The sequence below is a fragment of the Martinezella sp. CNPSo 3964 genome (assembly GCF_057784375.1).
On the sequence record NZ_JBXSOW010000018.1, the window covers coordinates 1 to 111,573 of the forward strand.

The 111,573-nt window shown below is 57.1% G+C and carries 114 protein-coding genes and 4 pseudogenes; 53 read left to right on the forward strand and 65 right to left on the reverse strand.

Annotation, left to right across the window (positions count from 1 at the left end; genetic code table 11):
- Both AC13Q5_RS32885 and AC13Q5_RS32890 read right to left on the reverse strand, forming a co-directional pair.
- A partial coding sequence (locus AC13Q5_RS32885) for a DUF4214 domain-containing protein (RefSeq protein WP_488504714.1) occupies positions 1-6,601 on the reverse strand: 6,601 nt, incomplete at its 3' end.
- Positions 6,583-6,837 (reverse strand): hypothetical protein, encoded by a 255-nt coding sequence (locus tag AC13Q5_RS32890; RefSeq protein WP_488504720.1) that lies wholly within the window; start codon positions 6,835-6,837, stop codon positions 6,583-6,585. The genes AC13Q5_RS32885 and AC13Q5_RS32890, both read right to left, overlap by 19 nt.
- Positions 6,838-7,860: 1,023 nt before the next feature.
- Between AC13Q5_RS32890 and AC13Q5_RS32895 the strand changes: the two genes are divergently transcribed.
- Positions 7,861-8,238: a hypothetical protein gene (locus AC13Q5_RS32895; protein WP_488504567.1), complete on the forward strand. Its 378-nt coding sequence runs from the start codon at positions 7,861-7,863 to the stop codon at positions 8,236-8,238.
- An 867-nt stretch (positions 8,239-9,105) separates the two neighbouring features.
- On the opposite strand, the gene AC13Q5_RS32900 is transcribed toward AC13Q5_RS32895, so the two are convergent.
- The 15 genes from AC13Q5_RS32900 to AC13Q5_RS32970 all read right to left on the reverse strand — a co-directional run bounded on the left by AC13Q5_RS32900 (position 9,106) and on the right by AC13Q5_RS32970 (position 23,975).
- A complete protein-coding gene (locus tag AC13Q5_RS32900; protein ID WP_488504569.1) occupies positions 9,106-10,731 on the reverse strand; it encodes an ISL3 family transposase in 1,626 nt (541 codons plus the stop codon).
- A 154-nt stretch (positions 10,732-10,885) separates the two neighbouring features.
- Positions 10,886-13,249 (reverse strand): type IV secretory system conjugative DNA transfer family protein, encoded by a 2,364-nt coding sequence (locus AC13Q5_RS32905; protein ID WP_488504571.1) that lies wholly within the window; start codon positions 13,247-13,249, stop codon positions 10,886-10,888.
- 106 nt (positions 13,250-13,355) lie between these two features.
- On the reverse strand, positions 13,356-14,414 hold the full coding sequence (virB11, locus tag AC13Q5_RS32910) for a P-type DNA transfer ATPase VirB11 (protein ID WP_488504573.1): 1,059 nt from the start codon (positions 14,412-14,414) through the stop codon (positions 13,356-13,358).
- Positions 14,415-14,418: 4 nt separating this feature from the next.
- Positions 14,419-15,675: a type IV secretion system protein VirB10 gene (virB10, locus tag AC13Q5_RS32915; RefSeq protein WP_488504575.1), complete on the reverse strand. Its 1,257-nt coding sequence runs from the start codon at positions 15,673-15,675 to the stop codon at positions 14,419-14,421.
- A complete protein-coding gene (locus tag AC13Q5_RS32920; protein WP_488504577.1) occupies positions 15,665-16,465 on the reverse strand; it encodes a TrbG/VirB9 family P-type conjugative transfer protein in 801 nt (266 codons plus the stop codon). The genes virB10 and AC13Q5_RS32920 overlap by 11 nt, the downstream gene beginning before the upstream one ends.
- Positions 16,466-16,467: 2 nt before the next feature.
- Positions 16,468-17,229 carry a VirB8 family type IV secretion system protein gene (locus AC13Q5_RS32925; RefSeq protein WP_488504579.1) on the reverse strand — a complete coding sequence of 254 codons (762 nt, stop codon included), beginning with the start codon at positions 17,227-17,229 and terminating at the stop codon, positions 16,468-16,470.
- A 97-nt stretch (positions 17,230-17,326) separates the two neighbouring features.
- The gene (locus AC13Q5_RS32930; RefSeq protein ID WP_488504582.1) at positions 17,327-18,373 is read right to left on the reverse strand and encodes a TrbL/VirB6 family protein; all 1,047 of its coding nucleotides are present in this window, start codon (positions 18,371-18,373) and stop codon (positions 17,327-17,329) included.
- A 15-nt stretch (positions 18,374-18,388) separates the two neighbouring features.
- On the reverse strand, positions 18,389-18,616 hold the full coding sequence (locus AC13Q5_RS32935) for a hypothetical protein (RefSeq protein ID WP_488504584.1): 228 nt from the start codon (positions 18,614-18,616) through the stop codon (positions 18,389-18,391).
- Between the two features lie 27 nt (positions 18,617-18,643).
- Complete coding sequence (locus AC13Q5_RS32940) at positions 18,644-19,381, reverse strand: type IV secretion system protein (RefSeq protein WP_488504587.1); 738 nt, start codon at positions 19,379-19,381, stop codon at positions 18,644-18,646.
- The gene (locus AC13Q5_RS32945; RefSeq protein WP_488504589.1) at positions 19,378-19,632 is read right to left on the reverse strand and encodes a hypothetical protein; all 255 of its coding nucleotides are present in this window, start codon (positions 19,630-19,632) and stop codon (positions 19,378-19,380) included. Before AC13Q5_RS32945 ends, AC13Q5_RS32940 begins: the two co-directional genes overlap by 4 nt.
- 2 nt (positions 19,633-19,634) lie before the next feature.
- Positions 19,635-20,306: a hypothetical protein gene (locus AC13Q5_RS32950; RefSeq protein ID WP_488504590.1), complete on the reverse strand. Its 672-nt coding sequence runs from the start codon at positions 20,304-20,306 to the stop codon at positions 19,635-19,637.
- Positions 20,303-22,738 (reverse strand): VirB4 family type IV secretion/conjugal transfer ATPase, encoded by a 2,436-nt coding sequence (locus AC13Q5_RS32955; protein WP_488504593.1) that lies wholly within the window; start codon positions 22,736-22,738, stop codon positions 20,303-20,305. The genes AC13Q5_RS32950 and AC13Q5_RS32955 overlap by 4 nt, the downstream gene beginning before the upstream one ends.
- An 11-nt stretch (positions 22,739-22,749) precedes the next feature.
- Positions 22,750-23,046, reverse strand: a complete 297-nt coding sequence (locus tag AC13Q5_RS32960) for a VirB3 family type IV secretion system protein (protein ID WP_488504596.1) — start codon at positions 23,044-23,046, stop codon at positions 22,750-22,752.
- On the reverse strand, positions 23,046-23,399 hold the full coding sequence (locus AC13Q5_RS32965) for a TrbC/VirB2 family protein (RefSeq protein WP_488504599.1): 354 nt from the start codon (positions 23,397-23,399) through the stop codon (positions 23,046-23,048). Before AC13Q5_RS32965 ends, AC13Q5_RS32960 begins: the two co-directional genes overlap by 1 nt.
- Before the next feature lie 18 nt (positions 23,400-23,417).
- Positions 23,418-23,975, reverse strand: a complete 558-nt coding sequence (locus AC13Q5_RS32970) for a lytic transglycosylase domain-containing protein (protein WP_488504601.1) — start codon at positions 23,973-23,975, stop codon at positions 23,418-23,420.
- On the opposite strand from AC13Q5_RS32970, the gene AC13Q5_RS32975 reads away from it, so the two are divergent.
- The 9 genes from AC13Q5_RS32975 to AC13Q5_RS33015 all read left to right on the forward strand — a co-directional run bounded on the left by AC13Q5_RS32975 (position 23,976) and on the right by AC13Q5_RS33015 (position 28,665).
- The gene (locus AC13Q5_RS32975) at positions 23,976-24,206 is read left to right on the forward strand and encodes a hypothetical protein (RefSeq protein WP_488504603.1); all 231 of its coding nucleotides are present in this window, start codon (positions 23,976-23,978) and stop codon (positions 24,204-24,206) included.
- 41 nt (positions 24,207-24,247) lie between these two features.
- Entirely contained in the window at positions 24,248-24,757 is a 510-nt protein-coding gene (locus AC13Q5_RS32980; RefSeq protein WP_488504605.1) for a hypothetical protein, read from the forward strand.
- A 40-nt stretch (positions 24,758-24,797) separates the two neighbouring features.
- Entirely contained in the window at positions 24,798-25,229 is a 432-nt protein-coding gene (locus AC13Q5_RS32985) for a hypothetical protein (protein WP_488504607.1), read from the forward strand.
- A gap of 8 nt (positions 25,230-25,237) precedes the next feature.
- Complete coding sequence (locus AC13Q5_RS32990) at positions 25,238-25,687, forward strand: hypothetical protein (protein WP_488504609.1); 450 nt, start codon at positions 25,238-25,240, stop codon at positions 25,685-25,687.
- Positions 25,684-26,370 carry an acyltransferase gene (locus tag AC13Q5_RS32995; protein WP_488504611.1) on the forward strand — a complete coding sequence of 229 codons (687 nt, stop codon included), beginning with the start codon at positions 25,684-25,686 and terminating at the stop codon, positions 26,368-26,370. The genes AC13Q5_RS32990 and AC13Q5_RS32995 overlap by 4 nt, the downstream gene beginning before the upstream one ends.
- On the forward strand, positions 26,367-26,990 hold the full coding sequence (locus AC13Q5_RS33000) for a thermonuclease family protein (RefSeq protein WP_488504614.1): 624 nt from the start codon (positions 26,367-26,369) through the stop codon (positions 26,988-26,990). Before AC13Q5_RS32995 ends, AC13Q5_RS33000 begins: the two co-directional genes overlap by 4 nt.
- Positions 26,991-27,024: 34 nt before the next feature.
- Positions 27,025-27,360: a DUF736 family protein gene (locus tag AC13Q5_RS33005; RefSeq protein WP_488504616.1), complete on the forward strand. Its 336-nt coding sequence runs from the start codon at positions 27,025-27,027 to the stop codon at positions 27,358-27,360.
- A gap of 5 nt (positions 27,361-27,365) precedes the next feature.
- On the forward strand, positions 27,366-27,842 hold the full coding sequence (locus AC13Q5_RS33010; RefSeq protein ID WP_488504618.1) for a thermonuclease family protein: 477 nt from the start codon (positions 27,366-27,368) through the stop codon (positions 27,840-27,842).
- Positions 27,843-28,065: 223 nt separating this feature from the next.
- Positions 28,066-28,665 carry a hypothetical protein gene (locus tag AC13Q5_RS33015; protein WP_488504620.1) on the forward strand — a complete coding sequence of 200 codons (600 nt, stop codon included), beginning with the start codon at positions 28,066-28,068 and terminating at the stop codon, positions 28,663-28,665.
- On the opposite strand, the gene AC13Q5_RS33020 is transcribed toward AC13Q5_RS33015, so the two are convergent.
- A complete protein-coding gene (locus AC13Q5_RS33020; RefSeq protein WP_488504621.1) occupies positions 28,601-29,191 on the reverse strand; it encodes a hypothetical protein in 591 nt (196 codons plus the stop codon). The two genes, AC13Q5_RS33015 and AC13Q5_RS33020, sit on opposite strands and share 65 nt — an antisense overlap.
- Positions 29,192-29,327: 136 nt before the next feature.
- Here AC13Q5_RS33020 and AC13Q5_RS33025 point away from each other — a divergent pair, with 136 nt between their 5' ends.
- The 5 genes from AC13Q5_RS33025 to repC all read left to right on the forward strand — a co-directional run bounded on the left by AC13Q5_RS33025 (position 29,328) and on the right by repC (position 35,826).
- Entirely contained in the window at positions 29,328-30,941 is a 1,614-nt protein-coding gene (locus AC13Q5_RS33025) for an RcgA family putative transporter (protein WP_488504623.1), read from the forward strand.
- Positions 30,931-31,953 (forward strand): RcgR family putative quorum lactone hydrolase, encoded by a 1,023-nt coding sequence (locus AC13Q5_RS33030; RefSeq protein ID WP_488504625.1) that lies wholly within the window; start codon positions 30,931-30,933, stop codon positions 31,951-31,953. Before AC13Q5_RS33025 ends, AC13Q5_RS33030 begins: the two co-directional genes overlap by 11 nt.
- Positions 31,954-32,225: 272 nt before the next feature.
- Positions 32,226-33,404, forward strand: a complete 1,179-nt coding sequence (gene repA / locus AC13Q5_RS33035; protein WP_488504715.1) for a plasmid partitioning protein RepA — start codon at positions 32,226-32,228, stop codon at positions 33,402-33,404.
- A 65-nt stretch (positions 33,405-33,469) separates the two neighbouring features.
- Positions 33,470-34,456 carry a plasmid partitioning protein RepB gene (repB, locus tag AC13Q5_RS33040; RefSeq protein WP_488504628.1) on the forward strand — a complete coding sequence of 329 codons (987 nt, stop codon included), beginning with the start codon at positions 33,470-33,472 and terminating at the stop codon, positions 34,454-34,456.
- Between the two features lie 155 nt (positions 34,457-34,611).
- On the forward strand, positions 34,612-35,826 hold the full coding sequence (gene repC, locus AC13Q5_RS33045) for a plasmid replication protein RepC (RefSeq protein WP_488504629.1): 1,215 nt from the start codon (positions 34,612-34,614) through the stop codon (positions 35,824-35,826).
- A 189-nt stretch (positions 35,827-36,015) separates the two neighbouring features.
- On the opposite strand, the gene AC13Q5_RS33050 is transcribed toward repC, so the two are convergent.
- The 3 genes from AC13Q5_RS33050 to AC13Q5_RS33060 form a co-directional block, all read right to left on the reverse strand.
- Positions 36,016-36,303, reverse strand: a complete 288-nt coding sequence (locus AC13Q5_RS33050; RefSeq protein ID WP_488504631.1) for a hypothetical protein — start codon at positions 36,301-36,303, stop codon at positions 36,016-36,018.
- Positions 36,304-36,325: 22 nt separating this feature from the next.
- Positions 36,326-37,498 (reverse strand): site-specific integrase, encoded by a 1,173-nt coding sequence (locus tag AC13Q5_RS33055; protein ID WP_488504633.1) that lies wholly within the window; start codon positions 37,496-37,498, stop codon positions 36,326-36,328.
- 146 nt (positions 37,499-37,644) lie between these two features.
- Positions 37,645-38,097, reverse strand: coding sequence for an NUDIX hydrolase (locus AC13Q5_RS33060; protein ID WP_488504635.1), 453 nt, complete (start codon positions 38,095-38,097; stop codon positions 37,645-37,647).
- Between the two features lie 681 nt (positions 38,098-38,778).
- Between AC13Q5_RS33060 and AC13Q5_RS33065 the strand changes: the two genes are divergently transcribed.
- From AC13Q5_RS33065 to AC13Q5_RS33095, 7 genes are all read left to right on the forward strand, one after another.
- Positions 38,779-39,306: a P-loop NTPase family protein gene (locus AC13Q5_RS33065; RefSeq protein WP_488504637.1), complete on the forward strand. Its 528-nt coding sequence runs from the start codon at positions 38,779-38,781 to the stop codon at positions 39,304-39,306.
- Positions 39,307-39,441: 135 nt separating this feature from the next.
- Positions 39,442-39,975: a DUF4946 domain-containing protein gene (locus AC13Q5_RS33070; protein ID WP_488504716.1), complete on the forward strand. Its 534-nt coding sequence runs from the start codon at positions 39,442-39,444 to the stop codon at positions 39,973-39,975.
- Between the two features lie 411 nt (positions 39,976-40,386).
- On the forward strand, positions 40,387-40,764 hold the full coding sequence (locus AC13Q5_RS33075; RefSeq protein ID WP_488504638.1) for a nuclear transport factor 2 family protein: 378 nt from the start codon (positions 40,387-40,389) through the stop codon (positions 40,762-40,764).
- A gap of 23 nt (positions 40,765-40,787) precedes the next feature.
- Positions 40,788-41,663: an NmrA family NAD(P)-binding protein gene (locus tag AC13Q5_RS33080; protein ID WP_488504639.1), complete on the forward strand. Its 876-nt coding sequence runs from the start codon at positions 40,788-40,790 to the stop codon at positions 41,661-41,663.
- Positions 41,660-42,592 carry an NAD(P)-dependent alcohol dehydrogenase gene (locus tag AC13Q5_RS33085; RefSeq protein ID WP_488504640.1) on the forward strand — a complete coding sequence of 311 codons (933 nt, stop codon included), beginning with the start codon at positions 41,660-41,662 and terminating at the stop codon, positions 42,590-42,592. Before AC13Q5_RS33080 ends, AC13Q5_RS33085 begins: the two co-directional genes overlap by 4 nt.
- A gap of 61 nt (positions 42,593-42,653) precedes the next feature.
- Positions 42,654-43,355 carry a helix-turn-helix transcriptional regulator gene (locus AC13Q5_RS33090; RefSeq protein WP_488504641.1) on the forward strand — a complete coding sequence of 234 codons (702 nt, stop codon included), beginning with the start codon at positions 42,654-42,656 and terminating at the stop codon, positions 43,353-43,355.
- 135 nt (positions 43,356-43,490) lie between these two features.
- Positions 43,491-43,793: a DUF1330 domain-containing protein gene (locus AC13Q5_RS33095; protein WP_488504642.1), complete on the forward strand. Its 303-nt coding sequence runs from the start codon at positions 43,491-43,493 to the stop codon at positions 43,791-43,793.
- A gap of 118 nt (positions 43,794-43,911) precedes the next feature.
- Here AC13Q5_RS33095 and AC13Q5_RS33100 read toward each other — a convergent pair whose 3' ends face one another.
- Positions 43,912-44,325 carry a DoxX family protein gene (locus AC13Q5_RS33100; protein ID WP_488504643.1) on the reverse strand — a complete coding sequence of 138 codons (414 nt, stop codon included), beginning with the start codon at positions 44,323-44,325 and terminating at the stop codon, positions 43,912-43,914.
- A 97-nt stretch (positions 44,326-44,422) separates the two neighbouring features.
- Here AC13Q5_RS33100 and AC13Q5_RS33105 point away from each other — a divergent pair, with 97 nt between their 5' ends.
- The 3 genes from AC13Q5_RS33105 (at position 44,423) to AC13Q5_RS33115 (ending at position 47,645) form a co-directional block, all read left to right on the forward strand.
- Positions 44,423-45,358, forward strand: a complete 936-nt coding sequence (locus AC13Q5_RS33105; protein WP_488504644.1) for a LysR family transcriptional regulator — start codon at positions 44,423-44,425, stop codon at positions 45,356-45,358.
- A gap of 32 nt (positions 45,359-45,390) precedes the next feature.
- The gene (locus tag AC13Q5_RS33110; RefSeq protein ID WP_488504645.1) at positions 45,391-46,317 is read left to right on the forward strand and encodes a helix-turn-helix domain-containing protein; all 927 of its coding nucleotides are present in this window, start codon (positions 45,391-45,393) and stop codon (positions 46,315-46,317) included.
- A 92-nt stretch (positions 46,318-46,409) separates the two neighbouring features.
- Complete coding sequence (locus AC13Q5_RS33115) at positions 46,410-47,645, forward strand: acyl-CoA dehydrogenase family protein (RefSeq protein ID WP_488504646.1); 1,236 nt, start codon at positions 46,410-46,412, stop codon at positions 47,643-47,645.
- Between the two features lie 52 nt (positions 47,646-47,697).
- On the opposite strand, the gene AC13Q5_RS33120 is transcribed toward AC13Q5_RS33115, so the two are convergent.
- Together AC13Q5_RS33120 and AC13Q5_RS33125 are read right to left on the reverse strand one after the other, a co-directional pair.
- A complete protein-coding gene (locus AC13Q5_RS33120) occupies positions 47,698-48,456 on the reverse strand; it encodes a DNA/RNA nuclease SfsA (protein ID WP_488504647.1) in 759 nt (252 codons plus the stop codon).
- 400 nt (positions 48,457-48,856) lie between these two features.
- Positions 48,857-49,396: a hypothetical protein gene (locus AC13Q5_RS33125; RefSeq protein WP_488504648.1), complete on the reverse strand. Its 540-nt coding sequence runs from the start codon at positions 49,394-49,396 to the stop codon at positions 48,857-48,859.
- Between AC13Q5_RS33125 and AC13Q5_RS33130 the strand changes: the two are divergent.
- Both AC13Q5_RS33130 and AC13Q5_RS33135 read left to right on the forward strand, forming a co-directional pair.
- A pseudogene (locus AC13Q5_RS33130) lies at positions 49,313-49,947 on the forward strand (RHE_PE00001 family protein); the annotation flags it as partial. The gene AC13Q5_RS33125 and the pseudogene AC13Q5_RS33130 sit on opposite strands and share 84 nt — an antisense overlap.
- Before the next feature lie 449 nt (positions 49,948-50,396).
- Positions 50,397-51,563 carry an ImmA/IrrE family metallo-endopeptidase gene (locus AC13Q5_RS33135; protein WP_488504649.1) on the forward strand — a complete coding sequence of 389 codons (1,167 nt, stop codon included), beginning with the start codon at positions 50,397-50,399 and terminating at the stop codon, positions 51,561-51,563.
- Here AC13Q5_RS33135 and AC13Q5_RS33140 read toward each other — a convergent pair.
- From AC13Q5_RS33140 to AC13Q5_RS33160, 5 genes are all read right to left on the reverse strand, one after another.
- Complete coding sequence (locus tag AC13Q5_RS33140; RefSeq protein WP_488504650.1) at positions 51,553-52,362, reverse strand: alpha-glutamyl/putrescinyl thymine pyrophosphorylase clade 3 protein; 810 nt, start codon at positions 52,360-52,362, stop codon at positions 51,553-51,555. The genes AC13Q5_RS33135 and AC13Q5_RS33140 overlap by 11 nt on opposite strands.
- Before the next feature lie 127 nt (positions 52,363-52,489).
- Positions 52,490-53,530, reverse strand: a complete 1,041-nt coding sequence (locus tag AC13Q5_RS33145) for a thymidylate synthase (RefSeq protein ID WP_488504652.1) — start codon at positions 53,528-53,530, stop codon at positions 52,490-52,492.
- 70 nt (positions 53,531-53,600) lie between these two features.
- The gene (locus tag AC13Q5_RS33150; RefSeq protein ID WP_488504653.1) at positions 53,601-54,386 is read right to left on the reverse strand and encodes a hypothetical protein; all 786 of its coding nucleotides are present in this window, start codon (positions 54,384-54,386) and stop codon (positions 53,601-53,603) included.
- 185 nt (positions 54,387-54,571) lie between these two features.
- Positions 54,572-55,447 (reverse strand): ImmA/IrrE family metallo-endopeptidase, encoded by an 876-nt coding sequence (locus AC13Q5_RS33155; RefSeq protein WP_488504654.1) that lies wholly within the window; start codon positions 55,445-55,447, stop codon positions 54,572-54,574.
- The gene (locus AC13Q5_RS33160) at positions 55,444-55,764 is read right to left on the reverse strand and encodes a helix-turn-helix domain-containing protein (protein WP_488504655.1); all 321 of its coding nucleotides are present in this window, start codon (positions 55,762-55,764) and stop codon (positions 55,444-55,446) included. Before AC13Q5_RS33160 ends, AC13Q5_RS33155 begins: the two co-directional genes overlap by 4 nt.
- A gap of 149 nt (positions 55,765-55,913) precedes the next feature.
- On the opposite strand from AC13Q5_RS33160, the gene AC13Q5_RS33165 reads away from it, so the two are divergent.
- The 3 genes from AC13Q5_RS33165 to AC13Q5_RS33175 all read left to right on the forward strand — a co-directional run bounded on the left by AC13Q5_RS33165 (position 55,914) and on the right by AC13Q5_RS33175 (position 57,638).
- The gene (locus tag AC13Q5_RS33165) at positions 55,914-56,138 is read left to right on the forward strand and encodes a DUF2188 domain-containing protein (RefSeq protein ID WP_003571562.1); all 225 of its coding nucleotides are present in this window, start codon (positions 55,914-55,916) and stop codon (positions 56,136-56,138) included.
- A gap of 323 nt (positions 56,139-56,461) precedes the next feature.
- Positions 56,462-56,953, forward strand: a complete 492-nt coding sequence (locus AC13Q5_RS33170) for a toll/interleukin-1 receptor domain-containing protein (RefSeq protein WP_488504656.1) — start codon at positions 56,462-56,464, stop codon at positions 56,951-56,953.
- Between the two features lie 16 nt (positions 56,954-56,969).
- Positions 56,970-57,638 (forward strand): hypothetical protein, encoded by a 669-nt coding sequence (locus AC13Q5_RS33175; RefSeq protein ID WP_488504657.1) that lies wholly within the window; start codon positions 56,970-56,972, stop codon positions 57,636-57,638.
- A 700-nt stretch (positions 57,639-58,338) separates the two neighbouring features.
- Here the strand turns inward: AC13Q5_RS33175 and AC13Q5_RS33180 are convergent.
- A complete protein-coding gene (locus tag AC13Q5_RS33180) occupies positions 58,339-59,157 on the reverse strand; it encodes an alpha/beta fold hydrolase (protein WP_488504658.1) in 819 nt (272 codons plus the stop codon).
- 163 nt (positions 59,158-59,320) lie between these two features.
- Between AC13Q5_RS33180 and AC13Q5_RS33185 the strand changes: the two genes are divergently transcribed.
- Positions 59,321-60,247, forward strand: coding sequence for a LysR family transcriptional regulator (locus tag AC13Q5_RS33185; RefSeq protein ID WP_488504659.1), 927 nt, complete (start codon positions 59,321-59,323; stop codon positions 60,245-60,247).
- A 36-nt stretch (positions 60,248-60,283) separates the two neighbouring features.
- On the opposite strand, the pseudogene AC13Q5_RS33190 reads toward AC13Q5_RS33185, so the two are convergent.
- A pseudogene (locus tag AC13Q5_RS33190) lies at positions 60,284-60,671 on the reverse strand (IS6 family transposase); the annotation flags it as partial.
- A 131-nt stretch (positions 60,672-60,802) separates the two neighbouring features.
- Here AC13Q5_RS33190 and AC13Q5_RS33195 point away from each other — a divergent pair.
- Both AC13Q5_RS33195 and AC13Q5_RS33200 read left to right on the forward strand, forming a co-directional pair.
- Positions 60,803-61,069, forward strand: coding sequence for a type II toxin-antitoxin system ParD family antitoxin (locus AC13Q5_RS33195; protein WP_488504660.1), 267 nt, complete (start codon positions 60,803-60,805; stop codon positions 61,067-61,069).
- A 3-nt stretch (positions 61,070-61,072) separates the two neighbouring features.
- Positions 61,073-61,390: a type II toxin-antitoxin system RelE/ParE family toxin gene (locus AC13Q5_RS33200; protein WP_488504661.1), complete on the forward strand. Its 318-nt coding sequence runs from the start codon at positions 61,073-61,075 to the stop codon at positions 61,388-61,390.
- 481 nt (positions 61,391-61,871) lie between these two features.
- On the opposite strand, the gene AC13Q5_RS33205 is transcribed toward AC13Q5_RS33200, so the two are convergent.
- The 7 genes from AC13Q5_RS33205 to AC13Q5_RS33235 all read right to left on the reverse strand — a co-directional run bounded on the left by AC13Q5_RS33205 (position 61,872) and on the right by AC13Q5_RS33235 (position 68,512).
- Positions 61,872-62,804 (reverse strand): MurR/RpiR family transcriptional regulator, encoded by a 933-nt coding sequence (locus AC13Q5_RS33205; RefSeq protein ID WP_488504662.1) that lies wholly within the window; start codon positions 62,802-62,804, stop codon positions 61,872-61,874.
- 10 nt (positions 62,805-62,814) lie between these two features.
- Positions 62,815-63,861, reverse strand: a complete 1,047-nt coding sequence (locus AC13Q5_RS33210; RefSeq protein WP_488504663.1) for a C45 family autoproteolytic acyltransferase/hydrolase — start codon at positions 63,859-63,861, stop codon at positions 62,815-62,817.
- Positions 63,851-64,579: a glutamine ABC transporter ATP-binding protein GlnQ gene (gene glnQ, locus AC13Q5_RS33215; protein WP_488504664.1), complete on the reverse strand. Its 729-nt coding sequence runs from the start codon at positions 64,577-64,579 to the stop codon at positions 63,851-63,853. The genes AC13Q5_RS33210 and glnQ overlap by 11 nt, the downstream gene beginning before the upstream one ends.
- Positions 64,576-65,232: a glutamine ABC transporter permease GlnP gene (gene glnP / locus AC13Q5_RS33220; protein WP_174172747.1), complete on the reverse strand. Its 657-nt coding sequence runs from the start codon at positions 65,230-65,232 to the stop codon at positions 64,576-64,578. Before glnP ends, glnQ begins: the two co-directional genes overlap by 4 nt.
- Before the next feature lie 59 nt (positions 65,233-65,291).
- Complete coding sequence (gene glnH / locus AC13Q5_RS33225) at positions 65,292-66,035, reverse strand: glutamine ABC transporter substrate-binding protein GlnH (protein WP_488504666.1); 744 nt, start codon at positions 66,033-66,035, stop codon at positions 65,292-65,294.
- Between the two features lie 261 nt (positions 66,036-66,296).
- Entirely contained in the window at positions 66,297-67,625 is a 1,329-nt protein-coding gene (locus tag AC13Q5_RS33230; RefSeq protein ID WP_488504667.1) for an aspartate aminotransferase family protein, read from the reverse strand.
- On the reverse strand, positions 67,622-68,512 hold the full coding sequence (locus AC13Q5_RS33235; RefSeq protein ID WP_488504668.1) for a MurR/RpiR family transcriptional regulator: 891 nt from the start codon (positions 68,510-68,512) through the stop codon (positions 67,622-67,624). Before AC13Q5_RS33235 ends, AC13Q5_RS33230 begins: the two co-directional genes overlap by 4 nt.
- Positions 68,513-68,597: 85 nt before the next feature.
- On the opposite strand from AC13Q5_RS33235, the gene AC13Q5_RS33240 reads away from it, so the two are divergent.
- Entirely contained in the window at positions 68,598-69,377 is a 780-nt protein-coding gene (locus AC13Q5_RS33240) for a beta-keto acid cleavage family enzyme (protein WP_488504669.1), read from the forward strand.
- A gap of 213 nt (positions 69,378-69,590) precedes the next feature.
- Positions 69,591-70,124, forward strand: coding sequence for an NUDIX hydrolase (locus AC13Q5_RS33245; protein WP_488504670.1), 534 nt, complete (start codon positions 69,591-69,593; stop codon positions 70,122-70,124).
- Positions 70,125-70,159: 35 nt separating this feature from the next.
- On the opposite strand, the gene AC13Q5_RS33250 is transcribed toward AC13Q5_RS33245, so the two are convergent.
- The 4 genes from AC13Q5_RS33250 to AC13Q5_RS33265 form a co-directional block, all read right to left on the reverse strand.
- Positions 70,160-70,699 (reverse strand): NUDIX hydrolase, encoded by a 540-nt coding sequence (locus tag AC13Q5_RS33250; protein ID WP_488504671.1) that lies wholly within the window; start codon positions 70,697-70,699, stop codon positions 70,160-70,162.
- Positions 70,700-70,771: 72 nt separating this feature from the next.
- Positions 70,772-71,074 carry a cold shock domain-containing protein gene (locus AC13Q5_RS33255; RefSeq protein WP_488504672.1) on the reverse strand — a complete coding sequence of 101 codons (303 nt, stop codon included), beginning with the start codon at positions 71,072-71,074 and terminating at the stop codon, positions 70,772-70,774.
- 48 nt (positions 71,075-71,122) lie between these two features.
- Positions 71,123-71,440 (reverse strand): integration host factor subunit beta, encoded by a 318-nt coding sequence (locus AC13Q5_RS33260; RefSeq protein WP_488504673.1) that lies wholly within the window; start codon positions 71,438-71,440, stop codon positions 71,123-71,125.
- 245 nt (positions 71,441-71,685) lie between these two features.
- Entirely contained in the window at positions 71,686-73,716 is a 2,031-nt protein-coding gene (locus tag AC13Q5_RS33265; RefSeq protein WP_488504674.1) for a methyl-accepting chemotaxis protein, read from the reverse strand.
- A gap of 394 nt (positions 73,717-74,110) precedes the next feature.
- On the opposite strand from AC13Q5_RS33265, the gene AC13Q5_RS33270 reads away from it, so the two are divergent.
- Together AC13Q5_RS33270 and AC13Q5_RS33275 are read left to right on the forward strand one after the other, a co-directional pair.
- Entirely contained in the window at positions 74,111-74,434 is a 324-nt protein-coding gene (locus tag AC13Q5_RS33270) for a hypothetical protein (protein WP_488504675.1), read from the forward strand.
- Positions 74,435-74,494: 60 nt separating this feature from the next.
- Positions 74,495-74,989, forward strand: a complete 495-nt coding sequence (locus AC13Q5_RS33275) for an NUDIX hydrolase (RefSeq protein WP_488504677.1) — start codon at positions 74,495-74,497, stop codon at positions 74,987-74,989.
- 36 nt (positions 74,990-75,025) lie between these two features.
- Here the strand turns inward: AC13Q5_RS33275 and AC13Q5_RS33280 are convergent, their stop codons facing one another.
- Both AC13Q5_RS33280 and AC13Q5_RS33285 read right to left on the reverse strand, forming a co-directional pair.
- Positions 75,026-76,258 carry a GGDEF domain-containing protein gene (locus tag AC13Q5_RS33280; protein ID WP_488504717.1) on the reverse strand — a complete coding sequence of 411 codons (1,233 nt, stop codon included), beginning with the start codon at positions 76,256-76,258 and terminating at the stop codon, positions 75,026-75,028.
- Between the two features lie 88 nt (positions 76,259-76,346).
- Positions 76,347-76,715 carry a YybH family protein gene (locus AC13Q5_RS33285; protein ID WP_488504678.1) on the reverse strand — a complete coding sequence of 123 codons (369 nt, stop codon included), beginning with the start codon at positions 76,713-76,715 and terminating at the stop codon, positions 76,347-76,349.
- A gap of 462 nt (positions 76,716-77,177) precedes the next feature.
- Between AC13Q5_RS33285 and AC13Q5_RS33290 the strand changes: the two genes are divergently transcribed.
- The gene (locus AC13Q5_RS33290) at positions 77,178-77,441 is read left to right on the forward strand and encodes a hypothetical protein (RefSeq protein WP_488504679.1); all 264 of its coding nucleotides are present in this window, start codon (positions 77,178-77,180) and stop codon (positions 77,439-77,441) included.
- Positions 77,442-77,592: 151 nt separating this feature from the next.
- Here the strand turns inward: AC13Q5_RS33290 and AC13Q5_RS33295 are convergent, their stop codons facing one another.
- From AC13Q5_RS33295 to AC13Q5_RS33305, 3 genes are all read right to left on the reverse strand, one after another.
- Positions 77,593-78,006 carry a hypothetical protein gene (locus AC13Q5_RS33295; protein WP_488504680.1) on the reverse strand — a complete coding sequence of 138 codons (414 nt, stop codon included), beginning with the start codon at positions 78,004-78,006 and terminating at the stop codon, positions 77,593-77,595.
- 322 nt (positions 78,007-78,328) lie between these two features.
- Positions 78,329-78,565, reverse strand: a complete 237-nt coding sequence (locus tag AC13Q5_RS33300) for a hypothetical protein (protein ID WP_488504681.1) — start codon at positions 78,563-78,565, stop codon at positions 78,329-78,331.
- Positions 78,566-78,900: 335 nt separating this feature from the next.
- Positions 78,901-80,073 (reverse strand): DUF2252 family protein, encoded by a 1,173-nt coding sequence (locus AC13Q5_RS33305; RefSeq protein ID WP_488504682.1) that lies wholly within the window; start codon positions 80,071-80,073, stop codon positions 78,901-78,903.
- Positions 80,074-80,381: 308 nt separating this feature from the next.
- Here AC13Q5_RS33305 and AC13Q5_RS33310 point away from each other — a divergent pair.
- Positions 80,382-80,555, forward strand: a pseudogene (locus tag AC13Q5_RS33310) (DUF2934 domain-containing protein); the annotation flags it as partial.
- A gap of 359 nt (positions 80,556-80,914) precedes the next feature.
- On the opposite strand, the gene AC13Q5_RS33315 reads toward AC13Q5_RS33310, so the two are convergent.
- Entirely contained in the window at positions 80,915-81,685 is a 771-nt protein-coding gene (locus AC13Q5_RS33315) for a response regulator transcription factor (protein ID WP_488504683.1), read from the reverse strand.
- A 365-nt stretch (positions 81,686-82,050) separates the two neighbouring features.
- Between AC13Q5_RS33315 and AC13Q5_RS33320 the strand changes: the two genes are divergently transcribed.
- The gene (locus tag AC13Q5_RS33320) at positions 82,051-82,227 is read left to right on the forward strand and encodes a DUF3606 domain-containing protein (protein ID WP_488504684.1); all 177 of its coding nucleotides are present in this window, start codon (positions 82,051-82,053) and stop codon (positions 82,225-82,227) included.
- Between the two features lie 3 nt (positions 82,228-82,230).
- A complete protein-coding gene (gene xth / locus AC13Q5_RS33325) occupies positions 82,231-83,034 on the forward strand; it encodes an exodeoxyribonuclease III (RefSeq protein ID WP_488504685.1) in 804 nt (267 codons plus the stop codon).
- A 275-nt stretch (positions 83,035-83,309) separates the two neighbouring features.
- On the opposite strand, the gene AC13Q5_RS33330 is transcribed toward xth, so the two are convergent.
- Together AC13Q5_RS33330 and AC13Q5_RS33335 are read right to left on the reverse strand one after the other, a co-directional pair.
- Positions 83,310-83,963: an alpha/beta hydrolase family protein gene (locus tag AC13Q5_RS33330; protein WP_488504686.1), complete on the reverse strand. Its 654-nt coding sequence runs from the start codon at positions 83,961-83,963 to the stop codon at positions 83,310-83,312.
- Between the two features lie 189 nt (positions 83,964-84,152).
- Complete coding sequence (locus AC13Q5_RS33335) at positions 84,153-84,416, reverse strand: hypothetical protein (RefSeq protein ID WP_488504687.1); 264 nt, start codon at positions 84,414-84,416, stop codon at positions 84,153-84,155.
- Positions 84,417-84,728: 312 nt separating this feature from the next.
- Between AC13Q5_RS33335 and AC13Q5_RS33340 the strand changes: the two genes are divergently transcribed.
- Both AC13Q5_RS33340 and AC13Q5_RS33345 read left to right on the forward strand, forming a co-directional pair.
- Positions 84,729-86,555: a putative bifunctional diguanylate cyclase/phosphodiesterase gene (locus AC13Q5_RS33340; protein WP_488504688.1), complete on the forward strand. Its 1,827-nt coding sequence runs from the start codon at positions 84,729-84,731 to the stop codon at positions 86,553-86,555.
- Positions 86,556-86,626: 71 nt separating this feature from the next.
- A complete protein-coding gene (locus tag AC13Q5_RS33345; RefSeq protein WP_488504689.1) occupies positions 86,627-87,583 on the forward strand; it encodes an HD-GYP domain-containing protein in 957 nt (318 codons plus the stop codon).
- A gap of 158 nt (positions 87,584-87,741) precedes the next feature.
- Here AC13Q5_RS33345 and AC13Q5_RS33350 read toward each other — a convergent pair whose 3' ends face one another.
- From AC13Q5_RS33350 to AC13Q5_RS33380, 7 genes are all read right to left on the reverse strand, one after another.
- The gene (locus tag AC13Q5_RS33350) at positions 87,742-87,975 is read right to left on the reverse strand and encodes a hypothetical protein (protein ID WP_488504690.1); all 234 of its coding nucleotides are present in this window, start codon (positions 87,973-87,975) and stop codon (positions 87,742-87,744) included.
- A 361-nt stretch (positions 87,976-88,336) separates the two neighbouring features.
- Positions 88,337-89,407, reverse strand: coding sequence for a PAS domain S-box protein (locus AC13Q5_RS33355; RefSeq protein ID WP_488504691.1), 1,071 nt, complete (start codon positions 89,405-89,407; stop codon positions 88,337-88,339).
- Positions 89,408-89,972: 565 nt separating this feature from the next.
- Positions 89,973-90,176, reverse strand: coding sequence for a cold-shock protein (locus tag AC13Q5_RS33360; protein ID WP_488504692.1), 204 nt, complete (start codon positions 90,174-90,176; stop codon positions 89,973-89,975).
- Positions 90,177-90,675: 499 nt separating this feature from the next.
- Entirely contained in the window at positions 90,676-90,864 is a 189-nt protein-coding gene (locus AC13Q5_RS33365; protein ID WP_488504693.1) for a hypothetical protein, read from the reverse strand.
- Positions 90,865-91,596: 732 nt separating this feature from the next.
- Positions 91,597-91,977 (reverse strand): response regulator, encoded by a 381-nt coding sequence (locus tag AC13Q5_RS33370; protein ID WP_488504694.1) that lies wholly within the window; start codon positions 91,975-91,977, stop codon positions 91,597-91,599.
- Positions 91,937-92,314 carry a response regulator gene (locus AC13Q5_RS33375; RefSeq protein ID WP_488504695.1) on the reverse strand — a complete coding sequence of 126 codons (378 nt, stop codon included), beginning with the start codon at positions 92,312-92,314 and terminating at the stop codon, positions 91,937-91,939. Before AC13Q5_RS33375 ends, AC13Q5_RS33370 begins: the two co-directional genes overlap by 41 nt.
- Before the next feature lie 37 nt (positions 92,315-92,351).
- Entirely contained in the window at positions 92,352-92,561 is a 210-nt protein-coding gene (locus tag AC13Q5_RS33380) for a hypothetical protein (protein ID WP_488504696.1), read from the reverse strand.
- Between the two features lie 158 nt (positions 92,562-92,719).
- On the opposite strand from AC13Q5_RS33380, the gene AC13Q5_RS33385 reads away from it, so the two are divergent.
- Both AC13Q5_RS33385 and AC13Q5_RS33390 read left to right on the forward strand, forming a co-directional pair.
- Positions 92,720-93,274 carry a hypothetical protein gene (locus AC13Q5_RS33385; RefSeq protein ID WP_488504721.1) on the forward strand — a complete coding sequence of 185 codons (555 nt, stop codon included), beginning with the start codon at positions 92,720-92,722 and terminating at the stop codon, positions 93,272-93,274.
- Entirely contained in the window at positions 93,183-93,758 is a 576-nt protein-coding gene (locus AC13Q5_RS33390; protein WP_488504718.1) for a DUF4334 domain-containing protein, read from the forward strand. Before AC13Q5_RS33385 ends, AC13Q5_RS33390 begins: the two co-directional genes overlap by 92 nt.
- 192 nt (positions 93,759-93,950) lie before the next feature.
- Here AC13Q5_RS33390 and AC13Q5_RS33395 read toward each other — a convergent pair whose 3' ends face one another.
- Positions 93,951-95,210, reverse strand: a complete 1,260-nt coding sequence (locus AC13Q5_RS33395; RefSeq protein ID WP_488504697.1) for a GGDEF domain-containing protein — start codon at positions 95,208-95,210, stop codon at positions 93,951-93,953.
- 203 nt (positions 95,211-95,413) lie between these two features.
- Between AC13Q5_RS33395 and AC13Q5_RS33400 the strand changes: the two genes are divergently transcribed.
- The 3 genes from AC13Q5_RS33400 (at position 95,414) to AC13Q5_RS33410 (ending at position 97,944) form a co-directional block, all read left to right on the forward strand.
- Positions 95,414-96,640, forward strand: coding sequence for a sensor histidine kinase (locus AC13Q5_RS33400; protein ID WP_488504698.1), 1,227 nt, complete (start codon positions 95,414-95,416; stop codon positions 96,638-96,640).
- 19 nt (positions 96,641-96,659) lie between these two features.
- Positions 96,660-97,061 carry a response regulator gene (locus tag AC13Q5_RS33405; protein WP_488504700.1) on the forward strand — a complete coding sequence of 134 codons (402 nt, stop codon included), beginning with the start codon at positions 96,660-96,662 and terminating at the stop codon, positions 97,059-97,061.
- A gap of 577 nt (positions 97,062-97,638) precedes the next feature.
- Positions 97,639-97,944, forward strand: a complete 306-nt coding sequence (locus AC13Q5_RS33410) for a hypothetical protein (RefSeq protein WP_488504701.1) — start codon at positions 97,639-97,641, stop codon at positions 97,942-97,944.
- A gap of 183 nt (positions 97,945-98,127) precedes the next feature.
- Here the strand turns inward: AC13Q5_RS33410 and AC13Q5_RS33415 are convergent, their stop codons facing one another.
- Together AC13Q5_RS33415 and AC13Q5_RS33420 are read right to left on the reverse strand one after the other, a co-directional pair.
- Positions 98,128-100,884 carry an EAL domain-containing protein gene (locus AC13Q5_RS33415; RefSeq protein WP_488504702.1) on the reverse strand — a complete coding sequence of 919 codons (2,757 nt, stop codon included), beginning with the start codon at positions 100,882-100,884 and terminating at the stop codon, positions 98,128-98,130.
- Entirely contained in the window at positions 100,881-101,981 is a 1,101-nt protein-coding gene (locus tag AC13Q5_RS33420) for a FecR domain-containing protein (RefSeq protein WP_488504703.1), read from the reverse strand. Before AC13Q5_RS33420 ends, AC13Q5_RS33415 begins: the two co-directional genes overlap by 4 nt.
- Before the next feature lie 670 nt (positions 101,982-102,651).
- On the opposite strand from AC13Q5_RS33420, the gene AC13Q5_RS33425 reads away from it, so the two are divergent.
- Entirely contained in the window at positions 102,652-103,944 is a 1,293-nt protein-coding gene (locus AC13Q5_RS33425) for a sensor domain-containing diguanylate cyclase (RefSeq protein WP_488504704.1), read from the forward strand.
- 173 nt (positions 103,945-104,117) lie between these two features.
- On the opposite strand, the gene AC13Q5_RS33430 is transcribed toward AC13Q5_RS33425, so the two are convergent.
- Positions 104,118-104,321: a cold-shock protein gene (locus tag AC13Q5_RS33430; RefSeq protein ID WP_488504705.1), complete on the reverse strand. Its 204-nt coding sequence runs from the start codon at positions 104,319-104,321 to the stop codon at positions 104,118-104,120.
- 254 nt (positions 104,322-104,575) lie between these two features.
- Positions 104,576-104,794: a hypothetical protein gene (locus AC13Q5_RS33435; RefSeq protein ID WP_488504706.1), complete on the reverse strand. Its 219-nt coding sequence runs from the start codon at positions 104,792-104,794 to the stop codon at positions 104,576-104,578.
- A gap of 618 nt (positions 104,795-105,412) precedes the next feature.
- Here AC13Q5_RS33435 and AC13Q5_RS33440 point away from each other — a divergent pair.
- Positions 105,413-105,907 (forward strand): histidine kinase, encoded by a 495-nt coding sequence (locus AC13Q5_RS33440; protein WP_488504707.1) that lies wholly within the window; start codon positions 105,413-105,415, stop codon positions 105,905-105,907.
- A gap of 801 nt (positions 105,908-106,708) precedes the next feature.
- Here the strand turns inward: AC13Q5_RS33440 and AC13Q5_RS33445 are convergent.
- Positions 106,709-107,137 (reverse strand): annotated as a pseudogene (locus AC13Q5_RS33445) (Curdlan synthase); the annotation flags it as partial.
- 284 nt (positions 107,138-107,421) lie between these two features.
- Positions 107,422-107,640, reverse strand: a complete 219-nt coding sequence (locus AC13Q5_RS33450; RefSeq protein ID WP_488504708.1) for a helix-turn-helix domain-containing protein — start codon at positions 107,638-107,640, stop codon at positions 107,422-107,424.
- A gap of 175 nt (positions 107,641-107,815) precedes the next feature.
- On the opposite strand from AC13Q5_RS33450, the gene AC13Q5_RS33455 reads away from it, so the two are divergent.
- The gene (locus AC13Q5_RS33455; protein WP_488504709.1) at positions 107,816-108,175 is read left to right on the forward strand and encodes a hypothetical protein; all 360 of its coding nucleotides are present in this window, start codon (positions 107,816-107,818) and stop codon (positions 108,173-108,175) included.
- 18 nt (positions 108,176-108,193) lie between these two features.
- Here AC13Q5_RS33455 and AC13Q5_RS33460 read toward each other — a convergent pair whose 3' ends face one another.
- A complete protein-coding gene (locus tag AC13Q5_RS33460) occupies positions 108,194-108,967 on the reverse strand; it encodes an SOS response-associated peptidase (RefSeq protein WP_488504711.1) in 774 nt (257 codons plus the stop codon).
- A 293-nt stretch (positions 108,968-109,260) separates the two neighbouring features.
- Between AC13Q5_RS33460 and AC13Q5_RS33465 the strand changes: the two genes are divergently transcribed.
- Both AC13Q5_RS33465 and AC13Q5_RS33470 read left to right on the forward strand, forming a co-directional pair.
- Positions 109,261-110,019 (forward strand): ImuA family protein, encoded by a 759-nt coding sequence (locus tag AC13Q5_RS33465; RefSeq protein WP_488504719.1) that lies wholly within the window; start codon positions 109,261-109,263, stop codon positions 110,017-110,019.
- The gene (locus AC13Q5_RS33470; RefSeq protein WP_488504712.1) at positions 109,934-111,448 is read left to right on the forward strand and encodes a Y-family DNA polymerase; all 1,515 of its coding nucleotides are present in this window, start codon (positions 109,934-109,936) and stop codon (positions 111,446-111,448) included. The genes AC13Q5_RS33465 and AC13Q5_RS33470 overlap by 86 nt, the downstream gene beginning before the upstream one ends.
- The last annotated feature ends 125 nt before the right edge of the window (positions 111,449-111,573 follow it).

The window sequence follows — 111,573 nt, forward strand, 5'->3', positions numbered from 1 at the left end:
TGTCGAAGGCAAGACGGAGACCTTCAAGGTCGGAGACCGAGCCGCCATTGGCCGCCACCTGATCCGGCGTTGCCCATTCGGAGAAGGCAAGCTCCTTCGACTGATCGATCTTGCCATCCGGGCCGGCCTGGCCGTCCTCGCCGAGATCGATCGCCAGGAAACCATCCTGAGGCCCAACCCAGGCGGTCCCGTCGCGTGTACCATCACCGTTCCAGTCGAAGGTGACGGATGAACCGGTGGCGAGCGCATCGGTATCTAAGGGCCGCAGATCGATATGGCCATCACCGTTCAAGTCGAGGAGAACCGGGCCGTGCCCGGAATGAGCTTGGGGCCAATAGTCGACCATCACGAGGTTGGTCTGGCCTCCTCCGCCTTGATAGGCATAACGCTGCCAAGCCGTATTCTTGCCCGAGCTGTCGTACTGGTAGTTCGTATAGCTGCCGTCATCATTATAGGAGGTCGCGGTATTGATGACGTTGTTGACGAAATTCTGGACAAATCGCGTCCAGGGGACGGTATTGTTGACGTCGTAATCCGTTCTGACGAACTTGCCAGCCGTGTCGCTATAGACGTTATCCTCAATCAGCTTTCCTTGTGGCGTGTAAGAGTCAACGATCTGCGACCAGCTCTGAGCGTTGCTCGGATCATATGCGTAAAGCACCTTGCTGCCGTCATCATAAAACACGTTCTGGTTGGTCATCTGGCCGGCGGCGTTGAACGACTGGTCGATCTCGGACCAGGATTGAGCATTGGCCGGGTCCCACATCCAGATGCCCTTCGTGCCATCGTCATAGTAGGCGATTTGCGAGACCCTTTGACCAGCGGCATTGTAATACTGCTCAAGCCGGCTCCAATTGTTGGCATTGGTGACGTCGTAATCGGTATGGTTCTGCGAGCCGTCGTGGTTCTGGACGGTCTGCCAGATCATTCGACCGGCAGTATCGTAGTTCTGGGTGATCTGAGACCAGGTTTGGGCATTGGTCGGATCCCAGAACCAGTTGGCCTTATGACCATCATGGAACTGCGCTGCCTGCGAGACGAGCTGACCGGCGGTGTTAAAGCTCTTGTCAAGTTGGCTCCAATCGGTGGCATTGGTGACATCGAAATCGCGCGTGGCGGTTTTCTGGCCAGCGGCATTGAAGAAATCGATATGCTGCTGCGCACCTGTCGGCGTGTAGAACGTGATCTCCGTTCGCGTTCCGTCGTCGTTGAACTGCTTCTCCAGAGTCTTCTTGCCGGACGCATCAAAAGTCTGCTCGACACGGCTCCAGGGATTGGCGTTCAGCGGATCATAATAGACCGCAAATGTTGGTATGCCCGCTTTGGTGGCGTTGATGACACTGAGGATCTGCCCACCCGCGGCGTTGTAAGTGGTTGTCGCGGAGCTTCCGTCGCTTGCAATTGCAACCTGCGAGGTTTTCTGCCCCTGGCCGTTACTGGTCACGCGCAGCGTCAGGCTGCCCATGGCCGAAACGGTGTCGACAACGGTTTGCGTGACGGCACTGCTGGCGTTGAGATCGACCTTGGTCAGCGTGATCGAGCCGTCATTGTGGATGACGGAAGTTTCGGTGTGATCGATGACGCCGTCATTGGTGGAATCCTTACTCAGCACCGTGATCAGGCCATCCGTGCTGGTCGTGATCGTACCCTTGGCGACGACCGTGCCATCGGCGTTGGTCTCGGTCACGGTAGCCACCGTCGAACCATCCACCTGCAGCTGCGACTGCATGACGACCTCGAAGGTGCCGTTGTTGTCGTAGTCGTATTTCACAATCTTCGTGCGACCGTCGGCAGAGCTGTCGGTCTCGACCTTGGCGGCAATCGCCTGCTTCCAGTAGACCTTCCCGGCCAGAAGGTAGTTCGCCGTTTGCGCGGTGGCATTGTTCGTGACGATCGAGACCGTTGCACCGGTCGTGTCGGCGGTGAGCGTTTCCACCTGATCGACGGTACCGTCACCATCGACATCCTTGGAGGTGGTACGCACCATGCCGTCGGAGGATTGCTGGATGGTCGTCTTCGACGCCAGCTTGCCGGTCGTCAAATCCGTGTCGGAGATGACGCTCGTCTTACTGCCGTCGGCATTGTTGGTGTTGACCGTGACACGGCGGCGATCGACGGTACCGTTGCCGTCAAGATCCCAATTGGTTGTCGTCTGCAGGCCATCGGCCGTGGTCGTGGAGGTCGAGCCATCGGCCGTGACGCCAGCGGATTTATAGTCAGTAACATTTTGGGTCACGACGCCCGTGTCGGCAGTGACCGTCTGCTGGCGCTGGTCGATGACGCCATCGCCATTATCATCTCGGCTGATCGTCACCGTCTGCTTGTCGGAGCTGGTGAGCGTGATTGACTTGTCGATGAGCTTGCCGGAGGCATCCGTCGTTGCGACAGTCTCGACAATCGAACCGTCCGCAAGGACTTGCCTCGTATCGCTGACGGTTTGGGTCGCAAGTCCCGCGCGCTGTTCATTGGTCGAGACGACCAGGCCGTCAGCATTCGTCGTTGTGACGAATTTCGAGATCAGCGAGCCATCCGCCTTCGTGCTGGAGACCGTCCGGGTCCGCGTGCCATCGGCATTGATGACGGTGACATCCGTCGAGGTCTGGGCATAGGTGCCAGCCCCCGTCGGATCCGACTGCGAGGTGATCGAGAGGCCGTTGGCGCTGGTCGTGGTCAGATACCGGCTGGTCAGCGTCGTGCCCGTGAAGTAGCTGACGGTCTCGCTGCGCGAGCCGTCGGCATTGAGAACCGTCACATCGGTCCGGCTCTTGGTGAAGGTACCGGAGCCGGTCTGATCCCACTTCGTCGTCACCCTTAGCCCATCGGCGGAAGTATCGGTCTGTGTGACCGCGCTCAGCACGAGCGTGCCACTGCCATTGACGGTATAGGTCTTTTCGACCGTCGTCTTGCTGCCATTGGCATTCAGCGTCGTCAGGTCCGAGACGGTCTTGTTGGCGGCCCCGTTTCCATCGGTGTCGTAGCTGACCAGTGTGTTAAAGCCGCCGGCGCCCGTCGTCACCGTCTTTGAATGCGATACGGCGCCTGCCGATGTGAGATCGGACGAAGTCTGCGTCACGCTTCCGTCAGCATTCGTCGTCGTGACGGACTTTTGATCGACGACGCCGTTACCGTCGATGTCATAAGTCACCGTGACTGTCTTGCCGTCGCCGCTGGTCGTGGTCGTCGTCTTGTTCGCGATCACGCCGGTGTTGGTGACAACCTCTGTCGTCGAGCCGTCTGCGCCGAGCGTGGTAACATCGGTCGTCGTCCTGACAGGAGACAGAACAATGGAGGGATTGTTGAGCGCCCAGGCCTGAGCCCCACTGGCGTTATGCGATTGTCCCTCTGCTGAATCTGCAATCTGCTGGGCAACGGACGCCCGTGAGGTTCCCGAACCGAGAGTGGCCACCCAGCCATTGAGCCCTGCTGTCTCAGGCGCCCGTCCGAGCGCGTTTTGGTAAAGAAGATTCACAAACTGGGTATCGCTCAGGGTGCCGTATTTTTGCGTGAACTCGGTGGAACTGATCATGACGGCTGCAAGCTGAGTCGCAGTCGTACCGGAATTGAACTTCACGGCAAAATCAGAAATACCAATCGCATCAGGATCACGACCCAGAATGGCGTGATAGAGCCGATACATCTCGTTGCGCGCCGTCATTCCGACGGCGTCATCCGACACGACTGTCGTCTTGCTCAGCCCGTTGGCGGATGTCGTGACCTTGGTCAATTCGACGGGAGCCGTATTGGTCGAGCGGGCAAAAGCCTCTGTGCGTGAGCCATCGGCGTTCAACGTCGTGACATCGCTGAGCGCCTGCTCGTAAGTACCATCGCCATCTAAATCGGATTTTGTCGTGATCGAGAGGCCGTTGGCGGATGTCAACGTGACTGAGCGACTGGCAACCGTCGTCGTGCCGGTCTTGTAGATCTCGACGGTCTTGGTCGTCTGGCCGGTCGCATCGATGACAGTCGTCGTCTTCAGGTCGATCTTGCCGTCACCATCGAGATCGACCTGGTTCGTGAGCGTCTTGCCATCCGAGGTCGCAGTATTGGACGTCTTCGACAGGAGCGTTCCGCTGGCCGAGGTGACGGAATCGACCAGCGAGGTCGAACCGTCGGCATTGAGCGTCTTCGTGGCGGTTTCGGATCGGTCGACGGTACCATTGCCGTCATTGTCGTAGGAGGTCGTCGTCGCCAGCCCGTTCGCGCTGACGGTCAATTTCGTCTGATCGGTAAGCGCCGTGCCGGCATAATCCGATGTCGTGGTCGTCTTGGAGCCATCATTGTTAAGGACTGTCGCCTTCACCGTCTTCGCATCGACGACGCCATCGCCATTTAGATCCTTCTGAACGGTCACGGTCAGGCCATTGCCCGAAGTGGTGGTCGTCACTTTGTCGAGTAGAACGCCGGTGTTGCTCTTGTCCGTCACCGTCTCGGTGCGGCTGCCATCGGCATTGATGACGGTCTGATCGACGGTGGTCACATCGACCGTGCCGTCGCCATTCAGATCGTCTGATGTTGTCGTGGTGAGCTTGTCGGCGCTCACTGTCACCACGGTTTTGCGATGGAGCGAGCCGTCGCCGCTAGCCTGTACCGTGGTCGTCGTCTCGCTGCCATCGGCGGCGATAATTTGCGTCGAGGCGGTATCGATGTGACCATCGCCATCGGCATCCTTGGTTACGGACGTTGTCTTGCGATCGACGCTGATCGTTGTCACCGTCTGGCTCAGCAATGTGCCGTTGCCGCTCTTTGCCGTGACTGTTTCCGTGCGGACGCCGGCGTTCAGGACGATCACGTCGGTGACCGTCTGGTCGAAGGTACCATCGCCGTTCAGATCGGACTGCACCGTCTGCGTCAGGCTGTCGGCCGACGTCGTCGTTACCGTCTGGCCGATCAAGGTGCCATTGCCACTCTTCTTCGTCACGGTCTCGACCCGTGCGCCGCCGGTGCCTGCCGTGATGACGTCGGTCGTTACCGCATCATAGGCGCCATCGCCATTGGCGTCGGTGCTGACGGTTTTGGAAAGGCCATCGGCACTGGTCGTCGTCAGCACTTTGCTGACAAGCGATCCATTCGAATTGAGCGTGCTATCGGTCTCGGTGATCGTTCCGTCACTCGCAACAGTAATGATGGTCTGGCTATCGGCAGAGCCGTCGCCATTGGCGTCGGCCGAGATATTCTTGCTCTTGCCATCGGTGCTGGTGACCGTGACGCTCTTCGACAGCAGCACGCCGCTGGCGCTGGTGTCCTGAACCGTCTCCGTCCGCGAGCCATCGGATGCAACCGTCGTCACGTCGGAATGAATGAGATCGGCGAGGCCGTCGCCCGTGACATCGGTCGACGTCGTCGTCGACAGGCCATTTGCGGCGGTGACCGTCGTTACCTTGCTTCTGGCCGAATTGTCGCCGTTGGTGGTGGTCGTCACGGTCGTCACATCGCCGTTGCCGGCAATCGTCGTCTGGGTCAGATCGCGCTCGTCGATGGTGCCGTTGCCGTCGAGATCGCTGGTCACGGTCTTGGTATGCCGGTCGGCGCTGGTGGCGGTCGTGACGCTCGACAAAAGCGTTCCATTCGAGCTGCTGTCCGTCACCGTTCGCGTGCGCGATCCATCGCCGGCGACCGTCGCGGCGTCGGAGACGACCTCATCATAGACCCCGTCGCCGTTGATATCGGTCTTCGTCGTCTTGGTCAGGCCATCGGCGCTGGACAGGACCTGCACCTGGTTCAGCACCACACCGGACACGCTCAACGCCTTGGTCGTCGTGGTCGTCGAACCATCGGCATTGGTGACAAAAATCTGACTCTGGTCGGCCTTGCCGTCGCCATCCTGGTCAATGGTCGTGGTGATCGTGCTGTGGTCGGCGCTGGTGACCGTCGTCGTGCTGTTGAGGACGGAGCCGGCGGCGTTGAAGTTCGTGACAACTCGCGTCCGTACGCCCGATGCAACCGTGGTGACATCGGTCTGCGAGCGGTCATAGGTGCCGTTGCCATCGTCATCGAATTTTGTCGATACGCTGTTGCCGTCGGCGCTTGATGTCACCAGATCCTGGAAGGCCAGGCTGCCGTCGGCATTGTAGGCCTGGATCGTGTTCGTCTTCGACTGGTCGGCATTGGTGACGACGGTCGACTTGACGATATAGCCGTTGGAATCGCTGGCGAGAACGGCGTCGCCCACCGCGCCGGTCGAACCGTCGGACTTCGTATAGGTCGTCGTCCCGGTAATCGCCGAGCCATCGCTAAAACTCTGGCCACTGCCCTTCGGGGTCAGGTCGATCGAGGTGATCCCGAGCGAATCCAGCGATACGAGCTGGCCGTTGACCATGACCTTGAACTTCGACCACTGTGCATCGCCGGCGTCGAGCTTGCCATTGCCGTTGGTGTCGAAGACGTCCTTGAGCGCTTCAAGATCGCCCGTCGCCGTCGGATCCCACTGGGTAAACTCGAATTCCTTCGAATTGCTGATCTTGCCGTCACCGTCGGCGTCGAACACCAGAACGCCAGTGCCGTTGCCCGCCCAAGCCATCCGATGTTGGTAGCCGTCGCCGTTCACATTCACAAACTGCGATGAGTTGGACAGCGTGTTGAGGTTCAGGCCATTACCCGACAGGTCGAGAAGAACGGGACTATCTTGGCTATTGCCGCCAGGCCCAGGTCCATGTTCGGAAGGAGAGTCATCGCCGCCGTAACCGGAATATCCACCAGTGGCTCTACCACCAGGCCCCGGACCGTGTTCGGAAGGGGAGTCATCGCCGCCGTAACCGGAATATCCACCGGTGGCTCTGCCGCCGGGCCCCGGTCCGTGTTCAGAGGGCGAGTCCTGGCCACCATAGCCAGAATACCCATGGCCACCTCCGATATTATCATCCGCTGACTTGCCCGCATGATCTTCAGTCGCACTATGGGAAGGACTGCCAAAGTAGCCGCCCCCGGGTGAACCATTGTACCCAAGGTCGCCAAGAAGGCCCCCATAATACGGTTCAAACTTCATTGTTGGCGGCGTTGGCGCTACCGGAACATCTGGAACGTTGGGCATGAAGCCGAAATTCCATGAGGAACCGTCGACAGAAGTCACCGGCGTCGGTGCGACTGGATCAACCGGCGTATACGTTGGAGCACTGTATGGAAGTGAAGCGACTTGGTCTGGTGTCAGCGGATGAAGTGCGAGATCGAGATTGAAATTGCGAGCGAATTGGCCTGAATCTATTGAAATGGCGGGGGGACTCGGACTCGTTACATTCGCCGCAAAATCTTCTCTGGGACTATTCAGCCCCGTTTTTGCCGCGGAGTAATCATCGGTGAATTTGAAGCCCGGCAACTCCATTGGTGTCGGTTGTACGTAGGTATGAAGTTGGGGATCATAGGTCCAGCCATAATCCAAAGTGTCATCGTTCAGGGGGGTGTTTAACGATGGGGGAAGACCATAAGAAACGCCAGCGCTGACGCCAATCGGACTAAAAAGCTTACCGCTAACGCCTCCGGTAACGTAGTCTCCCGGATCCTTACCCAGCTTTTGGCCGAAGCCTACAAAGCCGGAAACGCCGCTCGATGCACCAATGACAAAGCCTAACCCCAAATCGATTTGCGGACCCGTTTCGGTTGTCGTCACTCTTAAAGTGAGACCACCTAGCGTGGCTTGTACCCGTCCACTTACGGCAGTTCCGTTGGTTTCTCGCAGCGAATAGCTGACGCCAATCGGACCGACTCCGAAATTGTCCTGCATAGAGAAAGCAACCGAACCAGATAAATTCCCCTTCTTCATTTACTTCCCCGAATGTTAGATTTGGACATTCTCAAGCCGTTAGTTAGCTGGCTTATCGCACCGGACGAGATCGGTATAAGGTTACATTGCAGTTTACAGGCTCTCCCATGACCTATGAATATATTAACTATGCCGTCATATTGCTTTCGCTCGTAATATTTGTTTCGGTAAAAGTGAAAAATGAGATGAAAAAGCAGAAATACATCGAGACGACAGCATCAATTACAGGATCTCGCAATGAGACAATCGCTGAAGTTCAAAGTATATTTATAGACATTGAGTATATATTTGATGGGAAGAGATATTTACTATCTGATATGAATACCCACTCCGATCGGGCAGATATATTTGGCGACGGACGACATCTCAAAATCATGGTTAACCCAAACGATCCATGGCAATGCGAACTGCCGATGCAAAACGGTTTTGCCATCGTTTTCCTTGCGAGAAAAATCTCTGATCTGCTTTCCAGAAGGCGCGCATAAGTGGAGTACTAAGGCCCAAGGCGCAACCGCTCTAGTGCCTGGAGGGTTACCATTTTGTCATAATTCTCAACTATGGCTTGATTGTTATATAAGATGCGCACTCGCGCCAAGGCCGTGCGACATTTTGCCGCACTTATTGATTCTCGCGAAGCGTCAATTGACTAATTTGCTGGTATTACTGGATTATTCGATGATCGAAACGTAGCTGATAGCTTACATGAGGGGCCTGCAGCGTTATCAAATTTCGAAAAGCTTGCGAGGGAGGCGAATTTTGTTGCGAATTTTTGCAATCATACCGGCCGTCACAATGTTCTCTATCTCGATGGAGGCCGGGGCGGTTAGAGCGTCGTCGGGCGCATTTCCGCAATTCGATAGCTCAGCATATTGTCACGACCTGACATCCAAGATGTTGAGCCAAACGCAACGTGACAGCGAGACAGCAAAGTGTATCTCTCAAGAAAATACTTCAAAGGATCGACTTCTACGAAATTGGCCTCTTGTCTCGACGGCGGGTCTTGCGGAATGCATGAAGGGACGCGATACCTTGAAGAGACAAACGTATGTTAATCTAGAGCTTTGTGTCGCTATTGACATAGGTATGCAATGTTTGAGAGGCGATGTTAAGTGTGATCTGAACAAGTAGATTGTCACTGCACCAAATCCTCATTCAAAGTCGGATCGTCCTAGTGTTACTGAGTTGGCGAAGCATGTCATGAGATTTGGGGCGAAAGCCGGACACATCGTCCCTTTGAGGGGCAGCGAGAGCCGCCTGTGTTTGACGATCAATCTCCCGCGGATCGAGGCGATATACGTCGGCACTCCATGGTGCCGGCACAGATGTCGTTTGACCTTTAATCGGGTTCATCCTCACTTTCTGTGATTCAGCGGCAGCATTCTCGCCCTCATCAGTTCTGGGCCGGCGCGACCGTACATCGCCCGCTTCAGCATCTTGAGCCGATTGATCTGACCTTCGGCTTGACCGTTACTCCACCGGAGTTCGATTGCATTTTTGACGGCGTCAATGTCCCGGCGCAAAACGCTTGCGAAACGCATGATCGCCGTGAGCTCGGTGTCGATGGCATCGTCGATCCACTCATCCAGGGCTTTTGAGTTCCTGCTGCGCAAGATGCCGTTGAAGCGCATGGCCAAGCCACGCATTGTGGCGAATACCGTCGAGCCCTGCTTCAAAGCATCGACCTTTCTGGCCTGGCGATCTGTCAGCAGTCCGCGCGGCTTTATGCACAAAGCTGCAGCCACCACAGACGAGATCATATGGCCAGTCTCAGGATCGCGGACGGGTTCTGAGACATCCATATCCGGAGGCGGCTCGTCGAGTTGAATGTTTTCGGCCTCGCGCCACACCTTCAACAGCCGCTCCAGATTGGAGCGGCTGCCGGTATAACCGCGGTTCTTGATGTCGTAAAACAGATGGCGCCCAACCCGATTTCCATTTTTCCAGCATTCAGCCAGGAAAGCTTCAAAATACAATGGCGATGTCGGATTCAGCGATGCCCGGTTTCTGTCTCGTGGTGCATTGGAAGTAAGCCAATTCGCGATGCTGCGGCGCTCGTATCCGGTCCGTCTTGCAATCTCGCTGTCGGTGAGGCCCTGCTGGCGCAAAGCTTGAAGCGTGTCGAAAATTTCCTGACGAGATTGCCTGTGCGCCAAGCGGGCACGGCGCTGTTGTGACCTGGCGCTGGCGATCGCATCTTCGGAGAGCATCGGCCTAATATGGGCGTGACCATAAACGCTGATGTGCTCCTTGATTGCCTCCCTGAGATTTTGGACCAGATGAAAGCGGTCAGCCACCTGGCGAGCCTGCGGTGCGCCCTCCCGGGCTGCCTGGGCATATAAACCACAGCGATCTCGGCTCACGATCTCGATCGTCGGACGCTCTTGCAACCACGCTTTTGTGCTCTCGACGCTGCGATCCTCCAAAACATCCACGACCGAATGACGCTCAAGATCGACCATGATCGTCCCATAGCGCGAGGAATGCCGCCAGCTCCAATCATCGATGCCCACAACCCGAATAATGTCTTTTTGTATGGACGCCGGAGTACCGCGCTTCAATTGCCGCAAGATCGTGTCGTCGCTGACCGGCATGCCGAGCCGATGCATCAAGTTCTCTCCCGGACGACCACCCATCCTGTGGCCAACCAAGCCGACAATCTCAGCCATCCGTTCAGTCCGCCGCATATAGGGTGCAGCAATCTCGGGCAGCCTGTCGGTGAAGGTTCGTCGCCCGCATTTCCTGTGTCGACACTGCCATCGGTTCAGAGCGAGTTTGATTCTCACCACTTGACCTTGAACAGGCAAATCCTGGAGGCGGCGGTTGTGCCAGCCGTGCCGATGCCGGCTTCGCGTTCTGCAATCTGGGCAGATGCCGACCGGTTTCGCAGCAGCCGAAACAACCCAGTTTTCTTCATCTTGAACGGTGATACCCAGTATTTTGACCCCTGGGCCGGGTGACCATTTCAATTGCGTTCGCATCCCTGCAGATAGCGATCGAGGCGCTAACACCCTGTTAACCACAGAAATTGAGGATGAACCAGATTAGATGCAAAACGACATGGTGAGTCTGGGTGATTTATGAAACGGCAGTCAGCATCTGCACGATCACTGCCTCGCGAAATCATCTCTCTGTTTACCCGACCGACTTCAGACTGAGCTCATTGTCTTCCTGCAGCGCACGATCGGCGACGGCATGAAGGCTCGCGACAGCGCGGGCCAGTTCGCTCTGCGTGTCTGGTTGCCCCAGGTCTTCGAGCGACGTGACGGCAATTGCTACATCTTCGACAACAGAATGCATTGCGTGTGATTCCAAGCTTAGCTGGTTTTCCTCCTCGACGTGATCATCGACGGGTGCTCGGGCACCAATATTGCCGCCTGCGCTGAAACTGCCAGCTTCTCCCATGCCGCTATCGCGGATCGCGTAGCGGGCGTCACGGATCAACTCGCGCAGCGGCCAGATTGCTGCGAGCGCAGCTGCTTTTGCTTGTCCGCCGATTCGCCTGGAACCGCGGGTCTTGCCCCTCATCGGTGCAATGGTGGCCGGCGCGGTACGCAGGCGATGGAGAAGGTCAGCCGTCAGCTGATCGTCGGCTGCTTCCATCGCATCGCGATAGAGATGTAGACAGACGGAAGGATTGGCAAATACCGCGCGCGCTGCCTCGAACACAATCATTTCCCATTTGGTTTGAACATCTGGATCAAAGCGAAGAGGGAGTTTTTCACGAGTGGCATCCTCGTCGCCCATTTCAATGGTTTCCGGTCTTGCGACAAACAAAGGCCATTCGGGTCTCGGTTTGACGTTGGGAACCACTAGCTGGCGTTCGAATGCCGCAACCTGTTCCCGACGGCCGGTAAAGCGCTTTTCGGTATAAAAGTTGAGCTTGTTGAGGATCGCGCCGTAGCCACCGCGGACCTGCAGGATGGTCTTGCTGTCATTGAGCCTTTGCACCGAGCCAGGGTCCATCAGCGGGATCAACTCAAAGCGTCCAGATGAGGCTTGCCTGCCGGATAGCAATCCCGTCTGCTTGCCCCAGCCTTCGCGTTCCTCATATTTGCGCCCGAGATTGTCCGAGACGATACGGGCCGTGGCGTCGTCGCCCACGGCGATGCTGAGCTTGATATCCATATTGCCGAGGAGCGCGTTGCGGGTCTGCTGGCCATAGCGTTCGTCGATCTGCGGAATGTTTTGCGCCACGAGTGCGATCGTCAAACCGTAGCCGGCGACCAGGGGCGCTCGCTTGATGATCTCCGGTAGCCGCTCGAACTGATAGAACTCGTCGAGCATCATCAGTATCCGGTGCGGCTCGTCCTTGCCTGGAAGGGCTCGCAGCATCACATCATGGATCTGCTGTATCAGCAGGCGAATAATCGGTTCGACCGTACCGAAGTCGGAAACGGGTGCGGCGATGAACAACGAAATCGGATTACGGCGAAGGTCCCGAATGTCAAAATCGCTCGCTGAGCAGGCTTCCGATATCAGGAGATTGTTGAAGGCGGAAAGCGCCGTGGTGACGTGGCCTTCGAAGGACGGTCGTTGCTCCTCGTCGCGACCCAGATGCTGGCGGAAACTTCCGAGGACGAATTGATCAAGGTCTGGCTCGGCGGCAATGATGTCGTTCAGGACGGTAGAGAAAGATCGGCCGGTCGAGAACATGCGTAGCACCGAGCGCAAATTACGCCGCTCTTCCATGGTCTTTGACTCGAGGACATAGCCGAGGATGCCTGCCAGCAGGCCACGGGCGGTCTGTTTCCAATAGCCGTCTTCCTTCTCGGCGATCGGCAACAAGGTTGCGGCCAGATTGATCAGATCTGTCGATCGCTCGGGCCACGGCCGCACGAAATCGAGTGGGTTCCATCGATGCGACTGCGCTGATCCGGGAGCGAAGACGAAGCAGCGCTGTCCCATCGCGATCCGAGCTGGCCCTGTGAGCTTGTAGTTCTCCAGCTTGACGTCGAGGACGATGACCGATCCCTGGTATTCGAGAAGATTCGGCATGACGAAGCTACGACCCTTGCCCGAGCGCGATGGACCGTTGACAAAGAAGTGGCTATCGCCGCTGTAGCGCACGTCGACAGTGTTGCGTCCCTTGCCGAAGGTGCCGAGAAGAACAGACTTGCCAGGCTGACCGCCCAGAAGGCCGGCGGCTTCGAGATCTTTGAGCTTGGCAAAGCGCGATCCATCCGCTGGAGGCCTCACCTGCCACGGTCGCTTGATCAACAGCATGCTGCCGCCGGCGATGATGGCGGTCTCAACCAACGTCACGATGCTTGCGCGCAAAGACAGCTTCGCGACGGCCGCATTGTCGTGATAGTACCAGGCCTGCTTGAGCGGCATCATGACGTCGTCACCGCTAAAACTCATCCACATAGCCGTGCTCTTCAGCATGAGGAAAGACAGAGCGGAATAGTTTGCCGACCATGCATAAAAGGCTGCACCAACGGCTACGACTGGGCCGGCCGTCAGCAGTGCAAGTTTTTCCCATTTCGATAATGCCATGGCGTCACCCCCGTGTAGCGAACGTTTCAGGATTCGACATCGGGCTTTGTCGCAATGTCGCGTGGCGATCATCCGGCCGGAGATCCGAAGCGCGCGCTGTCATGGTTCAGAGCGCGTTGCATTTGTTGAAGTGGATTTCCGTGACGCCGCGGCGGCCTGTCGCCGGATCGCGGGCGACCTGGATGACCACGGGCACGACGAAGCGGACAAACTCCATCAACTCCGCCTTGCTGAGACCCAAGCCAGCCTGCATGGTGGCCATGGCCAATCGCTCATAAGCGCCGAGGGGATTGTCGGCATGCAGTGTCGAGATCGAGCCGGGATGCCCGGTATTGACGGCCTGGAGAAAGCTGAAGGCCTCGGCGCCGCGGATCTCGCCCATGAAAATCCGGTCCGGCCGCAAGCGCAACGCCGCTTCCAGACACTCCTGGATGGTGGTGCGCGCCCTACCCTGCCCGCCCTTCGATGCGACGAGCGCCAGATAATTCGGCTGCGGCGGCTTCAGCTCTCTGGTGTCCTCGATCGATACAAGCCGTTCCCAGGTGGGAACGTCCTTCAAAAGACCGTTGAAAAAGGTCGTCTTTCCGCTCGATGTCCCCCCGGAAATCAACATGGTGACCCGGCTTTCGACCGCGAAGCGCAACCACTCCCGCCGCGCCCTGGGCGTCGGGTCCTGCAGCCGGGCAATGAGCTCGACATCAAGCTCACTGAGATCCTCGACCTCCCCACGCTTCGGACCGCTGACTTTGACATTGTCGAGCCCACCAAGACCAAGATAGTCATCCAGGCTCATATCGCGAATGACCTGCTTGCGGATGGCAAAGGCGCCGCCCGAGGCTGCGACCGGCGACAATACCGCCTGGAACCGCTCGCCGTTGGGCATGGCCGCCGACAGAAGTGGCGTCTCCTCATTGACGCTCTGCTGTGTGGTACCGGCAATCATCTGCGCGAGCGCAATGATCGCCTTGTTGTTGAGACCAGGCACGACGTGACGGACCATATGATTGACAGCCATGCTTTCAATCCAGATTTCGCCTGGCCGATTGCACATGATCTCGATGACATCGGGATCTTCCAGCCACCGCCGGATCGGCTGGGCGGTCTGCCTGACATAGATAGGCAGACTGTCCCATAGAGATTCTTCAGCCTTCGCTGAGGCAGTCATTGCCTCAACGTCTGGTCTTGGCGCGGCGAAGTTCATTGACGGCTTCCTTGACCGGATCGGGATAGAGGGAGGAGAAATCGAGATCCTTGCGGACGAAGACCATGATTTCTGTCCCCTGATCGACGTGGATTGTTGGCGGAATATTGATCGAATCTTTGAGCGCGATGTTCGCCATATCGGCCATGGTCTGGGACAGGGTCTGCTGCGCCTGCGTCTGTGCATTCGAGCTCGTTGAAGACGAGGAGGAATTGCTCGATCCATCGCTGTTGAGGCCGGCGACGAAGGACGAGACCCCACCAACGAGGCTGAGAACAGCCGCGGCGCCAAAGCGTTCGAGATAATGCTTGTCGACGAAACCCGTCAGGCCGGAGCGACCGAGGTCGTCGGTTCCATAGGAACCGAGTGCCACTGAGGTGCCATCGCTGCGCAGCGCCCGTGTCCAGACGATCAGGATTCGTGTCTGCCCGCGGGCCATGCCGCTCTTATATTCGCCCGTTAGCATCGTTCCTTTGGGCAGAAGGATTCGCCTGCCGTCGAAGGAATAGACATCGGTCGATGTGACCGCGCGCACCATGCCGGGCAGATCGGACTGGATTGCCGTCTCCAGTACGCCGCGGATCAGGGTCCCTTGGGGAATGAGGGCATCGATGCGGTCGTTACGGGACGCTGTCACCGTTTCGACGTCCTGCGATCCCACCGATTGCACGAACTTGCGGTTCGGATCGTCGTCGGCCGGACTGCCCGTAGCCGACACTGAGCCGGATGCTGTTCCCTGTCCCGCGAGGCTGCCGTTTTGGCCTGAGGTGCCCTCGTTGACCACAAGCATGTTCGACTGAAGCCGCGCGAGACGGAGCGCCTCTGCTTTCCTTGCCCGTTCCGCCTCTTCCGCCGCACGACGAGCGGCCTCATCGTCGACGGCTGGCTGGATCACGACAGGCGCCTGTACCTGCACCGGAGGCGGCTCTACGACCACCGGCGTCGGTTGCGGTGGCGTCAGCACCAGCTTGTTGTCGGCTGGCGTCACCGGCGGATTCTGCGGGTCGAAGTTCAGGTTGCCGGCGTGGCTTGCCGTGCGGAACTCTTCTTTCTCCCCGGTCTTCCTCTGCCCATCAGGCCGGATGAAACTGACATAGCCGGCATAGGCGAGAACCGCGAGTGCCACTGACGCCAGCAGGATCGGCATTAATCTACCGCGTCTGCGATCGGCTGGCCTGGCCACCGTTTCGACGATGCGTGCCTCTTCCTCAAAATCAATGGCCACGGCTGATCTCCTGAGGTTTGCTGTCGACCGGGCGGCTGGATGCGGTCGGGCGCGCCAAGTTAAAGACACAGGTCGCAACCTTGCCCGAGCGCAGCGTCCACTGGCGGGCGACCTTGTCGATGACGATGTAGTCACCCTCGCGCCGGTAATTGACGAGAGATTCACTGCCATCGGATTTGACGGCAAAGAAGGCCGGCACTTCGCCGCTGAACTGGAAGAAGGTCTTCGTGCCGTCGTCGAATGCCGAGGTAGGCCTGTTGTCGACGGCGCCCTTATAGCCATAGTCGTAGTTCAGCCGGCCGGGATTGGCCAACGCTGCCTTGACGTTCGGCATGGCGGCATTCTGCCGGGCCGTGGCCAGGAGGTTCGCATCGGTCGAATCCTCCGGGTAAGAGAAGCGGAGTTTGACGACGGCGGTCCTGGTATTGCCGGGCTTCGCCCCATTGAGGAAGAAGGTGTAGACCCTCTTTGAGGTGATGACATTCATATTGGTCTGAGCGTCCGGCTGTAGCGGCTTGATGAAGAGGAAGCGCTTCGACTGATCGGGCACGGCTTGCCAGGCCAGACTGTCGCCCATGGCAACGGTGGCGATCTGTTCGTCGTCGTTAAAGACGATCATCGTCGAAACGCCCATCATTCCGGCGAGGTAGACGATATTGTCCTTCTGGAAGGGCACGGTGCGGATCCGCTCATCCGCCTTGACCGATTGTGGTTGCACCTCGGCTGAGGCGATCGGCGCCTGTATCAGGAAAGCTGTTCCGATCGCGCCGGCTCGCAGGAGTGATCTCATGTTCACTGAGTCTCCTCCCCGGGCGTCACCGTTTCCTGATCGCGGCGATATTCCGTCACCTGGAACCCAAGCGGATTGTCGAAGCGCCAGTCGTTGCGCATTGGCTCCGACGTGTATTTGAAGCGGACATTGGCGACCCAATGCTCGGTCACCGTCGGGCCGGATGAACCGGTGCGCGTCGTCGAGAAGCGGACAGCCGCGGTGCTATCGTTGAGGAAGATGACGCTTTTGACAAAGACGCTGACGCCCGTGTTCGGGCCGTAGAGCTTGACGGGATTGTTCGGATTGGCGCCGGAATAGGTGTTGGCAAGGTCGGTTGCCGCCTTGCCTGTGGAATAGAGCGAGGCGAGATCGTAGTTATCGCGCAGGCCCTTTGGATCATAGGTCTCGCGGGCGCGGATGAAGCGAACGATATTGGCACGGGTGACGGCCTCGTTCTGCGTGAGATCGCCACGATCCTGGAGGGGGCGGCTTGCCTCGACATAGCCCATGGTCTTGTCGACCTCGAGCACCACGACATCGAAGGATTTTAAGGGGAGTAGTGCCCAGAGAAGCCCGATGGCGCCGGCAAGCGCCATGCCAAGGGCAACCGAGACCGACCGCCATGCGCCGCGCGAAACAGCCACCGATCGATAGACGGACTTTTCCCAGCGCTCCCCTTCGCTGTAGTAGCGTGGATCGATTTGTTTGGCGACTGCATCGAGTAACTCATTGTCCCTGGCCGATGCCCCTATTTTCTCAGGCCTATCGTCATGCGTGCCCATTGCTACTCCTGGAATCATGGTTGAGCATCAAACGTGGATGCTGATTGCCTGCGGCATTCGGGATGTGCTGCGGCGGGATGATCTGCCTTGGTGGGACCTATTTGCGCGCATTCTGAGCGGCCGCGCGCACCTGGGCTGCGGCCGGATCGCCGTCACTGATCATGCCAGGTTGTCCCCGCATTCTGGTCGCCATCACGCCGCCAGCGTCGACCGCTCCTCTTGCCGCCCCGGCAATGCCAGTCGTGCCAAGCACTGCCGCCATCCACATGCTGCGTGTCGCGAACCTGCTGGCGAGCCCCGCTTGCCCGTCGATCCGGGGGCCACCGCCGGCAACTGCCAATGCGACCGGGATCGCATGCAGGAGCAGGTAGATGGTGACGATCGACATCATCAGGAACGGCGCGACCGTCGTCATATTGGCGCCGCTTGCGTCTGAGCTCAGCGCATCGACCCTGCCTTTAAGCAGTGTCAGCATCAGGCCGAGAATGACATAGACGACAATCGGTAGCAGAGCGTAACCGGCGAGACTACCGATCCAGCCGTCGACCACGCGTGAGGTCAGATTGAACAGCGCGCAGCAAAGCACGATCGGGCCGATCGCAAGCAGAATGAACGTGGTCATCTTGCCGATCATCAGCAAAGTGACGGCCACCGCACACAGGATACAGACGACGGCAAGCACGACGATGGCGAGAATGTACATGCCGACGGCCGTGATGCCGGCTGCATCCACCATGGCTTTGACGACGGCCATTCCTCCATTCCAGATGTCGGTCATACCCTGGCTTATGGATGAGCCCGAGGAGCCATCGCCGCCGCAATCGCTCCCGCCTGTCGCCTGGCACACGACCGCCGCCATGGCGTCCGGCGCCTTCAGCAGCGGATTGACGATCAGCGGCTGATAGGTGGCCCAGGAGGTGATGAGGGTATAGCAGATGAAGGCGCGGCCAAACCGCCAGACGAAGGCGCCGGCCGTCATTTGCGCCCGACCGAACAGCATCTCGTAGCCCCACCAGACGACATAGACGGCAAGCCCCGCCAGAAACACCGGGCCGAGATTGGTCGCGAGCGTCGTGTACATGCTCTGCACAGCGCTGACGCCCATCGTATCGATCTTGCCGAACAGAATGTCGAAGGGATTCATCGAAAGGACGTTCCTTTAAAGAACCGTGACGCCGCCGCGATCATCGTTTACGATGACGCTGAGCTGGCGCACCATCGGGCCGCAAGCCTGAGCGTCTTCGCTCGCATAGGCTTGCGTCGAGAAGATCGAGCTTGTTTCGGCGGAACACGGCGCCTTCAGCTCTTTATGACTGGCGCATCCCGGCAAGGCGGCAAAAGCCGCCATCGCCACGCCGAGAATGACCATCCGCAAACTGCCCGTCATAACCTGTCCGTCCCTTTTCATTCGCGATCAATTGCCGATGAACGACGCCTTGGCCGGATCGTAGGTCATGAACTCGGATGTGGCGGCTTCGGCGGCGAGCTGCCGCATCTGTTCGGCATTGAGCGCCGCATTGCCGGCGTTGACAGCGCCGACGAGCTCGTTGACGGTCTGCGCCGTCTGGGTCTGGACCTGGGAATTCTGATCGATCGATCCCTTGATGTCGCTGGCCGTGCCGATCTGTGATTGCACGCCCTGGAATGCCGTCGATCGCTGTTGCGTCGCGTTTTGTGTGCCGGCGATGGAGGCGGTCAGCGCCGTCGCCGTATTGACCAGTCCCTGATAGGCCTTGTCGCCACGCGTCATTCCAGAGCCGCTGAGCTGTCCCGACAGGGATTTCACGAGATTAAGGCCGTTCAGGATCGTGGCCGCCGTATTGCCGAACGAGCCGAGATTGCCCCAGGCCATCTGTCCCTGCAGCAGCGAGGAGAAGTCAGGCGCATTGCCAATGGAAAAGCCGCTGCCAAGCGCGGTGCCTGCGATTTGCGCTGTGGAACGGTTGCCCGTGACCGCGGCCAGCGTCTTGTTGACGGTCTGCAGGATGTCACTGTTCGACGACATGATCTGGGCGGTGTTTTCCGCCGTCTTCGTCGCCTGCGATAGCGTCGCGTCGTCACGGACCGGCACCTCGGCATAGGCGCTGGAGACCGGCATCGCCAGGCTAACAAACGCAACAGCAAGCGCTGTCTTCATGATCATCTTGCTCATTTTACCTCTCCGGATGTGCCGGCCGCCGGCGGCCTTGCGCCTGGACTGACCTTTGATGGTACCGGCTTGTCATAGGTGAACGAGAGCTTGCTCGGGTCGTAGTCCATCACGTGCTTTGCGGCTTTTTCGGCGGCGGTCTGCTTTGCCTGTTGTTCGCTAATGAAGATGTTGGCCCGAACGAGAACCACCACCAGCGCACTTGCCGCGGCGACGCCCAGTATCTTGACCACCAGTCCTGTCGGGATCGTCATCGTCAGTTGCCTCCGCTTGACTTGTTGTCATTGACGAAGGACGCCTTCCCCGGATCGTAGGTCATGACCCTGGTGGCGGCACTTTCGGCGGCCGCCGCATCGATCAGGTGCTGGTTGCGCATTTGAACCGTCGTATTGACCGCGCCGATCGCCTGATTCCATATCTGCGCCCCTGAGAGTCGGACCGCCGAGTTCTGATCCATAGCGCCCTGCAGAGAATTTGCCGTGCCGATCTTCTGTTGCTGTTCGGTGAGCGTCGTGTTGTTCGCCTTGATGGCCGCTGCGACCGCCGCAAGCGCATTGACGACTTGCCCGGTATTCTTCGTCTTCAGTGCCGCCACCCCCTGCCCCACAGCCAACAGGATCGCCAGATCATTGTTGCCGATCGTCGTTCCGGAGAGTGGGGAACCGGACACGCTGGCGCCGTTCACCTGCCCCACGCCGGCCAGATCGCCTTGGGTCGAAACGCTGGTCGTCACCCCGCGCGAAGGTGCGACCGCCGACTGCTTGTAGGTCCGCGCCCGCTGCATGCAGGCCGCGATGTTCGTCTCCTTGGTCGTGCGCGCGGCATCATTGACCGGAACCTCGGCCTGCGCCGGTAATGCGATCGAGATGCCGGCTACAAGCGTCAGGCTGACCAGTCCGGATCGGTTCCACATCGATATTTCGCTCATGGGTGCTCCCCGGCAGGACCTGCCGGCTCCTGTTGCCAACCGCAGAAATACGGAAGCCATAGTTCCGGCGCGTCGCCGTAACGCTGGCGCAACCGCTCGCACTCGGCGACCGTTTCCGCGCGGCCAGACAAAACCTTGACGAACTCGGGCATATCAGACAGATCGAGCCGGGCGATCACGCTGTCATGGTCATGCTTGACGAGAAACTGACGTGATGTCGACGAAGTGGTCTTGACCCATTCGAACTGGACCTCAGAGAGGCCAAATCCACGCACATAGCTGTCGTGATCCGCCTTGGGATTGGGAAAGAAGATGTTCGTCGGGCTTTGCTCCAGCAACGTATGGGCAATGCGTGAGGTGGTGATATCGCGGGCCGACTGCGTGCCGATCCCGACAATGCCGTTCTTCTTGCGGATCGTCTTGAGCTGGTCGTTGATGAAGGCGCCGGCCTTGTCGTCACCGAGCAGCTTCCAGCCCTCGTCGACAAAGAGCATCATTGGCCTGACACCATCGAGCATCTGGCCAATGCGAAAGAAGATGTATCCAAGTGCTGCTGTCCGGATCTCCGACTCATCGAGCACGGCGGTAAGGTCGAAGCCGAACACACCGCGCTCTCTATCCCAGAGATCTACGGGATTGTCGAACAGCCAGCCGCGCGTGTCGCGCCAGGCTTCGAAACGGGAGGCAAGATCGTCGCGTCCGGAAACTTCCCCGCCGCGCAGCAAATGGACGATGTCGGAAAACAGCCGCTCACGTATAGGGACGTTGAAGATCTGCTCGACAGCACGGGCAAGGATCTTCTCCTGTTCGGGAGAAAGTTTTTCCGATTCATCCTTCGGCCGGACGATATAGCTCAGCAAATCATAGACGAAGGCTCTGTTCTCAGGGGTATCTTCGAGCTGCAGCGGATTAAATCCCGTCGGAGTTCCCGGCTGTAGGACCTCATATTGTCCACCACAGGCGCGGATAAAAATCTCTCCACCACGGTCCTTGTCGAAGAAGGCGCAGCGCGGCTGCGGTCGCGTCCGCATAGCTTGTGCCAACAGGAACAGGAGGCCAACCGTTTTGCCCGAGCCCGTCGGGCCGGTCACGATGAAGTTGCCGACCTCGCCTTTGTGGAAGTTGAAGAAGTAGGGGGTCATCGAGGTCGACTGCAGCAGCGAGATGGCTGGCCTCCAGTGGTTGCCGCTGGGCTTTCCGAGAGCGAAATTATGGAAGGACGCCAGGCCGCAGAAGTTTCGCGACGAGATCAGCGCGCGCCTGGCGATATAGGCGAAGTTTCCAGGGAGCTGGGCGAAGAATGCCGGTTCGGCATTCAGATCCTCACGCACGACAACCATGCCGGCGTGCTGCAGCTCCTTGGTGATCGCCTGGGCGCTGGCTTCGGTTTCTTTAATGGAGTTGCCGAGCGCCATGACCGAGAGGTGATGATACCCCATGACTGAGCGGCCATTGACCAACTCGTCGCGTGCAATCGAGATCGCACTTTCGAGGCTAGTCCCGCGCTCGTCAGACACGCTGATCTGCCGTTGGATGCGATCCATCTCCGACAGGACCGGAGCGCGGTCGGCGAGCGAAAAACTTTGCGACACGATGAATTCGCCGGGAATCTTGAGGAGACCATCGATCATGCCGGTTGCGGTATAGGGCGGGTATTCGCGGATCGACAGCATCGCGCCGAAACGGGTCTCGTTGTCGCTGCCACCGCGCAGTTCCAGGAGCCGCCGGCCGAAGGTGATGCGCCGGGTCGGCAGGTATTCGTCGAGTGGCATGCGAGGTAGCAGCATGTTCATCGGCTGGCCGCCATTCAAAAGCATCCCTAAGAACTCCAGCAGTTCTGAAGACACACTATGCCGGCGAAGCACCGCCTTCAGGACTCGAGCGCCGTAGGCTTCCAATCCCTTGACGATATTGGCGACGTGCTGGCTGAGCTCCTGGCGAGCCTCGTGATCAAGCGCTTGTTCGGAAACGCCAGCCACTTTCCGGAAGTGAGCGAGCAGGGTATCGGCAAGGCCTACCCTCCCCTGGAACCCCCTTCGGATCACCGTCAGATAGAGTTCGTTCGTATACATGCGGCTGTCGGCAAGACCATGCATGTAGCGGTCGTTCAGATCCCTGCAGAAGGGAATGTCGAACTCTCCGGCGATATCGGGGGGAATACGGCGTCTGACAATATGGGAGTAAACGGCAAAGCGGCTGTCGGCGAGTGCGCGGATCAAGGTGTTGCGTGCCGTCGCCTCGACATCTATGATTTCCTGATCGGCGGTCTGATGGCAGAAGCCATCAAGCTTGATGACCGACAGCAACATGCCATCCTTGGTCCGCAGCGTGTCTTCGTCGATGTGCCTGAGATAGGGAATGTGCGCCGAGATCGCCTTTTCCCGACCGATCTCCGCCCCAAATCGAAGGTCCTTGCGAACCGCCCTGTCCATGGAAAGCTCCGCTATGGGTTATAGGAATTGCCGCCCCAGAAGTGGCGGTTCTTCGTCCAGGGGCATTTGGCAATCCGCACCCGAACGACGTTCGGCAGGTGCGGATCGCGCACCGTTATGACGTAGGACAGCGCATGCAACGGCAGGAACAGCAGGAACATTGCGAGGTTCTTCGTGTTGAGGAACGTCATGACGACGATCATCATCTCGCCGACGAAGAGACCGATCGGAACGCCCCAGAATAGTCTCGGCCGTGTCAGACCGAGAACCAGGGGCGCCACCTCTGCCTTTGCCTGTCCCTCGCTCATCAGCCGCCCAATCCGGACGACATGGATTGCACCAGCTGGGCGCCACCGAAGATGAAGGCAATGCCAACGATGATGGAGAAGCACCAGCTCCAGGGGATGCGGCTGGTCAGCGCCATATAGCCGACGGCAGCACAAGCGATCGTTGCCGCCGTCGTGGCAAAGGTTCCGGTCATGAAATTGAGGAGTGTCGTGAAGACCGAATTGATTGGCTGGAAAATATCGCCGGCTGCATAGGCGAGATCGGCATTGCCGACGGCGACAACAGCGGCAATGCCGGCCATGGCAACGGTATTGGTACTGATCGATCGTGAGGGGATCACGGATCGAACGAGATCAATAAGCTTTGCCTTCATTGGGGGCTCCTGTTCTGGCTACTGCACGTAAAGGACCGAGCCGCCGATCCAGTCGTTCTGGCGGGCCTTGTCCGGTGTCTGATTGATGGGAATTGGCTTGTCGGAGGCCGATGCTGCCGGGACGGCTGCTGCGAGCAGGTCGACGCCGGTGGCTTCATTGGTTTCGGTTGCTGCGTTTAATTTTGCCGCTTTGCCTCGGGTGGAAATCGCATTGTCAAAGCCGTAATAGGCATTGGCAACACGAGCAGTGTAGGAGACGGTTTCGCCGATCGAAGGGATGCCACGGGCGCTGATAACGCGGCTCTCGCCGGCATTATAGGCGGCAACGACCAGCATGATATTGCCACTAAACGCAGCCATTAAATCCTTGAGATAGCTGACACCGCCGCGGATGTTCTCACCTGCGTCACAAATATCGGCCACGCCATATCGGACCGCAGTCGCCGGCATCAGTTGCATCGGGCCGCGAGCGCCGGCCTTCGAATTGACACGGGCGCCAAAGCCGGATTCTTCGCCCGTGACAGCCAGCGCAAGCTTGGCGTCGGCCTGCTGGCGGACGGCTTCGTCGATAATCATTTGTTTGATCTGGCCGGCTGGTATCGCACCATCCACGCAGAGCGCCGCGGTTGGAGCGATCTCTTCGCCGACGGCCGAATGGCAGAAGACGAGACTCAGGGCCGCGACCGCAAGCAGGTGCCTTACTCGCTGACTATGTCGCATCTGCGAATTGCCCATGTCCATTGCGTGCTCGCCCTTGAATGCCCTGATTTGGCTGATCAAACTGGCTTGATTATTTTATATAACTGAATATCCTGTCAATAGGATAAATGACACGGAGTTGAAATCACATGAGCCTGCATCGATCGGCTTGCGCCTCAGTCGGCTCAATCGGGCTCCGTGCTGTGCTCGCCACCGCAGTCCTGACGGCTGTGCTGCCGCCAGCTCTGGCTCGTGCCGATGATGCTCCATGGGGCTGTCAGGTGCTGCTTTGTGCAGCCTCGCAGAATCCAAGCTGGCGCGGAGTTCCCTATTGTGTACCGCCAATGACGAAGCTGATTGCCGCAATGAAACTGCCGGGTTTCACGTGGCCTATTTGTCCGGGAGCCGGCACCGGTGCGCCCGGTTACCAGCAGTATGATGATTGCCCGGCCGGCTACACCCCGGCCGAGGACACGTCCGGCCACGGCGGCGGCACGCAATCGTCCTGCGTCAAACGCGCGGCAAGCGACGGCGGGCATGGCAGTACCGGCGAAGCGATCGATCGCATCCAGCGCCCCCTGAAGAAAGACCCGTACTACTTCGACATCACCGGCTCGAGCGGGGAAAAGTCGAGGTTCTGGTTCGATCTGCAGCTTTGACCCGATGGCTTACGGATTCTCGAAAAGGAGACATAGGATCATGGAGCATGACGATCCACGGTTATTTGTGGCGTTCGACCCGATGAAGCTGGTGCTTTCCGTCGTCGTCGGCCTTCTCCTTGTCGACGCCCTGCTCGGCTTTGCGCTTTCGGTTCAGCTCAAGGCAGTGCTCGCTCACCCTTTGCAGAACATCGGATATACCGCCTTCGTCCTGACTCTCTACGCAATCGTTATGGTGCTGAACCTTTGCGTCCTCTGTGCGGTCGCGATCGGTGCCCTCTCCGTCATCTTTCGCGCGATCCGCTTCGTGCTTGGCGTTTCCATCGTTTTGCTCAAGCAGCCAGTCCGGCTTGTCATCAACGGCTATTTCCTGATCGCCGCGATGTTGGCGCCGGTGCGCAAAGCGGTGACCATGTCCGCCAGCGCATACCGTTTCATTTCCCGGCAAAGTAGCCGTCACATCGAACGATAGGCCTTTCCATGAAACCGACGATCTATGCCCTCATCGCGGCAACCTTCTTCGCGGCCCTCGGCAGTGTCCCTGCGGTTGCTCAACAGGGTTATAAGCTGACACCGGTGCTCGCTCACAAAAACGTCAGCCACGATCCTGAGGGCTTGTGGGACGACTCCGATCTCCAGACATTCGGCGCCCCGCCCCGGCTTCCGAGTATCTATATCGCCCGTACCACGACACCAAAGGGAGAATGGATCCTTTCGCAGCTGGATAGCGCCTGCACCATGCAGGGCGACTGCCAATTCGTCCTGGCGCTGAAGAAGCCAGGCGGCCCAGCGAAAATTGTCGCTTCCGGAAATGGCTTGCTTGGCCATCCGGTCACGCTCTCATTGAACTATGCCAAGATCTTTACGGAAGAAATCAACGACAGCGTCCAGGCGTTTACCGGTTCCTATGACGTTAAGGACGCCAAATGACCACAACTGCTCTTTCTGCCCGATCGATCAACCGTCCCCTCCCCGTCTGGTGGCCTAACGTTAGAGATCTTTATGCACAGTGCGGCATCGCACTTGGGATGCTGGCGACACTTGCCTTCGCCGGCGAAAGCGCCGTCAGCCTGCTGAACGCCGGAATGCCCGCCGGCTGTGCCGAATATGCGTCCAACGTCAGCCACAGCGAAGGCAATTTCGACAGCATTTCTCCCGTCGTCAATGGCACCCGCTGTTACGGCGCGTTCCAGTTCTGTGACAGCGGCACGCTTCAGCAGTATTGGAGCGGCAGCCGCGCCGATTTCCTGGCGAGCCCCTCGGCTCAGGTTGTCGCCTGGCAGCGATATGAAGGGGATCAATGGGCGGCGGCGCAGAGAAGCGGCCTGACCAATCTCGTCGGCCAGCAGGTTTGCTATCAGGGCACCTGCGCGACCATCTCGCAATCGTCAATCTTGAAGGCATGTCAGTTTGGTTGCGCTGGCAAGACGTCAAAACTCTATAATCTTGCTCAGGCGGGTCTCGACTGCAATGCCCCTGGCACGCGCGACGGGGCCGGCACGAGTGTGTGCTCCTATATGATCTCGGGCGCTGGCTATAATGTCGGCTGCATTACCAACTCCAACGATGGTATCGATTGCAGCCCGGTTGCTGCGGACAGGGCACCGCAATGACTGTCGGTACGCGGACCACAAACATACCTGGCATCATCATTGCCACCATCTCGATCTTCGGCTTGTTGACGCTGGCAGTCCCCTCGTTCGCGCAGCCGGAACAACCGGCTTCCCGCACGTTTGCGGTGCCCGCGACCGGTCTGACGTTCTTGACGGGCGATAGCTGGCAGCAATCCGGACAGACCATGCGGCTCTATGGGGTTCAGGCCTGCCTGCGCGGCAGCACTTATACGGATAAATCCGGCCAAAAGCAGGATTGTGGGGCGGTGTCGCTTGCGATGCTTGCCGCTATCATCCGCGATACCAAGCCGACATGTGCCCCGGTCGTGCAGCTATCCGCCCGCCCTTCGTCATCGACATCGCCTTCGCAATCACCCGAGGGATCGACGATCCTGGTCATCTGCTCCGCCCATGTCGGCGGTCATGTCCTGGATCTCGGAACGATCCTGATTACGCAAGGATTTGCGTTCGCAGCTCTCACAAGTTCTGGAACGCCCGTCTATCCGGCTTACGCCGCCGAGGAATCGATCGCACAGACGTCGCGCGTCGGCTTGTGGGCGTTTCCCGACATGCCACATCCGAACCGGACACTTTTGTCTCAATCAACCGGCGCCAGATAGGCGCCTTGTCACGCTCAAACTGAAGGAGAGTTTCATGCCAACCAAGACAGCGGAGCTGACCAACTACATCCAGTTCATCGAAGACGGCGCCCGCCTCAAAGGCAATATTGCCTCGATCGCCTATGATGTCGACGTTTCCGGCGAACGCTATGCAAGCGCGAATCCGAAGGCGCCGGCCTATCGTCTGTTTGCCAAAAGTCCCAGGGGCAAGGCTGTGGAGATCGGCGGCATTTGGAAGAAGCAGAACCGGGAGAACGCCGACTACTATACGCTTTCCGTCAATACCGGTTATGGCAAGCTCAACGCCAATCTCGGCCGCTACCCCGGCCAGGACGATGAAGACCTCATGGCCATCATTCCCTGGGATTGATCAATATGCTCGCTATCTCAGCTCGTCTTGGCCTTGCCGCCCTGCTCTGCATCACACCGCTTGCCGCGGCAAGCGCGAAACCCAGGGTAGTGCGTGCGACCTTTGGCATCGAGGTCGTCTCACGAAGCGTCAACGCGACGTTCTGTGAGAACAGCGCTTGCGAGCCCGTCTCCTTGCGCATTCTGACCGGCGACAGCTTCACCATGCACCGATGGGGCGACCATCGCGAGCCCGTTCGCATCGCCAACATCGATGCCCCCCTCACCCAAGCGAACTGTATCGGTGAGCGATCAAGCGCGCAGCGGGCGGTCGATCGGCTTGCCCAGTATTTCAATCGGGCAACCTTCACGATGGCCCGCCTTCATACCGATCAGTCCGGAACGATCGCATTCGTTTCGATCAACAATCGGGACCTCGGCCACATGCTTTCGCGCGATCGCGTCGTCCGGCCGTGGGAGCCGAGGCACCGCTCGTGGTGCTAGTCGGTTGAGGCGAGCGGTACACCGGGACATCGGCTGTTCGATGGATCGATTGCATATTTAGCGCTATAACGGATTGTCATGACCCTTTGCGAAATCTCCGGCTTGGCAAGAGAAGTAAATCTCGCCTAATAAGTCGATAGTGCCATTATGGAAGGGAACGCCGGGTCATGGCAGTGGTCAACAGCCGCGATGCCGCCGCAACCGAACTGTCTGTGATTTGAAAATGACCTCAGAAGATCCGAAAGAGCCGAGACGCTGGTGGGAACGCGAACATGACGCGAACCTCACCGAAACGCGCATTTTCATGTCGACCGAACAGTATGAAAAAATCGCTCGAGTCGCGACGGATCTGGAAGAGCGCATCCCCATTTTGCTCGGAAAACTCATCGCCGATTACTTCGACGCTGTCGAAAGCGGGCAATTGCAGATGACACTGCCCTCCCCCCCGTCCCGAGAGCCACCCGAGAAAACCAAGCTGTCGGAACTTTGTGATCTTGTTTTATGGTCTCGCTTCCCTGGCGAAACCGGTGCGCACCGCTTCCGTCAGATTGCGCTGCTGACGACGCTCGCTCACGAACACGAACTCGGCAAAAAGCCGACGGCGTCGAGTATCGCGCGCATGGTCGACTCTCATTCATCCCAGATCGATCTGATGGCGAAGCTCCTGGAAAAGCGCGGTGTGATTGAGCGCGTTCATACGCCATCGATCCGCCCAGGCGTATTTGGAAAGGTGCTCTACATCAACCCTGATGCCGCCATCAACCTAAAGAAGGCTCACCTTCTGGAGACGAACTCGCCCCTTGAGGTGAAAGAATCCGAATAGCCTGCAGCAAGTTCTCCATCGCGGTTTTGTTCGGCAACCGGCCTGCTTCGTAGGACTTCTCAACAGCATTCGTTACGGTTTCCAGATCGGCTTCGCGGATTTTGGCTCTGTCGCTCGCGAACGCGTGAAACATTAACCTGCCGAGTGCCTTCAATGTTTCCCCTTCCCCCTCAAGTAGGGAAATCAAGGACAATAGTTTTTTCTCGTCAGCGCGATCGATTTGCCGCAACGCGGATTGTGCTGCATCCGGGTTCGAAACGCTTACAAGATCATGGTCGCTTCGCCACGTCCCTTTCTCGATCCTGATCGCATAGCCCCAGGCGTTGACGCCTGAACGCTTCACCTGCTCGACTTCATTGATCGCCCCAGCGATCTGCTTGCCTTCCATGAAGCATTGAGCCGCATACTCGGCAAACGTCGCATAATCCCCCTGCTCACGTGCAAACTCGTCCAGCAAGAAACCCATATGGCTCAGATGGCTGCGGCCGCCATAGTGGATCTCCCCTTGAATTGAATCGATGATCATTGGCCTCTCACCTCAAAAGCTATCCGATGCCCGATTTGCTATATTCCAACGGCCCGGCGCTATCATTGATTGAGTCTAAAGGCTCGATAGGATAAGAAACGTAACGAAACCATACGAAACCAAAGTCGGTAAGCCTTTGATACGAAATGGAAAATTTTTTCTCCCGCCGCCGAAAGACGGGAGCGATTTCAAAGAACTATTCAAGCGATTGGCTGCGGCCGGAGCGGGCCGGCCCTTGAGCCACGACGGTTTCCCCGCAGGACCGTGGACGCCCGAGCTTCTGGCAGAAGCGATCTCGCAGATTGATTCGAACCGGGCTGGGGTGGATCTCAGAACAGTACAGCTGTGGTTTCAGGAGAACGACAAAGGGATCAGCACAGCGAACATCCGTTGGCTGGCAAGGATTTTTGGATGCGACGATCCGGTTGCAACCAGTGAATGGCAGATGGAGCTCGGCGAGGCGCAATCCCGGTTCACGGCAAAGAGACGCAAAGCGAAGAACGGGAGAAGCGGCGGCGCCAGTGCGACCGCGGCTTTGAAGATGCCATCGACCGCTATCGTCGGCAATGCAAAAGCGGCGTCGGTCGAATTGGCGCGAGAGATCGATATTATGCCGGAACGGCGTCACGGCTTGGCACTGAGATCGGAAGCGCTCTTTAGCCGTGGGTCTCCCTTGAATTTGCCGGCATCCGTATTTGCGGGTGCCTCGGCGCTTGGATTTCTGTCGTACATTGTCGGGATCCACAGCGCTACCTATGGCCGATCGGATGGCGTTGTTAAACAGGTTGGGTTTCTCTGGGCGCCGAATTGGACATTCCTTTTCATGGTGCTGCTGCCACTCTTTTTCTGGCTCGTGACGGAGTTACTTGTCTTTTGGAGAGGTGAAGGGCGGCTGCGGCTGTTGGGACAGGCCGGCAGGAAAGAGAGCGACGATGATTGGCAGCAGACTGTCGCAGCGTCTTCCTACTCATATTGGGCGGTTTTTCTGATTTGCGTCTTGTTCGCCGGTCTGTTCCAGTGGATCGGCGTGTGTTTGATCCCCCTGCTGAAGGGTGGCGGTAGCGACGCGACGAGTTGGGGCTCGATCGCCCTTGTTCGGCCGGAGCTTATTTCGGTGCAAATGTCTATCGTCTTCACGGCTCTCGCCTATCTCTATATGTGCCTCTGCTTCTATGTATTTTTCGCAGGCCTCATTTTGCTTCACACGATGGTGCATGATCTCTGGAGAATTGAACAAATATCGAAAATCCGCCCGGAAATGGTCTATCGAGACGACCTTAGCGAACCCGCCCTCAGGCTGATGCGCGGCATTTTTCGGTGCACGGTTTTGGGTATCCTGATTGCCATCTGCATGAAAGCCCAGAGTTCGTACCTGACATCGGATCGAGAGAACATCATGGCTTGGCTTGTCGGTGATATGTCCGCTGTCTTCCATCACCACCAAGAGGCCGGCAGCAAGTTCAATTATAGAATGCCGACCCACTATAGCAGCCTCTTAGTTGCTGTTTCGACGTGCGTTGTTTTTCTGTACGGCTCAATCCGTTTGGGTAGCAGGAGCCGATTTCAAGTGCCCTTGTGGAAGATGTCAGGCGTTGTGGTGCTGCTTTTTGCCAGTTACTTGCTCATCGATGCGTTTGCGGGGTTTTCGATCCTTCTGAGCATTGGGGTGCTCCTTGGGATATACGGGCTTTGCGATCCAGGGTTCGGGCAGCGTCAAATAAGTGAGATAGGAAATCCGCGTGTATCATAGTTGGTTGGATCGTTGGGATGAGCGGCGCGCGCAGCGTGGCGAACAAGGGAAAGAAAGAACGACCTTCGTTCTCGACGCCGACCGCGCCTTTCCAGGCGCCAAGGCGACAACAAACCTCGAGGAGTTTTGCGCTCTTGCGGGTCAGGCCGCCGCGGATCCAACCTTCTTCGATGAGCCGAATCTGAGCGATCAAGGTTTTCAAAGGCAAGGTGAGTGGCTCAAATTTCCATCGGACATGCACACCGACGTTGAAGAGAACAACGTCGTCTGGGCGAAAATCACGGAAAGCGGGTCCCTAGATCGGGCGATGGTGATTTTTCACCATTGGAATGCGAGCTCCCGAAATCGCCAGATTGCCAAGTTTTTCTCGAAGCGTGGCATCACCGTTGTTGAGATGGCCATGCCCTATCACTTCGAGCGCAGCCGCCCAGGTGCCGCGCACGCGGACGATATGTTGAGCGCCAATCTCGGTCGAACGATCCAATCCGTAAGGCAGGCAGTATGGGATGGCAGAAAGCTAATACGTTGGTTGAAGAGCGAAGGTTACCAGGAGATTTCGGTTTTAGGTATGAGCTTGGGCTCATGGGTCGCCGGGTTGATTGCTGCTCACGACGCGAATGTCTCGAAGGCCTCGTTATTTCTGACAGCGGGAAGTCTCGCTGATATGGTCTGGACCGGGCGCGCCACACGAGCAATACGTGAAAGCCTTGAGCCTGAGATAAAGCTGGCTGATCTCCGCAGGGCTTGGGCTCCACTCAACCTGGAAAATTCTGTGAAAAATCTCGCACGACGGGATCTCGCTCGTCATATCCTTCTTGCGAGGAGAGACAAAGTGGTCCTTCCAGAGCTATCGACGAGGTTCATGCAAACGCTGAGTGCCGCCGGGGCAAGGGCGAACATTCTCGAATTAAACTGTGGTCACTATTCGCTCGGTATTCCGCCCTATATTTTGTGGGCCGGGTGGAGCCTCAAGCAGTTTCTGTCGAGGGTCGACAAAGTGGAGCGGGCGTAGCCGCGGCTTAACGGGTCAGAATCATGAAGATCAACACCCTCTGCAATTCACGCGGAATCCAGATGTTTTGACCGCCACCGATCTCTGGTGGGAACCCCTCCCCTCTCTTCCCAAGCGATTGAGAATCAGGCTCTGCTCAGGAAACTGGGCGTTAACCTTTCGTTTACCCTCTTTTTCTTGCCATGAAGACGGAATCGGAGCATTGTCCCGATAATTGGTGAGGTTTCACGGAAATATCGTGACTGATGGTGGGTTCCAAAATGAGCGTGAAAATGGCCACTTCTGAAAAAGTGCCGGGTTTTGCCGACATCATCCTTGAACAGGGTGGTGACATTTCGTCGAAGCTCGACATGTTGAGGCAGGAAAAATTCCCGCCGAACGCCCAGAAGAGCTTGCGTCAGTTTTCGTTGGCGGAGGTCGCCGACTTCGTGGGGGTCTCTCAGTCCTATTTGAAGAAGCTCCATCTGCAGGGCAAGGGTGTCGAGCCTGCTACGACGACTTCGACTGGACGGCGGTATTACACCGCAGATCAAATGAATGACCTACGCACCCTCCTCGACCGTGTGCCGCACCGAAAAGAGAACGAACGCCTACAGGTGATCGCCGTCGTAAATTTTAAGGGCGGTTCCGGAAAGACGACAACGTCTGCCCACCTTTCGCAGTATCTGGCATTGAGTGGCTACCGCGTCCTGGCAGTCGATCTTGACCCGCAGGCTTCCTTGACGGCACTCTATGGCATTCAGCCAGAGCTTGACGACAAGGCGTCGTTCTACGAAGCACTACGTTACGACGGCCAGCGTAAGTCCATCACCGAAATTATCCAGCCAACGAATTTTCCCAACTTGGACGTCGTCCCAGCGAATCTGGAGCTGCAGGAATACGAATACGAGACGCCCATTGCCATGCAACGGAAAGATTCCAACGCTGGCAAGCTGTTCTATACCCGGATCGGAGACGCGCTTGCTGAGGTCGACGATCGCTATGATGTCGTCGTAGTCGATTGCCCTCCTCAGCTCGGCTATCTCACGTTGACAGCGTTGACGGCAGCCACATCGGTTTTGATTACCGTCCATCCTCAGATGCTCGACATTATGTCGATGAGTCAATTTCTCTTGATGCTCGGCAACATTCTAAAGAGCGTCGAAGCCGTAGGTGTGAATGTTTCCCTCGACTGGTTCCGATATCTCGTGACGAGATACGAGCCGACGGACATTCCACAGCAGCAGATGGTTGGCTTCATGCAGAGCATGTTTGCGGCGCAGATGATGCGAAATCAGATGGTAAAATCGACGGCGATTTCCGACGCTGGCTTGACCAAGCAAACGCTCTATGAAGTCGAGCGCTCACAATTCACGCCCTCGACCTATGACCGCGCCCGAGAATCGATGGATGCGGTGAACGCCGAGGTGATCGACCTCCTACACAAAGCATGGAGGCGCAGACATGCGTAAGCAGAATTGTCAGCCGTACAAACGGCATTTTTATCCAATGAAATCAATAAAGGTGAGTTTCTGCGATGGCTAGAAGGGACGTTTTCGCAAATCTCACGTCGCCTAAAGGCGACGATCAGGAGAGGAAGCCCGCGCCCACCTACGCGGCTAAAGGTGCGTCCCGATCCATGATCAGTTCTCTGAACGAGCTGGCTGAAAAGGCCGCCCTCGCTGATCAGAGTTTTGCGGGCGAACAGGTTCTCGAACTGGACACGTCCGACCTCGAAGGCTCCTTTGTTTCTGATCGCATGGGCGAGGACGACGACGCCTATTTGGAACTGGTGGAAGCTATTCGCGAGCGCGGGCAAGATTCGCCAATTCTGGTGCGCCCTCACCCATCCCAAGTTGGTCGATACCAGATCGTTTTCGGACACCGCCGCGTTCGGGCTGCAAAAGATCTGGGCCGCAAGGTTCGAGCAGTCGTCAAGGAAATCTCCGACGCGGATCATGTGATCGCGCAAGGGCAAGAAAATTCCGCCCGGCAGAACCTGTCATTCATCGAGCGGTCCATGTTTGCTCAACGCTTGCTCGATCTCGGCTACGACAAGCCAACAATCCAGTCCGCTCTGGCAACTGACGCTCCGATGCTGACGCGTATGTTGTCGGTATCAGGCCGGGTGCCTGAAGCTGTTGCCAAAAAGATCGGTCCCGCGAAATCCATTGGTCGAGATAGATGGATCGATTTCGCGCAAAAGATCGAGAAGCCATCGACGAAAAAGCTTGTCCTTAAGCTCATCGATGCGGAGAGTTTCGGTGCTCTCGATTCTGACGCTCGCTTTGAGTTCCTGATTGGCGAGATCAGGAAAGCCGACCAGCTGCCCAAGGAAGCGCCGGATAAAGGCGAATGGCGGGCTGGCGATGCTTCCGTCAAAGCAGAGTTCAAAGGCAGCAACAAGAGTTATTCAATCGCCCTCAGGTTAGAACAGGCCGCCGAATTCGGCCGTTTCATCACCGACAATTTAGGGCGATTGCACCAAGAGTTTCTGTCATCAACCAAATCTGAGGAAAGGTAGACAGCAAAAGAAAAAGGCCCCCAAACGGTCGCCCGTGGAAGCCTCTCTCGTATTCTGTAGCAAGATCGAGAATCGCATTTCCACGAATCACAGTCAAGAGTCTTTGGCACCGTTTTGGTGAGCAGATTTCTTTTGCCTATTGAAGGGTGAAGGAAATGGAGAGTGGGAATGTGACGACGCCCTTCGGGCGGCGAGCGATTTCGCTTGCCCAAGTTCGTGGGCAGATGAAAACGGCCGCAATCAAATCAGGTAAGACCGTCGAGAAGTGGAAAGTGTTTCGCGACGCTTGCGAGGCGAGGGAACTGCTCGGCGTTCAGGACCGCGCGCTCGCCGTCCTCGATGCGCTTCTGACGTTCTATCCCGACAGCGATCTTTCGGAGGATCATGGACTCGTCGTATTTCCGTCGAATGAACAGCTCTCTGTACGCGCACACGGGATCGCCGGCACAACGCTGCGCCGGCACCTTGCCGCGCTCGTCGAAGCTGGCCTAATCCAGCGCAAGGATAGCGCCAACGGCAAACGCTATGCCCGTAAGGACGGATCAGGTGTGATCGAAGATGCCTTTGGCTTCAGCCTGGCTCCGCTACTGGCGCGAGCCGAAGAGCTGGCCCATGCCGCGCAGCAGGTCGCAGCGGAGCGCAAACGTTTCCGTATTGCCAAAGAAGCACTGACGATCTGCCGGCGCGATGTCCGCAAGCTCATCACGGCCGCTGTGGAAGAGGGCGCTCCCGGTAACTGGAGCTACATAGAAGCGCTGTTCATCGACCTGGTTGCTCGAGTTCCGCGTCGACCGATGACCGCGGAAATAACCTCGATCCTGGAAGAAATGGAGTTGTTGCGGGAAGAGATCGTCAACCAGCTGGAAAGTCAGGAAAGTTCCGAAAATATGGACAGCAATGCTATCCAAAATGGTTGCCACATACAGAATTCAAAATCCGAATCCAGTAATGAACTTGAACCTAGCTCTGAAAAAGAGCAGGGGGCGAAATCGAGCCCAGCTATCACGCAAATTAGGGACCCGAAAAAAGCGTTCCCGCTTGGGATGGTGCTGCAGGCTTGCCCGCAGATCACCGATTACGGCCCTGGAGGTGCCGTCGGCAGTTGGCGCGATCTTATGTCGGCGGCCGTCGTTGTGCGGTCGATGTTGGGCGTCAGTCCGACTGCCTACCAAGACGCCTGCGACGCGCTGGGCGCTGAAAACGCTGCGGCGGTAGTGGCCTGCATACTCGAAAGGGCAGGGCATATCAATTCGGCCGGTGGCTACTTGCGAGATCTTACCAGGAAGGCAGATCGCGGTGAGTTTTCGCTCGGCCCGATGTTGATGGCGCTGATGCGCGCAAATAGCAAATCGATCAGCAAAGCCTCTTGATCACCTGAACGTTTGTGAGTGGGGGCGCCTCCACGGCGCTCTCATTGGACTTGGTTCATTCGGAGAGGGCCGATGATTGCGCGCCGCTACACCTAGCGCTCTCCGGAGCCGAGGAGAACTTGCAACTTCTATGCCCTAAGAACGCTAAAACCAGGTATCTAGACTGGATCGCCCGATCCGAGGTGGAGATCAATCTTCCAATCTCCGATTGGCGTCAGGAGGCTGAAGACCACTCGCTTCAACAAATAGGATGTGCCCGTTTCCCTGTTCGTAGTGAATCAAGCCCGCGTCAGTCGTTTTGACCATAATTCCGGAAGACAGGGTGCCACCGCCCATCATCTCTACGTTAGGGATGTCCCAGCCGGAGTAGCCGGGCAGAAAGGCGCGATTATCGAAATCGCAGACAACGATCCCCGCCATACCATCGACCATAACATGATCGCCTACCAGTATCGGCTGGCCGGTGGAATACCGCATCTGCTCACCCTCAATTGATTTCCTAGCTCACCAATCTTGCCGCTCGCCCGTTTTTCCGCTCGGCGTTGTTGTAGTAGCTTGCGGCCTGGGCCACCGATTTATGTAGTGACTGCTGCATGGCTTCCTGCAAGGATACGCCGCGGTTGGCCGCTTCGGTCAGATAGCCAGACCGCAGCCCATGAGCAGAGAATGCCTCAGGATCCAGACCCGCCTGTCGGCATCTGTTCTTGAGGATCAGATTGACCGACTGCGGCGTCAGGGCTCGCCGATCGATATTGCCCCATTGATCGATCCGCCGGAAGAGCGGTCCGCTCTCGATCCTTGATTCTTCAATCCACCGCTTCAACGCGACAACCGGCCGGCCGATCAGAACGGCATGCGCCTGATCTTCAGCCGTCGCTGTCTTGGTTCGGCCGAGATGAACGGTGAGACACGGCAGGAGAGGGGAGGCGGCGTCTCTTGGATCGGCATGCACCGGCTCTTCATCGACCAGATCCTCGATGCGCAGGTCGGCGACTTCCGAGCGCCGGCGGCCGCCGGAGGCAAAGGCGGCGAGCAACAGTGCCCGATCGCGAAGATCGACCAGGCGTTCACCGTCGCAGGTGGCCAGTAGCTTTGTCAGGACATCGCCGGTGACCGCCTTTTTGCTCTTGCGTCGCCTTGGCCGAGCGCTGGCCCGCACCGCGAGTCTGAGTGCGGATTTCAGGGAAGGGGCGGAAAACGATCCGCTCAAACCGCGCCAGCGAGTAAGGATCGACCAGGAGGTCAGTCGCCGGCGCACGGTGTCTGGCGCGTGCGGGCCATCGACGCGCAGTAGGCCCTGGGCGCGCAATCCAATCTCGACGTCGGCCGGCATGCCGTGGGAAGAATCCTCGGCGCGTTCGACCGGGTCCCAGAGATGGTGGGCGACGAATTTCAACAGCAGGCTCTCCGGAGCCGGCCAGGGGAGGGGAGCGCCGGTCGACAGCTTGCACCACTCCTCGAGATAGCCGACGTCGGAAGCGAGTGCGCGCAGTGTATTTTCACCCATACCCTCCTTGGCCAAATGCTTGAGGGTGGCGACGTCCTCGTCGGTCAGCAGCATCGCCAGCTGATCGCGGCGGGCAAACGGCAGGATGGCGTCGAGCGCATCGAGTTCTTCGGCGCGGTTGAGCACCGGATCGGCGGGGGAGGGGAGGGCTTTCGGCTTTGGCAAGATCGTCTCCAGCGCTGTGATTTGCGCCGAGTTTAGCGGTGTCGACCGGCTTGATTAAGCGAAATCTGTTTCGTTGAATTGATAGCGTTTCCTGCCTTCTAGGTTCACCGGAATCCTCCTGGTTGGCCAGGCTGCGGGGCAGGTGGTCACCGACCGAGTAATCGAGATTTAAGGCCCTTCGGGTAAAGCTCCGGCCTTCCTTCGATATCAAGCTCTCGCGGATCATACCAAGCTGCGACCATTGAGGTGCCGTCGTCCTCCTGAAATCGAATGCGTTCCAGACCCTCGAAAGCTCCTTGAGGAAATGCCAAGTCAAAAATAAAGAGGATTTCGTGCCGGCTTTGGCCTTCGTGGACGAAGACGTTCTCTATCACCATTGGCCCTGCGAGAATGGAAACCTCAGTATCGATTTCCTCTTTAAACTCTCTGACAACAGCATCTTTTGCGGTTTCGCCAAACTCAACGCTACCACCTAGCGGCCGTACCCCCTTGAGCCGGCCCTCATGATCATAGACCTCAAATGCTAGGAGCCGGGGGCCTCGCCAATGTAGACCCAGGGCTTTGACGCGGATAACACTGGATTTGGAAATGGTCGTCATTTCATCCAGCTATCGCAATTAAAAGCTGTTCGCAACAGGTCCTTTGCAAGCGTGTTTTATCATCAAAATGGGGAGCCATACAGCGCGATTTCGGACCGAGAATAGGCAGCGCCTATCGCGGCCGTCAATCGCGCGCCAGCGGGCTTCCATGGTCGAAATCGCGGAAAATCGGCGGATTTGGTTGGGGTCAGCCCTGGCCTGGCCGTTTTAAGCAGAGTCCGCCGCGAGAATGGAGGAGGGGAGGGTGGCGAGCTGGCCGGTTCGGTAAGCGTCATTCCACTCAATCAGGCAGATGAGTCCACCGATCCAGGGTGAAGAACGGCCAAAAAGCCCGGATTTCCAGGCGAATCCACCCATCCAGGAAGACCGACAAACCGGCTTTGCGGCCCGAAATCCATCACTATCGATACCTGAATACTATCGATAGTAAAGCCCGTAGAAAACCACGGTCTGAGCAACGGAAGTAAACGCCAAATTCGATTCAATATCGCAAAAGAATAGCGTTAATTCATATGGTTAACAAATGGAAAAACCATTCGACATGGCAGCAACTGTGGGTAAGTGGGGCAGATTCGAGGGCAGCGCCAAATCGCCGGGCAACTGCCGCCGCTTCGGCTTTCGATATTGAATTAAATTTCACCGTCGAGTCTAATCTGCGATCCCTGAACGTAGGAGAGACCATTGCACTCGGCACATCTTGAAGACCTCCGGAGGATACTGATCTTTGGGAACGGTGGAACAGGTAAAACATGGCTTGCCCGTGAAGTCGGCGCCATCATCCAACGTCCTATTGTTCATCTTGACGACTTGCGTTGGGTTCCCGGTCAGTATGGTGTCGCAAGAGACAACCAGCTCGTGCTCAGCGAGGTCGTCGACGCCGGAAGAGCCGAGACCTGGTTGATGGAAGGCGTATACGGCTGGCTGGCGAACGCCGTGTTGTCGCAGGTAACCGCGTTGATCTGGATTGATCTTCCAGAGGAAGAGTGCGTTGCCAACATCAGAGCCAGGGGCATTCAAGGCGGGGGCAGCGAGGAGAGTTTCCAAGAGCTTATCGACTGGGTGAGAGAATATCGCCACCGGGAAAACTCCTCGACCTGCTTTTTGGGACATCAAAAGCTGTTCGATGCATGCTCAGCCTCAAAAGTGATCCTGAGGAGCAGGGAGGATATTCGCGCATATGCAGAGAATATCCGTGCGCTTTTAGCATAGGCAACAAGCGGTCTGGCGCAGCCGCCCATCCGGATGGAGGCGGGATTAATAGACATTGTCTGCCGGCACCGGTTATAGCCTTCATCAGATCTATCTCTCAGCCGCCCCACCAGATTGAGCATTGAATTGAAGACGATGTCGATGCGTGCCTATTCTGCCATGCTGATTATGGTGCTTTTGCCGATGGTGCCGGCCGCGGTCGCCTCTTCGATCACGTGGCCACAAGGATGGGAATTGCGGCAGTCGCCGGTGCCGACGTCAAACTCGGGGGAAAAATTCGATGGGTCGAACCGGTTGGCGGTGAAGGTCGACAAGCAGGGACAGATGCTTGCGGTGCTGAACCTCATCGTGCTTGCGATTAAGCAAGGCGATAAGCCCACGCTGGAAAACCAAACGGCATCACTGGCCAATACCATGCGCGCCGCATATGCGGAGAAGGGAATGACGTCGTCTTGTCAGGAGCGGCAAGACACGACGCTCGATGGCTTTCCGGCTCGGCAGATGCGATGCACGATGCTGAAGGATAAGGCGGATGTCCTAGAGCAATTGTTGATCGTCACCATCGGACGCCACACGGTGCAAGCGTTGAGCCTTACCGCGTCGCCGGCCAATTTCAAAACTTATGAGCCGGATTTCATGGCGACCCGCGACAGTTTGCGGATTGATTGAAACTTCCGGGCGAGGGCCGGCGATGGCACGCCGCGCTGAGCACCTGTGAACATCCAGAAGGGCCGATGGGCTAGATGCCGGCCATGTCATCCCGGCTAAGCTCGGCGGCCAGACAGTTCAGGGCAGGAGTGATCGCGGGCCAGACATATGCGCGCGGCATCACCGCCGCCCGGAAGCCATCGGCTATTCTCGTAAAGCCGATAGGCGCGACCATGCGTCCCGAGGCGATGTCGGCTTGGCGGTCGAGTACAGATCCAAGGCGATCTCTACGTTGAAAAAACGCAGAATTTCCTTACTCAAGGCTGTTCATATCAACAATTACAACCATCGAACGTACCATGCTGACACCAGATGTCACTAGGTCGCGCTATACCCATATCAGCCACAGATCACCAGCAAAGGAATAGAACCATGGCTGAACAGAACGCAACGGCTGCCAAGATCGCTCGCGCCTATGGCGAGGCAATGGCCAGTAAGGACGTCGACGCTATCGTCAAGATTTCCGCAGATGATATCATCTGCAGCTCGCCCATCGGCAAGACCACGGGCGTGGCTGCGTTCCGCGGCTTCCAGGAAGGCTTTGCCCGCATGATCAAAAAGCTCGATATTCTCGCCGCCTACGGTGCCGAGACGCAGGCCGTGCTCGTCTATGCCGTCGAAACCCATCCGGTTCCGCATTCGCTCGTCGCCGAGCTGATCCAGGTCAAGGACGGCAAGATCGCCTCCACGGACGTGATCTACGACGCCACGCCCTATGCGGCCTACATGTCCACCGTCCAGCCGCACTGAGCCGATCGCCGGGAGCATTCGACATGATCATCATCACTGCAGCAACGGGCCGCTATGGGCGGTTCGTCATTGGAGCACTTTTGCGTCGCGGCGTCGCGGCCAAGAATATCGTCGCCGCCGTCCGCGATCCAGCCAAGGCGGCGGATCTCGCAGCTTTGGGCATCGAGGTCCGTCAAGCCGACTACGACAAGCCTGAAACACTCGTGCCGGCCTTCGCCGGAGCGGAACGGCTGCTGCTGATTCCGTCGGCCGACTTCGGCCAGCGCTATCCCCAGATGGAGCGCGCCGTGAAAGCGGCTGTGGCGGCAGGCGTGCCCGTGGTCGCCTATGCGGGCTACGTCAACAGCGACACCAGCACTCTTCTCCTGGGCGACGAGCACAAGCAGACAGAGGATCTGATCCGGCATTCGGGTCTGCGGCACGTCTTCCTGCGCAACGGCGCCTACATCGAGGTCTATGCCGGCGATCTCGGCAACATTGGCTATGCTCTCGCTACAGGCAAACTGATCGGTTCTGCAGCCTATGGTCAGCTTTCGGGTGCGAGCCGCGACGACCTCGCTGAAGCGGCGGCCGCCGTCCTGACAGGGCCGATCGATGGCGACGCGATCTACGAGCTCGGTGGGACCGCATTCACCATGGACGATCTGGCGGAGGCGATCTCGAAGTTGACCGGTAAGCCGCTGGTCTATGAAGACCTTCCGGTCGACCGCTACAGCCAGGCGCTTGCCGCCGCCGGAGTTCCGGCCTTCTTCGCTGACATCATCGCCGATGCCAGCTTTGCTACCCAGCGTGGTGACTGGTATACTGACAGCGTTGATCTGCCACGGCTTCTCGGCCGTCCGAGCACGCCGCTGATCGAGGTCGTTGAGGCAACTCTCAGGAGAAATGGCCTGCTATGAAGCGGATCCAATATGATCAATATGGCGGCCCGGAACTGATGAAGCTCGAGAACTTCGAGCTTCGCACGCCGAGTAAGGGCGAAGTCGCGGTGAAGGTTCATTTCGCTTCGATCAACCCGATCGACTGGAAGGTACGGAACGGATATCTGAAGATGGTGACGGGGAAGAAGTTTCCCCGCGCGATGGGCAGCGACTTTTCCGGTGTCGTCACCGCGGTTGGACCCGGTGTCACCCGCTTCAGGCAGGGTGACGAGGTGTTCGGCTCGGTGCGCATCCAGGATGGCGGCGCCCTCGGCGAAGCTGCGATTACACCAGAAACCTTCATCGCCCGGAAGCCTGCATCGATCTCGTTCGAAGATGCGGCGTGCCTCGGTACTCCCGGGGTGACGGCCTGGAATGGGCTCGTGGACAAGGCGAAAGTCTCGTCGGGTCAGCGTGTGTTCATCAACGGCTGCACTGGTGCAGTAGGCGAGGCTTCGGTCCAACTGGCGATGTCCCTCGGTGCCACGGTTGGCGGAACGTGCAGTGCCGTTGCCATGCAGCACGCCAGCGAACTGGGCGTGAAGCCGCTTTTCGACTATCACACTACGGATCTGACGAAGATCGGCGATCGTTTCGACGTAGTCTACGACACGGCTGGAACCATGACCCTTTCCGTTGCCTTCGGGCTTCTGCGATTGGGTGGCGTCTTTCTCGACATCAATCCGACCCCCGGAAAGTTTATCCGCTCGATCTTCGATCGAAAGCTGAAGCCGATCGTATGCTCGGCGAGAGCCGACATTCTGGACGGTCTTGCCGAGGCGGCCGCCGAGGGCAAGCTCAGGCTTCCGATCGGCGAGATCGTGCCGCTGACCGAGGCAATCGGTAGTATCACGGCGCTGGAAAGCGGCCGCAAGGCCAACGGAAAGGTTCTCGTCCGCATGGACTAGGGCCGATCTTGCTTCCGGCCTATAAAATAGGCCGGAGCATGTTTTGTTTCAGGATAGGGTCATGTCCCAAAGCCAGCGACTGTTCGACATCCTTCAGATTCTCCGCCGCCATCGGCAGGCGGTCTCGGGGACCTATCTCGCCGAGCAGACGGGTGTTTCGCTACGCACGATCTATCGGGACATCATCCTCCTGCAATCGATGGGCGCGGAGATCGAAGGCGAGCCCGGTTTCGGCTATGTGCTGAGGCCCAGTTTCATGCTGCCGCCGCTGATGTTCTCGGAAGAGGAAATCAAGGCAATAGCGCTCGGCGTGCAATGGGTGAGCCGCCAGACAGACGACGAGCTTTCGTTTGCCGCTCAGGATGCGCTCGCCAAGATCGAGGCGGTTCTTCCCTCAGAACTGCGCCACAAGGTCAACGACAACGACTTCCACGTTCACTATCCCTCGCAGAAGGACGAGGCGATCGACCTTAAGATCCTGCGCAAGGCCATGCAGCAGCAGATGAAGCTGCACATCGTCTACCGGGACGGCAAGGGAGCCGACACCGACCGTGTCATCTGGCCGATCGGGATCGCCTTTGCGGAGACGATGCGCGTCATTGCCGCCTGGTGCGAGCTGCGCCAGGATTTCAGGGCGTTCCGCACCGACAGAATCCAGCAGGCGGAACTGTTGGCCGATCGCTACCCTGGCCAACGCCGGGAGCTCGTCAAGCAGTGGCGGACCCAGGTCGAGGAAGAGAGAGCCAGAGCCGCGGCGCCTTAGCGGTCGCTGAGGAGGCGCATGGCCTACCGCCTCATACTGACATCCCCTGTCAAACGATAGCGATAGCATCGCCGATCGACTCCGCTCGCTCCGCGCAGGCGGGCATTGCCTCATTCTCAAGACAGGCGAGGAACGATGGTTGCCTACTATATGATATGGAATCGTAACGCCGTGAACTTGGAAGGGTTGAGAGACTACGCGGAGACCGCGGCTCCCTCAGTGGAATTCTACGGGGGCAGGTTCGCATCCCTTTGCGGACAGCTTGAGCGCACCGATGGCGAAAATCTCGAAATGCAGGTCGTCGCAATAGAGTTTCCAACCATTGCCATTGCTCGGGAATGGTACGGATCCTCACGATCCGAACTCGCCAGAAGCCTTGGCTCAATGTTGAAGGGCTTCGATGAATTTTTTCTCGACAGCGTCGGCGCTTTGAGCTGATCGGTCGGTTGGGACCGCGTCCTTTGGGAAGACTTGGATTGCTGGAACCCGAAGCGGTTTCTCGAGAGACCGCCTCGGGTCGTCCGGGCTGCGGATACGTTAGTGGCGGAGCGTGTCGTCAATGTGCCTGTACAGGTGCCTTTGACCACCGACCCCAGGCGACGAAGATCGAGAGTGCAAGGACGACGAAGTTGATCGGTGTCACGTATGCTTCGCCGCGCGACAGGTGGAATGCGATTGCGCAGAGCTGCAACGACGTGCATCCGGCGGCCGCCAAAACGGCGAGGTTCGGCATGATGCGCGTTAGGGATGGCAGCAGCACGCCGATCCCTCCTGCGATGTCTATCCACGCCGTCGCGCGGACGAGCAAAGGATACTGCCCCGGCCAGACCCACATTGCTGCGAGCGTCTCGATCGGCAGGAAGACTTTCGCGAGGCCTGTAAGAACGAAAAACAGGAAAAGGGCGACCTGGGCGACCCATAGACTCCTGGCAAGGCCCCGATTGGTTGGTTTGAATGCGGTGGCGGACATGAAGAACCTCTTGACTGGACGCCTCATTGTGACGCTGTCACGCGATTTGATCATGGTTCGGTTCGTTGACGTATCGTTTCTTGGAAGTGGATGATCGATGGACACGCTGGACGGTATAAGGGTATTCTGCCTGGTCGCGGAACTGCGCAGCTTTTCTGCGGCGGCGGATCGCCTCGCAATCTCCACATCCATGGTCAGCAAGCACGTCGGAGAACTGGAAAGGCGGCTCAACGTCCGCCTGCTCCACCGGACGAGCAGGCGTGTCGGACTTAGCGAAACAGGCGCTGTATATCTCGAGCAGGCCAGGAAGATCCTCGATGCGCTGAACGATATGGAGTCCTCCATCGCGGGCCACGACGGGGCTCCGCGCGGAAGATTGAAGTTCAGCGGACCGGTCTGGCTGGCCAATCCCACGTTCGCACGTATGTTGGCGGACTATTCGGCCCGATGTCCGGACGTCAGCCTCGACATGGATCTCAGCGGCAGGATGGTCAGCCTGGTCGAGGACGGGTACGATCTGGCTCTGCGCATGAGCAAGGAACTTGATCCCGGCCTGATCGCGCGTCCAATCACGGACGTCACCCTGCAGCTTGTCGCGGCGCCGCACTACTGGGACCGCCGCGGCCGACCAGGGTCTCTCGACGGTCTGACCGGACACGTTCTGCTGAACTACACGCATTCGCCATTTGGCGACGAGATTCATTTTGGTGCCGGAGGTGCCGCCGCCATCCGTTTTCGATCAGTGCTGCGTTGTTCCAACGAGACAATGTTGCAGATGGTGGCACGCGAAGGGATGGGCGTGACCTTTCTGCCAACCTGGCTGATTGCGGAAGATGTCGCGGCCGGGCGTCTCGAAGTGCTCCTTTCCAGTGAGGCTGCCATCCACGGAAGGCTGTATGCGGTCTATGCCAGCCGCCGGCATCTTTCGGCCAACGTCAGGACGTTCATCGATCATATCGTCCGGAATCCTGCCTGGTCGGAAGTCGATGTGGACCGACGCAGCGAATTTGACGAACTGAGTGCGGTTGGGTAGCGTTTTGGCGGTGATCGATAGGGTGACACAGCATGCAGAGCTGGACGACGGTCGGGACCATTGAGAAGGATCCGTTTGTATCCTGGCGGGACAGTCTTGCCGCGGCATTCGTGCGTCTGGATCCCCTGCGCGTGAACCAGTCGCCTTTCGTCGGAAGCATCATCCAGGCACAGAGTGACACATTTCATCTGTCTCGCGTCGAGGCCTCCGCGCATGGTGTCAGTCGCCGGAGGGCACACATCGTCGGCGGCGCGCAGGAAATTGCTTTCGTCAATCTGCAGCTCTCCGGCCGCGGTCTCACAAGCCAGCACGACCGGGAAGTCGTCACCTTGCCCGGCGACATCGCGGTAGTCGATACGCTTCATCCCTTCGATATTGTGCATCGGACCAGCTTCTCCCTCTACTCCATCGCGGTTGCTCGTCGGAGCCTGCCTGAAGCCTTGTTGAGTTCGGGCGTGCTGCGGCTGTCGAGCAGCGAGACGAGCCGGGAAATCAGCGGCTTGATCCAGGCCTATGCTCGACTTCTTCTATCGGATGGCGGCGATGGTGCTGGCCGTCCGCTGTTCGCGGGACATATCCTCGACCTGTTGAAAATCGGCACCGAGCAGGCAAGCGACGGTCAGCGACGTGGTCCGTTGAAGCTGGACCTCGTCCTCGGCTACGTCCGGCGGCATCACGGCGACCCGAACTTGTCGGCGGAGAAGGCGGCCCGTGTGTTCGGCGTCTCGCCGCGCTACATCCACCGCCTGTTTGCTCCGACCGGGCAGCCCTTTGCTGAGCATCTCAAGGAGATCCGCCTCGAAGCCTCGGCAAAGCTCCTGGAGGCACGACCCGACGAGCCGATTACAGCAATCGCGCTGGCCTGCGGTTTCTCGGATATGTCGTATTTCAGCCGCAGCTTCAAACAGCGCTTCGCAGACACCCCGACCGATTATCGGCGACGGATCCTGATCCACTAAGTTCTCTCCCGGTCAATGCCGGTTCCTTCCCGTCCAAGCCAAGCATTCCAGCCATCAATAAGCTCGATCCCTTCAACAAGGAGGGAACGATCATGGATTTTGCGCTGTCGACGGAACAGAAGGCACTGCAGGCAAACGCGCGCAGGTTCGCGTCAACGACACTGTCGCAAGTCTGCAATCTCATCCGGGATCTGCCGACGCCCGAGGCGCGCTTCCAAGCGACGAGGCCGATCTACGGGGAACTCGTCGCGCAAGGATTCCTGCGGCGGCTGATCCCACAGCCGTTCGGGGGCGAGGGTACCGGGGTCGTCGACATGGCGGTCGTCGCCGAGGAATTCCATGCGGCTGATGTCAACGTCTCCCTGACGATGTTCGCCAATCTGCTCGGACTGACTCCCATCTTCATGGCGGGAACGCCCGAACAGCAGCAGAGATGGATCGAACCCTTTCTTGAAACCAGAGGCGCACCGCTCGCTGCATTGGCCAATAGCGAGCCAGGCGGCAGTGCCAACTTCGACGCGGCGAAGCCGGGCGAAGGGACCAGGACAACGGCGCGACTCGACGGCGAGGATTGGGTGATCAACGGACGTAAGCAATGGGTTTCGAGCGCTACTGGATGGGACGGCAAGGGGGCCGATGTGCTCGCCGTCGTGTGCCGCACTGACGATGATGTGCCTCCAGAGCAGGGGATCTCCGTGATCTGCGTCAACCGCCCGGAGACAGGCTTGGTGACCGAGCGCAGCGCCAACTCCATGGGGCACCGTGGACATCTGACCCCGAGGTTTCGGCTCGAGGACGTTCGGGTCCCGAAGAGCAATCTGGTGGGACCCATTGGCGGCGGCCGTGATCTTGTCAGCGCGAGCTTCATTGCAACGGCAGCGCTTGTCGGAGTCATGTCGACCGGGGTCATGCGTGCGGCGTTCGACTGCGCCCTGCGATTTGCCAAAGCCGAACGTCGTGGCGGCGCCGTGCCTATCATCGAGCATCAGGCCGTGGGATTCGCACTCGCCGACGCCAAGGCGGAGCTGGAGGCTGCTCGTGCGCTGAGTTGGCGGGCTTGCTGGGCCGCCGATGCGCAGACCGAGGGAGCGGCGGAGCTCGCGCTCTATTCCAAAGTCTGGTGTTCGGAAGCGGCCGTTCGCACGATCACCAATCTCATGCGTGTCGTCGGCATCGACAGCTATGACGACGAGCTTCCGCTGTACGGCTACCTCCAGGATGCGATCGCCTTTCCACTATTCGACGGAGGCAACATGGGCGTTCGCCGGCGGCAGTTGCATGAAATCCTGCGCGATGAGCGCTATTCATCGCTTGCAACGTTCGGATGATTGAAGCTGGCGGGTCCGTGAGCCGGTCCGCCAACCAGTCCGGTGGAGCCTGTCACCAGGCGAAATCGGCCGTGATCTCGAAGTGTCGGTGCAGACGGACACCGGACGGAGTGAGTTCGAAATTGACCTGCCAGATTTCGACACCGCGCGCCACGGAGGCGGCAACGACACCGCGAACCGTGCCGCTGTTCTTGGTCTGGGCAGGCCGGATAAATCTCGGATTATCGTAGATGAAGCATATCAGCAGGATGGCCTTGTTGTCGGGGCCAAGACTGTCTGAGAGTTCGCCGATATGGCGGACAAAGCGGTTTGGACCGGTGGCCTCCGGGGCTTTCTTCTTCACGATATGCGAACCTGCTGGAAGCTGGATGTCGCTGAGTGGTGTCTTTACTTCGATGTAGGTGCCGCCGATCCTGAAATCGAGTTTGGAATTTCCGAGGATCTGCTCGCGCAGGATCGCGTGGCCGCCGTCGATGACGTTTGCCAGCATGCCGCCCCGAAAGGCGTTCTCCACGCAGCGGTTGACGAGGTTCTGGTTAATGCCGACCCAGGTTTTGTTTTCGGTACCGGGAGGGTCGAGCGAAATCGCTTCGACCGTATAGGGGGTCTTGCGGATTGTGCCCTGGCTCTTCGAGAGCAGGCAGGGGATGGCATCGAAGACGATGTTCCCGATGCCTCCCGTCACAGGACAATGGCATTCATAGGCAATGTCAACAATCTCTACGACAAAGATGAAGCGGTTCTTTCGTTTGACGATGATCCCTTCGACCAGTTCGGGTGAAAACGAGTAAACCTGGTTCCCGACGTCCATGTGCCTGCCTTCGGTATGCTGTCCCGAACCCGGGGCGGCGACAGCGGAGTTTTTGCCAGTCTCTCGCACATGTTCGTGACAGGCAATGTCAGCATTATGCACGACATGGGCTAGCGAAGCCCCGACAATGGACGGACTTCGCAGCTACGGGCGTCCAGGTTCGGGAAGCTGGCTAGATCGGCCGGACAGGCAAATCGCCCGTTCATTGCGATCTCCCGTAGCGGTTCGCATAAAGTCCCAAGGGGAGCTGCGTGCCAGTGATGCAATCGCTTGGGAAAGCGTAATGTCGATTGAAATCTTTAGCTGAAAATTGTGATGGCTTTTTCAGCTAACCCTCAGCTGTCGAAGAGAATTGGCCATTTGAAATCGTAAGGTAAAACCCACAGCCGCTTTCCTGCCGCTATCGCGGCGAGCGACATGGCAGGCGCATGCCGCCGGAACTAGCGTAGGTGTCGTTGACCGCGTCGTACGCCAATGTGTATTTGGCAGCGCACCACCTGATGTGCCTGATCTCGCTGGCAGAAAGGGTCGGGGCCGCTGACGGATCGGTCTGCTCGCCGCGGGCATAAGCGGACACGGCCTGACCGGTCGGGTACGCATCGGCGCTGTCTGGCATCCGCAGAGCGGAGGCTGGCGCCAGCGTTGCACCGAGAAGGGCGGAGCTCAGCAGAGCGATTGAAGCGGATTGTGCGACCGTGGACATCGACGACACCGATTGTTGTTCGTCAAAGGAACGGCATTTGCGAGCTTTTGGTTCCGATTCTGCCGGTTGACCGTAGCCGTCAGAGATCACGTCGGCTGACACTGACGAGGGGCAGACTGCGGGCAGCATCGGCGCACAGTCAAGGCCAATCCGGAGGGGGAGGATACCGGTTCGCTTGCGGAAGAATTCGCCGCCATCGATGCGGTGCTCGCTCGTTCCGACGCTGCCATCGAACAAGCAAGGGCACCAAATCGGTCCAGCACTCGCGAAAAGGATCCGCTAGTCTATGGTCTCGACTGGGATGAGGACCAGCGGCTGGAGGAATGGCGGGACGCATTGCGCCAGGTCCAGGGCCTCCCACCGGTGCTGCAGCATGCGCCTTGGATCGGTCGGCTGTTTTGCGCCTCAATCCTGCGCTAGACACGCATCTCGCCGCCATCAATCTCGGCCTCAAGACCGTGCCTCTCGATCGGCTCCGGCATCGTAATCGCGAAATCCGGCTGCTGGCCATCGCCCACGGGCTGATCGCGGCCGCCGAAGCCGGTCTGAAGGAGTATGACCGGCTGGCGCTCGCGAAAACGATGATGGATCGGAAACTGGAAGGATTCCGAACTTCATCGAGGCTGCCGGAACTGGTCAAGCTGGTCATGGCGCGGCCGCTGGTGTCGGCCGGCATGGTGGCGGAAACGCTCGACGTCACGCCGCAGGCGGCGCGGCGGATCGTATTGGAGCTCGGTCTGCGCGAGATGACGGGGAGGGGGAGGTTTCGGGTATGGGGCGTAGTGTAAATCTGCCGATTCATATAGTTGGGGGTAAGCTTGATATGCGCGCGAATAATTCTGCACGACCTGCTATTGATAATACGATCTCACCGAGTAGTTTAACGTTTCATACAACTGATTCAGTCAAGACTGTTTTCGATGGGTTTTTCATTGATCAGTACCTTGAAGTTCGATCGCTTACGCAGGCATTGATCATTGGAACTGCAATTCTCATCCACTGCTATGAGCGATGTGACGCTGGACAAAGACGAGGCTGTAAGACTATTGGGAGCCAGCCGGACTGCTAGCTATTATGCATTGGTTGCAGACATTAGGGATGTTCTCTTTTTGGGGGAGTTGCCTGATGTTCCGATAGTCTCGCACCAGCAGGAGAATGTACGGTTATCGTATCGCATTGAAGGCGACACGTTTTTGGAAGTTGAACCGATCGGCAAGTCAATCGTTCGTCAGAGTGAATGGCAGAAAGCTTATCGCGTTCGATTGCGAAACATAAGTTCGGCCGGGAAGGTTTTGATATGAGTTTCGAGCCAAACTGGGCTTCTCCTCCGGGTGCCACGATCCAGCGATTGATGGTGACGCGGGAAATTGACGCAGACGATCTCGCTGATGGCCTTGGCCTCGAGCGGCCTGACTTTAGTCTGCTGCTTGAAGGGAACACTCGTATAACGCCGACACTCGCGTCAGCGTTGGCGGATCAGCTCGGCTCCACACCCAGATTCTGGCTTGCACGCGATAAAACCTATCTGTCTGATATGGCGCGCCTATCGGCTGCTACTGACACCGATGCCAAATGGGCCAAGGCTATGCCTATTGCCTCGATGAGAAGGTATGGGTGGATCGATAGAGGTGCAAAGAAGGAAGACCTGCGCGAAGCATTGCTGTCATTCTTCGGCTGCGCGAGCCTTCCCGATTGGAATTCTCGTTATTCCGGTGGTATCGGCGCGGTGGCTTTTCGGCGCTCCTTCGCATTTGAGGTCGATGAGATGGCAACGCTCGTCTGGCTGCGGGCCGGCGAACGGCAGGCCGCTGAGATTGATCTCCCGTCATTCGATCCAAAGGGGTTCGTGAATATACTGCCTCGGCTTCGAAAGCTTTCGGCATTCAAGAAGCCCTCAATCTTTATCCCTCGCTTGATCGAAGCTTGCCGCTCAGTTGGCGTGGCAATCACCACTGCACGTGCACCAGACGGCTGCAGAGCGAGTGGCGCGACGTGGAAGCTGGCCAGCGGCAATCCGATAATTCATCTCAGCTTCCGTCATCGGGCTGAAGATCACTTCTGGTTCACCTTTTTCCACGAAGCCGGGCATGTGGTGATGCACGGGGATTCTCACCTTGATCTGGATGGCAGCGATCCTTCTCTCCATGGTTCTTCCAAGGAGGAAATGGAGGCAAACTTGTTCGCTCAGGATTACTTACTTCCCAGAGAAGTGCGGAACGCGCTGATCGGTAAGCCAAACCCGCGAGCTATCTTAAATGCCGCGAAAATGGTGGGCGTGTCGCCAGGGATAATAGTCGGTCAGCTTGAAAAAGCGAAGGCGTTAGAACCCGGAAAGCTAAGCAGAATGAAGCATCGCTATCGTTGGGATGATAATCCTTACGTTCCAGAGCTAACTAGCCTTTAAAGTAGATGTAGTGATCTGGGCTTTTCTGCCAGTTGCAGAGGCTGTCTTCTAGGACCTGCTTGCCGACGCCAAGGTATGCGTCCATCTGGTCGACACGCTGCTGTAGTGACGACGCCGAAACCTGGGCCGTCGTGTTGTTATGAAAGAGTAGCTTCGCTCCACCTAAAGGACCGGTTGCCCCGACGAGGTAGGTGCTGCCGGCATCAATGGGCGCAAGGTTCAGCTTGGCCAACATCGTCAGAAAGTCGAAGTTGCCCAATCTTCCAAAACCGAAAACGGGCTTGAGCGACCGGTAGAGCTGATCGAACACGTCAGTTGGGTTCTGCCCATGCATTTTATGGATGGCTTGTATTCTCGCGATAAAGCCGTCTTGCGCACATTGCCAAGCGTGAAACGAGCTGAATACCGTGCTGATCGTTTTAGGATTTTTACTCTGGTACTGCCGATGATTAGAGAAGCGGCCAGATGCTACCTTATCCTTCAACGCTGCTCTGTTGGCCACAAGCATGGCATCGAACTGCCCCGCCTGGGCCGAATAGGTTGCGAAGTCCCACGTGGGGCCATGCCCGAAAGAACCCATGACGTTCGAGGCAAGCTTCCAGCCGTCCGTGACATGCTTGCCAAAGTGGGTCGCTACGAATGTGAGCCACACGGCCTCGTCGATCTGCCCCTTACGACCCAAGAGAGCGGCGCCCTTGAGAGGGTCGAACAGCACGTTGCTAGGGTCTAGCCGGCTCGGATCGATATTTTGAGTGTTGAGGAGCCGAATGAATTCTATTCGTCGCAAACTCGATATCATCTGAGCGACCCACGTGCTTCGTCGTGCAGCCGTCGTCAATCCAGGGAGCTGACCGTTCTCGGTTTCGTAGGCGGCTAGTGCTGCGAGAATGTCGGTAGTTCGATCGGCATGATGGCGCAAAGGCAAATCAGTGATTCCTCAATATATCGAAGGCAGTATGCTCAGATCCGGCCCACCGATCAACGTGATCAACAACCAAAACTCGGTAGCACGGATGCAACGTTGAAATCATTCCATCGTAATCAGCGCCCTCTACTTTTCCCTTGATGATAGAATGCAGCTTTGAGATCATAGCCAGGTTCTGCCAGTATTGCGGAAGAGCCCTTGATGGCTTGAAATCGATATTCCCAGTTCGATACTCGCGCTCGCAATGCAAGAACTCATGGATTAATGGCCATGGATCCCCCGCCGGCATTTTCGGCATCGCGATTTCTTCAAAGGTCCCCTCGTCGCAATACTGCTGGGCGAACGTTCTAGATGGCTTGAACTCGTTATCATCGTATAGATGAAGACTGGCCACAGAGTGCTGATAAGTGCCAATTTCGCACTGCAGTTCAACTGCTGCGATCTCCTGAAGCATTGTGAAGGAAAAAATGTCGTGTGGTAGCCCAATCCATGCGTCGTTCGACCGCATGTGCACATGTAAGTGAAGCGCGCCGCCGCGGATCACGAAATGAAGCGTGCAGGTGCATGGGATGTCGTTACTACCTTTCGCAGCGTCGTCGTTGGAAAATACTTGGATGACTGCGTTACGAGAGCCGGGTCGCTCTCGGAGAAGGTCTATTACACGGTCCCATTGGCTTGCCCCGCGGGGCAGAAAGATGCGCTTTCCATACGCTCCATTGGCGGTGATTCCACCGTCGTCAGAAAATTTTGCGTATATCGTGCCAAGATAATGCGAGATGAATGCAATTGTGTCATCGCCGGCGAGATACCAGGCAAGTTCTCCCACCGCGCTGAACAAGATGGACCGGCCCATTGCGCGACTGAGGCGGGCCCTAGGGTCAGTTAGCTGCAGGAGAGCTCCAAAGACCTCAGTGCTATCTCCTTTTTTGGAGGTGACACGGTTGTTCTCGGTATGGCTCCCCAAGAGCTGACTGTATGTCTTTCTCAGCAGCTTATCGATATGATTTTCTGATGCGTAGAACAACGCCAGCTTCCACCCCATTCCCCTCTCTGAAGATAGTAGAGGGCGGAGCTCAATACAACGCTGGGTTCGAAAATTTCGTCGCCCACGTTTACGCGCCCCTCATGAACGCCTCTCGATAGCGGGAGGGTAGCGTCTTGGTTGTCTCGAGTGCGGAATTCAGATGGTGACATTGAAAGATCGCCATCCGTGCTTGGAATCGATAGCGGTCCAGCAGTGCATTTGCGGTCGCTTTAATTTTCTCATCCATGCCTTCGACATATGGATAGATGAACTGCACGCCGAGGCCATTCGGATGGGAAATTTCCGAGAGGAAGTCATAGTTCTTCATCGCGGATAATGTCTGTTCAGGCAGCTCAGGCTCAGCTCCCTTCTTCATAAGGGCTTCGAACAGCGCTGTGAAGACGCGATACTTCTCATTAAGATAACGCGCATACTTTGCATCAACCTCTTCGAAATGACGCAAGGCATCGTTGACGTGAACAGGTTTAATACCTGTTTGCTTGGAGCCTCCCCAGAATGAGGTGAAGCGCTTTTCCAAGTTCTCCAATTTACCGTGTGCTATTAGCCGATCCATTTCGGATATGAAGAAGCTGCCCATGGCAACGGTCTCAATTAAAGCCCTTCCAACGATCGTTGCTGGAACGATGTGACTTGCCGCGATCAATGATTCGATCGAGCGCGTAAGGTCATCGCACCGCTTGGCATAGCCATATGCGAGCTCAAAAATTGAGAAAAGGTGGGTACCCTTAGGGTTGAACTCGAAAGATATCTCGGCTGTCGCCCAAACACTTAGTTCCGATTTTATTCCTGAGAACCGCGCCATAGCGATTGGCAAGGACTCGATCGTTGCAGGCCTTTGGCCTCCTTCCAGCATCGCGAATCTCCGATTACTATCTTTACTATGCGAAACTGAGACTTGGCGATCCAAAGGCTCCGGTCAATGGTTCGATTCCGTTCGCATCAGTAGATCTGTTGTCGTTAGCCGTATGCGTGGCCTCTCAGCACCTGTTACCACGGCAACCGAATTCAGACTAAAACTCCGTCTCGCAGTGGGTAGATTTACCGGCGGAACCGTGGCGTCCAACTTTCTTCCAAGGCTTCGATCTCCTCGGTGTTCTCAATTTCATCGGGAGCAATAAAAAGCAGCGTGAGCTGGTATCCCTCCCGTTGAATCAACGTTTGCTCCAGAACTTTTGGGCAATGAGAACGGCCTTCACCGGTTAGCCAGACACTTCCCTGAATTTCAGCCCATTCTGACGGACCGGATTGTGTGCGGCCAGAGGATCGCCAGGATAGGCTTCGCTCCGGAAGATGATGTTTCGAGCGAACCGACAGAGGTGGAAAATCCTTGGTCGCCTTGGTATATCGAATAATTCCGTCTTTCGAGAATACGAATGCACAGCAATCATCAGTCAGCTCGACATACCTGGCAACAGTCGCCTCGACGCTTGTCCCGTATTGTCTAGCAAGCGTTTTGACGTGCTCTACGTCGGCATCGCCCAGCTTGCGCATATCGGAAACGAACCATGTCCTCGGCATAAGTATGCCGGCCGCGAACCGGTTGGCTTCTGTTTCCTGTTTCTGAACAAGCGTTTCGATCCGCCGCTCGCTCATGTCCTTTTTTGTGCAGCGTTGATCCCCCTTATGCCACGGGATCAAGAAATGCCCGATCTCGTGGGCGATGGTAAAGCGTCGACGCCCCCCTTTCGTCCCGGCCTTGTAGAGGATGACGCCCTTCAGTTTGTCTGGATCGGTGGTGAGGCCGCCCTCGAATTCCTCTGTTTCCATCTCCAAAATGTCGATAATGTTGATGGAGCGGGCCAGATCTTCGATCGGGACCGGCGCTGTCCAGTGCGGGTGATGGCGTAGAATGCAAGCGATGATGGACTCAGGGGAGGCACAGTCCGCGAGATCCATCATCAGCTCGTCGTTCATTTCGCGTCCTTATCCTTCAGGCGGTCGGCGACAACGCGCAGCGTTTCCCAATCCTTATCAGAAAGTTTGCCGCCGAACTCGCGAAAAAATTGTAGTGAGGATTGGTCGAGCTCTTCCTGTTCGTCCTCAGCAAGGTACTGGACGGTAACGTTGAAATGTGCGGCGAGCTTCTTAAGAAGCTCAAGGCCCGGATTGGTGCTGGTTCCCTTCTCCAGTTCCCAAATATGAGCCTTCGAAACTGACACCGCGTCGCCAACCTGTTGGAGCGACTCTCCGCGCTTCAACCGAAGCTCCTTGAGCTTCGAAGCTAATGACATTTTCGATCTCCATACATGCTCTTCGGACGCAGCCAGTATTTGGAAAACGCCGTTCTGTCAAATGAACGATACGTTCACAGTTGACAACGCCCTGATCGTTCACCATATCTTACGGCATGTCCATATTGGGACGGAAAGGAGGTGAGAAGATGTCAGGAAAGAACCAACACGTTGTGCCTCATGCTAATGGTTGGGCAGTGCAGGGTGCCGGGAACAGCCGCGCCACTGCGGTTCACTCTACCCAAGCTGAAGCAACGGCTCATGCTCGTTCGATCGCGCAGAACCAACAGTCTGAACTGTTGATCCACGGCCGAAACGGTCAGATTCGTGAACGAGACAGTTATGGCAATGATCCCTACCCACCAAAGGGCTAATCCACCAAGACCGCGTTCATTTCAGAACGCGGTCTTTTTTGTGAGGGGATTCGCAAATTGGCGGATCGAGGAAGGAGAAGAAAGATATGGCTAGATGCACCGCTCCAGTAAAGGGCCATCGATCAGCCGCTGCGGCCGCCGACTGTCCTGCTTGTGGAAGCCGCTATGGTCGCTATAGCAGTTACAGGGGATATGGCGGCGGGTACAGCTCGGGCTCGACTCCTTCATATTTCCAGTCAGGAAGCAGCAGCGGCCGAAGCAGCAGTAGTGGCGGGTCGGGCCGCCGCACTGCAAAGCCGCGTTGGTCCGGAGCCGGTTCCATTGTGTGGTACACGCCCGAACAAGTGCAATCACTCACGCCTGTTCGCGAAAATGTCGAGAATCTAGCAGCGTCGCAGCCTGACCTTCGAGACGTTTTTCTTTGTCATGCGTGGGATGACAGGCAGGGATCCGCCAAGGAACTGCATGACCTGCTCGAAGCGCGGGGTGTACGTGTGTGGTTCAGCGAGAAGGATCTTGGCCTCGGAGTACCGATGATGCGGGCGATCGATAAGGGCCTGGTGAATTCCCGGGTTGGTATCGTTCTGGTGACCCCGGCTATGCTACGCCGTCTGCCGGCAGAAGGCATTGCTGACAAAGAACTGTCAGCGCTTCTAAGGCGTGAGCGGCTCGTCCCGGTTGTTCACGGAACAACCTATGAAGAGCTTGAGCAGGTCAGCCTGCTGCTGGCCTCCCGAGCTGGGTTGAGTACTGCCGAAGAGTCGATGGCGGAAGTCGCCGCTAAGATCGCCGAACTAGTTGTCACTCAGTCTTGATTTTCTGGAGGTCGAGATGTCGATGCGCCGCGTACACCTTCGCAAACTCCTCAAAATTATGTTCCTGGAGGAAGGTCCTCGCCGATCGGCACTCCGGGCCGACATTCGAGAGGATCGCGCAAGAGCAGCGGATGACGATGGCGAGGGCGGCGGGGATTTCTACGGGCCCTTCTGGAGTGACGCGAAGCGGCATGTTTTCGGTATGCACGATCTGCACGCCGCCACTGATGGGCGGATCGCTGGAAATGGCCGCCGGCAAAATCTCTATCCGCAGCTACGGGACGGCTTCCTACTTTGGTGGGACGAGAGGCGCCGCTGGACGAACGCGCCCTTTGCGCCCGGACGACAGCTCGGGACGCAGTTTCCGTTTCCGGGGCTGGATGCCGTCGTGAAGGTCGGCAACATTTTGTCCGCCCGCGATGGTCGTGGCGTTGAGCATTACGTCTACCCCTATTTCTCAGAGAGCCCTGTTCTGGATGAGCAGGCTGCGCAGCTCGGGCTTTGGCTGTTGGGACAAGCACTCCTAACTGTACCTCACGAGGAGATCCGGATTCTGGACGTCATTCGCGGCGAAACCTTCTCGATTGATCGCTACCCACTTGCGGGAAGCGAAGAGCAGGACTTCCGCGACCGATACGAGGCCCTCCTTGAAGAATGGGAGGCGCTTCGAGCAGAATACGACTGAGGGTCTTGACAGCAGATGTGAGGAAACTGTTCGTGGAGCAACGATGCACATGAGATTGTAAGATTGTCGTAAAAGTGCTCGCAAAAACAGACTTTCGGATCTGACGTATGCGCCAGCTCTTCAGTAGTAATTTCAATGATCAAGAGTGTTGTCGCAAACCTAGGAGATCCAGCGGGTAACGACTGTTTTCTGCCATAAACTGGCTATCACTCACGGGCTAAGATATTGAATTATCTGTGAAAATTACGTCTTAGATATGGTCTGGTAAATGGGCCGAAGGTTCGGATCCCTTCACATCATTACGGATCCGATTTTATTGACGGGGGTCGTGGTCTTCAAATGTGCCATCGCCGCCAAGTGCGGGACGATTTTTTGCGCCCGCATGTCAGCCGTTCAGATACTGTGGTCAGTGTCCCAAAGTAGCTGAGCGCCATAAAACTCGAACCCGACGGCAACGCCAGCCTGAGGTTACCTAAAGGTAGGAAGCCGAGATATTTCGCCCTGTCGAGAAATCGGCCATTGCGTCGAAAAATTGAAGCGCGACAGATTGTATCTTTTACTATACACCAAGCAAATTGCGACTATCGAAAGCGCAGTTCGGGAACGCTCCATGTACCGGCACCAACATCAGTCATCCGACAGTGCCGGGTGACTGATCCTCCGTTCGACGTTGATGCCGGTCGCGGTCCGGTCGATGTCATCAAGATTTGATGAACGAGAGCAGATCAGGGTTGAGGACATCCGCATGCGTGGTCAGCATGCCATGCGGGTAGCCGGGGTAGGTTTTCAGCGACCCGTTCTTGAGCAGATCGACCGCACGCGGCACGGAACTTGCGAACGGGACAACCTGATCGGCCTCACCATGCATCACCAGCACCGGCACGGTGATCTTCTTGAGGTCTTCAGTATAATCCTCGAGCCAGGAGTCGACAGTTGCGTGGTGTGCCAGGGCGCCGCCGGCCATGCCCTGACGCCACCAGTTCGCAATCACTGCCTCCGAAGGTTTGGCCCCATCCAGATTGTAGCCATAGAACGGATTCTCAGGGACGAAACGGAAGAACTCTGCCCGGTTGCCCAGCACGCCTGCACGGATCGCTTCGAACCATTCCGGCGGCTGACCGGCGGGATTGTCCTCGCTCCTATACATGTTCGGCGTCAGCGAAGCGACCAGCACCGCCTTCGCGACGCGTTCCTGATGGCGCGCGACGTAGCGAGCCACTTCGCCGCCACCTGTCGAGTGGCCGATGTGGATCGCGTTACGCAGGTTGAGGTGCTCGGTCAGGGCGGCGAGGTCGGCAACCCAGTGGTCCATGTCGTTGCCGGTGCCGGGCTGGTCGGACCGGCCATGGCCGCGCCGGTCGTGGGCTATCACCCGATAGCCGTGGCCAAGGAAGAAAGTCATCTGGGCGTCCCAGTCGTCCGCCGACAGCGGCCAACCGTGGCTGAAAACGATCGGCTGGCCCGAGCCCCAGTCCTTGTAGAAGATGTTTACGCCGTCTGCGGTGATGATCGTAGGCATCGAGTCGCTCCTTCTCCGATTGGACACAGTTGATTGGGAAATACCTCCGTTGAGGCGCGTTTGAGCATATCCCAAAATTGCGACGCCAACTAAATCCCCCCTTATATCAAAGACAAATACCTTGTACGTTCGAGCTATGCCTTAAAGGTATAGCGAGGAGCTGATGGAACTGAGGCATTTGCGCTATTTTGTTGCTGTTGCGGAGGAGGGCGGCTTATTGACCGCGGCAGAGCGACGGCTACATACTTCTCAACCCTCCCTCAGTAGACAAATTCGCGATCTGGAAACCGAAATCGGTGTGAAACTGCTGGAGCGGCAGTCGCGTGGCGTGACGCTCACGGCCGCCGGTAAGGTGTTTCTCGATCATGCCAGGCTGGCACTTCTGCAAGTCGAGGCTGCGATCGAAGGCGCCCGGCGGACGGCGGAGCCGAAAAGGCCCGCACTCGCTATGGGGTTTCTGGTTGGGCTGGAGGTCACATGGCTGCCTCACCTATTGCGCATGATCCGTGAGGAAGCGCCTGAGACCGAAGTCACGCTGTGTAGCCTATCCTCCCCGGAGCTTGCTCTTGCGTTAATGCGCGGGAGGTTGGACCTAGCCTTCCTTCGCCCCGAGAAACAGAGTTTAGGTTTATCCTTCAAATTGCTGGCGAAAGAGCCTCTGCTCGCCGTGCTGCCGGCGAGCCATCGCTTGGCGTCACGCAAAAAGATTCGGCCGGAAGATCTTGCGCGCGAAATTTATGTCAGTTCGGCGAGAACGTCCCCGGTATTGCAAGCTGTGATTCAGGATTATGCAGCGAGTGCGGGGATCGTGCTTAAGGCAAAATACGAGGGCGAGAACATATCGTCGGCAATGTCGCTCGTTGCGTCTACGGGCGGAGTTACTCTTGTTCCATTTTATGCGCAAAATATGCTGGCCCCAAACGTTGTTGCCAGAGCGCTAGACGGTGTGCCTCCGACAGTCGATCTCACTCTGGGATACAGCGAAGCAAATCCCTCTCCCTTGCTCCGCCGGCTTTTATCGCGTGCGGATGAATTGGTCGAAAATGTACAAAATCAGAGCATCATCCGATATGCTGAAGCTCCGTCGTAAGACCGTTCTGCAAAGACCTCCCCAGCAATCGCTGGTAGCCTTGGTGTCGCGGTAGGCCCGGACGATCTCGGCAAGAACATAGCCGTCTTGATCAACGACGCGCCAAAGCCAATGTTTCTGGCCGCCGATGGCAATCGCGACCTCGTCCAGATGCCAGATATCTTTCCGCGGCGGCTTCTTTCGGCGCAACTGTTTCGCATAAGCCGCCCCGAATTTGCGGCCCCATCGCCGGATCATTTCGTAGGACGCGACAATGCCGCGCTCGAGCAGCATCTCCTCGACCAACCGCAGGCTCAATGGAAACCGGACAGCCACACCGCACGGGGGATGATCTGCGGAGAAAGCGGGGTTCTTGTAACTGATCGCAAGCCTGCTCATCGCGCTCAATTAAGCAGCAACCGCTAACCCACCAACAACGTGACAACGCCGTGCGGGCAATGGCGGCTAGGCACAGACAGCCCAGTTCGAGCGCCAGCGTGGGCTCTTGTTATCAATAGATAACAATAGTTGATATTTTTGTACCGCTAGGCCATATTTAGAGCGGAGGTAATTGCCATGGCAAGTTTCGCACTCAATGAACACTACGAGCGCTTCATCAAAAAGCAGCTTGAATCCGGCCGCTATAATAACGCAAGTGAAGTTGTTCGCGCAGGCCTGAGATTGCTCGAGGACCAGGAAGACGCCCGCGAACGCTGGCTGGCTCAGGAAATCCCGAGCCGTTATGCGGATCTGAAGCGCGACCCATCTGCTGGCGTGAGCCTGGATGAGGCTTTTGACCAGTTGGAAGCTGAGCATCGGGCTCAACTGGCGAAAGCCAAGTAGGGCATGAAATATAAAATCATCCTGCATAAGCAGGCCCAGGCTGAGCTGCGCGACTTGTACCGGGATCTCGCCAGCGTTGAGAGGGCTGGACCTACGGTGGCGTGGAGCTATGTCAACGGCATCCGGCAGTTTATCGAGGAGCTTGCGACGTTTCCCAAACGCGGCACGATGAGAGACAACCTCATCCCCGGTCTTCGGATCATTGGGTATCGTAGGAGCGTGAGTATCGCCTTTGTTGTCGAGGAGACCGAGGTGCTGGTGTTGGGGATCTTCTATGCTGGACGGGACATCACGACCGAGGTCCTCCAGGAACGCCTATAGGCGATTTGTCCCGCTGCTGGAGCGATAGGAAAGTGCGAGGTGAGGGGCAAAGGACTTTCCTCACCTTGGTACCGGGTGGTCGAGCGGGCAGAGCTGCAAGAATTCTTAGCAGCACCGGCCGTGAGCATGTTTACGATCTCACGATTGGAAAGAAAAGCAACGGTGACGCAGGTCGTCTGACGAAATATCCCGCACGCTTCGACCTCCGATTTGAGGGCGTTAAACAGCGGCGGCGACAGACGTTCTCAAACGACTAAGCAGGTTTATGGGGTGTTTGAAACGCCGGGTCGTAAGTTCGGCCTCGTTCAAGAGCTTCTATCTTTAAGCGCTGTCGATTCCGCGAATTGACGTGGCTGAAAGACCCATCTGTTAAAGCGTTCGGCCTGATGGATTGACTGAACAATGCAGGTCGTTGGCGCAGGCAATCATTGACTTTGCGCCTTTTCGACAAGATCAACGCTTAAAATGTTTGCATAGAGTATCAGTCGCGATCGATCTCGATATGAAGATCACGGATCAGCGCTTCACGTTTGGCAAGCGCATCGATAGCGCCATCGGCCAATGCTCTGGCGACCAGATTGAGCAGGCCCTCACAGAAGACGATATAGGCGCCCATGCTGTTGCTGAAGAAGCTGCTTGCGTGCGGCACCAGAAAGGCATGCCGGGCAGGCGGGACGAGGGGAGACGATCGAGTATCGGTTACGGCGATGACGTCAAGCCCTCTGCGAGCGCCGAGGGCGGCGACTTCGGCGACATTGCGCGTATAAGGCGCGCAACTCGCAACGACAAGGACATCGTCCGGCTCGAGCTGGGCAAGCCCTTCCGCTTCACCAAGGCGCGGCGCATCGAGCAGGGCAACGTCGCTTCTTAACATCGCCAGTCCGTAGGTGAGAAAGCTTGCAAAGGCATGAAACTGGCGCACGCCGTGAACGCGCACTCGTTTCGCGTGAGCGAGCCTACCCGCCGCTGCATGCAGTTCAGGACCGTCGAGCTGCGCGAGAAAGCCATCGATATTGGCCTTCGATTCAGCCGCCAATTTCTCGAAAACGTGGATTTCCTCGTCTGCTTCTTCCTTTACGGATATCAGTCGACCGGCCTGCCGGCTGTAGAAATAGCGTCCGTCGTCGGAAATCGCTTCCCGGAAAATATCCTGGAAATCCCCGAAGCCGCCGTAGCCCAGCCGCTTGGCGAGCCTGGTCAAGGTGGATGGGTTGATGCCGAGCCCGTCGGCCAGCTCCGAAATCGTACGGACCGCCGTCTGTTCGGGCGTATCGACAAGCCGGGAGAGAACTCCGAGCGCCTTGCCTCCCAGAGAGAGATCGGTATTGCCGCGTCTGATGTCGACCGTCAGCGCCCGAAGCTCCTCAAGTGTTTGCGGACGCGGGGAGCTTTTCGATGCGCTTATCGTGGTCATTCATCTTGCCTCATGCGGGACTGAGCGCATCGCTCTTAAAGCGGAAACGCGGAGGAGTCTCGCTTCCATCATAGATCGTGCAGTCGACCTTGTCCGTACTGATCTTGAAGCAGGCGGTTGCCAGCGTGTTTTCGTTGTCCGGATCGTCGGGCTGCTGGCGATAGATCGGCAGGGCGCTTTGCGTCGTGTCGTGAAGAATAGCCAGGGGATCGACGCTGCGGCCGGCTTGCGCGATCATTGCATCCGCCCGCTCCTGGCGCGAGCTCGAAGAACCCGTAATGATCTGCTGCTCGGTGCGGATAGCGTCATGGATCAGATGATTTGCGTGGCTGGAAGGGCTGCGCACGGCCTGAACCGAAAGATGTTTGTGGGTGAACTCCAAGCTGAGGATATCGTCCTCCCCGGAGTGGGCGAGCGTCAGATGAAAAGCGCCGGCGCGAGGTGCGGTCTTTACCCTTTCGACGGCCTCGTCCAGAGAGCCGCAATCGAGAAGCGCACGGGTCACGACCATGCGCGGCAGGCCTTCGCCGGTTTCGCGGGAGCGGATATTGTTGACCGTTATGACCAGGCCGGCATCGTTAACGGCAAAGGTGTGGCCTGGAAGGGATGCAGGATAGACGAATGCCGTAAAGGCTCGGCCCTTGGACGGGCGTACGGTCGCGAGTGCGCAGCCGCGCCGCAGGCCGGGGTCGCCGTCCTCGTTGTGCGCGACCACGGGTTCAGCGCCGGGGATTTGCACGGTTGTGCAGCCATCCGGGCTCATGGCCCAGATATCACCGCGGCAGTTCCAGGCGAAAACATCCTCCAGCGGCAATTCCAGACCTGCCGCCACGCCACGCAATTCCTCGAAATAACGGGGAAAAAGCGTCTCCGTCAGCCTTCTCGCAGCCTGCACACGATCATGGTTCTTGGAATCGGTCACATGCGCCCAGGCATGGGTATGGATCAGATGCGCATGGGCGGCGTTCGTGCCGTGGCGGCCGAGCTGGAGGCCGATTTCGAACGGCTCGCCGGCGATCTCGATGCTGGAAAGCCGGTGGGATCTATCAATGGACATGCTGAAGGAACTCACGAAGACGAGGATTTTCGGGGTTGTCGAGTAGGGCGGTCGGATTGCCGTCGACCGTAATCTTGCCGCCCTCCATGAAGATCAGCCGCGTTCCGACCTGTCGGGCAAATGCGATCTCGTGGGTGACGACGATCATCGTCATGCCCTCTTCGGCCAGCGACTGCATGACCTTCAGTACTTCCTGCCGAAGTTCGGGATCGAGTGCCGAGGTCGGCTCGTCGAAGAGCATCAGCTTCGGCTTGACCGCAAGCGCGCGGGCGATCGCCACGCGCTGTTGCTGGCCGCCCGACAATTCGGAGGGGTAGTGATGGCCCCTCTCCGCCAGCCCCACTTTCGCGAGCAGTGTTTTGGCGTGCGCGGTTGCTTCGGCTTTGCCCAGGCCGCGGACGCGGCGAGGGCCGAAGGCGACGTTTTCCAGGGCCGTCATCTGCGGGAAAAGATTGAACTGCTGGAACACCATGCCCGCTTCCTGGCGGATGAGGCGCACGCGCGAACGTCCCTCGCGAACGCTGATATTGTCGACAACGAGATCGCCGCCATCGATTTCCTCCAGCGCATTGATGCAGCGCAGAAGGGTGGACTTGCCAGAGCCGGACGGGCCGATCAGCACCACGACCTGGCCGGCTTCGATGTTGAGATTGACATCCTTGAGGACTGTAATCGGGCCGAAGGTCTTGGTGACGTTTCTGAATTCCACGATGCTCATAGGATGCGCATCCTCTTTTCGGTGAAGCGGAGGGCAAAGGTCAGGATGCCGGTCATGATGAGGTAGAGGATGGCGACCGCCGTCCAGATCTCGACGGCACGGAAATTGGCGGCCATGATCTCCTGTCCTTGCCGCGTCAATTCGCCGACACCGATGACGATGAAGAGCGAGGTGTCCTTCAGGCTGACGATGAATTGATTGCCGAGCGGTGGGATCATGCGGCGAAAGGCGATCGGCCCGACGACATAAGCCAGCACCTTCCACATCGGCAGGCCGAGTGCGAGCCCGGCTTCCTGGAGGCCCTTGCTGACGGAAAGCAGCGTGCCGCGAACGATTTCCGCTATATAGGCGCCTGCATTGACGACGATGGCGGTGATCGCTGCCGTCATGGGGTTGACGCGGATGTCAGCCAGCATCGGCAAGGCGAAATAAATAAACATCACCTGCACGACGATAGGCGTGCCGCGAATGATCTCCACATAGATGAAGGCGATGGCATTGAGCAGCCAGTTGCCATAGGCGCGCATGAAACCCGCGACGGCGCCGACGGCGATGCCGCCGACGAGACCCGCTAGTGCGATGAGAACGGTCAAGCGAGCACCGCCGAGAAGAGCGGGCAGTGCATCGATGACCACCGACCAGTCGAATTGCATTGGAATACTCCCGTGGACTGCGCGTCGGCGGAACCGACGCGCATAAGACTACCGGGCGATCAGAGCTTCGGCTCAGCGCCGAACCACTTCTTGTAGATGGCCGTATAGGTGCCGTCCTTCTTGAGCTTGGCGAGGGAGGCGTTCACCTTGGCGACGAGGTCACTGCCTTTCGGAAAGGCGATACCGTATTGCTGCGCCATCATCTGCTCGCCGACAGCCTTCACCTTTCCGCCGCCGGCTGTCTTGATGTAGTAGAGCACATTCGGCGTATCATGCATGGCGGCGTCGACGCGGCCGGTCTGCAGTTCCATGTAGGCGTTGTCGACATTCGGGAACTGACGCAGTTCGGTGTCCTTGAAATTGGCCTTGGCGTAGTCCGCAGCCGATGTGCCGGTCTTGATCGCCAGGGTCTTGCCCTTCAGGTCTGCCGGGCCTGTGATCTTGCTGTCGGTCGGGACCATCAGCAGAAAGCCGCTGTCGTAGTAGCCGTCGGAAAAGTCGATGACCTTCTTGCGTTCGTCCTTGATAGTGATGCCGGCAAGACCGACATCGACTTGCATGGTCTGCAATGCCGGAATGATGCCATTGAAGTCCATCGGCTGAAGTGTGTAGCTGACGCCGATATCCTTGGCGACCGCCGCCCATAGGTCAATATCGAAGCCGACATACTCGTCGCCTTGCTTGAATTCGAAGGGCACGAAGGCGGTATCGGTGGCGACGATCAGATCCTTGGCCAGAACCGGACTGAAGGAGAGGGCTGTGGCGAAAGCGCCGATCAGCAAATGGCGAATACGCTGTTTCATGGAAGTTCCCTTTATCGTTGATGCGTCTGAATTTTGCTTTGTGACGCTAAATGCAAATATAGAATGCTTTTCGAAGTTTGTCGCATTGAAAATTTGCAAAGATAAGGATTTTGCATTGAAACTAATGCATGCCATGGGCGATAATCGATCTTCACGCCGGCTGGTCCTACGTGTCCAGGGAGACGCCGAGCATGGAAAAGCCCGCGCTGCGGGACAGCGCGGGCCTTCTCCAGAGGTCATCATCGGTCTTTTGGGTAGCCCTCAAATGGAGGCGATTGCGGCCTCGATGGCATCTCCTAGTCTTTCGACGATCGCCTCGACGTCGTCTTTCCCGACGATGAAAGGCGGGGCCAGCAGAACGTGGTCGCCGTTCTGTCCATCGATGGTGCCGCCCATCGGGTAGACCATCAGACCGCGCGTCATGGCTTCCTTCTTGATCCGCGCATTGAGTTTCAGCCCGGCGTCGAACGGCTTCTTCGTCGCCCTGTCTTTCACGAGTTCTATGCCCCGGAACAACCCACGGCCGCGAATGTCGCCGACATGGTGGTGGTTGCCCAGTCGCTCGACAAGGCATGTTTCCAGATGGTTCCCCATGTCCCTGACATTGCCGAGCAGGCCATCTCGCTTCAGGATGGTTTGCACCGCAAGCCCTGCGGCGGCGGCCATCGGGTGGCCCATATAGGTATGGCCGTGTTGAAAGAAGCCCGATCCGAGCGCGAAGGCATCGAAGATGCGGTTTGACAGCAATACCGCGCCGACTGGCTGATAGCCGCCTCCCAGACCTTTTGCGACGGTCATGAGATCCGGCGAGACGCCATCCAGTTCGCAGGCATGCAGCGTGCCGGTGCGACCCATGCCGCACATCACCTCGTCGAGGATCAGCAGCACGCCATATTTGTCGCAGATGGCGCGGATGCGTTTCAGGTAGTCGGCGACCGGTGGAACGGCGCCGGCCGTTGCGCCTACCACCGTTTCAGCGACGAAGGCGATGACCTGATCGGCGCCGAGTTCGATGATCTTTGCTTCCAGCTCGCCAGCGGCGCGCGCGGCATAAGCCTCGTCGCTTTCCTCGGGCATTTGCAGGCGATAGGCATAGCAGGGATCGATATGATGCGTTTCGATCAGCAGCGGCTTGAACTGTGCCCGCCGCCACTCGTTGCCGCCGGTTGCGAGCGCCCCCAGCGTATTGCCGTGATAGCTCTGCCGGCGCGCGATGATGTGGCGACGCTGCGGCTCACCCTTCTCGACGAAATATTGCCGCGCCATCTTCAGCGCCGCTTCCACCGCCTCCGATCCGCCGCTGACGAGATAGACGTGATCGAGACCTTCCGGCGCATCGGCGACGAGCCTGTCCGCCAGTTCTTCGGCCACGTCGGTCGTGAAGAAGCCGGTATGGGCATAGGCGATGCGATCGAGCTGCGCATGAAGCGCCGCAAGCACGTCGGGATGGGCGTGACCCAAACAGGAAACGGCTGCACCTCCGGAGGCGTCGATATAGGCCTTGCCGGTGGCATCGAACAAATGAATGCCTTCGCCGCGCACAGCAACCGGCAGGCTGGCATGAATGGATCGATGAAGCAGGTGGGTCACGATGTTTTCCTGATGTTGCGGGAGGTGAGGTGTGTGCCGAGGGCGGCCAGGCGTTCGTCGAATTCGCCAAGTGCCGAAAGCGTTTCGTCGCCGCCGTGACCGGCAACGAGCGCGCCGACAATTTCGGCGGCCGCGAAAGCCGGGACCATACTGTGGAAGAAGGAGGGACTGTCGGTCTGAACGATGAGGGCCATGTCGGCGGACTGCGCCAGCGGCGCGACCGGGCTGTCGGTGATGGCGACAAGGCAAACGCCGCGTTCGCGGGCGTAGTCGGCGATCTCGATGGTGGCGCGCGTATAGGGAAGGACGCTCACCGCCACCAGCACATCCTGAGGTCCGGCGCGTCCGATCGCATCGGCGCCGGTTCCGCCAATCCCGTCCAGCAGCGTCGAGCGCTTTCCGATAAGCGAGAGTATGTAGTGCAGATGCCAGGCCACGGCGTGGCTGGAGCGCAGGCCGAGGCAATAGACTTCGCGCGCCGCCGAAATGCGGGTGCTGACGTCGGCGAAGCGGGCAAGCGCATCCGGTGCGGCCAGCGAGGCAGCCTGTCTGCCGAAGGTCATCAGCATCTCGCTGGCAAGGAACTGGTCGCCCCTCAGTTTCTGATGCTGCGCCTGCTCGCTGACGCGACCCGCAAAGTTTGGCGCGTCGCCACGAACCGCCGTGCGATAAAGCGACCGGATGTCGTCGTAGCCGTCAAAGCCGAGATGCTTGGCGAGCCGCGTCATTGTCGCCGGTTGCAACCCTGCCTGACGCGCCTGCTCGCGCATCGAAAGCAGCGCGATATCGCGTGGATGGTCGAGAATATAGCGGGCGGCCACTTGCAATTGCGGGGACATGCCTTCGAAGGCTGCAAGGATCATCTCTTCAAGAGGATTTTTTTCCATACTCGCACTGTATCCCTCTCCAAGTCTTATTGCAACATATGTATCATTATGATTATTATGAAACATATGGATCTATGGAGCTAGTATGGAAGAGACGACGATCACTGTGGCCCCGAATGGAGGGCGCCGCACGAAACAGGATCATCCTGCCATTCCCTTGACGCCTGCAGAACTGGCGCGCACTGCCCGCGAATGTCTGGAAGCAGGTGCGTCGATGATCCATGTGCATGTTCGCAATCCGGATGGCACGCATCTGCTGGACGCCGATGCCTACAAGGCTGCGATCGCCGCGATACGCGCCGAGGTCGCGGACAAAATGGTCATCCAGATTACCAGTGAGGCATTGGGGATTTATTCGCCGGTAGAACAGATTGCGGTCGTGAAGGCCGTGCGCCCACAGGCTGCGTCGCTTGCATTGCGCGAACTTGTTCCGGACGCATCCCACGAAGTTGCCTTTGCGGATCTGCTCGCCTGGATGCGACGGGAAGAAGTGCTGCCGCAGATCATACTCTACGAACCTGAGGAGGCCGTCCGTCTGGCCGAATATCGTCAGCGCGGCCTGTTGGCGTTCGATGATGTGCCTGTGCTCTATGTTCTGGGGCGCTACGCCGTTGGACAGACTTCGGCACCAGCAGATCTCTTGCCCTTTCTTGCGCCGGAGATGCCACGGTTTTCCCGCTGGACCGTTTGCGCATTCGGCCGCCGCGAAGCAGCATGCGTGACCGCCGGAGCGCTTCTCGGAGGACACGTCCGTGTCGGTTTTGAGAACAATCTTTACAGGGCTGACGGTAGTTTGGCGTCGTCAAATGCGGATCTGGTGCGTGACGTCAGGGCCGCGCTGCAGCATCTCGGTCTCCGGCGCTAGCAATATCAGGCGGCTACATCCCGCGCGTCTGAAGCGCGACCCCTTTGCGCACCGAATTTTCACGTTCATGCGCCGCAGAAATGTGAACTGTCGGCCATTGCAAAGAACCGTGGCAACGAACACCATTGGCGCGAAGTGATCGGAACCGGAGACAGCTCTCGAGATCGCTTCCGCGATTGAGACGGCAGTTAAACTCTGACAGGTTAGCGCGTCATGGCATCCAAGAAGGAAGGCAAGAAGCCTCCACCCTCCGACTCAAAGCATCTGCTGAAACAGCTCGCGCGTACGCCGGAAAAGCTGTTTGCGAGCGCATTCAGGACCCAATACGGCGCGCTTTGCTTTCGCTATGCCAGTGATGGCCACGCGATCGAGATCCTTTTGATCACCTCACGTGAGAGCGGGCGGTGGATCATCCCAAAGGGCTGGCCAATGAAAGGCAGGGCGCCCCATGAGGCCGCGGCGATCGAAGCGTGGGAAGAGGCCGGCGTTCGTGGCAAGGTGGGAAAGACACCGGTCGGCCGCTACACCTATCTGAAGGAGCTCGATGACGGCAAGGTCGTCCCTTGTGTCGTTGAGCTATTCCAGGTGGAGGTGAGGGAGGTCAAGGCAGGCTTCAAGGAACAGGGCCAGCGTCGGATCGACTGGGTTAGCCCTGACGAAGCGGCGCGACGGGTTCGTGAAATCGAGTTGAAGTCGCTGTTGGTCAATTTTCATCCTCTGGACAAGCGAGCTCGCCGAAGGAAGTGATGGCGTTTTGCAAGCAGGGACCCGCAGCGGGGTTGTTAGAACGAGCCACTAGGTCGCGAGGTTGCTTTTGACCCAGCCAGCGTTTTCCTGATCGTTGCAACGAATTTGGGGGCGTCCGCATCGACAACCAGCCTGATAAGCTGCTGCAGTTCAGGTTCGCGGATATGACTGGCAGCGGCGTTCGCAGACAGCCAGAAGCACTGTCTCCGGCCCTCCGGCTGAAACCTCCTGGACTGACTTTCGACGAACAGCAGATGGACCATTACCGTCAGCGCGCTCCGCGGCGAGCTTTTGCGGTGGGTATAGTGGCCGAGCGGCGTTTTACTGATGCGACCGGCAACACCTGCTTTCTCCAGTGCATGTCTTTGGGCACACCGGTATAGCAGTTCGTGTTTGTGGATGTTGCCCTTGGGAATGGTCCAATAATCTGCCTCGCCACTCGAAATGAGCAGCACTTCGACCGCTCCGTCTCTGCCGATACGCCAACAGATCGCACCGCACTGGCCAGCCTTCCGAAACGAAAAAGCGTCAAGCGCCTCGGCATCTCTCGGAAAATCAGACGAATAGGATCCCATTGATTTTACCTCGCCGGTGACAAGGATAGGGCGATCGTCAGATTTGGAAAGCCGGCAAAAACTAAGCTGGCTTCAGGCTTGCCGCAATCCCCACTCTTTTTCGAATTCGTCCGCGAAATCGTTGAGCGGGTCATCCATTGTTCGAGCCGGCGATTTCGCACCAGCGCTGCGAGCGATTGGCGATAGTTCCTTCGCCGACCTTTTGCCGCCTTCAACCTCAAGAGTATAGGAGAGGGGCACATCTGGCCGCAGATGAGGCAGCTTCGCCTTCAGCACTTCACTGAGATGTACGAAAACATCTGGGCTGTCGTCGTCGGGCCTTATGAAGCCGTAGCCCTTGCTCGCGTCGAACCATTTGATTTTGCCTGTCGCCATTCCGTTCCCATATTGGTTTTGTTGGTCGGCTTACGAGTTAAATCACTTTTAATCTGCGGGGTTGGCTTCACTCGCTTTAAGATCGCTTGCGGCGTTCAGGCGTTGCTGCATGTCTTTTCCCGCCTTGAAAAACGGGACCCATTTTTCCTCGACGAAAACCGACGTGTTCATCTTAGGGTTTCTTCCGGTTTTGGATCGGCGATAACGCACACTAAACGCACCGAATCCTCGTACTTCAACCCTGTCGCCGCGCATCAGGGCTTCAGCCATTTCCTCAAGGATCGCATCAACAATTCTTTCCGCGTCCTTCAGATGCAGAAAGGGCCTGCGCGCGGCAACGATTTCGATAAGCTCGGATTTGATCATGTCACAATCTAATAGGCTCGGAATTTTCAATTTGGCAGGCAGCGGCAGCATGTCATCAGCTTTGCAAAGCCGCTGCGCATGCTCCTAGAATTTCCCGTTAATTGAATAGTTTGCAAGAGATGACGTGACCCAGACTCCCGAAGATTTCACGATTGCGACCGGGATTTCCCGATTTATTCGACCCTCCATGGCCGGAACAACAGAGGGTTGTCGGCAAGTTGGAGAGCTTAGAAGAGTCGCATATATCAAAACTCTTCCCAATCGGCCTTTTGAGCAATTGCGGCGTTGCCGGAGAAGCTATTGGCGATCTTGCGGCCGAGTGCCCGTGCCGGTGATGCGACGGGCTTTGCAGCTTTGACGACCAGCCGTGGCGCCATCGCAGGCTGAAGCTTGAACCGGCCAATGAGATCGCGAAGCATCGTAACCTGATCGGCTAGGCCGTTGGTGGCCGCCGTCGACTCCTCCACCATGGCGGCATTCTGCTGCGTGGCCTGGTCCATCTGGTTCACGGCGGTGCTGACTTCTGAAAGACCGGTCGACTGCTCTCGCGCGGCAGTCGAAATGGAATGCACATGCTCGTTTATCTTGACGACATGGCTTTCAATCTCGGCAAGGGCAGAGCCGGTCACTGTCACCAGCTTCACGCCGGCGCCAACTTCCTCGCTGGAGCGATTGATGAGCGCCTTGATGTCCTTGGCGGCATTTGCCGATCGCTGTGCCAGTTCACGGACTTCCTGGGCAACCACGGCAAAGCCCTTGCCGGCATCGCCGGCCCGGGCGGCTTCAACGCCGGCATTCAAGGCAAGCAGGTTCGTCTGGAAGGCGATTTCGTCGATGACATTGATGATCTGACCGATCTCGCCCGAAGCCTGCTCGATCTTGCCCATTGCCGCAACAGCTTGCCTGACGACCGAACTCGACTGCTCCGTGCTCTTGCGCGCTTCATCGACCATGTGGCTGGCTTCCAAGGCCCGTGTCGTGGAATTTTTCACGGCCACGGTGATTTCCTCGAGGGCTGACGAGGTTTCCTCAAGCGAGGCCGCCTGTTGCTCGGTGCGCTTTGACAAACTGTCGGACGCTATCCTCATCTCTCCCGTGTTGCCGTTGATTGTTTCTATGGCGCCGGATACCTCGCCAAGGATCGCGTGCAAATTGGCCATCGTCGCGTTGACGTTGTCCTTCAGCTCGCCAAAAGCCCCTTGAAACTCTCCCCGCATCGATTGTGTCAGGTCTCCCTCGGCAAGGGCGGCGACAACCCGGCGGGTCTCGGCGATGCTGTCATCGACCGAGGCAACCAGTTGGTTGACGCTGGTTGCAAACCGGTCGAGATCCGGATTGTCATAGGTTTTGGTGATGCGCTGGGTGAAGTTGCCCGCGACCGCCGCGGAGACGACGGCAGCGATGCTCACCTGCAGGTCGGCACTCTTTGCCTGCAACGCTGCTTCCTGAGCATTCAGATCCCGGACCTTGATACCATTTTGCTTGAACACCTCGACGGCCCGTGCCATCGCGCCGATTTCGTCCCGACGGCTGACATAGGGAACGCCTGCGTCGAGATGTCCGGCCGCCAGTTCATCCATGCTGCCGGTGAGGCCATTGATTGGGCGCGCGATGGCTTTGGAGCCGTAGAGGGTCGAAACGATCAGTGTCGCAATCGCCAGCAAACCGACGCCGAGATTGAGGAGAAGAATCAGGTTTGCCGCAGCATTTGCTTCCTCGTCGGCCTGATCTGCCGCTTTTTTCGCAGCGTTAACACCATCGTCGAACAGCTTAGCGGCCGGGTCCGACATTGCCAAAAGTTTGGTCTGGATGTCAGCTTCTTTCGCTTGGATTGCCGCAGCGGCGTCTTTGCTTTGCAGTTTCGTCTTCACGACATCGGCCAGGTCGGTCGCCATGGCAAAGAAATTTTCAGATAATGATTTGAGATTTTGTACTCGATCACGGTCGGCCTGTGACTTCAGCTCTGTCGTGGCTTCGTCCAGAAACGTGATGACCGAATGATGGCGGGCCGACAGGTAATCCACTGCCTTTGCGATCTCTTCGGGGGAGGATGCCAGTCGCAGATCGCGGACGCCAATCTGCATGCCGCGCAGCGATGCTTTCGCATCGACAAGATTGCGCGAAACGATCAATTGATTTTTGAGAAGAGCGGAGCACTCACCGATCATCTGCCCGCCGTACAGCACGATCAAAAGCATGATCGCGACCATGAAAATGCCAAGCGCGGAGAGTGCCGCCAGTTTAGTACCAATACGGGATGAAATAGCCGACAGCATGCCTTATGACTCAGGTAATCTGCCAGATGCCGCCATAGGATCAGCAGAGACGAAAACAACGCCAGCATCATGCAACGCGCCAAAGAGTATTGCGCGAGTATCAAGCGATGAAGTCGTCTCGCGTTGACTGTCATGAAACTGTCATAATGGTAAATAAACACCTTCAATTTTGAGGCAATAGTAGTATTTTTCGCAAAACGGCTAAGCATTGCGCGGAATGACCGGTCTCAACGGTTGAGATTACGTTGGATTTCTACTCCCGCGATTCTGTTTTCAACGGTCATGCAGCTGCATGCCCAGAAAATGACTTCGATGTTGATTGGTGAAAGGATTGCCGATCTTATGTATTAATTGAGAAGGTCGGATCACGCATCTGAGGTTCGGAGGCGGAGCAATGTTGGCAATCGATGACGTCTTACAAGCCTTTGCGCGGCTAAGTGCAGGCGATCGTCTCATATGGATCGACCGTTGGGCATCGATGCTTGTCGATTTGTCGCATAATCGCGCTGGCGAACGGGACTGCGAGACCGCGCGCACGCTCCTTGATATCGGTCGCATGCTTTGGGTCATGCGCGAAGACCTTGCCATGATCGACAATCTGACCAATCAGGCCATTATCGCTCGTGTTTTGGATATAATTTCTGTGATGCAGACTGGCGCTCCGGCCGGCGTGACGATCTCTCGTTTCGGAGAGCGAGAACCAGCTGAGGTTACTTGAAGCGGATCTTGGCTCGAATCGGATCTCCTAATATAGTGAAGCGACATATCCGGAGGTTCGATGGTCAGTCAAAAACCTCATCTCGCAACTCTCGCTATCCATACACCGTCGATGTTGTATGACAATTGTGCTGCTCAGGTCGGCGCGCTCTGTTTCCGTACCACAGAAGCAGGTCAAATCGAGATCCTACTGATTACGACACGCGAGACGCGTCGCTGGAGCATCCCCAAAGGTTGGCCAATCAAGGGATTGAAGCCTCACGAAGTCGCAGAACGTGAAGCATGGGAGGAAGCCGGGATCAAAGGCAGGGCGAAGAAGAAGCCCTGTGGGTATTATACCTATTTAAAGCGGCTTGCGGATAGCCGGACGATACCGTCCGTGGTGGAGGTCCATGCTCTTGAGGTCAAAGAGACCTGTAATAGCTTTCCCGAAATTGGCCAGCGGTCTTTGATATGGCTGCCGCCGATCGAGGCGGCGATGCAAGTTTCAGAACCTGAGCTGAAGGGCCTGCTGGCCAGCTTTGAAAATGGATGCCGACCCCAAAAGGCGTCTTGAACGACTCTGGTTAAATGCCCTTATAGGTGTGAGCTCCTAGCCTTCTTCCCCTCGATAGAGGACGACGCGGTTCCGTCCGGATTGTTTGGCGCGATACAGGGCCTTGTCTGCCTGGCTCTGCAACTGCTCAGGAGTCGTTTCGTGGGTGGCCTTGAGATAGGCCACACCGACACTGACTGTTACACAAGATGAAGTCTGCGCGCCGGGATTGGGAAATGCGGCGTTTTCTACACTCTCTCGAATCCGCTCGGCGACTTCAAATGCTTCCACCTCGCCAACCTCCGGAATCATAATCAGGAATTCTTCACCGCCGTAGCGTGCCACCTGGTCGTGGCTTCCTCTCAGGTTGCTCTGAATGATGCCGGCGACCTTGACCAGGCAGCGATCGCCTTCGCCATGGCCGAGACTGTCATTCAAGGCCTTGAAATGATCGATGTCACACATCAGCAGGGCAATGCCTCCTGCTTCGGCTTCCGCGCTCCAAAGGCGGCTGAGCAATTCCATCATCCAGCGCCGGTTGGCGATGCCGGTGAGTGGGTCGGTTCTTGCCAGAAGCTCAAGGCGAGCATTCGCAGCGGCCAGTTCCGCCACTCGGCCTTTGTCCCGGAGCTCGAGAAGAAAGGTCTTTTGCGCGAGGATCGTCATGGTGCGACGCGATACCACCGTCGCTATGATGCCGGCGGCGAAGAATAGCGTGGCGGCTTCCGAGCTTCCCAGTGCAATGGCCGGATTGCGCATTTGGAAGAAGAGATAAAGGCCCAGAGCCATCGCGGCAATGATCGTCGTCGCTGGCAGCGGGATGGCAAAGATGATGATCGCGGAAATGGCCACGAACAACATGATGTTCAAATGCCGCTCGTAAAATTCGCCTCCCGCATTGACGCCGACCAGAGCGACGGAGAGGAGGATGAAGAACAAGCCGGCGATAAGGATCGCTATCTGCAGCCTGAGCGCACCCGGCTTTCTCCAAAAAAAGGCGGCGCCCAAAGCTGCCGGGGGCAAAATGCAAGCCGGCGCGATCATGGAGAGTGCGACCGCTCTCGGAAGCAGGATCGCGTTCAGTCCCAATGTAAGCAGGTCTATGAATGTTACCCAAATCATCCATGAGCGGATGACCTTGGCGGTTCGCGGCCAGGAACGCTCATGAAACAGGTGCAGGAGATCACCTTTCAGCCGGATGTCTCGCGTGCGGCCTTTCAGAAGGCGTTCAACCTCCTGCAGGAGGGCAGGGCTTTCCCGTGAAAGCGCCCTCTCCCTGGATACCTCCACAGTCTTTGGTGAAGCTGCCTTGTTCACCTCATTCATTTTATCCACTTAGTGAAGCTCCCTGCTGTCAAAAAATGGCTAGCTGTCCAAATTAGATCGGAAAGCGGCTAAGATGCTCGTGAACGATTTTCCAGTCCCGGCCTTCCTTCCTGAGGATCGCAGTCCCGCGACCATGTCCCCTAAACGGCCGCCCATCGATCTCTGCTTCCCAACGATATTTATAGATGCACGTTGCAGCAATCTCGCCCACGACAATCCAACGCACATCTTCGAGCCAATAACGGTCGTTTCGAAGCCGCTGCCACGTTCTCTCGAGGGCAGCTTGAATTTCCTTGATGCCGTTGTGGGCTCCATCGGGGAACCAGAAAATCGCCTCAGTGGATATGAGAGGCGCGAGATCTTCGAAATGATGCGATGCTAACTTTTCTTCGTAAAGCCGCAGAACATCATCGGGTGTCATCACTTGGTCTCGGTAGCTTTGTCGATACTTGGCTAAACTTTTCCGGACAGTCTTCGTTCCCTGCCGCGGCGCTCGGGCACGGAGCCGCCGTCGTCGTGGACATTATGATGAAGCCGGCCGGCATGGGCTGATCGCCGCGGATCGGCGCTTAGGCATGGTAACAACAACGTTGGCATTTATCATGTCTAGCTTACCGGTCGCCGATCAGGTTGCCGTTGTCACGGCGGCGGCCCTAGTATCTTGCAGCGGCATTTGCGCTGGGCGCCAGCGTTGGGCAATTGAAGTCGCTTAGTGCCATCAATCCGCGATCTTCCCTGTCGGTGCGCTTTTGATCTTCGAGTGTGAGTCTCGCTTGCAACAGCGCTCGGACAATTCGCGACGCGGCCAATTTCGGACTGGATCTCTTTCCTGCAATCCGGCTATTCCCTCAATTGCGGAGTGATTTGAGCGCAAGAAGTAGCGGTGGACATCTCCGAAACGGGATACGTCATGATGGCGCAGATGATTGCTGAATGGGCGATACAGAACGGGTTCAATCTGCTCGATTCCTGGAAGTATCGACGCAGCAACGATGGGCACACCATCACCATCGAGATCAAAAGGTTCTCGGTGGTGCTGATCGATGAAAGGGCAGGCGTGCGACCGCGGATTGTCTCTGCCTTGTTCAAGGATTTGTTGTTCGGGAGCCCGAATGGCAAACTCGAACGGCTTTTGCTCGATCGTTGAAGAGGATCGAGTAACAGAGTTTCGATCCTTCCAGTCGCGTTATTCAATTGGGTCCGGCGTCGCCATCTCGAAAACCTGATGAATGAAGGGCGCAATTGCGGATGAGCTTCAACCGGCGGTCCTCTTAATCGAGCCTGATGTCCAGGTGAACCTATTTAATCGAAAAGGCGACGCTCTCCAGCACCTTACCGTCCACGGACAGGACGGCCTCGTATTTGCCGACCGGGAACCCTGCATTCGGCTTACTAAGTGACGCGTTGACGTGGTTTTCCAGCGAGCCGATATCAAAACTGGCTTCATCTATCTTATAGTTCGCTGGTGCCACGCCGTTCGTATCTACAGCGATCCACGAAACTGTGATTTTTGAACCTGAGTCGATGTCATCTGCAACGTCTGCGGACAGATAAATAGCAGCACTGTTCGCCGGAAGCGTTGTCTGCGTTTCATCGGCGTCCTTGGTGTTCGAGATGACGATGTTCTCGAAGCCTGAGGCCCAAGCCGTCGAAGTCGAAGCAATGGTCGCCGTAAAAACAACTGCCTGCAAGATGCTCCTGATGTTCTGCATTTTGAATTCTCCCGATTAGCGGGATCTTTTTAGGTTAACTCCATGAATCCAAAATTAGGCGTAAGCAATCGCAACGGAAATTTTAGGCATTACTATTCCAATGAACCAAAAATAGTCATTGCTCCGATCGGATGATTTGCCAGCAGGCACACCGTTCGGACGCTTCGCCTAAGGCCGCGCCACATTTTCACGGCCAACCGGCATTGGCGGTGCAGAATAGATGGCATCGTACGTCGCCGCTTTGTGCCGCATGGGAGGCGTGGCATTTACCTCAGGCAAGGAGACGGACCCGGTCTGCACCAACCGGGTCCTAGGAGGGCGACTATCGGCAGACACGCTCTTCCGTAACGACCCTACGGCCGTGGTGCCATTCCTTCACCACCTTTGTGAAACAGTGACGGCGGCGATCATTCCAGTCACCGCGATCATGATGGTGATGGCGGTGATAGTAGGGACCACCATCGTCGTTCACAACGACAACCGAAGCGGCTTGGGATGGAAGTGCTGTCGTTGCGAGAGAAGCGACAGCAAGTGCAGAAGCAATAAGAAATTTGTTCATGGGGGCTCCGAACATCTGCTCTTGTACAACGTCGTGGAGGACGTTGGATCAAGGCTAGCACCGGCCTGATGAACGGGAGATTACCGCAGCCTTCACGCGAACTTCAGCTGGAGACGTCGGGCTTTCATTCAATCACCAGGCCTCGCGGCGCTACAATTTGAATAGTTATTTTGCCGCCATTTTGCGATCCTCGATTGTCGCTGGCTTCCGCGCGGCACGCGAGGCGTGATGACGATGACGCAGCCGACGTTCATTGGCCTCGATGTCCAAAGCACTGCCAATCGAGCAATTGTTGGAGAGACCCATGCGGTCCAACCTGGACCCTCCTGCCTTTATCAGTGATGTACCAATGCAAATTTACGGCAATGCTCAAGATAGGCCTTGTCGTGAATGGACAGGAGTTCGATCACACTCGACCAAAGCCAGGATGGCATCTCCGGTTCTTTCTTGCGTGAACGGCCAAGTTCCGAGATCCAGGATCGCCATTCCCCATGATCCAGCTGCCGACCGTGAGCGTGTCCCACAACTCCACCGAGGTAGTGGGCGATCGCCTGGATTTCGTTTCCGGTGAGGCGATCAATCTCGATCTTCATGTCCTCGGGTGCGATTTGGCGAATGAACACATCCTTGCCAACCACCTTGGATGCGACCATTCGCTCACCAAGATTGGGGGAGAGCGCCTTTGCTCCGGCAACCACCCTCTCGGCATAGTCGCGCGGCATCTTGATTTTAGAAGCTGACGGAGCTGTGGCGGGCACAGCCTCCTTGATATCCAGCAGCGAAACCGGTCCGTGCTTGCCGTTTCGAACTAAAACGGCGCATCGCAGACGCCCAAGAGAGCTGCAGCCCTTGATCCAATAAGCAGCATCAAGGATTTTCAGATCGTCGGTCGGACATGTCTTTGATCCCAGCACGGTGTTTTCCACTTCCGGCTCATTGCAAAGCGCGAGAACCGCGGCGCGTTCGGCTCGATGCAGCGGCCAGAGGCGCTTGTTGCGGGGAAGCCGGGGATGCTTTGTTTGAAAGTCCTCCATTGCGAGGTTCTTCCAGCGTCGGTGAACGGCACGTTTCAACAGCCTCCGGATGTCCTTGGGCTTGCGCAGGTGCGGCGTGCTGGCCTGGCTTTCCACGGAGGCGACCTGGTATCCTGCAATGAGGGCCTCAAGCATTCTTGCGGTCGTGACGCCGGGGAGGTCGGAATCGCGCGCAGCCGATGCGAGCGACAGGCCAAGGCGGATAAGATCATGGGCGGGGTTGCCGATAACCGCCTGATCGAAGTCCCTGATCTGAATAGCGACGTCGCCATCAGGGGAGGCCAAGGCACCTAGATTGCCGAGATGACAGTCACCGCAGATCCAGATAGGAGGCCCGTCCGGGATGAATATTGAACGTCGCTCGAGCCATTCATAAAAATGCTTGGTCGTGCCGCGTATGTATGTCGCTGGGGACCGCGCCATTTTCAGGTTTCGGCGGGATTGGAGGAAGAAATCGCGATCCTTGGCACTCATCGGCTTACATTGCGCCTCCCATACTTTGTGCTTGCGATGCGTTGGATGAACGAGCCAAAGCAGGCTTGGTTCCGGCGCGCCAAAGCGCGACGGCCGGTCGATCCGCCGACTCCGGTGAACACCTTCAGAGACCTGTTGAGATAGCTTTTAAGAACTGGTGTGCCGATTGCTCGCAATGTCGGATGTTTAGCGATTATGGGTGACGGCGCCCGACGGAACAATGCTCGCGCAACAAGGTTACTATGACGCAGACCAACAGTATAGGGAATCGTTCCCTTGCGACGGTTGATGTTCTGGCGAGGACAGTGATGGCAATCGATAAACAAGAACAAATCCGACGCCGCGCCTACGAAATTTGGGAGCAGGAGGGTCGCCCGGAGGGTTCAGCAACGCGGCATTGGCTTCAGGCATCTGATGAGCTGTCCGAAGACAACGAGCACGAGACGTTACAAGATCTGATCGACGAAGATGATCGCGACGACGAGATGTCAGAGACACCAACCCATTCCCGCGATTGAGCAGATTGATGAGAGCGCTGGGCTAAGGCCACAAGCAGAGGCGACGGTGTGTCAAGGCGACGCGATCAAGGTTTCGGGCATCCTCGCCAACACCATTCAGAAAAAAAGCATCGGAACCCTTCAACATCGAGGCAAATATCGCGACGTGTCGGACTGTTGATTAAGACCCCGTCCTGAATGGCGGCATCCAGTCGCTCAAGCTTCGGTTCCTACACCGTACCTCGGCAAGAGACTCGATAAGGCCCGCGCGCGCTCTCTAGTCACCCCCGGCGACGCTGCAAACAAGCAGAGTTAGTGACGGTAGTTTTCGGCAGGAAATGGAGTTATCGAACGAGCTCGCGCATCTTGTAGGCGACCTCAGTCCGGTTCGTCGCATTTAGTTTTTTCATGATATTGCGAATGTGGACCTTCACAGTGCTTTCGCAAAGGTCCATTTCGTACGCGATGATCTTGTTTGCTTTTCCGCGTCGCAGGCCTTCGGCGACGACCACTTCACGTGGCGTAAACATGCCGTCAAGCAAATTGCTTCGTGGCTCGGCAATGGCAGTGATCGCCTCCTTGGCAGCAAGCAGGCTACTTGCGGGCACGAAGACACCGCCTGCGCGGGCAAGGGCCAACGCTTCGGCCGCAACCTTGATACCAACGCTGCTCGGGATATAGCCGCGAGCGCCACATTCCAGGGCGTGCAGGAGTTGAGCGAGTTCATCGCCATCGGCGCCGACGATCACCGGACTTGTCTGAAACCTTTCCGCAAGACCGCGGATCTTGGCGCTAATGTCGGTGTCGGACACCTTACGGCCGCCGATCATGAACAAGATTGCAGACGGCAATGTCTCCATACCCCGCATTTGCCATTCCTCCAACGAGCCCACTGTTATGATATGCAGCGCACTGTCGCAGTCAGTCAGGCTCTTCGAAAGACACTCACGGTCCAGAGCACGGGAATCGATGAGGAGAACGTAGTCTTCCCATTCATCGATACCGGGAGTGCCGACAGTGATGAACGGACGCAATGAGTTTGATGTTGGAACTGAAATAATGCAGGCGCCCGATTCCGGTGTAAATTTCTCACTCGTGATCGACTGTCCGATCATGGCCGTTACTCCCAACTATAAAATTGCCCCGTTGTAAATTCTACCCGTGGATCCCATTTTTTTTAAATTCCTGGTTTTTTATTTTCTTATATTTTTACTCCACGCATTAACATAAGTTAATATAGAGTTCTAATTTCGATAAAATTTCTTCTTAAAGCTACTTTGCAGTATATTTAATTTTCCTAAATTACTATTTATGTTGGGAGAGTCAGGGCAGCGCCGGTCGCTCCGCATGAGATATTGTGCCGGAATGTGCCGAAGCGGATCTTGATGTCGCCATGTTGCTCCGGGCTCGCCTTCGCTCATGGAACTTCTTGATTCGATGCCCGTTTTTCGTGGGTCGAAACCCCGAAGGAGGTACTGTCATGGCAATCACATCGCGAGGCCGCGCCCAGGATCGTGCGAAAGTCGCAAGCGGCCGGGAACACGAAGTCCGTTATGAGGCGAAGAAAGAAGGCGTATCGAAGGATATGGTCAAGAAGGCCGTGAAAAGCGCCGGAAACTCGCGCAAGAAGGTCGAAGCGGAAATCGGTCGGCGCTAAGCCGTGAAGCTGGCGACCTACAACGTTAACGGCGTGAACGGCAGGCTTGAAATTCTCCTTCGATGGCTGGAGGAGGCCGCGCCGGACGTCGTGTGCCTGCAGGAACTAAAGGCCCCGCAAGAGAAGTTTCCGATCAAGGCGGTCGAGGCCGCCAGTTTCGGCGCAGTGTGGCAGGGCCAGAAATCCTGGAACGGGGTTGCGATCCTTGCAAAGGGGCAGGAACCACATCTTACGAGGCGAGGGCTCCCAGGCGAACCGGACGACGAGCACAGCCGCTACATCGAAGCCATTGTCGATGGCATCGTAATCGGCGGTCTATACCTCCCGAACGGCAATCCTTATCCGGGACCCAAGTTCGATTACAAGCTCCGCTGGTTCAAGCGGCTTCAGGACTACGCCGCCCATCTGTTGGAGCTAAAGGTGCCGGTCGTTCTCGTTGGCGACTTCAACGTAATGCCCACCGAGATGGACGTCTACAAGCCGGAACGCTGGACGAACGACGCGTTGTTCCGCGTCGAGGTCCGGGAAGCGTATAGAAAACTCGTCGATCAGGGTTGGATCGATGCTCTGCGCCATCTACATCCGGGCGAACGCGTCTACACGTTCTGGGATTACTTCCGAAATGCCCACGCCCGCGATGCCGGACTGCGGATCGACCACTTCTTGCTCAGCTCAGAGGTGGCCGCCCGCCTGTCGAAGGCGGAAGTCGACAAGCATGTGCGCGGCTGGGAGCGCACAAGCGACCATGCTCCCGTATGGATCGAACTGAGCGATGAACCCCTCAGGAGGAAAAGAAGGGGTTCATGACCGACAATCGAAAGCGCGGCTCCGCGATAGGCTGGAAGGTCTCGTCGAAAGGCTCGTCGTTACCGGAGCGAAGCAGTTTGTATGTTCGAGGCAGGGCCGGCCGACGACTGTGCGATCATTTCGATCGATTGCGCAGAGCGCGTCCCGCAGTAGCAACTTCTAGTCACCGCGCAGGTTTAAGCTCTAGTCCCTTCACATCAAGCACTTTTGGCTGCGCCCACACCTTAACGGAACGACTGCGAGCCCGCCGGCCCGGAGGATTAACAGTGCACTCTTCACTGCGTCCCTGGCGTACGCAATAACGCCGCCCATGTTGTGACGTGATTGGCGACGGCGGTAAAATGATCGGCGATCCTGAGACCGGAGATGGCCTTTCTCGGCCGGAAGTCATGATCCCCATCTTCAAGCCACAGAATTTCGATCATGTTGGAGAGCTTGTAACCAGAGACCTCTTCTCGCGATCCGAACAGGTCGCGCGTCCCCTGGCAGACGAGGGTAGGCGTCTTCATTTCCGCGAGATGACTGGTCCGCAAGCTGTCTAGCTTTCCAATTGGATGAAATGGGTAGCCGAGGCAAAGCAGGCCTGAGATCTTTCCAGTATCGTAAAGGTCGTCCGCAATCATGCTTGCCACGCGTCCCCCCATGGACTTCCCTGCGATGACGAGTGTCCCTCGCGAACCGAGCCGATCGATCACAGTTTCATATTCCTGCTTCAGAAGTTCGGCGCGTGGGGGCGGCGACCGTTTTCCTGTGGAACGTCGTGCTGCCATGTAATCGAACTCGAACCGGACGACACGCAGGCCCTGATCGGCAAATGCGGACGACATGTTTTCCATCCATGTCGTATCCATTGCACCGCCCGCTCCATGAGCGAGAACGATCGTGATCTTGGCGTCTTCAGGGCCGGTGACGAGAAAGTCGTGTGGCATTCAGATTTTCTCTTATTGGTGACACTACTGTCATACCGATGCGGGAGCCGTTGTAAAAGAGCCGGTCGCGATCCACACAACAGCAGCAGATACCGTCCTGTGCCCCGCGCCTGATGTAACAGCCATCTCCCGTATCCGTCGCCCTTCCCTCGAATGGTCCTGGACATTTTAGGTGGTGACCTGGTCTACCTATGAGGCCTTACTTGCCGAATGCACCGAGACCTTTGTCATTTCCACGGCGTCCCGAGAGAGCCACTGGTGGCTTGAAATTGCAGCCTGAAGCTCCGGAAGCGTGCGGTTGCCTTCCCTGAACAAGGTGACAACGGTGGCGGCCGCGATTTCGTACTCCGGGGCGGCACGGTCGATACCAGTTGAAGTTCGCCACTCTTCGAGTGCCTGGCTGATGATGTCGAGTTCAACGGACCCGAACGTAGCATTCACAAAGTCTCTCATTGTCTCTCCCGAAAACAAGCGGCAGAGAGATGGGAGTCGTCGTGGCCAATGTCAAAGGGATGACGACGATCGAGTGGCTGTAATCAAATATTTACCATGACTTGCGTGCTTTGCCGCGCCACGCAGTTGGGTCTTCCATCGTATTGTACGATAACCACACGCATTCGATGGCTGAACCCACAATCCAACGGTCATAGTCGCACGGAACGAGCTGGGCGCTGTGCAGTGGATTGGATCAAAGTCTATCTAATCGGGTAACCTGATCTGAAAGCGCGGCTGCTACAGAAGGCTTTCCTTTCGAGACGCCCTCACATGATCCTGGAATTGCAGAATGCCATTCTTGAAATGATCGCCAAAGGCGAGCCGCTGGCGGCTACGCTCTCGACCCTTTGTTTGATGGTCGAAAGAGCCATACCTGGTGTTACGGCCACAGTCTTGAAGTCCAATGGCACCAGCTTATCGACGTTGGCGGCGCCATCGCTGCCAAAGTCCTATTCCGTGGCCGTCGACGCCTTGGAAATCGGGCCTTGCGCAGGTTCTTGCGGTACGGCCGCTTTCCTTGGAGTGCCGATTGTCGTCACCGACATAGGAGCCGATCCCAGATGGGTCGACTATAAGGCACTTGCTCTTCCGCTCGGTCTGAGGGCGTGCTGGTCTAGTCCGATCAAGAGCGCCGACCGTGTGGTCGGTACTTTCGCCTTCTACTATCGGGAAAAACGTGGTCCGAGCGCACTTGAGCAGAAGATTGTGGATGCATGTGTGCATCTCTGCTCGATCGCAATCGAGCGTGAAGAACGGGTGGCAGAGCGTCAGCGGCTGACATACACGGATAGCCTCACGGGGCTCCAGAACCGAGCTGCGTTCGATCTGGCCCTTCGAACCCTTATTACCCCTGCGAGTCGCGGCTGGGGCATCATAATAGCCGACGTCGACAACTTGAAGCTGGTGAACGATACGTTCGGTCACGCGGCCGGAGATGGTCTGATCCGCGTCGTAGCGGAGCGGATCGCGGCAGCCGCGGTCGGGGAAACGATATATCGGCTCGGGGGCGACGAATTCGCAGTTATCGTTGTCGGCGAAGGGGAACTCGACCTGCAGCGCAAAGCGGCGGAGATCTTGGGCAGGCTTGCACCTCCGACGGATTGCGCGGGTCACGTTGTCTTTCCGGCGGTGACATTCGGCGGCGCCTTGGCGACAGACGGCATGGATCCTGAACAGGTCCGGCAAAATGCGGATATTGCGCTCTACCACGCCAAAGAGCATGCTCGGGGGCAGTTTGTTGCGTTCCATCCTGGCCTCGGGACAACGTTGATGCGTCGCCTTCGAGCGGTGAGAGATGTCAGCCTTGCTCTGTCAGAGGACCGCATTGACGCCCACTATCAACCGATCGTGCGTCTCGATACACGCGAGACCATCGGGCTGGAGGCGCTATGTCGGATGAGAACCCACTCCGGCGAGCTTATTGCCGCAGCTCATTTTCATGAGGCGACCAAAGACGCCCACGTTGCAGCAATGCTGACGGAGCGGATGCTGACCAAGGTTGCGAAGGATATGCGGACCTGGCTCGACGAAGGGCTTCCTCTGCAGCATGTCAGTGTCAATCTTTCGGCTGCCGACTTCCGCAAGGGAGGACTGCGCGAGAAAATTTGCCAGCTCTTCGAAGCAGCGGATGTTCCGCTCGAACACTTGATCCTTGAGGTGACGGAATCCGTTTATCTGGGACAACGTGACCACGTGGTCGCCAATGAAATTAAGGCTCTCCGGTTTGAAGGCTTGATGGTGGCGCTGGACGACTTCGGCACCGGCTATGCTTCCTTGACGCATCTGTTGACCGTACCTGTCGACATCATCAAGATCGACAAGTCGTTTATTGACCGGACCAGGCTCGGTGACGCGGGGATGGCCATCGTCGAGGGCTTGATTTCAATCGCTGGAAAACTTGGCATTCGCGTCGTAGCGGAAGGGATCGAGGAAGAGGAACAGGCGCGACGTCTTCAAGAGTTCGGTTGCAAGCTTGGCCAAGGATATCTCTTTGCACGGGCGATGGATGGATCGAAGGCTGGAGAGTTCCTCCTAGCCCACGGTCAGCGTAGCGTTCATAGTCGTTCTTCCCGTGAGCCACTCCGGTGTTCCGGTTGAGGCAGCGCCTTAATCTGTCACCGGCTTTGCATCATCAATATTTAGATGGAATCCTCTCAGGAAAATCACAAATGCTCAAGCGCATCCAACTGAGCCAGCTGCGGGTCGGCATGTTCATCAGGGATATGGAATTCGCCACTCAATCGGATGCTGAGCGCTTCAGGCCCTTTCTGCTCTCTAGAGGCGAGGATGTCAGACGGCTCACGACCGGGCACGTCAGGAGCGTAGTCATAGACATCACGAAGGGAGCGGACGTCGCTGGAGGAGCGCAGCCTACCGATATCGCGAGCTTCGAGGCGAGTGTGCTGGCTGTGTTTTCACCTAGCGAGATCGGCCGTGCGAAAAACTCCATTCAGGATATTGGGCCGCATCTACGTCATGTACTGGATGATGCTCGTCTCAATGCTGGCTTCGCGGACGAGGCGGCAAACACTGCGGTGAAGCGCATTATGTTGGAGACGCTCGACAACGCCGGTGCCTTGATCGCGGTCGCGAAGCTGAAGGATAAGGACGAGATCACGTTTCTTCACTCGCTCGCCGTCAGCGCCCTTATGATCGCATTTGGGCGCGGTCTCGGTCATAACGAAGATGAGGTGCGGGTTCTCGGTCTCGGCGGCCTGGTGCATGATCTCGGAAAGATGGTCGTTCCTGGCGAAATCCTTGGCAAATCGGGCAAACTAACGGCCGAAGAGATGGACCTTATTCGTGCTCATCCGCAGAAGGGGTTCGAGATGGTAGCGAAGACTGGCGCCGCGCCAGCTGAAGTTCTTGATATCTGTCGTTTTCACCATGAGCGATATGATGGCAGTGGTTATCCCCATCGGCTCTCAGGCAAAAAGATACCCTATGTTGCCCGTGTTGCCGCGATCTGTGACGTCTACGAGGCCTTGACGACGATTCGTCCCTATAAGCGAGCGTATTCGCAAGCCGAGGCTATCAACTTGATGATGAACTCTCCCGGGCATTTCGACCAACCGCTCTTGTCGGCGTTTATTTCGAAGATGATCATCAGCGGCACGCTGCATTAGGTCCCGCACTCAAAAGGTGTGGCGATGTCGGGCCGGAGCGGCGCCTCGATTCGACATCATCCTTCTTACCAACACAGTGCGGCTTCATGGCGCCCTCGTCACCACCGATGCCCCAGAAACTTATTGACCTAACAGAGGCCGCCCCAACGGATGTTCGGTTACTCAGCAGCCAAATCCACAGTAAATCTGGAGGAGGGCGGTACAATCCTGACAATAAACTCAAAGTCGCCGGGCATGCTATGCTCATCGGAGCCCACGCACGCGACTGTCCAGTATTCACGCTCAGCGCCAAATACCGTCGATACTTGGACAATTTCCGCTTTCGAATCCTGATCATTCCTGCGGATTGCCCAGTAAAAACAGTCGGGCTCAAGCTTCGTCAATGGGATCATGGCCGCTCCCCTCCTTGCTTTTCTCAATGCTCATATAGAACAAGACCTGGGCTGGGGCAGTCAACGGGATTCTTTGCCCATCCAGCGAACTTCGCCCCAGAGGATGGACGTATCGGCTTGATGAATTGGCCAGAGCGGCCGCCTTTCCGAAAGGCTCGAGTGAACTCAAACCCCTGATAGTCGCACATGCTGCTTTCAGTGTATTAAAGCTCCGCCGCGCGTCAAAGACGGCTCTAAGCCGAACCAGAATGTTGCCTTCGCTACTGCGTAAAAAAACCGCTATGGAGAAATCTGGGGGGAGCGAGCTGCTCGTGCGTTCGCGAGCGTCGGCCCATGGTTCCCCCAGCACGATTGCGGAAGGCTACGTATTCAGGTGGGATAAGGGCACCCGCATCGAGATGATCAACCCGGAAGAGTTCCATTCGCGCGAAATTCGTCCACGGAGCGCAGCTGTAATGATGGCACGTTCAAGCTGCCCGCCAAAACCTTCTGTGCGAGGTGCGGCGTCCGTTGTCGGACATCCCGTCTCGGCCCAGGTCAGATGCAGGTTTTGTCCCTCAATCAAGCATTGGATGGACAGTTCGCCTTCAACGGAAAGGCTTCCATATTTGGCTGAATTGGTGGCAAACTCGTGAAAAATAAGCGCAAGCGACGTCACAGCCGTTCCTCCGACAGCCAGGTCCGCCCCTTCGATTTTTATCCTCGTCTGCGACGCATCGCGAAAGGGCGCGAGAATGGCCTCCAGCAGCGCAAGCACCGTCGTCTTGCGATTGCCGTTCACTTCGCCGCCGATAAGGTCGGGCAATATGAGATCATGAGCACGCGTCAAAGCCGCCAAGCGTTCTTGCAGTCGGTCTGCCAGTTCATCCATGTTTTGCGCTGACCGCTTGGTCTGCGAAATCAAGGCCGATGCCACCGAAAAGAGATTCTTGATCCGGTGGTTCATCTCCCGCAGTAAGAGCTTTTGACGATATTCAAGGCGCCGACGTTCCGAAATATCTCTGGCAATCTTCGATGCGCCGATGATTTTGCCTCGTTTCCCACGAACCGGCGAGATCGTGACCGAAACCTCGACAAGGCTGCCGTCCTTGCGCTTTCGCACGGTCTCGAAATCTTCAATCCGCTCCCCACGGCGGATTCTTTCAAGAATGGCATCCTCTTCCCGTATCCGATCGTCGGGGATCAGAATGAGAATGGACTGCCCGATCGCTTCAGCCGCCGAAAAGCCGAAGATGCGTTCCGCGCTCGCGTTCCAGCTGGTGATTGTGCCGTCAAGCATCTTACTCAGGATGGCGTCGCTGGAACTCTCGACGATCGCCGCAAGCCAGGCCTTAGGATTTTCGACGCTGTCGATGCTGGACCCGCCGCTCCAGGGGCGGCGAGATAGGCTGAGAGGAACCCCTTGCAAATCGTGCTCATCGACTAAATGCACAACGCCGTTCTTATCGCTTTCAGGAGAGCAATGAGACATCATATCCAGAGAGGCTTTTTAGTTGGTTCGAACGCTAGGCCCGGAATGCAATGTGATCGAATCTGGAAACAATCGCAACAACAGAAGAGCCCCTCCTTGGTCCCGCTTGTCACAAGCGGTGGATCCTTCCAGACGGATCGAAGCTATCATGTCCGTTAAGGGATGATACCGTTTGTACGGCGGCGTATGAAACTTTGTCATCGGAGGCAGTGTTGGGCGTAAATCGATGTTCTCGATCGCCTTCGACCTTGTTCAGGTAGGAAAGAGCTCGATTTGGTGACGTTCGGTGGTGTTGTCAGGAGCTGGAGGGATCAGAGATTTCGCATCTTAATGCTGCGCGTCTTTAGGCGATCCACGATACGCGCGAGTTGATGACCACCTCGATCCGTCTCGGAAATAACATCTCGTCCCAAAGTTTCTCCATCCGCAGCGAGCATGGGGGTCTTGCTCGTCGTGCGCTTTGCCGATGCAAAAGGTAAAAAGGCAAGAGCGAACTATTGGAAGGGAGGTTCACCAGTTGCGCGGTTCACATCGGCCTGACATTTTCCGCCTTCGGCTTCCCCGTCCTTCGATCCTGACCCAGATCGTAGGAAACGGACTGTCCCTCTCTGAGCACGTCGCCATATTGCAGCGCGGAGACATGCACGAAAACGTCAGCACCTCCGGAATCCGGCGCGATGAAGCCAAATCCCTTGTCGCTGTTGAAAAACTTGACCTTGCCCGTCGGCATCAGAATTCCCTTGTCTGTTCCATTTTCCAGGTGCTCGCGACCTAGCGGTCTGCCGGTAGCAGATCAAGCAAATCGGATGTATGCGCTTGATCTCGCCTGCTCGGTTACCCCGCGCGAAGTCTCGTCCAGCTCCGCTTATGATTATTCATAATATGGCAGGGAACTTATCCAGCCCGCGTGAATTCCGCCAACGTAGAGCTTCAAATGAGTTTAGCATGGGCGTCCCTGTCGTCACACTCAATGTTTGGAATGCCCAGGGCTGTAGCCGCAGACACACCGTCATCCATCAAGAGTTTCGCCGAGGCCGCTGATAAGTGCACCAGATCCGGCTATAGGCTGAGGCCATACGCGAGATTTTCGTCGTGATTACCGAGGCAGAACATTCCCTGGGGAAGGAAATCCTGCCGATCTAGTAAGCTCCTGCAGGAGATCGCCACAAAAAGTGATTTGGTCAAGGCGCCAATCGTATAGCGCTCCGGTGTACCGATAGGTGTCAGCTTTATTCTTGGGGGCGAATGTTCGGGTGAAGTTCATCGAGGAGCGTGGAGATATCTTCGTAGGCTTGTTTGACCGCCACATGCCCTTCTCCTTGCTCCTTCAGCATGGAATCCTGAACGGCCCGGTATAGGAGGTTCCGGATCTTCCAAAGGCGCGTTTCGACCACAGGGCTGCATTTCAAATCTTCCATTTGGTCCTCCCTACACTTCCTATTCCGGTCGTGAGACATTGGCTGTTCATCCTTAACTCGTGACGCGTGCTTGCCCTAAACCGGCCCGCGATTCTGCGGCGCACGATGCATTCCTCATCGAACCAGAGCGAGACCTCAAAGTTCCTATCTCGATCCAATTGAAACTCGCCGCGACTGGCTACTCGTGGCCGAATAGGTGGAAAATCTCTGATGCGACAGCGCAGCGTTCGGATGGTCGCCTCTGATACAGACGAGCACAGTTGCGAATATCGTGTTGGCGGCGCGGGAAATGCTGTGCGAGGGCTGTTTCGTCCGGCGTGGAGCATTTAATCAAAGGCTTTGGAACGTATCGTCTCGCTGGGAGTTTACAGCGCGGTGATCGACAAACCGGAGGGGCGAAGATGCTAAGCGTCAGCATTGCGGTGCGAACAGGTGGAACCATTGAGCTTCAATCAGGAATTTACGACGACAAAGACGCTGTCGCCCTCATTTCGTCTATGACACGATCATCTCCGATGGAGGCTACAGATATGATCTACGAAACGCGTCGCTCGGGAATCTGCAGGCGGAGAGCGGCCAATTTCGAGGTTTTGGCAAAAATCCTGTAAGAGTTTCGCTGCTTGGCGGCAAGCTGCATGAATGCGAGGTCGCCGCAAAAGCCTACGCTGTTGCTCGAGTTGGGGCGATTGATCGTGCCCGCTCAAGCCCCCTCGGTGGGCAGATCAATTGGAATCAGTTGCCTTTACTCTCTCGCATGCGTCTGAGCCGCGCAACGAGTTCCTGCGGATGATAGGGACGATCCAAAGGGCCGTCTTCGCAAAGATCATCTGCGATCTTCGCCGTCCGCTCCGCCGATCGGGTCAGCAGGATTTTAACATCGGGGCGGAGCTCCCGCGCCGCAGCCGAAAGCTGAAAACCCGATTCGTCCCCCAACTCCAGATCCGTTACCAGCACGTCCACATGTTGCTGCCGAAGGATGACCAGCGCCTCACGCGCCGCGTTAGCCTCTATGACGAAATAGCCGCAATCACGCAAATACTCCGCCACCGTCGATCGTTGCAGCGGATCCGTTTCAACAAGAAGAATCGTTTCGGATGGGTGCGTTTTGGTCATTCAAATTGCCTATCAAAAGGGACAATTCCCGTAGCGAGTTCAAAATGGGTTTCTCAAGAAATAAGTCGAACGGCGCGGAGCCGGTGAAATCGGGTGGCTGCTGTCCTGACATCACGACCACCACTATATGGCTGTGATGTTCCTTAACCTGCGTGGCCAAATCCAAACCCGTCCGATGGCCCGGCATCTGAACATCGGTCAACAAGAGGTCAAAATCAGCATCGCGCGTCAGCACACTCAGTGCATCGTCCGCTGTTCCAGCTTCAACGACTTGCCAACCTTGATCACGAAGAGTTTGGGCGATGTCCATTCTGATGAGGACTTCGTCTTCGACCACAAGTGCTCGCCGCCTTTTGAAAGGTTCTGAATTCAGATCAAGTTTGTCCGCGGGAACCAACTTCTTCCCCCAAGTTTTTACTGGGCATCGAATTCACAAAATGCGCCAGCCTTGATGTTGTTCCCGGCTTTGGCCCTTCAGCGAGCGCAATTAATATCCTGCCCAGAACGGCGTGAAGAAGCCGAGTAAACCATAAAGTGAAAATGAGCATCACTGACAAAGCTGCAGGGAAGCGATCGCCGCTCATGCCGGTTTTCCAGGATCGGTTCAAATCCCGCGGAATTGAATAGCGCTTGGTGTCAAGCTAAACGTCCGTCAGGCGCTTATTCTGACCGGTGCGAAGGTTAAAGCCAAATTGAAGATAGGCCTTTAATCCACAAAGGGTGTAAGTCCAACCAGGACGCGGTGCTCGCCGCGGCGCCAGTGTTCGGCGCCCTCAAGCTTTCGCCGCGCCGGTTGGGTTATTATCTTCTCGCGTTGGCGTTACAGGGCTTCACGCTGTCGGCGGCCCTGGTCCATATGGTGCCGATGCTCACGGTTATCGACCTTGGCGCCGCGGCGGTCACGGTTGGCGCTTTGTTCGGACCTGCCCAGGTGGCCAGCCGCTTGATCAACATGCTCTTCGGCGGCAATCTGGCGCCGCCGGTACTGGCGGTCCACTCTGCCATGCCGGTCGTCGGCGCAATCGGAAAAATCGGTTTTGCTAGTATGGCCATCCCATATCCCAGCAGGACCAGTGCAGGTCGTTGGCGCAGGCAATCATTGACTTTGCGCCTTTTCGACAAGATCTTCCAAGGACTCAGGAGGCGAGATGCCGGCCGGCGCGTGCATCTCCGGAGCAAAGCGATCGCGATCGCGACTGGTGGATATGCCCGGCGCGAGGCGAGATCCAGGCGGCGGGCCTCAGAGCGCAAGGAATCGGACAAGCCATCCAGTGAAAGACCAGCGGACAGCGTTTGAGGAATTCCGCCACTTGCCGCGGGTCGCGCCGCGCGAACTTGTCGGCCTGTGGAAGGGGCACGGCGTACCGTCGAACCACCCGTTCGACGGCGTGCTCGAAAATCTCGGCTGGTACGGCAAGCGCTTCACGCCCGATATGCGCGCTGATGCCTTGCTGTTTCGCTCCGGCGAGCGCCGGCTCACCGCGATCGATCCAAGATGGATCCCGCTTCACTGGGCGATGCGTTTCCATCAGTTCGGCCGGACTCGTATGGCGGCAAACCTGTTTTTCTATCTTCAGCGCCGGCTTCGCGCGAACGGGCCGGTCGCAACCCTGAAAACCCTACCGTTTGACGGTGTCGAAAGCGCCGCTATGGTCTATGACCATCAACCGATCGTCGATCATCTTCGCCGGCTCGATGAGCTGAGACTCATGGGCGCGATGACGATCAGGGGTGACGAGCGGATCTATTTCTTCGAGCTTGAGCACGTCGACGAGTCTTGAAAACCGCTCATTCAATCATCACTTAGTGTGCTCCACCCGTATCGATGATTGCTTTTGCGCAGCCTGTCTGCCGCGCGCGATCGTCCGGGTTGGACAGGGCGCTCCCCGCAAGGGTCGAGCGCCCTATTAATGTTCGGTGGTTGGCTTGCCATTCATGTCGAACACCGCGGCATTGTCCTGCGCTTCAACGGGTCAATGAGCATATGGGACGACTTGATTGCGGCCCAATTCCTTAGCGCGATAAAGTGCCTGATCCGCTTGGCTTTGGAGCTGTTCTGGCGTGGCATTTTGGGTATTTTCTACGTGGCTCACACCGATGCTGACCGTAACATAGGGTGATACTCGTGAAGCGGGATTCGGAAGGGATGCGATCTCCACGCTTTCCCGGATCTGTCTGGCGACCTCAGTTGCTTCCTGTTCCGCGATACCGGGAAGAACGACCAGGAATTCCTCGCCCCCATAGCGCGCCGCATGATCGTGGCTTCCTCTCAAGTTGCTCTGAATGATGCCGGCGACCTTTACGAGGCAGCGATCGCCCTCGCCATGGCCGAGGCTGTCATTCAGGCTTTTGAAATGATCAATGTCGCACATCAATAGGGCAATGCCTCCCGTTTCGGCCCCTGCATCCCAAAGGCGATTGAGGAGTTCCATCATCCAGCGTCGATTGGCGATGCCGGTGAGTGGATCGGTTCTTGCCAGGAGCTCAAGGCGCGCGTTTGCGGCGGCCAGTTCCGCTACGCGACTTCGGTCCCGGAGCTCGAGAAGGAAGGCCTTTTGCGCAAGGATCGTGATGGTGCGCCGCGACACTATCGTCGCGACGATGCCGGCAGTAAAAAACAAGGTTGCCGCCTCCACGCTTCCGACAGTGATGCTCGGATTATGGATTTGGATGAAGAGATAAAGGCCCAGAGCCATCGCGGCAATGATGGTCGTCGCCGGCAGCGGGATGGCGAAGATAATGATCGCGGAAATGGCCACGAACAACATGATGTTCAAATGCCGCTCGTAAAATTCCCCTCCGGCGGTTACGCCGACCAGCGCAACGGAGAGCAGGATGAAGAACAAGCCGGCTAGAAGGATGGCTATCTGAAGTATAGGCACGCCTGGTTTTCTCCAGAAAAAGGCAGTACCCAAAGCCGCGGGAGGTAAAAGGAAGGCCGGGGCAAACATGGAGAGTGCGACCGGTCTCGGAAGCAGGATCGCATTCAATCCCAACGTAAGCAGGTCGATGAATGTTACCCAGATCATCCACGAGCGGATGATCTTGGCGGTTCGCGGCCAGGAACGCTCCTGAAAGAGGCGAAGAAGGTCACCCTTCAGCCGTATGTCTCGAGTACGACCGTTGAGGAGCTGTTCTACCTCTTCTATAGGCAGGGACGTCGACGCGCTCTGCTGGATTTTCAAATCAATGTCCAGTTTGTTGGCCGAGACCTCGTTCTTGTGCAGCTCCATCTTCAATCGCCAGGAGGATGTTTCGTTCGCAATACAGAACAGTCGATTCTACCACCTAGATTGTTAGCGTCTCCTTGCGGACACTGTCGCAATTTTACATTCGGCCGATCGTACGACCGCCGGTGTGGGGGCGGGCGGTCTGCAACGCAAAATTAGTATTATAAATCTACATTAACCTGGGGAGATGGGAAGGTTGGGCCATAATGGATGTAGAGCAATGGGCTAGTGGCCAGACAGATGGCCTACTCGATATCGCGCTCGACAACATGCCGCATGGACTTTGCATGTTTTCGACCGATAGGCGGTTGATTTTGTGCAATGTCGCATACGCGGATATGTATGGCTTGCGCGAGGATTTGACCGTCGCCGGCACACCGCTTCAAGCCATACTCGATTATCGCTCGCAATTGGGCAACGGTCCCCTTCACACGGCGACATATTTCGATGTGATCGGATTGGCAGAGGAAAGGGGCGGAAGAGCAAGCCAGAATGTCATCCTTCAGGATGAACGAGTAATCCGCATCACGCATAGTTCCATGGCCGACGGACGTTACGTGGCGACGCATGAGGATATCTCGGAAAGCGTTCGAAATGCCGAGATCCTTCTGCGACACAAGGAGACGCTTGAAGCGACGGTGGCCTTGAGAACGAGGGAGGTCGAGGAACAGGCGCGCGAGCTCGAACGACTCCTCCAGCAGGAGCGCAACATCAACGAACTCCAGCGCCAGTTCGTCGCGCTTGCATCTCACGAATTTCGCACGCCACTGGCTATCATCGACGGCGCGGCACAACGTCTGGTTCGGGCTAAGGGAGAAATCTCCTCTCAGTTTGTCCGTGATAAAGCGGAGCAGATACGATCGTCGGTCGTCAGAATTGTCGATCTGATGGAAAGCATCCTTGCCGCCAGCCGCATGGATAACGGGACAATTCAAATTCGTTATGACCGCTGTGCGCTTAGGGTCGTCATCGAATCCTGCTGTCATCGTCAGGCGACCATCAGTAAATCGCATCGCATCACCGTCGATTTGGATGACTTGCCCGACTATATCGATGCCGACAAATTCGCTCTGGAGCAGGTATTCTCCAATCTACTGTCCAATGCCATCAAATATGCACCTGGTCAGCCCGATATTCACGTTGTAGGCCGGCAGGAAGGTAGCACGGTAAAGGTGGTCGTTCGCGATCACGGTGTGGGTATTGATGCCGAAGATGTGCCGAAGATCTTTCAGCGGTATTTTCGTGCGCGAACATCGACGGGAATTCCCGGGACGGGCCTCGGCCTGTACCTGGTAAAACAAATCGTCGAATTGCACGGTGGCTCGATCGGGATTGAGAGCGAGAAGGGGAAGGGGACCTCCCTCATCGTAACATTCCCAATTGCACAAATAGTTTCCCCGGCGTCGCCGGATCGTCATACGAACGCTGCATGATCGCCAGGAGGACAAGCCAGTGACTACGATTTTATGTATCGATGACGAAGCGGAAATCAGAGGCCTCATCGTCGAAGAACTGACCGAGGCCGGTTTCACGACATTGGAGGCTTCAAATGGCCGCGAAGGCTTGGACCTTCTGCTTTCCAAATGGCCTGATATCGTCATTTGTGACATCACCATGCCGGAAATGGATGGTCATCAGCTGCTCGCGGAGATTCAGATCAACTATCCGGATCTCTCCAACGTGCCGTTCATTTTCCTGACCGCAATGACCGACAAGCAAAATGTTGTCATGGGCTTGCGGGCAGGCGCGGCCGATTATTTGACCAAACCCATCGATTTCGAAATTCTGCTGGCAAGAGTAGAGGGTTGCGTCGCGCGCATCGAAAGCGATATCAGAAACGACAGGGCATTCTGATCAAATCATGAAAGCGATTTGGGACGCGCGCTTCTGCGTCGGCGTTCCCCGCGCGTCAACATAATGATCGTTGCGAACATCGGTCGTATAGTGAATCGCCGAGGTTAATAATTCTTCATCTCAGACAGTGAGACGCCGCGAGATTTATAATGCCGTTAGCGCAACTTCATTTGTGCCGGCGTTCAGCTCGGAATCGCGTGACGCATGTGCCTAAAACCTTTTGGTTGCGAGCCGTGGTCAGAATTGTGTGTACGCCAATTGATCGAGAGCGCTCCCACGATTGAAATAGATCGCGATGCGATGTATTTGGCCTTCCTGCGTGAAATGAATCCGGCAACGATCAGATGGCTACACGACGCTGCGTCTCGGATGGCACCCACGAAACGAAGGCTTTCCCCTCGGCAGTTGCTCGTCAGCGATGGTTCGTTGGGTTTCGGGCATAGCGTTGGCGGAGAGGCCGAGCTAGGCTTCGTGTGCGCCATTTTTGAATCGTTTCCATCTGAGAGGAAGAATACAGACGGGATTTCCGCGGCATCAGTTCACAGTAAGAGACTCACGCGAGCGATGAGGGGGAGCTTTGAAAACAAAGAGGCACAAACAGGCGCGTCAGAAGGCTCTTGCCGTTTTATACGATAATTGGGAGCTTTTGGATCCTGAATCCAAACGTCGCGCGCACAAAGCCTTCGATAATATGATCACGGTCTACCTGGAGGCGCTCAGTGGTCGGATTTGTTTGAGCGAGGCGGTTGGTTTTATGTATCCGCGGGATATTGAACGGCTGCAAGCGGGCCGACTAGCGCAGATATTTGCCGGAAAACAACACGATCGAAAATTCATTCCAGTGTTTTCAGGCGATCCGTCATTCATTGATACGGAAAGCTGATTGGCGGAAATTGCAGTGATGTCGCTGGAAGGCAGGCATGCTCGGCTCACAATCGGCTTTACTCGGTTGATCCGGCACGATCAAAACTGCACGTCGCTTTTTCTCCCTCTGATTGTCCGGCCCGCAGCTCTCGTGCGAGTGCGCTATCGAAGAAGCGCCTGCCGCCGAGACCAAGTCCGGCGCCTAAGTTAGCCTTACGACAGCAGGTGCCATCAGCCTATATCGCTGCACTATAGCACTGGCGCGTTGAGGCTTACTAAACAGATAACCTTGGCCAGTTTGGCATCGAAGTCGGCAGAGAGCCTCCTTCTCAGCCTCGCCTTCTATGCCCTCTGCGACGATTTCCAGGCCGAGACCGTGCCCCATCGACACGATGGCCTTCACGATTTCCCGGACGTTTGGGTCGTCTATCATTCTTCGAACAAAGGATTGGTCGATTTTCAGCTTGTCGAGCGGCAGGTCGGCCAGATAGCTCATCGAAGAATAGCCGGTTCCAAAGTCATCAAGGGCGAGGGCTACGCCCGCCGCGCGAACTCCGGACATCTTCGCGATGGAGCGTCCGCCATCATTGATGAAAGCCGATTCCGTGAGTTCAAGGCATAGTCTAGAAGCGGGCAACCCGCTCTGATGCAGCGCATGAAGGACGTCTGCTTCGAGATCGGTACGCTCGAACTGTATGGCAGAAACGTTGACGGACATGATACCGTGCGACCACCGTGCTGCTTCCGCGCAGGATTGCATGAGTACCCATCGCCCGATTTCACAGATTTGCCCGGACGATTCCGCGATCGGCACAAATTCCGCTGGCGATATCAGGCCAAGTTCAGGATGCTCCCATCGCAAAAGCGCTTCTGCTCCCACAAAGCATTGAGTCGCCAAATCGATCTGTGGCTGAAACACCAGGAAGAACTGATTATCCTGGAGCGCAGCACGCATTTCCGCTTCCAGTCGTCTGGTGCGAACTTGACGAAGAGCCATTTGCGGATCGAAGGCTTTCCATTGCGCCGATGATCTCTTTGCAGTGTCGAGTGCGGATTCGGCCGCGCGTAACGTAGTTTCAGCACTCACAAGCTCACATCGGGCAAGGCCGAGGCGAATTCCGACTGGCGCCGACATCCGGTTAAATGCAACAGGTTTCTCAAAGAGGCGCAGGAGCCGTTCAGCAAAAACTTCCGCCTCCTCTTCTTCGGCCGAAAAGACCGCAAACAGATCACCGTCGATCCGGGCGAGAGTTGCATTGGGCAGAGCGCCAGTCAATCGGGATGCAACGGCTTTTAGGAGCGCGTCGCCAATCTCTCTTCCGAGCGTGGTGCAGATGCTCGTGAAGCGTTCTATGTCGAGCAGAGAGATGATGCCGTTCCGTCCTTCAATCCGCACGAGAAATTCCCGCCGATTCAGCAAGCCTGTCAGCTCGTCGCGTTCGGATATGCGCTTCAGCCCGTCTTCATAGTGCTTTCTGGCGGTGATATCCCGAATGACGATGCACCCTGCAAAGGCCTTTGTGGAATGACGGCCGATCGCTTCAAGGGGCGAAAGGGTTATCAAGGCTTCATAGGCCGCGAGCTTCTCGTCCAGGGGCTTCCGAAATTCAACGGTCCTGAATTCTATCCCGATCTGCTGTGGATCATAGCGGCCAACAATCTCGCTGAGCGCCTGGGAGACGGGATTTTCGCCGATCGTCAGAAGGTTATCGCCCGCCCTGATCTCCAGGATAGACTTTGCGGAATCACTAATATCCGAAATTCTGAGGTCGGAATCGAATGCGATGATGCCGTCGGAGCTGTCGGCTATGATACTTCTCATCAGCCGGCGGGAATTTCGAGCATCGACACTGGCAATGGCGGCTATCATCTCTCCAAGGTCTATCCGTTCGTTCAAAGCAAGTACCCACGCGAGTGCCAGAAGTACCCAGGGAACGATTGTTCCGCTAACGATTGCCAGCTCTTTCTGTAGGATGAAAGCCGCAGCCTCACAGCCGAATCCCAGGGCGGCAAGAACAAGCGTGGTCTTGCCCATGCCGACCGAACGAAAATAAAACACGCCGAAAATCAACCCCGCGGCAAATAAAAGATCGAGCGGGACTTGATGGGTTTGCCGCAGATTGCGTTTCTGGAGTTGCGTCTCTGTGGCGAGAACATGGACCAGCGGACCGGCCAATCCGCCGTATACAGGTACAGTGAACGTGTCCTTTAGTTCGGCCGCGGACGCTCCAACCACCACAGAGCGACCCGCGAGTTGCTCCGCGCCGACTTTTCCCTTGATGACCTCTGCCAAAGAGTAGGTCGGGATGCTTTCCGGTACGATTGAGAAATCGACCAATTGGCTCCCGGAGGTCCTGGATTCGCCAGATAAGGCGGCAGCCGCAGAAGGAATTGGCTTTCCATCGAAGTCACTGCCGAAATCGAACCGCCGGACCAGACCGTCGGCGTCCGCCGCGACGTTGGCAAAGACAGGCCAGGCATTGGCAAGCAATTGCGGAATCGGCCGTGAAATTTCTGTCTGCGAAGACGCCGCCGTTTTTTGCTGTCGGAAAATCGGCAGTAGAACGCCGCCGCCTATCTTTGCTAGAGCTGAAGCGAAAAGCGCGTCTTCTGACGCGCTTGAAGGTGTTGAAAAATCGATGTCGATAAAGATGTCCGCGACATCAGCGCTGGATAATTTGTCCAGGACTTTTCCATAGATGCTCCTCGGCCATGGCCAGACACCAACTTCATCAAGAGTGTGTTTGTCTATGGCGATGAATGCAATCCGCCCGGAAGCGTGCCTGGGCGCCCATTCGAACCGTTTGGCAACTAGCTCGTCGTTCAGCTGAATGACAGGGACAAGTTCAGGGCCGATGACTGGAAATGCGAAGATCGCGAGGACGAGCAAAGCTCGCAGCAATATGGTTCCCGGATTACCCCTGTAAAGACCTGACAAAGGGCTGTTGACGTTCTTCACTTTTTGCCGATCTTCCCGTTCCCGTTCCCGTTCCCGTTCCCGTTCCCGTTCCCGTTCCCGTTCCCGTTCCCGTTGCTATTGCCGGAGTTACCACTTCCGCTGCCGTTGCCAGCATTGCCATTTCCATTCCCGCCAGTGTTTCCGGCGTTCCCGTTTCCTTTTCCATTGCCGCCGCCATTTCCGTTATTGCCGTTCGAATTCCCGTCGCCGCTCCCGTTTCCGCCGCCATTTCCGGCATTTCCCTTGGAATTCCCATTGCCGTTGCCATTATCGTTCCCGGCATTTCCATTGCCACTGCCGCTCCCACTGCTCCCACTGCTGCCGTGGTTTCCTTCACCGGAGCTTTTTCCGCTGCTGTTTCCGGAGGCGCTATTGTCCTCGCCGCTAGCGCTCCCCTTGTCGTCACTGTTGCCAGTAGTGGCAGCTTGCGACGATTTGTTGGTGCTGTTACTCGCAGAAGGCTGTCCAGACAACGTCGTGGCACCCAATGCCGGCACTGTTGCCACCGACGGGGCGATGGAGGTGATGGACGGCACCGACACTTGCCCGGAGACCGCCATGCCGGTATTGCGGTTGACGGCAGCAGTCTGATGCGGCCCAACATTTGCTTGTTGACCACTGGCGAAGGACTTCACTTGAACCAATCCTCGGTCAACCGAAACGGAGGCTGCTGTTTTTCCGACGCTAACGTGGAAGATAGTCCCTTTGACAACCGCAGCGAGATACGGCGTCTGAACGGTCGTATGTGGCTGGCTGCGTCTTTCTATCTCAAGATCGAGTGTGCCGATCTGTTGACGGATCTCGGTCTTGCGCGAAGAGAAGAGGCTGGAAGTCGTGGTGATCGAGGCCATTGTGTTTGGCTGGAATCCAATGCTTTCGACGCCGCGCGCAAGTTGAGCGCGCCCGCGCGGGCCTGTCGATATCCAGGCTCGGTTTGGAACGATGTCACCGGTATGTAGATCCATCCAGTTTGAGCGGTCTACCGTATATTTTACCTGGCTGGTGGCCTTCGCAACCTGCCAGTCGTCACTCCCGGCCCATACGGTCGTGGGCAGAAGAAACAGGATGAGAACGAGAAGACGAGCAAGCAGCGACACAGCTACCCTCCGATATCCGAGTTGCCTGAATTGGGGGACGAGATGCCATCGTTGCATTTCGGCGGCGCCAAAAGGGCGTCCAAATCGCGATCCTGGCATGGAGATGGAGCAAATGTCTGCATGAGGCCTTTTTCAGGAGTGACAAGAAAGAGGCAGGCCCGTCATCGGGCTTTCTCAGAAATGGTGGAGGAAAAGCTGCCTCAAATCATTCGTGCAGCGCCAATAGGCTTTCGGTTGCTCAGCTTACACGAGGATCGCCTTTGGATGACAACGCCTAGCGGCAACGCCGCATCATCTGGCACAAACCATTAACAAAAGCTGGATTTTTTAGGCTGTGTCCGCCTTTTATTGCTCAGTCTGGCAGGCCGGCCATCTCAGCAAAAAGTATCAGTAGCGGTGAGAAGCAGTCCCATATCGAGGCAGACTGCTGATTGGGTGAATAGCAAAAATCTCTCGTAAGTAAAAGAACTCGATAACGTCGCGGTAAGCTCTAACGAATAGGCTGAGTTTACTTGTCAAATATCGAGGACGATCGGCAGCGATGCGCTTTTTACATTTCAGGCTCGTCGGTCCGGCGATCGTCGGCATAGCCTTATTCATCGCTGCGATGGCCACGTTTCCCTATTATGGCGTGAAACGAATTGATGCAGAGGCAAGACGGAGCCAGGAGATGCTCGTTGAGCGAAATATCGCTTTATGGATCTCCGACGTCGAGTTTTCGCTGACAGCCTGGACCATCTGGGACGAAGCAATCGCAAAGCTGGACAATACCTTCGATGCAGAATGGACGGACAGAAACATAGGCGCGTCCTTAATCGGTACCTCGAGGACACGCTCGGTGGTCGTCCTCGATTCCCAGGGCACCATCATCTATTCCCGCACGGATGACACGGTAAAGAATCGGCCCTTCTTCGTGCGTGGGCCGGTCGCTATGGTCCAGGATGCGGCCGACCTGCTCAGAAGTATCCGCTCTCGGGAGCGTCAACCGAAGAAGCCTGGTATTCCATCTCCGCTTGCGATCAGTCGGATCGAGGTCATCGGGGATGAAGCCGTGCTCCTTTCCGTCAGCCTATTCCAGTCCGATTTTGGGACATCCAAGCCGAAGGGGGAGCGAGCACCTGTTCTCATAACCGCGATGCCGATCGGGGGCACGTTACAGGATTTCTTCGGAAAGCGGTTCCTGCTCAACGATGCACAAATTAGTCCTCTCCCCGCCGTCGCGCCGGATCGCGCCCGCGCCGAAATCGCCGTCGGAGCGGGGGGAGAGGCTGAGGTCCTGTCCTGGCTTCCACCAACACCTGCGTCCGACGTCCTCTGGCAGTCGTTGCCTCTAATTCTGACCGTGGGACTCGTTCTTGCTGCCGGCGCTATCCTGATGATCCGCATCACGCAGACGGCAGCACAGGTGCTGGTGAATCGGGAACGGCAGATGTGGCACGCCGCGACCCATGATTTCCTGACGGGCCTTGCCAATCGCTCGCTCTTGAATTCGGAATTTGGGGCATCGGCGGAGAAGGGCACTTTCAGCATTGTTTGTCTCGATCTGGATGGCTTCAAGGCCGTTAACGATGCCCACGGGCATGCGGTGGGCGACGAGCTCTTGAAGGTTGTCGCAGCGAGGCTGAAGGCAGGCGTTCGCGCGGAAGACAAGCTGTTCCGGCTGGGCGGCGATGAGTTCGCCATCATGATGCCTGGCCTGTCGGCAACGGAGGCGGGGGACATTTGCCGGCGCCTCTCAAGCTCTCTTTCCGGCAAAATGAAATTGCCGGGCTGCGAAGTGTCCATTGGCGCTTCGTTTGGGATCAGCGAAGTGGCAGTGAACGGTCCTGGCTGCGAAGTTGCCCTGAAGTCGGCGGATGCGGCTCTCTATCGTGCGAAATCGGTCGGGCGTGGAAGCGTCGTCCTAGATGCAACCATGGAGCCTGACCAGTTCGACTCATATCCTCTTAAAGCGGTGGGTTGAGAAAGCGTCTCCTGAACCACCCACTGAACGCTTAACGGCGCTTGGTTGTTGAAACAGTGCCCTCAACCCTCCGCACCTTTAACGCCAGGCGATACGGTGAAGAGCGCCTCTCATAATGCATCCTCGTCCTGACAGCTGGATCAATGATGCACGATTGGATGACGAGACTACCCCTAGAGAATATTGACGTTTTCCGCCTTCGGCTTTCCGGTCCTGCGATCCAGCCCGAGATCGTAGGAGACTTTTGTGCCCTTGGCGGGCGAGCTGCCGCTTCTGAGCGCGGAGATGTGAACGAAGACATCGTCGCCGCCATCGTCCGGTGCGATAAAGCCGAATCCCTTTTCATCATTGAAGAATTTGATGGTTCCATTAGGCATGACCATTCTCCTTCGTCCGCTGTCTGACGACAACGACGATGATTTGCGACGGCGAATCTTTATCGTTTGTACAGCGGGCTTTCAAATCCCAATTGGAACGGCAGAGCGAAGTCAGACATAGCCCACTGGAAGACGGACGCGGTGCCGGTCAGCCAACATCAGAGTGCCGGGGCGCTCGTTGATTTCAATCGATCTGACGTCCGAATTCCAAAATTTCGTAGGACTTCTTGGAGCCTGAGGCCGCAAGTGCCAGATTAATGCAATAACGTTGAGGGAGAATCCATCCCGATGGCACCCGTGACAGTATCTAGATAGTCGTCAGCGAGCTCAAGCAGCGTTTCCGCTATGTTGTAAGACTCCCACCCTGCTTGTAGAAGCTGCTGGACAGCTTCATCGATCTTCTGCTGGAGTTGCTCGCGGCATTGTCGTTTAGATTCGTCTGCCCGACCAATTACCCACTCTTTGCCTGGCATGATAACGTCCTCCTCCATGACGACAGAGATGCGCAGTTCTAGGCAAGATATGTTGGAAGCGTGCGTAGGCAACGGGTGTCGCATCATTTTTTAAATTCAAAGTTCCTTTTTTTGATTCGTAAGGCCGATTGGTAAACTCAGCGCGTAGCGGTCGTTCGTCGAGTTGGTATTACCTTCTATGTGAATTTTGTACCGGTGAGCGCAACTCCGTTGGACTGAGGGGCGTTGCAAGTATGTGCTGTTCCGCCACCTTCCTAACAGGTTTGGTGGCGCCAGAACCGCCCTCGTGTTCGTCCTGCTGCAGGCATTGTCCGATACGATCATGCAAGGATAGCCGGTCACGACTGAGGCGCTCACCAGACAGTGAATTGAGATGAATTTAATATCGAATTCAGTATCCGGACCGAACTATCCTTATGCAACTATCGAGTACGAAGATACGGCGCGCGACTGGAGATTGATGTCCGGCCGACCTTGTCAGTAACGACAGCCTATTTCGTTGGGCTTATTTCATTTAATATTGCTACTTTGTTCGCCAGGTGATCACGATCTTAATATGTTTTCTTTAGAAGCTTCATGCCGTCCTGCATATCGGCCTTAAGCTCTAAGGATTCTATCATGAAGAAAATTATCATATCGGCTTTGCTTGCATTAACGTTTCCTCTTACGGCGCACGCCGCGACCTTGACATTTCCTGGTGACAAGCCCGTCGCAAGTATCACCATTCCAGATAGCTGGAAGCCGGAGGAAACCGACGGCGGCGTCCAGGGAACCTCAGACGATTCCGCGGTCTATCTTTCAGCCGAGGTCGCCAGCGACAAATCCATGGATAAAGTTGTTACCGGCGCGATCGATTTTCTCGCAAAAAATAAAGTGACGATCGACCCCTCAACTCAAAAGGAGACGCCCGCTACCGAGGTCAACGGTATGCAGATGGCCACCCTGGAGTGGGATGGTAAAGATGAAAACGGTCCAATTAGCGTCGGCTTGCTCATCGTCCAGGTGAGCGCTGACAACGCTCTCGTGGTGACGTACTGGGGAGACAAGGGCGAGGAAGATAAGCACGATGCTGAAGTTAAGGCAATCGTCGCTTCGATCAAGCCGGTTGAATGACTTAGTCTGCGGCCGCGGGAAGCTTATTACCGCCGCCCACGGGTTGTTGCGTTCAGCCCCGCTTTGACCTTCTTTCCACCCGGCGGTGACTCGCCGGGTGACCTATTTCTGATGCATGTCAACGAACCGGTCGTAATGGGACGGTGGCTCCATCCGTCAGACGCGAATTTCCCCGCACCTTCTGCGATTGAGTGAATTTTGGCATGTGGTGTCCACGTAAAAGAGGTGGACACCAAGTGATGGATGAACGGCTTCAAGGCGGGCGCGAGAACCATTCAGGTTTCGTTCAGCCACTTGGTTCCAAGATGATGATATAAAAGGAGGTTTGCTATGAAAATCTTTAAATGTCTCTCTGCGGCGCTTCTGAGTGTCGGTTTGTTGATCGGCGCCGATGCTGCATCGGCTACGCCAATGATGAACATGACGAAGCCGGAGGTCCAATCATCCGTTCAAACGGTCCGTTATCATCGTCATTGGCATGGCTCGCGACATCACCGGCCTCACCATTGGGGATCACACCGGAGCTACCGGAGCCATTATTGGCGCGGCCATCATTACGGTTGGTACAAGCATCGTCATCACCGTTACTACCGCTACTAAGCGTCGCCGGCGCCCTGACCGAGGGCATGACCGCGCGGGCGGGGGCCTTGCGCTTCCGGATATCGGCCGCAACGGCGGCGGATCGGTCAACTTGCCCGATCCGGCTGTGGTTTGGCGCCGATCAAGATGATTGGCGCAAACCGATGCTGCGCATGGGGTCGATTTAACGGACTCGGCAGCCGTGGCGGTTCGACGTTTCGGTTAGAATGTGCGCGTTCGGCCGAAGGAACGCAGCAGAAGATTGACTGATACGGCGACCTTGTCGAGCTCCGGAATGTCTCGCGAATAGTCTCCCGTATAGAGCTTTACGATCATTTGGTCTCGGACAGCGCCATCGAGCTCGAAATGAAGATGGAGATAATAGGCTTGCCGATCGCCTCCCCGGCTCACGCTCCTGCGCCGCTGAGTGACCTGCTTCAGTTCGGCTTCAAAGGGTGCGAAGCCCTGAAGGTGCAATAAGACGGATTTTGACTCGAAGCGTGAATCCGCCGCAACCGCGACAACGGCCTTGTCGAGGGCCAAACTGACCAACCGGCCGGGGATGTCATCCACCGAGGCCGGTTCGTCCAACTTGAAGGCATGAAACAATCGCTGTGGTTTCTCAAAGCAAATGAGAGAGGCGATAACCATGCCAGCTCCCCAATATCCGCTTTTGGCCAAAGTCACTCCGAGCACACGTAGAACCTCAACCGGTCGAACCCTGCGGTGCGGACACGCATGCCCGGTAGCGTGGGAGGGATCGACTAGATTCTTAGCTGCCCTTATCCCGATCCGAAACTTCGAATCAATCAAGCAGGCTTACCGCTCCGTAGCAAAGGCATGGCGGGATCGCGGAGGCAAAGGTTCGTGAACCGTCTCCGGATACCCGCCGGGATAAATCGTGCTTACCAAACGCGCGGCCGAGCTAGGGGATATCAGCCACGCGACGGCTTCCGTCCACTCTTCAGCGGCTTCACTGTGACGACATCGTCGGCCACCGGAAGGAAGAACTCAGAAATATCGCAGGCCAGCGCCTCCGCGATCTTCTCAAGCGTCGTAACCGTCGGGTTCTTACTGCCCCGCTCAAGATAGCCCACATAGGCGCGCTCGACATTAGCCTCAAGCGCGAGATTATCCTGCGAGATTCCCCGCATTACCCGTATTCGCCTGAGATTCAGTGCCACTCGCTGCCGTGCATCCATGGCGGAAACACAACATTTGACAGTTGATAAAACCACGTATTATAGAACTATGAATGGTGATCTTGAACGAACCAGAAGTAGCGCCCGCGGCCCCGCGAGGCCAATCCGACCAAAGACGGTAAGGTGTATGACGGTGGTGCCCGACGAAACGGCCGACTTGCTGATGGCTCTGCTCTTTGCCGTGAGAACAATCGTCGAGAGCGGAGTGGAGGGTAAGCAACATATGGCGAAGACCTACCACGAGGCACGTTCACTTATAGCGATGATTGATCATGACCACGGTTCGGCACGTCCCCGCATTGAGGCATGTTTGAAACACTTCAACATTCATAAGAACGTCGACGACGCAGCTGCAGCCGGCTGGATGATCGCCGCGATCGAGGAGCGGGTGAGCGAACGTGACCTCTATGGTTGGCGCAGGCTGAAGGAAATCGTCGATGCGGCGGTGCACGAACTGCTTCTGTCCGAACAGTTGTCCATTCATTGAGCTCCCAAACGTCGTTCGTTACAGCAAGCCTGATGGACTGACCAGCTCACCCTCCTTGGTGACGATCGTCGATCCATAGGGCTCGCGGGACATGACGGTCAGTGCGTTATCCGGCAATGGCCGGGCGAGATCCTTGGCCTCTTCCCATGGCGCCGTCATCCAGACGTCGGTTTCTTCCCTGGTCAGCAGCAGGACCGGCATCGCCGCTTTGTGGATTGGCTTGATCAGATCGTTCGGATCGGTGGTCAGGAACCCATAGAGGTCGTCGGTCGTCAGCCCATCCTTGACCTTGCGCACCGATGTCCATTGCGGCACGTGAATGCCTGCAAAGAACATCAGCGGTTTGTTGTTGTCGCGAGCAAACCAGGCATTCGGCACATTGCCGCCCTCTTCCTGGCTTGCCGGATCCGGCTCGGCAAAGCTGGTGACGGGAACCAGACAGCGGTTCTCGACGCCGAACCAGCGCCGCCAATGTGCAAGCTTGAGATTGCGAATATTGGTGACGCCGCGGTCGACCTGTTCGCGTAGCAGCTGCTCGAAATCGACCTCCTTGCCCTTCGCCCTGAGCTTCTCAGCCTTGGCCTCGGCGGCCTTGACGAGAACGAACGGTGGAGAAGGCAGTCCCCAGCGGGCATGGACGAGCTGCTTTTTGCCGTCCGCGGTATTCCGGACGATCGGCCCCATCTGGTCCGGGTTCATCTGGTAGGCCGGCATCAGGTTGATCAGGCTCTCGGCATCCTGAGCCCATTTGTTGACCCAGTCCTTGTCTTCCATGCGGTACAAGTTACACATCGACGCTCCATCTCCCTTGAAGCCGGCCGACATGGTAGCGGACGAAGCGCTGGAATGCCAATCGGTGGCTGCCGGCCGACCGGCTTCGAAACTTTTTGGAAAGCTCCGTCACTGGACGTTTGAAGTCATCTCCATGATTCCCAATGCGAATCTTAAAGTCCACTAAAATAGAGGGATAATATTCCTATTTCGGGTTGCTTGACACGTAAAGCGACTTGGAACATTTAGTGAACATATACACTTGACCGACATCACGTCGATACCAACACGACCTTGTGAAGGACCCGTGAATGATAACTGCTGCCCGTAACAGGGTGATATCCGATCTGAAAGACCGTATCGCGTTACTCGAAGGGAATGCGGGCAAGAGGAGCGGCTGTCTCGCCTTCGGTGTACCCGAGATCGACGCGGCGCTGCCGGGTGGGGGTCTCGCCCATGGTGCCGTACACGAGGTTGCCGGCGGCGGGGCGGGCGTCGTCGATGGTGCTGCCGCTGCGCTCTTTGCCGCCGGCATTGCGGCGCGCACAAGAGGCAAGATCGTCTGGTGCCTGACGCGGCCGGACTTGTTCTTTCCGGCGCTTGCGCAGGCTGGCCTCCATCCCGATCGGGTCATCTTCGTTGAGGGCGACGGGCAAGAAGATGTTCTTGCCTCGATGGAAGAAGCGCTGGCCTTTGGTGGCCTTGGCGCCGTCGTCGGCGAGGTTGTCCGGCTGCCGATGGTGGCGTCGCGCCGCCTGCAGCTGGCGGCAGAAAAGACCGGAACCATGGGCCTGGTGGTCAGGCGCTGGCGGAGGCAGGTGGAGGCATCGGATTTCGGGCAGCCGACGGCGTCGACGACGCGGTGGCGGGTCAGCGTCTTGCCGTCGGAGGAATTGCCGGTTCCAGGTGTCGGCCGGCCAAGATGGCTTCTGGAATTGATGAGGGTGAAGGCGGGTGAGTGCGCTGAGTTTGTCGTGAGGGCGTGCGATGCCACGGGTCGTATCCATCTATCTGCCGGACCTGCCAATCGAGCGGATCAGGCGGATGGATCAAAGAGCAGAATTATCGCCTGACAGACCGCTGGTCCTGATTGCCAGGAGCGGCTCCAAGCGTTTTGTGTCCGCGGCCGATACAAAGGCCAGGGAAGCCGGCATTCGTGTGGGCATGCCGGCCGCCAAGGCGCAGGCGATGGTCCATGGTCTGCAGTTCGTCGATGCGGATTCGACAGCCGACGCTGAAGCGCTCCAGCGGATCGCGCTCTGGTCCCTGACGCAATATTCCCCGATCGTTGCCGTCGACGGCACCGACGGCATCATCATGGATACGGAAGGTGCCGATCACCTGCAGGGCGGCGAGCTTCCGATGCTCACCGGGATGGTCAATCGTTTCCGGGCGCGGGGACTGACCGTCCATGCGGCAATCGGCGACACGTGGGGTGCGGCCCATGCCTGTGCCCGCGCCACCCGTCGCGAGACCGTCATCATCCCGCCTGGAGAGACCGCCTGCGCCGTCGAACGGCTGTCGATCTCGCTGCTGCGGCTGCCGGTGGAGATCGTCGCCAGCCTTCGCACCCTCGGGTTCAAGACCATCGGTGAGTTGGCGGCAACGCCGCGGGCGCCGTTGGCGCTGCGCTTCGGACCGGAGATCGGAAGGCGCCTCGACCAGATGTTCGGTCGTATGTCCGAGCCGATCGATCCGATCCGGGCGCCGGAATGGATCGAAGTCAGCCGCGCCTTTGCCGAACCGATCGGTGCGGCCGAGACGATCGACAAATATGTCGGCCGCCTCATCGTCAGGCTGGTGGCAGAGCTACAGCGCAAGGGGCTCGGCGTTCGTCGCACCGATCTCATCGTCGAAAAGGTCGACGGCAACAGGCAGGCGATCCGCGCCGGCACCGCCAAGCCGGCCCGCGATATCGCCTGGCTGACAAAGCTGTTTCGCGATCGAACGGAAAAGATCGAGCCAGGCTTCGGCATCGAGAAGCTGACGCTGATTGCCGTCATGACCGAACCGCTTGGCGAGGAGCAGCGATCGTCGCTGGTCGATGAGAAAGATCGGGACATCACGCCGCTGATCGACACCTTCGGCAATCGCGGGCAGCGCGTCTATCGCATCGCACCGGTCGCCTCCGATGTCCCCGAACGCAGCGTCCGCCGGATTGCAGCCGCGGCTGACGACGTCACGGAAACATGGGTGCATCACTGGCCACGGCCGGTGCGGCTGCTGGCGCGGCCGGAATTGATCGAGGTCATCGCGCTTTTGCCGGATCATCCGCCTGTCTCGGTCACCTGGCGCGGCAAGCGCCGGCGGGTCAAACGCGCCGACGGGCCGGAGCGCATATTCGGGGAATGGTGGACGAGAAGTTCCGAATTCGATGCGGTGCGGGACTATTTCGTGGTTGAGGATGAGGCCGGCGAGCGGCTGTGGATCTTCCGCTCCGGCGATGGTGTCGATCCAACAACCGGCTCGCATCGCTGGTTTTGCCACGGGATCTTTGCATGAGCTACGCCGAGCTGCAGGTCACTACCCATTTTTCCTTCTTGCGCGGCGCCTCGTCGGCCGACGAGCTGTTCCGAACGGCCAGGGAGCTCGGCATTTCCGCACTTGGGATCGTCGACCGCAATTCA

What these genes read in the sequence shown, in the direction of transcription:
- AC13Q5_RS33305 (WP_488504682.1), bottom strand. Translation starts at nt 80,073, where the DNA reads ATGAGTGCCAAGGATCGCGATTTCTTCCTCCAATCCCGCCGAAACCTG.
- AC13Q5_RS33335 (WP_488504687.1), bottom strand. Translation starts at nt 84,416, where the DNA reads ATGAGAGACTTTGTGAATGCTACGTTCGGGTCCGTTGAACTCGACATC.
- AC13Q5_RS33235 (WP_488504668.1), bottom strand. Translation starts at nt 68,512, where the DNA reads ATGGAAAAAAATCCTCTTGAAGAGATGATCCTTGCAGCCTTCGAAGGC.
- AC13Q5_RS32955 (WP_488504593.1), bottom strand. Translation starts at nt 22,738, where the DNA reads ATGGACAGGGCGGTTCGCAAGGACCTTCGATTTGGGGCGGAGATCGGT.
- AC13Q5_RS33400 (WP_488504698.1), top strand. Translation starts at nt 95,414, where the DNA reads ATGGATGTAGAGCAATGGGCTAGTGGCCAGACAGATGGCCTACTCGAT.
- AC13Q5_RS33185 (WP_488504659.1), top strand. Translation starts at nt 59,321, where the DNA reads ATGGAACTGAGGCATTTGCGCTATTTTGTTGCTGTTGCGGAGGAGGGC.
- AC13Q5_RS33455 (WP_488504709.1), top strand. Translation starts at nt 107,816, where the DNA reads ATGACGGTGGTGCCCGACGAAACGGCCGACTTGCTGATGGCTCTGCTC.
- AC13Q5_RS33340 (WP_488504688.1), top strand. Translation starts at nt 84,729, where the DNA reads ATGATCCTGGAATTGCAGAATGCCATTCTTGAAATGATCGCCAAAGGC.
- AC13Q5_RS33100 (WP_488504643.1), bottom strand. Translation starts at nt 44,325, where the DNA reads ATGTCCGCCACCGCATTCAAACCAACCAATCGGGGCCTTGCCAGGAGT.
- AC13Q5_RS33205 (WP_488504662.1), bottom strand. Translation starts at nt 62,804, where the DNA reads ATGACCACGATAAGCGCATCGAAAAGCTCCCCGCGTCCGCAAACACTT.
- AC13Q5_RS33440 (WP_488504707.1), top strand. Translation starts at nt 105,413, where the DNA reads ATGAAGAAAATTATCATATCGGCTTTGCTTGCATTAACGTTTCCTCTT.
- AC13Q5_RS33165 (WP_003571562.1), top strand. Translation starts at nt 55,914, where the DNA reads ATGTCAGGAAAGAACCAACACGTTGTGCCTCATGCTAATGGTTGGGCA.
- AC13Q5_RS33005 (WP_488504616.1), top strand. Translation starts at nt 27,025, where the DNA reads ATGCCAACCAAGACAGCGGAGCTGACCAACTACATCCAGTTCATCGAA.
- AC13Q5_RS33015 (WP_488504620.1), top strand. Translation starts at nt 28,066, where the DNA reads ATGACCTCAGAAGATCCGAAAGAGCCGAGACGCTGGTGGGAACGCGAA.
- AC13Q5_RS33425 (WP_488504704.1), top strand. Translation starts at nt 102,652, where the DNA reads ATGCTCGTTGAGCGAAATATCGCTTTATGGATCTCCGACGTCGAGTTT.
- AC13Q5_RS32995 (WP_488504611.1), top strand. Translation starts at nt 25,684, where the DNA reads ATGACCACAACTGCTCTTTCTGCCCGATCGATCAACCGTCCCCTCCCC.
- AC13Q5_RS33090 (WP_488504641.1), top strand. Translation starts at nt 42,654, where the DNA reads ATGTCCCAAAGCCAGCGACTGTTCGACATCCTTCAGATTCTCCGCCGC.
- AC13Q5_RS33350 (WP_488504690.1), bottom strand. Translation starts at nt 87,975, where the DNA reads ATGATCCCATTGACGAAGCTTGAGCCCGACTGTTTTTACTGGGCAATC.
- AC13Q5_RS33265 (WP_488504674.1), bottom strand. Translation starts at nt 73,716, where the DNA reads ATGCTGTCGGCTATTTCATCCCGTATTGGTACTAAACTGGCGGCACTC.
- AC13Q5_RS33095 (WP_488504642.1), top strand. Translation starts at nt 43,491, where the DNA reads ATGGTTGCCTACTATATGATATGGAATCGTAACGCCGTGAACTTGGAA.
- AC13Q5_RS33060 (WP_488504635.1), bottom strand. Translation starts at nt 38,097, where the DNA reads ATGACGACCATTTCCAAATCCAGTGTTATCCGCGTCAAAGCCCTGGGT.
- AC13Q5_RS33145 (WP_488504652.1), bottom strand. Translation starts at nt 53,530, where the DNA reads ATGGGGTGGAAGCTGGCGTTGTTCTACGCATCAGAAAATCATATCGAT.
- AC13Q5_RS32905 (WP_488504571.1), bottom strand. Translation starts at nt 13,249, where the DNA reads ATGGCATTATCGAAATGGGAAAAACTTGCACTGCTGACGGCCGGCCCA.
- AC13Q5_RS33140 (WP_488504650.1), bottom strand. Translation starts at nt 52,362, where the DNA reads ATGATATCGAGTTTGCGACGAATAGAATTCATTCGGCTCCTCAACACT.
- AC13Q5_RS32940 (WP_488504587.1), bottom strand. Translation starts at nt 19,381, where the DNA reads ATGAGCAAGATGATCATGAAGACAGCGCTTGCTGTTGCGTTTGTTAGC.
- glnH (WP_488504666.1), bottom strand. Translation starts at nt 66,035, where the DNA reads ATGAAACAGCGTATTCGCCATTTGCTGATCGGCGCTTTCGCCACAGCC.
- AC13Q5_RS33450 (WP_488504708.1), bottom strand. Translation starts at nt 107,640, where the DNA reads ATGCGGGGAATCTCGCAGGATAATCTCGCGCTTGAGGCTAATGTCGAG.
- AC13Q5_RS32945 (WP_488504589.1), bottom strand. Translation starts at nt 19,632, where the DNA reads ATGACGATCCCGACAGGACTGGTGGTCAAGATACTGGGCGTCGCCGCG.
- AC13Q5_RS33295 (WP_488504680.1), bottom strand. Translation starts at nt 78,006, where the DNA reads ATGCAGAACATCAGGAGCATCTTGCAGGCAGTTGTTTTTACGGCGACC.
- AC13Q5_RS32950 (WP_488504590.1), bottom strand. Translation starts at nt 20,306, where the DNA reads ATGAGCGAAATATCGATGTGGAACCGATCCGGACTGGTCAGCCTGACG.
- AC13Q5_RS33250 (WP_488504671.1), bottom strand. Translation starts at nt 70,699, where the DNA reads ATGGGATCCTATTCGTCTGATTTTCCGAGAGATGCCGAGGCGCTTGAC.
- repB (WP_488504628.1), top strand. Translation starts at nt 33,470, where the DNA reads ATGGCTAGAAGGGACGTTTTCGCAAATCTCACGTCGCCTAAAGGCGAC.
- AC13Q5_RS32895 (WP_488504567.1), top strand. Translation starts at nt 7,861, where the DNA reads ATGACCTATGAATATATTAACTATGCCGTCATATTGCTTTCGCTCGTA.
- AC13Q5_RS33155 (WP_488504654.1), bottom strand. Translation starts at nt 55,447, where the DNA reads ATGAACGACGAGCTGATGATGGATCTCGCGGACTGTGCCTCCCCTGAG.
- AC13Q5_RS32890 (WP_488504720.1), bottom strand. Translation starts at nt 6,837, where the DNA reads ATGGGTATTCTGGCTATGGTGGCCAGGACTCGCCCTCTGAACACGGAC.
- AC13Q5_RS32935 (WP_488504584.1), bottom strand. Translation starts at nt 18,616, where the DNA reads ATGACGGGCAGTTTGCGGATGGTCATTCTCGGCGTGGCGATGGCGGCT.
- AC13Q5_RS32985 (WP_488504607.1), top strand. Translation starts at nt 24,798, where the DNA reads ATGGAGCATGACGATCCACGGTTATTTGTGGCGTTCGACCCGATGAAG.
- AC13Q5_RS33365 (WP_488504693.1), bottom strand. Translation starts at nt 90,864, where the DNA reads ATGGAAGATTTGAAATGCAGCCCTGTGGTCGAAACGCGCCTTTGGAAG.
- AC13Q5_RS33195 (WP_488504660.1), top strand. Translation starts at nt 60,803, where the DNA reads ATGGCAAGTTTCGCACTCAATGAACACTACGAGCGCTTCATCAAAAAG.
- AC13Q5_RS33110 (WP_488504645.1), top strand. Translation starts at nt 45,391, where the DNA reads ATGCAGAGCTGGACGACGGTCGGGACCATTGAGAAGGATCCGTTTGTA.
- AC13Q5_RS33240 (WP_488504669.1), top strand. Translation starts at nt 68,598, where the DNA reads ATGGAAGAGACGACGATCACTGTGGCCCCGAATGGAGGGCGCCGCACG.
- AC13Q5_RS33320 (WP_488504684.1), top strand. Translation starts at nt 82,051, where the DNA reads ATGGCAATCACATCGCGAGGCCGCGCCCAGGATCGTGCGAAAGTCGCA.
- AC13Q5_RS33115 (WP_488504646.1), top strand. Translation starts at nt 46,410, where the DNA reads ATGGATTTTGCGCTGTCGACGGAACAGAAGGCACTGCAGGCAAACGCG.
- AC13Q5_RS33300 (WP_488504681.1), bottom strand. Translation starts at nt 78,565, where the DNA reads ATGAACAAATTTCTTATTGCTTCTGCACTTGCTGTCGCTTCTCTCGCA.
- AC13Q5_RS33080 (WP_488504639.1), top strand. Translation starts at nt 40,788, where the DNA reads ATGATCATCATCACTGCAGCAACGGGCCGCTATGGGCGGTTCGTCATT.
- AC13Q5_RS33435 (WP_488504706.1), bottom strand. Translation starts at nt 104,794, where the DNA reads ATGCCAGGCAAAGAGTGGGTAATTGGTCGGGCAGACGAATCTAAACGA.
- AC13Q5_RS33275 (WP_488504677.1), top strand. Translation starts at nt 74,495, where the DNA reads ATGGTCAGTCAAAAACCTCATCTCGCAACTCTCGCTATCCATACACCG.
- AC13Q5_RS33390 (WP_488504718.1), top strand. Translation starts at nt 93,183, where the DNA reads ATGCCCGGCGCGAGGCGAGATCCAGGCGGCGGGCCTCAGAGCGCAAGG.
- AC13Q5_RS33105 (WP_488504644.1), top strand. Translation starts at nt 44,423, where the DNA reads ATGGACACGCTGGACGGTATAAGGGTATTCTGCCTGGTCGCGGAACTG.
- virB11 (WP_488504573.1), bottom strand. Translation starts at nt 14,414, where the DNA reads ATGACTGCCTCAGCGAAGGCTGAAGAATCTCTATGGGACAGTCTGCCT.
- AC13Q5_RS33395 (WP_488504697.1), bottom strand. Translation starts at nt 95,210, where the DNA reads ATGGAGCTGCACAAGAACGAGGTCTCGGCCAACAAACTGGACATTGAT.
- repC (WP_488504629.1), top strand. Translation starts at nt 34,612, where the DNA reads ATGGAGAGTGGGAATGTGACGACGCCCTTCGGGCGGCGAGCGATTTCG.
- AC13Q5_RS33315 (WP_488504683.1), bottom strand. Translation starts at nt 81,685, where the DNA reads ATGATCGGACAGTCGATCACGAGTGAGAAATTTACACCGGAATCGGGC.
- AC13Q5_RS32925 (WP_488504579.1), bottom strand. Translation starts at nt 17,229, where the DNA reads ATGGGCACGCATGACGATAGGCCTGAGAAAATAGGGGCATCGGCCAGG.
- AC13Q5_RS33010 (WP_488504618.1), top strand. Translation starts at nt 27,366, where the DNA reads ATGCTCGCTATCTCAGCTCGTCTTGGCCTTGCCGCCCTGCTCTGCATC.
- AC13Q5_RS32965 (WP_488504599.1), bottom strand. Translation starts at nt 23,399, where the DNA reads ATGAAGGCAAAGCTTATTGATCTCGTTCGATCCGTGATCCCCTCACGA.
- AC13Q5_RS33200 (WP_488504661.1), top strand. Translation starts at nt 61,073, where the DNA reads ATGAAATATAAAATCATCCTGCATAAGCAGGCCCAGGCTGAGCTGCGC.
- repA (WP_488504715.1), top strand. Translation starts at nt 32,226, where the DNA reads ATGGCCACTTCTGAAAAAGTGCCGGGTTTTGCCGACATCATCCTTGAA.
- AC13Q5_RS33460 (WP_488504711.1), bottom strand. Translation starts at nt 108,967, where the DNA reads ATGTGTAACTTGTACCGCATGGAAGACAAGGACTGGGTCAACAAATGG.
- AC13Q5_RS32920 (WP_488504577.1), bottom strand. Translation starts at nt 16,465, where the DNA reads ATGAGATCACTCCTGCGAGCCGGCGCGATCGGAACAGCTTTCCTGATA.
- AC13Q5_RS33150 (WP_488504653.1), bottom strand. Translation starts at nt 54,386, where the DNA reads ATGCTGGAAGGAGGCCAAAGGCCTGCAACGATCGAGTCCTTGCCAATC.
- AC13Q5_RS32900 (WP_488504569.1), bottom strand. Translation starts at nt 10,731, where the DNA reads ATGCGAACGCAATTGAAATGGTCACCCGGCCCAGGGGTCAAAATACTG.
- AC13Q5_RS32960 (WP_488504596.1), bottom strand. Translation starts at nt 23,046, where the DNA reads ATGAGCGAGGGACAGGCAAAGGCAGAGGTGGCGCCCCTGGTTCTCGGT.
- AC13Q5_RS33470 (WP_488504712.1), top strand. Translation starts at nt 109,934, where the DNA reads ATGCCACGGGTCGTATCCATCTATCTGCCGGACCTGCCAATCGAGCGG.
- AC13Q5_RS33070 (WP_488504716.1), top strand. Translation starts at nt 39,442, where the DNA reads ATGTCGATGCGTGCCTATTCTGCCATGCTGATTATGGTGCTTTTGCCG.
- AC13Q5_RS33050 (WP_488504631.1), bottom strand. Translation starts at nt 36,303, where the DNA reads ATGCGGTATTCCACCGGCCAGCCGATACTGGTAGGCGATCATGTTATG.
- AC13Q5_RS33085 (WP_488504640.1), top strand. Translation starts at nt 41,660, where the DNA reads ATGAAGCGGATCCAATATGATCAATATGGCGGCCCGGAACTGATGAAG.
- AC13Q5_RS33160 (WP_488504655.1), bottom strand. Translation starts at nt 55,764, where the DNA reads ATGTCATTAGCTTCGAAGCTCAAGGAGCTTCGGTTGAAGCGCGGAGAG.
- AC13Q5_RS33075 (WP_488504638.1), top strand. Translation starts at nt 40,387, where the DNA reads ATGGCTGAACAGAACGCAACGGCTGCCAAGATCGCTCGCGCCTATGGC.
- AC13Q5_RS33360 (WP_488504692.1), bottom strand. Translation starts at nt 90,176, where the DNA reads ATGCCGACGGGCAAGGTCAAGTTTTTCAACAGCGACAAGGGATTTGGC.
- AC13Q5_RS33255 (WP_488504672.1), bottom strand. Translation starts at nt 71,074, where the DNA reads ATGGCGACAGGCAAAATCAAATGGTTCGACGCGAGCAAGGGCTACGGC.
- AC13Q5_RS33210 (WP_488504663.1), bottom strand. Translation starts at nt 63,861, where the DNA reads ATGTCCATTGATAGATCCCACCGGCTTTCCAGCATCGAGATCGCCGGC.
- AC13Q5_RS33175 (WP_488504657.1), top strand. Translation starts at nt 56,970, where the DNA reads ATGTCGATGCGCCGCGTACACCTTCGCAAACTCCTCAAAATTATGTTC.
- AC13Q5_RS33000 (WP_488504614.1), top strand. Translation starts at nt 26,367, where the DNA reads ATGACTGTCGGTACGCGGACCACAAACATACCTGGCATCATCATTGCC.
- AC13Q5_RS33260 (WP_488504673.1), bottom strand. Translation starts at nt 71,440, where the DNA reads ATGATCAAATCCGAGCTTATCGAAATCGTTGCCGCGCGCAGGCCCTTT.
- AC13Q5_RS33270 (WP_488504675.1), top strand. Translation starts at nt 74,111, where the DNA reads ATGTTGGCAATCGATGACGTCTTACAAGCCTTTGCGCGGCTAAGTGCA.
- AC13Q5_RS33370 (WP_488504694.1), bottom strand. Translation starts at nt 91,977, where the DNA reads ATGACCAAAACGCACCCATCCGAAACGATTCTTCTTGTTGAAACGGAT.
- AC13Q5_RS33430 (WP_488504705.1), bottom strand. Translation starts at nt 104,321, where the DNA reads ATGCCTAATGGAACCATCAAATTCTTCAATGATGAAAAGGGATTCGGC.
- AC13Q5_RS33285 (WP_488504678.1), bottom strand. Translation starts at nt 76,715, where the DNA reads ATGACACCCGATGATGTTCTGCGGCTTTACGAAGAAAAGTTAGCATCG.
- AC13Q5_RS32990 (WP_488504609.1), top strand. Translation starts at nt 25,238, where the DNA reads ATGAAACCGACGATCTATGCCCTCATCGCGGCAACCTTCTTCGCGGCC.
- AC13Q5_RS33135 (WP_488504649.1), top strand. Translation starts at nt 50,397, where the DNA reads ATGGCAGAAAGCTTATCGCGTTCGATTGCGAAACATAAGTTCGGCCGG.
- glnP (WP_174172747.1), bottom strand. Translation starts at nt 65,232, where the DNA reads ATGCAATTCGACTGGTCGGTGGTCATCGATGCACTGCCCGCTCTTCTC.
- AC13Q5_RS33345 (WP_488504689.1), top strand. Translation starts at nt 86,627, where the DNA reads ATGCTCAAGCGCATCCAACTGAGCCAGCTGCGGGTCGGCATGTTCATC.
- AC13Q5_RS33180 (WP_488504658.1), bottom strand. Translation starts at nt 59,157, where the DNA reads ATGCCTACGATCATCACCGCAGACGGCGTAAACATCTTCTACAAGGAC.
- AC13Q5_RS33120 (WP_488504647.1), bottom strand. Translation starts at nt 48,456, where the DNA reads ATGGACGTCGGGAACCAGGTTTACTCGTTTTCACCCGAACTGGTCGAA.
- AC13Q5_RS32930 (WP_488504582.1), bottom strand. Translation starts at nt 18,373, where the DNA reads ATGAATCCCTTCGACATTCTGTTCGGCAAGATCGATACGATGGGCGTC.
- AC13Q5_RS33330 (WP_488504686.1), bottom strand. Translation starts at nt 83,963, where the DNA reads ATGCCACACGACTTTCTCGTCACCGGCCCTGAAGACGCCAAGATCACG.
- AC13Q5_RS32970 (WP_488504601.1), bottom strand. Translation starts at nt 23,975, where the DNA reads ATGATTATCGACGAAGCCGTCCGCCAGCAGGCCGACGCCAAGCTTGCG.
- AC13Q5_RS33380 (WP_488504696.1), bottom strand. Translation starts at nt 92,561, where the DNA reads ATGAGCGGCGATCGCTTCCCTGCAGCTTTGTCAGTGATGCTCATTTTC.
- AC13Q5_RS33020 (WP_488504621.1), bottom strand. Translation starts at nt 29,191, where the DNA reads ATGATCATCGATTCAATTCAAGGGGAGATCCACTATGGCGGCCGCAGC.
- AC13Q5_RS33245 (WP_488504670.1), top strand. Translation starts at nt 69,591, where the DNA reads ATGGCATCCAAGAAGGAAGGCAAGAAGCCTCCACCCTCCGACTCAAAG.
- AC13Q5_RS32980 (WP_488504605.1), top strand. Translation starts at nt 24,248, where the DNA reads ATGAGCCTGCATCGATCGGCTTGCGCCTCAGTCGGCTCAATCGGGCTC.
- glnQ (WP_488504664.1), bottom strand. Translation starts at nt 64,579, where the DNA reads ATGAGCATCGTGGAATTCAGAAACGTCACCAAGACCTTCGGCCCGATT.